We start from the raw sequence: 96844 nt of genomic DNA on the forward strand, positions 1-96844 counted from the left end.
TCTGGGTCACGCCCGAAGGGGGCGGCGGGCCCAACTACGTGGGCATGTGACGAGCACGTGAGCGCGGCAGCCGCCGCGCTCCGGCCACCGGGGGCGGTTGTCGCAAGACGCCAGACCCTTTGTCTTTTTGCGACAGCCCCGGCCGCGGCGCGGGGGCACGCTGATACACTTCGGCCCGCCAGGAGAGAGCCCCTTGAACGTGGGGCCGCCGAAGGCGCAGGGGTTCAATTTGGCCCCGAACGCTCAGGCAAAAGGACTGGCAAGCGCTCCGTCACCGGAGCGACACCTCACTGGAGAGAGACTGCGCCCGCTACGGGGCTTGCAGTCCACCGAAGGGGCAAGCGCAGTGGCATCCTCGAAACAAGGGGCCCTCGCCAATCTCTCAGGTAAAGCGGACAGCGGGGGCAACCAGCACCACCCTCACCGGTGGAAGCCCGCCCTTGGGAGACCTGCCATGACCGCTCCGACCGCCGCCACGCCCGCCGACGCCTCGTCCACCCCCGCCCTGCAGCGCACGCCGCTGCACGCGCTGCACCTGGAGCTGGGCGCGCGCATGGTGCCCTTCGCCGGCTACGAGATGCCGGTGAGCTACCCGGCGGGCATCCTGGCCGAGCACCGGCATTGCCGCGAGGCGGCGGCGCTCTTCGACGTCTCGCACATGGGCCAGGTGCGGCTGGTGGGCGACGACGCGGCGCTGGCGCTGGAATCGCTGGTGCCCGTGGACGTGCTGGACCTGCCCGTGGGCCGCCAGCGCTACGGCTTCTTCACCAACACGGCCGGCGGCATCCTGGACGACCTGATGGTCGCGCGCCGCCCCAGTGACCTGTTCATGGTCATCAACGCCAGCCGCAAGGACCACGACCTGCAGCTCATGCGCACGCAGATCGGCCACCGCTGCCAGGTCATCTCCATGCCCGAGCGCGCGCTGCTGGCGCTGCAAGGCCCGCTGGCCGTGCAGGCCCTGGCCAAGCTGGACGCGGGCGTGGCGGCGCTGACCTTCATGGGTACGGGCACGTTCACGCTGGCGGGCGCCGAATGTTTTATTAGCCGCAGCGGTTACACCGGTGAGGACGGTTTCGAGATCTCCGTGCCGGCCGAAGCCGCCGAGGCGCTGGCCAAGGCGCTGCTGGCCATGCCGGAAGTCAAGCCCGCCGGCCTGGGCGCGCGCGACACGCTGCGCCTGGAAGCGGGCCTGTGCCTGTACGGCCACGACATCGACGAGGAGACCACCCCCGTCGAAGCCGCCCTCACCTGGGCCATCCAGAAGGTGCGCCGCGCGGGCGGCGCGCGGGCCGGCGGCTACCCCGGCAGCGCGGCCATCGAGGCGCAGCTCGCCAACGGCGCGCCGCGCAAGCGCGTGGGCCTGCTGGGCCTGGAGCGCGCCCCGGTGCGCGAGGGCGCACCCGTGCTCAACGCCCAGGGCGAGCGCGTGGGCAAGGTCACCAGCGGCACGCTGTCGCCGCAGCTCGGCAAGCCCATCGCCATGGCCTATGTGGACAAGGCCTGCGCCGTGCCGGACGCCGAGATCTCGGCCGAAGTGCGCCTGAAGCCGCAGCCCATGCGCGTGGTGGCCATGCCCTTCACGCCGCACCGCTACCACCGCGGCTGACACGCCCGTCCTCCCCACGCGCCGGCCACCGAGACGTTCCAGGCCAGCCGGCGCGTACCGCCTTTCACCGTTTCGTTTTTCAACCCGGCGCCCAACAGTGCGCCGCCCCGTCCAGGAGAGTCGCCCATGACCACCAAGTACACGCCCGACCACGAGTGGATCAACATCGAGGACCACGATGCCGCCGTGGTGGGCATCACGCACCACGCGCAGGACGCGCTGGGCGACGTGGTGTTCGTCGATCTGCCTGAAGTCGGCAAGACCTTCGCCAAGGGCGACGTCGCGGGCGTGGTGGAGTCCGTCAAGGCCGCCGCCGACATCTACATGCCCGTGAGCGGCGAGATCGTCGAGGTCAACGAGGAGCTGCGCAACCAGCCCGACCTGGCCAACTCTGACCCGCTGGGCAACGGCTGGTTCTTCAAGGTGCGCATTACCAACATGGCCGAGTTCGACGACCTGATGGACCCGCCGGCCTACGACGCGCTGCTCAAGGCCGAGTGATCCCCCAGGCCGGCGCTGGCGCCTCACCAGGCACGCCCCGGCCGCCGCGCGGCAAGCCTCTTGCCGCGCTGAAAACGCAGTTCCCGCGGCGCCCGCCTTTCCTCCCGCGTCCGCATCCCTACCCCTCTTGTGCCCTCCGCGACCATGCCTGCTACCTTCCCTTCGCTGGCCGAGCTCGAAAACACGTCCGAATTCGTTTTCCGCCACATCGGCCCGGAGCCGCATGAACAGGAGCGGATGCTGTCGGTGATCGGCGCCGCTTCGCGCCGCGCGCTGGTCGAGGCCGTGATGCCGCGCAACATCGCCCGCGGCAAGCCCATGGCGCTGCCCGCGCCGGCCACCGAGGCGCAGGCGCTGCTGGAGCTGCGCGACATCGCCTCGCGCAACCGCGTCCTCAAGAGCTTCATCGGCCAGGGCTACCACGGCACGCTCACGCCCACGGTCATCCTGCGCAACGTGCTGGAGAACCCGTCCTGGTACACGGCCTACACGCCCTACCAGGCCGAAATCTCGCAGGGCCGCATGGAGGCGCTGCTGAACTTCCAGACGATGATCACGGACCTCACGGCCCTGGACATCGCCAACTCGTCCATGCTGGACGAGGCCACCGCCGCCGCCGAGGCCATGACGCTGGCCATGCGCGTGGGCAAGAGCAAGAGCACGCGCTGCTTCGTCGCCGACGACGTGCTGCCGCAGACGCTGCAGGTCATGCAGACCCGCGCCCAGCCGCTGGGCATCGAGATCGTCACCGGCCCGGCCGAATCCGCCGGCGAGCACGACTGCTTCGCCGCCCTCTTCCAATACCCCGGCGTCACCGGCCGCGTGCGTGACCTGAAGCCGCTGGCCGACGCCGTGCACGCCCGCGGCGGCCAGGTCATCGTCGCCGCCGACCTGCTGGCGCTGACGCTGCTGAAGGCGCCGGGCGAGCTGGGCGCCGACATCGCCGTGGGCAGCACGCAGCGCTTTGGCATGCCCATGGGCTGCGGCGGCCCGCACGCCGCCTACATGGCCACGCGCGACGCGGCCAAGCGCTCCATGCCCGGCCGCCTGGTGGGCGTGAGCGTGGACGCCCAGGGTGCGCCCGCGCTGCGCCTGGCGCTGCAGACGCGCGAGCAGCACATCCGCCGCGAGAAGGCCACCTCCAACATCTGCACCGCGCAGGTGCTGCCCGCCGTGGTGGCGAGCATGTACACCGTCTACCACGGCCCCGAGGGCTTGAAGCGCATCGCGCGCCGCGTGGCGGCCTACGCCGGCATCCTGGCCGCGGGCCTCAAGCAACTGGGCTTCGCGCTCGGCAACGAAGAGGCTTTCGACACCCTGCACGTGCTCACGGGCGAGCGCACCGCCGGGCTGCTGGCCGCCGCCGAGGCCGCGGGCATGAACCTGCGCCGCGCCAGCGCTGACTCGCTGGGCATCACGCTGGACGAGACCACCACCCGCGCCGAGCTGCAGGCGCTGTGGAAGGTGTTCGCGGGCGAACAACCCGTGCCCACCTTTGCCGACTTGGAGCGCAGCGCCCCGCTGCTGCCCGCGGCGCTGGCGCGCGAGAGCGCCTTCCTGACGCACCCGGTGTTCAACACCCACCACAGCGAGACCGAAATGCTGCGCTACCTGCGCGGCCTGTCGGACAAGGACCTAGCGCTGGACCGCAGCATGATCCCGCTGGGCTCCTGCACCATGAAGCTCAACGCCACCAGCGAGATGATTCCCATCACCTGGCCGGCCTTCGCCCACGTGCACCCCTTCGCGCCGGCCGACCAGCTCGAAGGCTACAAGCTGCTGGACGAGCAACTGCGCGAGTGGCTGTGCCAGGCCACGGGCTACGCCGGCATCAGCCTGCAGCCCAACGCCGGCTCGCAAGGCGAGTACGCCGGGCTGCTGGCCATCCAGGCCTGGCACGCCTCGCGCGGCCAGAGCCACCGCGACGTCTGCCTGATCCCCGAATCCGCCCACGGCACCAACCCGGCCAGCGCCGGCATGGTCAACATGAAGGTGGTGGTCGTGAAGTGCGACGCCATGGGCAACGTGGACCTGGCCGACCTGCGCGCCAAGTGCGAAGCGAACTCGCAGAAGCTCGCGGCCATCATGATCACCTACCCCTCCACCTACGGCGTCTTCGATCCGCAGGTCAAGTCGCTGTGCGCCCTGGTGCACGAGCACGGCGGCCGGGTGTACGTGGACGGCGCCAACATGAACGCGCTGGTGGGCCTGGCGGCGCCGGGCGAGTTCGGCGGCGACGTGAGCCACCTGAACCTGCACAAGACCTTCTGCATCCCGCACGGCGGCGGCGGCCCGGGCGTGGGCCCGGTGTGCGTGGTGGAAGACCTCGTACCCTTCCTGCCCGGCAAGCCGGGCGGCGCGGAAGCCGGCAACGGCGTGGGCCCCGTCTCCGCGGCGCCGCTGGGCAACGCGGCGGTGCTGCCCATCAGCTGGATGTACATCCGCATGATGGGCGCTGAGGGCCTGACGGCCGCCACCGAGACGGCCATCCTCTCGGCCAACTACGTGGCCGCTCGCCTGTCGCAGCACTACGACATCCACTTCAGCGGCGGCGTGGACGGCATTCAGGGCGGCGGCGTCGCCCACGAGTGCATCCTGGACCTGCGCCCGCTCAAGGACAGCTCCGGCGTCACCGCCGAGGACGTGGCCAAGCGCCTGATCGACTACGGCTTCCACGCGCCCACGCTGTCCTTCCCCGTGGCCGGCACGCTGATGGTGGAGCCCACCGAGAGCGAGCCGCTGGTGGAGCTGGACCGCTTCTGCGACGCGATGATCGCCATCCGCCAGGAGATCGCGCAGGTCGAGTCCGGCGCCCTGCCGCGCGAGGACAACCCGCTGAAGAACGCCCCGCACACGGCGCAGTCGCTGCTCAAGGCCGAGTGGGCGCACGGCTACACCCGCGAGCAGGCCGCCTACCCGGTGGCCGACCTGCGCGGGCGCAAGTACTGGGCGCCGGTGGGCCGCGTGGACAACGTGCACGGCGACCGCAACCTGTTCTGCACCTGCCCGCCCACGGCGTCCTACGAGGACTGAACGGGCGGTGAACCGGGGCGCGCGGCGCACGCGCGCCCCCCGACGCGTGAAGGAGTCAAGCCATGGCGGTATCGGTGTTCGACCTCTTTCGCGTCGGCATAGGCCCAAGCAGCTCGCACACGGTGGGGCCCATGCGCGCGGCGCGGCTCTTCACGGAGCGGCTGCGCAAGGAGGGCCAACTGGAGCGCACGGCGCAAATCCAGTGCGACCTCTACGGGTCGCTCGGCGCCACCGGCAAGGGCCACGGCAGCGACAAGGCCGTGCTGCTGGGCCTGGCCGGCCACGACCCGGAGACGGTGGACGTGGACGCCGTGCCGGCGCTGCTGCAGCGCTTCAAGCACGAGGAACGCTTGCCGCTGGGCGGCAGCCATCCCGTGGCCTTCACTGCCGCGGACCTGCGTTTCCACCGCACCGAAACACTTCCCTTCCACGCCAACGGCATGACGCTGCGGGCGCTGGACGCGGCGGGCGCGACGCTCATGGAGCGCACTTACTACTCGGTGGGCGGCGGCTTCGTCGTCAGCGAGGAAGTGGCGGCCGACGGCAGCCGCCACCGCAGCATCGCGCCGGACACCACGGTGCTTCCTTACCCCTTCCACAGCGGCGCGGAGCTGCTGGCGCTGTGCGCGCGCGAGGGCGTGGGCATCGCCGAGCTGATGCGGCGCAACGAGCGCCATTGGCGCAGCGACGCGGACATTGACGCCGGGCTGCTGCACATCTGGCGCGTGATGCAGGCCTGCGTGGAGCGCGGCTGCCGCACCGAGGGCGTGTTGCCCGGCGGCTTCAAGGTGCGCCGCCGCGCGCCGGAGCTTTACCGGCAGCTCGCCGCGCAGGACGCCGCGGGCGGCAGCGGCGACCCGCTGGCCGTGATCGACTGGGTGAACCTCTTCGCCCTGGCGGTGAACGAGGAGAACGCCGCGGGCGGGCGCGTGGTGACGGCGCCGACCAACGGCGCGGCCGGCATCGTGCCGGCGGTGCTGCATTACTACCGGCGCTTCGTCCCGGGCGCGACGGACGCGGGCGTGGTGGACCTCCTGCTCACGGCCGGCGCAATCGGCATGCTCTACAAGGAAAACGCCAGCATCTCCGGCGCCGAAGTCGGCTGCCAGGGAGAAGTCGGCGTGGCCTGTTCCATGGCCGCCGCGGGCTTGTGCGCAGTGACGGGCGGCAGCCCGGCGCAGGTGGAGAACGCGGCGGAGATCGCCATGGAGCACCACTTGGGCCTGACCTGCGACCCGGTGGGCGGGCTGGTGCAAATCCCGTGCATTGAGCGCAACGCCATCGCCTCGGTGAAGGCCATCAATGCCGCACGCATGGCGCTGCGCGGCGACGGCACACACCACGTCAGCTTGGACAAGGTCATCAAGACCATGCGCGAAACCGGCGCGGACATGCTGACCAAATACAAGGAAACGGCGCGCGGGGGTTTGGCGGTCAATATCGTGGAATGCTGAAGCTATAAAACACCAGCGTTCGGCAATCCATTTCGAATTCAAGCCTGCCGGCCAGCAGGACGCGCGGCCCAAGCTGAAGCCCGCGCGGAAAGCCGGCGGCACAGGCCCCTGATCGTTCAACAGGTGTCATGCACGTGGCCGGCGCCGCCGCGCACTCAATGCCGCGGCAGGCGCTGCTCCAGCGCGGCGCGCACCTCGGCGACGTGGTCACCGACGCGGGCAACGAGCTCGCGCAGCTCGTCTTCGCTGCAGCTCAATTCCCGGCTCCAGTAGCGCAGCTCGACCGGGTCCATGGTGTTGACGCGGCCGGGGTCCAGCGGATGGAAACCTTCGGGGGTGTGCGCGGTGTGCATGCTTTGTCTCCTACCCCGGTGCGGGCCGCGATGGCGGCCTGCAGATGCACCGGCTGGAGACCAGCTTCGCGCGGCGCTATGAGGAGCGCCTTGAGCTGGCTCAGGCCGTCGGCCGCTTGCGTGCGGCCAACGGTGACAAGGGGTTAACGCTTCTGGTCAAAGCGGCGGGCGCGGCCGCCGACGCGCCGGTCATGTCCCAGCGGTGCAATGTAGAAAGGCTCGAACTTGCGGCCCTTGTCGGCGCTGTCGGTGCCTTCGAACAGCGGATCAGCAGGCTTGCGATCAGCGGGACGGTGTTGGGCGGCGTGCTTCGTCATGGTTGCTACGTCAATGCGTCCACGAGGACGGTGCAGCAACAACGCAGCAATCTGAGGACCGGATGACAGCCCCATGCAAGTTTTTAAGAAAGCAAGGGTTTCCACCTAGAAACTTGCGTCCACCCCCGCAAACATGTGACCGGCCGGGGTGCTGACGCCCCGGATGCCTGCACTTTTTACTGACTGCCTGGAGGCTGAACACTTCAACGAGCTGGGACAGCGCTGTCCCCAAGGAATCAAGAAATCAGGTTTCACAACCCGCTCCCCGGACAGAAACCTGTCCACCTCGGCGCCGATAATTTGGACACGGTGCATGAATCGTGCTCGCAACTTCGGATAGCGCTATCCCAAAAGATGCGCGACTATAACAAAGCCCAGGGGTAAACACCGACATGAACAAGCTCAGACGCCGCGCCACGGGCCGCATCACGCTGGACGAGGTGTCCGCCGCCGCGGGCGTGAGCCCCATCACCGCCTCGCGTGCGCTGCGTGGCCAGCGCAGCGTGGACCCGGCGCTGGTGGAGCGGGTGCGCGAGGCGGCCGAGCGCTTGGGGTACGTGCCCGACCCCGCGGCACGGGCGCTGGCCTCCGCGCGCAGCTCGCAGGTGGTGGTGCTGGTGCCCATGCTGAGCAATGCCCTCTTCGTGGACCTGCTGGAAGCCGTGCACGCCACGCTGCTGCCCGCGGGCTACCAGACGCTCATCGGCATGACGCACTACGACCCCGCCGAGGAGGAACAGTTGCTGCGCGGCTACATGGCGCACCGCCCGGCCGGTCTGCTGCTCACGGGCTTCGACCGCACGGAGGGCAGCCGCAAGCTGATCGAGGCCAGCGGCGTGCCCTGCGTGCACATGATGGAAACGGCCGAGGCGCCGGGCGTGTTCAGCGTGGGCTTCTCGCAGGCGGCGGCCGGCTACGCCATGACGCGCCACCTGGTGGAGCGCGGGCGGCGGCGCGTGATGTTCCTGGCCGCGCAACTGGACCCGCGCACGCTGCAGCGGCTGCAGGGCTACCGCGACGCGCTGCGCGGCGCGGGGCTGTACGACGAATCGCTGGAGTTGCTGGATCCGCGCCGCTCCTCCATGGCGCTGGGGGCGGCGCTTTTCGAGCGGGCACTGGGCGAGCACGGCGACGCCGATGCCCTCTTCTGCTGCAACGACGACCTGGCCCAAGGCGCGCTGCTGGCCGCGCTGCGCCTGGGTGTGTCCGTGCCGCAACGCGTGGCCGTGGCCGGTTTCAATGACCTGGCCGGCAGCGACCAGATGCTGCCGCCGCTGACCACCGTGCACACGCCGCGCGTGGAGATCGGCCAGCAGGCCGCGGCCATGCTGCTGCGCCTCATGCAGGGCCAGGAGGTGCCGCGCGCCGCGGTGGACGTGGGCTGCACGCTGGTGGTCCGCGGCAGCACCTGAAAGCGCGGTGTAACGGGCACGGGCGGCCTGCGCAGGAATGCGGTTACGTCCGCCGTCACGACTGGAAAACCTGGGTTGTTGGCAACGGCCGGGCCCTTTATGTTGCGGGCTCCCTGTTGCCCAAGGGTCCAAGCCAGGCCCAACCCGGTCCGCGCCAGGCGCGGCCGAAGGAGTGAACCACGTGTCGACTTCCCCGCAACGCTCCCCGTCTCAACGCAGTCCACGCTCGGCCGTGGCCCAGGCCGCCGACGCCACCATCCGCCAGGCCCGCGCCCCGCATGCCGCGTTGGGTGTGCCGGTGCTCGACCGCCCGGCTTCGGCCAACGAGCCCCATGCCGCCGGCACCGGCGCGGCCACCACGCTGGACGAGGTGATCAACGGCTGGGGCGAGAGCACCATGCGCGAACAGTTGCGCTGGCACTTTTCGACGCTCCATGCGGTGCTCAGCGGCGCGCAGCAGTTGGGCCAGGCGCAGGCCGAGCTCAGCCGGCAGATCCAACAGCGCCTGGAGCAACTGGAAGGCCAGTTGCACAACGCCCGCAACCTCAGCGAGCTGGCCACGGTGCAGGCCGCCCTGGCGCATGCGGACTTCGACGCCGTGATGCGCTTTTGCCACCGCCTCACCGAGCTGGGCACCCATCAACTGCTGCAGGTCTGGCAGGCCACCGGCAACGGCCTGGTGCGGCTGCAAAGCGCGTGCTGGGAATCGGCGCTGAACTGGTGCCGGCTGCAGACCTACTTCGGCGGCGACTCCGACATGTTCCAGGCCGAGGTGGAGCACGTGCTCAGCCCAATGGCCGCCAGCCCGCTGGTGTGGCCTGCGCAGGAGGCCGCGCGGCAGGCGGCGCAAATGGCCAGCCAAATGGCCAGCCAAATGGCCAACCAGATGACCAGCCAGATGTCAGGCAGCCCCTGGGGTGACTGGTTCAACTGGTCCGGCCGCTTCGCCGACGCCAGCCGCTCGCTGCTCAACGGCGGCCAGCCCAAGCCGCACTGACGCGGCGGCGGATTCGTCCTCCCAATGAAAAACCGGCCCTGCGGCCGGTTTTTTTCTTGGGGGGCTGGTCGGAGGCGGCGGCCGCGGCCTCAGCGCGGTGCGGCGGCCGGGATGGGCGCAATGGGCAGCACCACGTCGCCGCACTGCGCGCGGTGGCGCAGCACGTGGTCCATGACCACCAGCGCCAGCAGCGCCTCGGCAATGGGCGTGGCGCGTATGCCGACGCAGGGGTCGTGGCGGCCGAAGGTCTGCACCGTGGAGGGGTTGCCGGCGCGGTCTATGGACGCGCGCGGCGTGCGTATGGAGCTGGTGGGCTTGATGGCGATGGAGACCACGAGGTCCTGCCCCGTGCTCACGCCGCCCAACACGCCGCCGGCGTGGTTGCTGAGGAAGCCCTCGGGGGTGAGTTCGTCGCCATGCTCGGAACCGCGCTGCGCGACGCTGGCAAAACCGTCGCCGATCTCCACACCCTTGACGGCGTTGAGGCCCATCATGGCGTGGGCGATGTCGGCATCGAGCCGGTCGTACAGCGGCTCGCCCAGGCCCGCGGGCACGCCCTGCGCGATGACGCTGATGCGCGCGCCTATGGAGTCGCCGTCGCGGCGAAGCTGGTCCATCTGCTCTTCGAGCTGCGCGACGATGCTGGCGTTGGGCGCGAAGAAGGGGTTGTTGGGGATGTGCTCGAAGCCCTCGAACGGGATGTCGGTGGCACCCAGCGCCGACATCCAGCCGATGAAGCGCATGCCGTACTTCTGCTGCAGCCACTTCTTGGCCACGGCGCCGGCGGCAACCGTGGGTGCGGTCAGCCGCGCCGAGGAGCGGCCGCCGCCGCGCGGGTCGCGCACGCCGTACTTGCGCCAGTAGCTGTAGTCGGCGTGGCCGGGGCGGAAGGTGTCGAGCAGGTTGCCGTAGTCCTTGCTGCGCTGGTCGGTGTTGCGTATGAGCAGGCAGATGGGCGCACCGGTGGTCTGGCCCTCGTACAGGCCGGAGAGGATTTCGACGGCGTCCGGCTCGTTGCGCTGGGTGACGTGGCGCGAGGTGCCGGGGCGGCGGCGGTCGAGCTCGGCCTGGATGTCGGCCTCGCTGAGTGCCAGGCCGGGCGGGCAGCCATCGATCACGCAGCCGATGGCCGGGCCATGGCTTTCGCCGAAGTTCGTGACGCGGAAGAGTTCGCCAAGGGTGCTGCCGGACATGCTGGTGCGCTGCTGCGAAAAGAGAGCCAAAGAAAAAGGGCCCGCTCGCGCGGGCCCTGCATTGTGACAGCCGGGCCGATGGAATCAGGCTGCAGGCTGCTGCGGTGCGGCTTCGGCCACGCCCTCTTCCTCGGCCGGCCAGTCGCGGATGTAGGCCTTGAGCATGCGGTTTTCGAAGTCCTGGCTGTCCACCACGGCCTTGGCCACGTCGTAGAAGGAGATCACGCCCATGAGGGTGCGGTGGTCCAGGATGGGCATGTAGCGGGCGTGGCGCTGCAGCATCATGCGGCGCACTTCGTCTATGGGCGTGGCGGGCGTGCAGGTCAGCGGGCAGTCGTCCATCACGCTGCGCACGGTGGCGTCTTCGAGCTTACCCTTGGTGCGCACCACGGCCTGGATGGCCTCGCGGAAGGTCAGCATGCCCACGACATCGCCATAGCTCATCACCACCAGCGAGCCGATGTCGTGCTCGGCCATGGTTTGCAGCGCCTGCGCCAGGGTGGCGTCAGGCGAGACGGTGAAGAGGGCATTGCCCTTGACGCGAAGGATGTCGCTGACCTTCATGAATATCCCCAAATAGCAAAGAAAAAACAGACTGTGGACAACATATCACAGGCCATCGCGCAATCCCTTATGTGCCGTCACGCTGGTCGCAGCGCGCGCAACATCTCACTTACCAGGGCAGACAGGTCGTAGCGCGGGCGCCAGCCCCAGTCGGCGCGGGCGGCCGAGTCGTCAATGGACGCGGGCCAGCCCTCGGCAATGGACTGCCGGAAGTCCGGCTCGCAGCGCAGCGTGAAGCCGGGCAGGTGGCGCGCGATCTCGTCGGCGATGTCGCGCGGCGTGAAGCTCATGCCGGCCAGGTTGTAGGCGCGCCGCTCGCGAATGCTGGAGGCCGGTGCGGCCATGAGCTCCAGCGTCGCGCGCAGGGCGTCGGCCATGTACATCATGGGCAGCGCCTGGTCCTCGCGCAGGAAGCAGGTGTAGTGCTTGTCGGCCAGAGCGGCATGGAAGATTTCCACAGCGTAGTCGGTGGTACCGCCGCCGGGCGGTGTTTTCCAACTGATGAGGCCAGGAAAGCGCAGGCAACGCACGTCCACGCCATGGCGGCGGTGGTACCACGCGCACCAGCCCTCTCCCGCCAGCTTGGAGATGCCGTAGACGGTGTCCGGCTCCATCACCGTGTGCTGCGGCGTGAGGTGCTTGGGGGTGGAAGCGCCGAAGGCGGCGATGGAGCTGGGCCAGAACACGCGCTGCAGCGGCAGCGTGCGCGCCAACTCCAGCACGTTGAGCAGGCTCTTCATGTTGAGGTCCCAGGCCCAGGTCGGGTGCTGCTCGCCGCGCGCCGAAAGCGCTGCGGCCAGCAGGTAGACCTGCGTGACGCCATGGCGGCGCGCCACCTCGGCCAGCGCAGCGGCATCGGTGACGTCCAGCACCTCGTGCGCCACGCCGTGGACGCGGCCGGCGGGCGCGAGGTCGGACGACACCACCGCCTGCCGCCCATGGGCCTGCACGAGCGCCTCGACCAGCTCGCTGCCTATCTGCCCGTTGGCGCCTATGACGAGAACTTTCATGGCTGCGCTCATGCCACCAGCCCAAGCTCGCGTCCGGCCTGCCGGAAGGCCGCGACGGCCTGCTCCAGGTCGGCGCGCTCGTGCGCGGCGCTGAGCTGCACGCGTATGCGCGCCTGTCCCTGCGGCACCACGGGGTGGAAGAAGCCGACCACGTACACGCCCAGCTCCAGCATGCGCGCGGCCAGCGCCTGTGCCTTGGGTGCGTCGTAGACCATGATGGGAACGATGGGGTGGCTGCCCGGCTTGAGGTCGAAGCCGCAGCGCGCCATGGCCTCGCGGAACCAGCGCGCGTTGTCCATGATCTTTTCGCGCAGCCCGCTGCCCTGCTCCAGCAGCTCCAGCACGGCCAGCGACGCGCCCACGATGGCCGGGGCGAGCGAGTTGGAGAACAGGTAGGGGCGCGAGCGCTGCCGCAGCAGCTCGACGATCTCGCGGCGGCCGCTGGTGAAACCGCCCGACGCGCCGCCCAGCGCCTTGCCCAGGGTGCCGGTGATCAGGTCCACCCGCGCCACGCCGTCCACCAGCAGCCCGCGCAACTCGTGCGTGCCGCGGCCGCTTGGGCCGACGAAGCCGGTGGCGTGGCTGTCGTCCACGCCCAGCAGTGCGCCATGGGCATCGCACAGCTCGCGCATGCGGTGGAGCTGCGCGACGCTGCCGTCCATGGAGAACACGCCGTCGGTGAAGGCGAGCACGAAGCGGGCGCCGTCCTCGCGCGCCTGGCGCAGGCAGCGCTCCAGGTCGGCCATGTCGTCGTGCGCGTAGCGGTAGCGGCGCGCCTTGCACAGGCGTATGCCGTCTATGACGGAGGCGTGGTTGAGTGCGTCGCTGACGATGGCGTCCTCTTGCGTGAACAGCGGCTCGAACAGCCCGCCGTTGGCGTCGAAGGCCGCCGCGTAGAGGATGGTGTCTTCCATGCCCAGGAAGCGCGACAGCCGCGCCTCCAGCGTCTTGTGCTGGTCTTGCGTGCCGCAGATGAAGCGCACCGAGCTCATGCCGTAGCCGTGCGTGTCCATGGCCTGCTGCGCGGCGCGGACGACGGCCGGATGGGCGCTCAAGCCCAGGTAGTTGTTGGCGCAAAAGTTCAGCACTTCGCGCCCGTCGGCCAGGCGCACGCGCGGCCCCTGCGCGCCGGCAATCACCCGCTCCTGCTTGAACAAGCCCGCGCTTTGCAAGCCTTGCAGCTCGCGGGCGATGAAGGCATTGAATTCCTCGCTGGCATTCATGGACTGCGCTCCTTCGCGGCCGCGGTGGCCGCGCATCGCGCACACCGTAATCGCTTGGCGGCTGGCGCGCAGCAGAGGAAGCGCGAGCCGCCTTGCCGCGGCGCGGGCGTTCAGCGCAGCAGCTCTTCCAGCGACATCGCTTCCACGCCGGCGTGCATCCTGAAAGCCTGCGCCTCGGTACAGGGCTCCAGCAGCAGCCGGTCGATGAGCGGCGCGGCCGGCGTGCGGCCGGGGTCGCACAACAGCACCATGCGCTGCGCGCCGCCCTCCTCCAGGCGGCCTATCCAATCCAGTTCCGCCAGCGTGTCGAGCACCGGCTCCAGGCGCAGCGGGTCCACGCCCAGCGCCTGCGCCAGCGCCGGCTGCGAGCGCCCGGGATGGCCTTCGCGTTGGGCAGCCACCAACTCGCGCAGCAGGCCCAGCGCCAGCGCAAAGGGCTGGCCGACGCCGCTGGGCAGCCGTGCCGTGCGCTGCGCGAGGCTTTGCGCGCTGGCGGCGATCACGGCCCCGATCAGGACGATGGACCAGCCGGCATAGACCCAGACCAGCAGGATGGGCACGGTGGCAAAGGCACCGTAGACGGCCGAGAAGGTCGGCACCTTGCTGAAGTACCAGCCGATGAGGTCCTTGGCCAGCTCAAAGCCGAGCGCGACGAACAGCCCCCCGGCAAAGGCATGCCGCCAGCGCACCAGGGTATTGGGCACGTAATGGAACAGCGCGGCCATGGCCGTGACCAGCAGGCCGAACTCCACGGCGTTGAGCAGCAGGCTCACGCCCCACGGGGGCGCGTGCACCCAGCCTTGAGAGGCGGACAGCGCGTAGGACGTGACGGACAGGCTCACGCCCAGCACCAGCGGCCCAAGCGTGATGGCGGCCCAATAGACCAGCACGCGCTGGCCGATTGGGCGCGGGCGGCGCACGGCCCAAATGGCATTGAGCGCGCGGTCTATGGTGAGCATGGTCGTGATGGCCGTGACACCCAGCAGCACCAGGCCCACGCCGCTCAGGCGCCGGGCCTTCATGGCGAACTGCGTGAGCTGCGACAACACTTGGCGCGAGATCGTCTCCGGCACCAAGGCCTGCAAGAAATACTTTTCCACGGCAGCCTGGAAGGCACCGAACACGGGAAAGGCCGAGAACAGCGCGAAGGCCATGGTCGTCAGCGGCACCAGCGCCAGCAGCGTGGTGAAGGTGAGGCTGCTGGCGGTCAGGCTGAGCTTGTCTTCGCGAAAGCGCTGCCGCAAGGTCAGGAAAGTGTCGCGCCACGGCCAATGCAGCAGCGTTTGCCACGCCGCCAGGCACCGGCCGCGCCAGCGGGCGGAGGGGTGTTTCATCAACACTATGATGCCAAACATGTCGATTGAATCTGACTTCAACACGTTGCCACCCGTGGTGCGCAACACGCGCAACCTGGCCGTGGCCTGCCTGCTCGGCCTCATCGCGCTGGGCCTGGCCTGGGAGCTGTGGCTCGCGCCCACCGGTCGCGGCACGCTGGCACTCAAAGTGCTGCCGCTGACCATTCCCCTGGCCGGACTGCTCAAGCGGCGCATGTACACCTACCGCTGGGTGAGCCTGCTGGTGTGGATCTATTTCGCGGAAGGCGTGGTGCGCGCCACCAGCGAGCCGCCTCCGGGCGCGTGGCTGGCGCTGATCGAGGTCTTGCTGTGCCTGCTGTTGTTCATCTCGTGCGCCGTCCACGTGCGTTGGCGCCTGAAGAACGCTCCCGCCACTGAAGGAAAGTCGTCATGAGCGTGGAATTTCTGGATGCCCTGCGCGCCGCCCTGGGCGCGGACCACGTGCTGTGCAAGGGCGACCTTTCAGCTTATGAGCAAGACTGGCGCAAGCGCGCGCGCGGCAAGGCGCTGGCCGTGGCCCGCCCGGCCGACACGGCCCAGGTCGCCACCGTGCTGCGCCTGTGCGCCCAACATGGCGTGACGGTGGTTCCCCAGGGCGGCAATACCGGCCTGGTGGTGGGCAGCGTGCCCGACGCCACCGGCCGCCAGTTGCTGCTGAGCCTGCGCCGCATGCACCGCGTGCGCTCGCTGGACACGGCCAACCTCACGATGACGGTGGACGCCGGCTGCGTGCTGCAGGCGGTGCAGGAGGCCGCCGCGGCGCAAGGCCTGCTGTTCCCGCTGAGCCTGGCTGCCGAGGGCAGCGCCACCATTGGCGGCAACCTTGCCACCAACGCCGGCGGCACGCAGGTGCTGCGCTACGGCAACGCGCGCGAGCTGTGCCTTGGGCTGGAAGTGGTCACGGCGCAAGGCGATATCTGGGACGGCCTCAGCGGCCTGCGCAAGGACAACACGGGCTACGACCTGCGCGACCTGTTCATCGGCAGCGAGGGCACCTTGGGCGTCATCACCGCTGCCACGGTGAAGCTGTTTCCGCAGCCCGCCGCACGCACCACGGCCATGGCCTCCTGCGCCTCCATGGAGCTGGCGGTGGCGCTGCTCAAGTCAGCCCGCCACAAGCTGGGCGCGGGCCTCACGGGCTTCGAGGTGATGGGCCGCTTCGCGCTGGACCTGGTGGCGCGCCACTTCCCCGAGTTGCCGCGACCCCTGCCCGGCGCCGCCTGGACGGTGCTGCTGGAGCAAAGCGACGAGGAAAGCGAGGCGCACGCGCAGGAGCGCTTCGAGGCCCTGCTGGCCGCCGCGCTGGAGGACGGGCTGATCGAGGACGCCGCCGTGGCGCAAAACCAGTCGCAGTCCAAGGCGATGTGGCATGTGCGCGAGTCCATTTCGCTGGCGCAGGCGCAGGAGGGCTTGAACATCAAGCACGACATCTCGCTGCCCGTCTCCAGCATCCCCGCCTTCTGCACGCAGGCCGACGCGGCGCTGCAGTCGGCCTACCCTGGCGTGCGCATCGTCAACTTCGGCCATTTGGGCGACGGCAACCTTCACTACAACGTGCAGGTGCCGCAAGGCGGCGACGGGGCAGCCTTCCTGCGCGACCACGAGCCGGGCGTGAACAAGGTCGTGTTCGACGCCGTGCAGGCCTTCGACGGCAGTTTTTCCGCCGAGCACGGCATAGGCTCGCTCAAACGCGAGGAGATGGAGCAACGCAAATCGCCCACCGCGCTGGCCTTGATGAAAGCGATCAAGCAGGCACTCGACCCCCAAGGCCTGCTCAACCCGGGCCGCGTGCTCTGAGCGGCAACGGCCCCAAAAACACCAAACCCGGCCAAGAGCCGGGTTTGCAATTGGAGCCCGCCCCTTGGGCCACGCCGCCGATTACTGCAGCGGCTCCTTGAGCGCCTTGGGGATGGGCAGCGGCAGCACGTCAATGCCCTCCTCGGCCAGCTCCGCAGCCTGGTCGGCGCTGGCTTGGCCGCGGATGCCGCGGTTGGGCGCGTCGCCGTAGTGCATGCGGCGGGCCTCGTCAGCGAAGCGCTCGCCCACGTCCTCGGTATTGGCCATGACGTGGCGAACGGCTTGCACCCACAAGGCCTGGAGTTGCTTGGCTTCCGGCGTGAGCGCCGGGCTTTCCGCCGGCGGCTTGGGCTGCTGCGGTGCGGGCTCGCGCGCGTTGGAGAGGTTGAGCCGCGGCGCGCTGGGCAGCCGGCTCACCTGCTTGCTGCCGCACAGCGGGCATTCCACCAGGCCGCGCTCGTGCTGGCTGGCGAAATCGTCTTCCGAACCAAACCAGCCTTCAAAGCCATGGCTGTGTTCGCAGCGCAGATCAAGCACCTTCATGCGCGGAATTATCGTCGTCGGACAGCTTGGGAGCGGGTTGCCAGTCCAGTGACCACAACTTTTGCCGCAACTTGTTGAGCCAGAGCAGGCCAATAAGCGTCTTGGCGTCGCTCAGCTCGCCGCGGGCGGCCAGGGCATCGAGCTCGTCCTCGGTCATCAAAACGACGTCGAGATGCTCGCCGTGGTCCAGGGACGCGTCGCCCTCGTGCAGGCCGCGGGCAAAGAAAAGGTGGATGACTTCGTCGGAATACGCGGCGGCGTTGTGTATGGGGCCGGCGTAGGCCCATTCGTCGGCGCAGTAGCCGGTTTCCTCGGTGAGCTCGCGCACGGCGGTGTGCAGCGGCGGCTCGCCCGGGTCGATCTTGCCGGCCGGGAATTCCAGGATCACTCGCTGCAGCGGGTAGCGGAACTGGCGCTCCAACACCAGGCGCCCGTCGTCCAGGATGGGCACCACCACGGAGGCGCCGGGATGGCAGATGTATTCGCGACCCGTTTCGTGCCCGCCGGGCAGCCGCACCTGGTCGCGCTGAACCTTCAGGAAGTTGCCCTCGAACACCCGCTCCGAATGGAGCCGGTGTTCGCGCAGGTGATCGTCTTCAGCCATGGTGATGCCGCCTCAGGTAACGCCAGACGAAGCCCGGGAAAGCCAGCGTCAGGAACAGGCAGCCCAGCGCGGCGTAGAACTCCCAGCCCTGCGGGTAGATCTGGCCGATGCGGGCCTCCAGCAGGCGGCCCAGCCCAAGCGTGAGCAGCGCCAGGAGCAGCAGCTCCAGCAAGCGCCACCCAAAGGCCTTGGGAGCACGCCGCGGCCCCACCAGGAACAGCCGCTCGGTGAGAAACGGCAGGTTGGCGCTGACCACGGCGGCCAGCAGCACCAGACCTACTTCGGCGCCGTGGCTCATGACAGCCTCAAGCTCAGGTGGCCAGTGCCTTGACGATGGCGTCGCGGCACAGGCCCATCAAACCGCTGGGCAGCAGGCCCAGGGCCAGCACGGCGGCGCCGTTGATGGCCAACAAGGCGCGGGCACCGGCGGGGCCGACGATCTGCACGCTCTCGGTGGGCTCGTCGAAGTACATGACCTTGACGACGCGCAGGTAGTAGAAGGCGCCGATCAGCGACAGCACCACCGCCACCACGGCCAGCGTGATGTAGGCCGGGTCGTTGGTCGTGATCAGCGACTGCAGCACGGCCAGCTTGGCGTAGAAGCCCACCGTCGGCGGGATGCCGGCCAGCGAGAACATGACGATCAGCATGACGCCGGCCATCCAGGGGCTGCGCTTGCCCAGGCCCGCGAGGTCCTTGATCTCCTCGGCTTCGAAGCCCTGGCGTGCCAGCAGCATGATGAGGCCGAAGCTCGCCAGCGTGGTGAGCACGTAGGTGATCAGGTAGAACAGCGCGGAGCTGTAGCCGTTGGCCGCGGAGACGGTGTTGCCACCGACGACCGTGGGCGTCAGGCCCAGCAGCATGAAGCCCAGTTGCGCGATGGTCGAATAGGCCAGCAGGCGCTTCAGATTGGTCTGCGCGATGGCGGCCAGGTTGCCGATCACCAGCGAGGCCACGGCCAGGACGATCAGCATCTGCTGCCAGTCGCGGGCCAGGCCGTTCATGCCTTCGTGCAGCAGCCGGATGGTGATGCCGAAGGCCGCCAGCTTGGGCGCGCCGGCGATGAGCAGCGTCACGGCCGTCGGAGCGCCCTGGTACACGTCAGGCACCCACATGTGGAAGGGCACCACGCCGAGCTTGAACGCCAGGCCGGCGACGATGAACACCAAGCCGAAGGTCAGCACGTCTCGGTTGGCGCGGCCCGCCTGGATGACGTCGAAGACACCGCCGATTTCCAGCGTGCCGGTGGCGCCGTACATCATGGACATGCCGTACAGCAGGAAGCCGCTGGCCAGCGCGCCCAGGACGAAGTACTTCATGGCCGCCTCGGTGGAGACGGCATGGTCACGCCGCAGCGCCACGAGGGCGTACAGCGACAGCGTCATCAGCTCCAGGCCCAGGTACACCACCAGGAAGTTGTTGGCCGAGAGCATGACCAGCACGCCCAGCAGCGACAGCATGGACAGCGAGAAGAACTCGCCCTTGAGCATTTCGCGCGCGCCGATGTAGGGCTGCGCGTAGGCCAGAGTGGCCATCAGCGTCAGCGTGGCGCACACGGCCAGCAGCCGGCCCATGGGGTCGGCCACGACCATCTGCTGCATGCCGTACATGCTGGTGAGCCCGGTCTTGAGCTCCTCGGCATGCATCATGGCCTGGAGCTGGTCGACCTGGATGAAGGCCACCACCGCCAGCGACAGTTGCGCCAGCCAGAAGGTCGGACGGCGTTGTTCGTCCTTGACGAACAGGTCCGCCAGCGCGACCACGCAGGCCATCACCAGCAGCACGATTTCGGGCTGGACGACCAGCCAGTTCATCGGATTCATGTAGTAAGACTCCCCGTGCGGCTCAGTTCGGCTTGGCGGCGGTTTCCACCTTGACGGCTTCCGCGGCGACGGCGGCTTCCAGCTTGGTGGTGTCGGCGGCAGCGGCGGCAGCTTCCAGCTTGGAGGCGCTGACGTGCGTCAGCAGCCCGTTCACGGACACGTGCATGGTGTCGGTGAAGGGCTTGGGATACAGGCCCATCCACAGCGTGGCGGCAGCCAGCACCGCCAGCATGCTGAACTCGCGCAGGTTGATGTCGGTGAGCGTGCGCACGTTGTCGTTGGTCACGTCGCCGAAGTAGACGCGCTTGAACATCCACAGCGTGTAGGCGGCACCCGAGATCAGCGCGGTGGCGGCCAGCATGCCCAGCCAGAAGTTGGCCTTGACCGTGCCCAGGATCACCATCCACTCGCCCACGAAGCCGCCGGTGCCCGGCAGGCCGCAGTTGGCCATGGAGAACAGCAGCGCGAAGGCGGCGAACTTGGGCATGGTGTTGACCACGCCACCGTAGGCCGAGATCTCACGCGAGTGCACGCGGTCGTACAGCACGCCGATGGAGAGGAACATGGCGCCGGAGACGAAGCCGTGGCTGATCATCTGCACCAGGCCGCCGGAGACGCCCAGCTCGTTGAAGATGAAGAAGCCCAGGGTCACGAAGCCCATGTGCGCGATGGACGAGTAGGCCACCAGCTTCTTCATGTCGTTCTGCACCAGGGCCACCAGGCCGATGTAGATGACGGCCGTGAGGCTCAGGGCGATGATCACCCAGGCGTACTCGCGGGCCGCATCCGGCGCGATGGGCATGGAGAAGCGCAGGAAGCCGTAGGCGCCGAGCTTCAGCATGATCGCGGCCAGGACGACGGAGCCGCCGGTGGGCGCTTCCACGTGCGCGTCAGGCAGCCAGGTGTGCACCGGCCACATCGGCACCTTCACCGAGAAGGCGGCGAAGAAGGCAAAGAACAGCAGCGTCTGCGCCGTGATGGGCAGGGGCAGCTTGTGCCAGTCCAGGATGTTGAAGCTGCCGCCGCTCTTGTAGTACAGGTAGATCAGCGCCACCAGCATCAGCAGCGAGCCGGCCAGCGTGTACAGGAAGAACTTGAAGGCCGCGTACACCCGGCGCGGGCCGCCCCACACGCCGATGATGATGTACATCGGGATCAGCGTGGCTTCGAAGAAGACGTAGAACAGCAGGCCGTCCAGCGCCGAGAACACGCCGATCATCAGGCCGGAGAGGATCAGGAACGCGCCCATGTACTGGTTCACGCGCTCGGTGATCACTTCCCAGCCCGCGATCACGACGATCACGGTGATGAAGGCCGTCAGCGGGACGAACCACAGCGAGATGCCGTCCACGCCCAGGTGGTAGAACACATTGAAGCGTTCGATCCAGGGTGCGCGCTCGACGAACTGCATCGCGGCGGTGGCCGCGTCGAAGTGGGCAAGCAGCGGCAGCGTCACCAGGAAGCCCGCTATGGAGCCCAGCAGTGCCAGCCAGCGAACCGTGTTCGCCTGCTCATCCCGTCCCAAAGCCAACAACACGGCGCCGACCACGACCGGCAGCCAGATGGCAACACTCAACAATCCCATCGTTATTCTCCGCCCCGCTTATCAACGGCCGAACAGGCCAGTCAGCTGGGGCCACAGCTGCCACGTCATCAGCCCGAACACACCCAGGATCATGACCAGCGCATACCAGTAGAGGTAGCCGGTCTGCACCAAGCGCACGAGGCCCGCAATGCCACCGACAGCCTTGGCCGAGCCGTTGATGATGGCGCCGTCGATGATGGCCTGGTCGCCAGCCTTCCACAGGCCCTTGCCCAGCAGGCGAGCGCCGGCGGCGATCACGTGCTCGTTGAAGGCGTCCATGTAGTACTTGTTGTCCAGGATGCGGTAGATCGGACCGGCGGCGCGCTTGATGGCGGCCGGGATCGCGGGCGCAACCATGTAGAACACGTAGGCGGTCACCACACCGGCCAGGGCCAGGATGAAGGGCAGCGAGGTCAGCGCGTGCGAGGCCATGCCCATGGCGCTGTGGAACTCGTGAGCCAGCTCTTCCATCGCCGGGTGCTTTTCCAGGTCGATGAAGATGGCGTCCTTGAAGAAGTCGCCATAGAGCAGCGGCTCGATCGTCAGGTAGCCGATGATCACCGACGGGATGGCCAGCAGCAGCAGCGGCAGCGTCACGACCAGCGGCGACTCGTGCGGCTTCTGGCCCGGGGCCAGGCCATGGTGGTGGTCGTCGTGGTGGTCGGGCTCTTCGTCGCTGTGGTGGTCACCGTGGTGGTGCTGGCCAAAGCGCTCCTTGCCGTGGAAGACTAGGAAGTACATCCGGAAGGAATAGAAGGCGGTCACGAACACGCCGGCGATGACGGCGAAGTAGGCGAAGCCGGCACCGGGCAGGCTGGAGGCGTGGACGGCCTCGATGATGCTGTCCTTGGAGTAGAAGCCCGAGAACAGCGGCGTGCCGATCAGCGCCAGGGAACCCAGCAGCGAGGTGATCCAGGTGATGGGCATGTACTTGCGCAGGCCGCCCATGTTGCGGATGTCCTGGTCATGGTGCATGCCCATGATCACGGAGCCCGCGCCCAGGAACAGCAGCGCCTTGAAGAACGCGTGCGTCATCAGGTGGAACACGGCCACCGAGTAGGCGGAAGCGCCAAGCGCCACGGTCATGTAGCCCAGCTGCGACAGCGTCGAGTACGCCACCACGCGCTTGATGTCGTTCTGGATGATGCCCAGGAAGCCCATGAACAGCGCCGTGATCGCACCGATGACCATCACGAAGTTCAGCGCGGTGTCCGACAGCTCGAACAGCGGCGACATGCGCGTGACCATGAAGATGCCAGCCGTCACCATGGTGGCGGCGTGGATCAGCGCGGAGATGGGCGTGGGGCCTTCCATGGAGTCAGGCAGCCACACGTGCAGCGGGAACTGCGCGCTCTTGCCCATCGCGCCGATGAACAGGCAGATGCAGGCCACCGTCAGCAGGTTCCAGCTCTCGTGCACAGGCAGCGCCATGCCGGCCAGCTTCTCGCTCTGCTCGAACACCTCGCCGTAGTTCAGCGAGCCGGTGAAGGCCACCAGCAGGCCGATGCCCAGGATGAAGCCGAAGTCACCCACGCGGTTGACCAGGAAGGCCTTCATGTTGGCGAAGATCGCCGTGGGCTTGGTGTACCAGAAGCCGATCAGCAGGTAGCTCACCAGGCCCACCGCTTCCCAGCCGAAGAACAGCTGCAGGAAGTTGTTGCTCATGACCAGCATGAGCATGGAGAAGGTGAACAGCGAGATGTACGAGAAGAAGCGCTGGTAGCCCGGGTCCTCGTGCATGTAGCCGATGGTGTAGATGTGCACCATCAGCGACACGAAGGTCACCACGCACATCATCATCGCGGTCAGGCCATCGATGAGGAAGCCGACTTCCATCTTCAGATCACCGAGCGTCATCCACTCGTAGATCGTCTCGTTGAAGCGCGCGCCGGCGATGACGTCGCGCAGCACCATCGCGGAGATGATGAAGGAGATCAGCACCCCGAGGATGGTGATCAGGTGCGCGCCGCGGCGGCCAACGGCACGCCCGGCCAGGCCGGCCACGATGGAGCCCACCAGCGGTGCCAGGGGCACGGCCAGCAGCAGGTTCTTGGACAGTTCTGCAGACATTTGTTATGGCCTTCCCGCGTCAACCCTTGAGCGTGTCAAGCTCTTCCACCGCGATCGTCGCGCGGTTGCGGAACAGCACCACGAGGATCGCCAGGCCGATGGCCGACTCGGCGGCCGCCACCGTCAGGATGAAGAACACGAACACCTGGCCCGCCATGTCGCCCAGGAAGTGCGAGAAGGCGACGAAATTCAGGTTGACGGCCAGGAGCATCAGCTCGATGGCCATCAGCAGCACGATCAGATTGCGGCGGTTGAGGAAGATGCCGATCACCGACAGCGCGAACAGGATCGCGCCCAGCGACAGGTAATGCCCCAGCGTGATGGAACCGAGATTCATGCCTTGCCCTCCTCCGCGGCGTTCTTGTTCTGCACCACCGGCTGCATCTGCACGATGCGCAGGCGGTCGCCCTTCTTCACACGCACTTGCTCAGACGGATTGAGGTAGCGCGAATCCTTGCGGCGGCGCAGCGTCAGCGCGATGGCGGCGACGATGGCCACCAGCAGCAGCACGGCTGCGATCTGCAACGGGTACAGGTAGTTCGTGTAGATCGCGATGCCCAGCAGCTTGGTGTTGCCCATCTCGGCCAGCTTGGGGTCCAGCGCAGGCGCATCGGGCACGTTGAAGCCGCTGGTGAGCACCAGCGCCATTTCCAGCGCGATGAGCGCGCCCACCAGGCCGGCAATCGGGAAGTGCTTCCAGAAGTTGTGGCGGAAGGCGTCGGTGTTGATGTCGAGCATCATCACCACGAAGAGGAACAGCACCATGACGGCGCCGACGTACACCAGCACCAGCGTGATGGCGAGGAACTCGGCCTTGAGCAGCATCCACACGCACGAGGCGCTGAAGAAGGCCAGCACCAGGTAGAGCGCGGAATGCACCGTGCTGCGCGCCGTGATGACGGCAAAGGACGCCAGCAGCAGCACCGCGGCGAAGAGGTAGAACAGAGCGATCGTGGTCATGTCGTAGGACGCTTGAGACACGCGGGCACGCGGCCGCCTTCACGCATGCGCGGGGCACGCGGTTACAGCGGGCCGCGCAGGCCGTCAGCGGTAGCGGGCGTCGGCCTCCTTGTTGGCTGCGATCTCGCGCTCGTAGCGGTCACCGACCGCCAGCAGCATGTCCTTCGTGTAGTAAAGGTCGCCGCGCTTTTCGCCGTGGTACTCGAGGATGTGCGTCTCGACGATGGAGTCCACCGGGCAGCTTTCCTCACAGAAGCCGCAGAAGATGCACTTGGTCAGGTCGATGTCGTAGCGCGTGGTGCGGCGGCTGCCGTCCTCGCGAACGTCCGACTCGATGGTGATGGCCATGGCCGGGCACACCGCCTCGCACAGCTTGCAGGCGATGCAGCGCTCTTCGCCGTTCTCGTAGCGGCGCAGGGCGTGCAGGCCGCGGAAGCGCGGGCTCAGCGGCGTCTTTTCCTCGGGGAACTGGACCGTGATGGTCTTGGAGAGGAAGTGGCGCCCGGTCAGCGCCATGCCCTTGAACAGCTCAAGCAGCAGGAAGCTAGAAAAGAAATCCTTGAGGGCAGACATGGCTCAGTTCCAGATGTTCCAGGGCGACTGGATCCACAGACCCACCACCAGCAGCCACACGAGGGTGACCGGGATGAAGATCTTCCAGCCCAGACGCATGATCTGGTCGTAACGGAAGCGGGGGAACGTGGCGCGGACCCACAGGAACATCGTCACCACGACGAAGACCTTGGCGGCCAGCCAGATCCAGCCCGGGATCCAGTTGAAGAAGACGCTGTCGATCGGGGACAGCCAGCCGCCGAGGAACAGGATCACGGCCAGCGTGGAGACCAGGATCATGTTGGCGTACTCGGCCAGGAAGAACATGGCGAAGCTCATGCCCGAGTACTCGATCATGTGACCGGCCACGATCTCGGACTCGCCTTCCACCACGTCGAACGGATGGCGGTTGGTCTCGGCCAGGCCGGAGATGAAGTACACGACGAAGATGGGCAGCAGCGGCAGCCAGTTCCACGACAGGAAGCTCAGGCCCATCTCGGCGAAGCGCCCACGGCCCTGCGACAGGACGACCTCGGTCATGTTCAGGCTGCCGGCCACCATGAGCACCACCACGAGACAGAAGCCCATGGCGATCTCGTAGCTCACCATCTGGGCCGAAGCGCGCAGCGCGCCCAGGAAGGCGTACTTCGAGTTCGAGGCCCAGCCGGCGATGATCACGCCGTACACCTCCAGCGAGGTGATGGCCATCAGGAACAGCAGGCCGGCGTTGACGTTGGCCAGGGCCACGTCAGGACCGAAGGGCACCACGGCCCAAGCGGCCAGGGCCGGCATGATGGTCATGACGGGGCCCAGGAAGAACAGGCCCTTGTTGGCAGCGGTCGGCCGGATGATCTCCTTGAACATCAGCTTGACCGCGTCGGCGATGGGCGTGAGCAGGCCGAAGGGGCCGACCCGGTTGGGGCCTGGACGGATCTGCGACCAGCCGATGGCCTTGCGCTCCCACAGCGTCAGGTAGGCCACGCAGCCCATGAGCGGCGCCACGACCGCGACGATCTTGATCAGCGACCACAGCACCAGCCACAAGGTTGGTGGCACGTTCGCGCTGCCGAATTGGTAGAGGGAATCAATCATCGCTTGGCCATCCTCAGAGCTTCTGCACGGTGATGGCGCCAAACATGGCGCCCAACGTGGCGGTATCCGGGTGCGCGGCGCTCACGCGCACGGCATTGGGGGCCAGCGTCGAATCCTCACGGGCCGGCAGCTCGGCGCTGGCGGAGCCCTGGCTCACGCGCACGCGCTGGCCATCGGCCAAGCCCAAGGCTTGCCACAGCGCGGTGGGCAGGCCCACGGCGGGCGGACGGGCGTCGGCCGTGAGCTGCAGCGGGCCGGAGCGGCGCACCAGCATGTCCGTGCCGTACACGGGCACGTCGGCGATGCGCTCGTACAGGCCCGGCGTGGCGGCGGCGATGGCGGCCGGCAGTTGCGCGGCGCTGCGGTTGGAGAGCTTGGCGGCGATGCCGCTGCCGTCGCCCAGCGCCTCGGCGCGAACCTCTTCAGCGCTTTCCTGGTTGAAGCCGTCCAGGCCCAACAGGTTGCCCAGCACGCGCAGCACCTTCCAGGCCGGACGGGTCTCGCCCACGGGCTTGACCACGCCGAAGAAGCTCTGCAGGCGGCCTTCGGCGTTGACGAAGCTGCCGGCGGTCTCGGCGAACGGCGCGATGGGCAGCATCACGTCGGCGTTGGGGATGGCGGCGTCCTTGAACGCGGTCAGTGCCACGACCAGGCCGGAACCCTGGAGGGCCGCGGCGGCCGCGGCGGCATCGGCGGCGTCCCACACCGGCTCGGTGTTGAGCAGCAGCAGCGCCTTCATGGGTTGCGACAGCATCTGGCCGGCGTTGAGGCCACCCTGCTTGGGCAGCGCGCCGACGAGCTGGGCGCCCACGGTGTTGGCCGCTTCGGTCAGGTAGCCGACCTTGGCGCCGGTGTGCTCGGCGATCCAGTTGGCCAGCTTCAGCAGCGTCGAGGCTTGCGGATGCTGCGCGGCGGCGTTGCCCAGCAGCACGGCCTTGTTCTGGCCGGACAGCAGCGACTCGGCCACGGCGCGGGCCGCGTCGGTGGGCTCGGCCTTGACGGGCGCGGCCACGCCGGCGCTGGCGGCCACGGCGGCGGCCACCTCAGCCAGAGACTGCACCCAGGCGCTCGGAGCGGCGGTGACCTGGTGGGCCAGCGGCAGCAGCCAGTCGTTCTTCAGCGCATGCAGGCTGCTGACCTGGGCGCCGTGGCGCGCGGCCTGGCGCAGGCGCTGCGCGAACAGCGGGTGGTCCTTGCGCAGGAAGGAGCCGATGACGAAGGCGCGGTCCAGCGTCGAGAGCTCGGCGATGGGCATGCCCAGCCAGCGGGCCGTGCCCGGCGCATCGACGTTGGCGAAGTCGGCGTGGCGGGTGCGGTAGTCGATGTTGTCGCTGCCGAAGCCGCGCACCAGCTTGGCCAGCAGGTGCAGCTCTTCCACCGTGCTGTGGGCGGAGCCGATGGCGCCGATGCCCTGGGCACCGAACTCGCCCTTGACCTGCTTGAGGCCGTTGGCCACGAACTCCAGCGCCGTGGTCCAGTCCACCGTCTGCCACTGGCCGCCCTGCTTGATCATCGGGGCAGTCAGGCGGGAGGTGCTGTTGAGCGCGTCGTAGCTGAAGCGGTCGCGGTCAGCCAGCCAGCATTCGTTGACGGCCTCGTTCTCCAGCGGCAGCACGCGCTTGACCTGGTTGGCCTTGACCTGAACGATCAGGTTGGCGCCGGTGCTGTCGTGCGGGCTCACGCTCTTGCGGCGCGAGAGCTCCCAGGTGCGGGCGCTGTAGCGGAAAGGCTTGCTGGTGAGGGCGCCGACCGGGCAGAGGTCGATCATGTTGCCCGACAGCTCGGAGTCCACCGTCTGGCCGACGAAGGTGGTGATCTCGGCGTGCTCGCCGCGGTGCAGCATGCCCAGCTCCATCACGCCGGCCACTTCCTGGCCAAAGCGCACGCAGCGGGTGCAGTGGATGCAGCGGGTCATCTCCTCCATGGAGATCAGCGGGCCCACGTCCTTGTGGAACACCACGCGCTTTTCCTCGGTGTAGCGCGAGGAGGAGCCGCCGTAGCCCACGGCCAGATCCTGCAGCTGGCACTCGCCGCCCTGGTCGCAGATGGGGCAGTCCAGCGGGTGGTTGATGAGGAGAAACTCCATCACCGACTGCTGGGCCTTGACCGCCTTGTCGCTCTTGGTGCGCACGATCATGCCCTGCGTCACCGGCGTGGCGCAGGCGGGCAGCGGCTTGGGAGCCTTCTCAACTTCCACCAGGCACATGCGGCAGTTGGCCGCGATGGACAGTTTCTTGTGGTAGCAGAAGTGCGGGATGTAGGTGCCGGCAGCCTCGGCCGCATGCATCACCATGCTGCCTTCGGCAACGCTCACCTTCTTGCCGTCGAGTTCGATTTCAACCATGGCTTTGTTGGGTGAAGGCGCTACCGCGCGCAAGGACGTGGACCGCCCCGATGCAATGCACCTTCACCTTTTGCAGTTGTGTCTCAGGCTCCGCCGACGAGGCAGCGCTTGTTTTCGACGTGGTACGCGAACTCGTCGCGGAAATGCTTGAGCATCGCGCGCACCGGCATCGCCGCAGCGTCGCCCAGCGCGCAAATGGTTCGGCCCTGGATGTTGTCGGCCACCGAGTTCAGCAGGTCCAGGTCTTCCATGCGACCCTTGCCATGCTCGATGCGATCCACCATGCGCCACAGCCAGCCCGTGCCTTCGCGGCAGGGCGTGCACTGGCCGCAGCTTTCGTGCTGGTAGAAGTACGACAGGCGCAGCAGGCTCTTGACCATGCAGCGGCTGTCGTCCATCACGATGACGGCGCCCGAGCCCAGCATGGAGCCGGCCTTGGCGATGGAGTCATAGTCCAGCGTGCAGTCCATCATGATGTGGGCCGGCAACACGGGAGACGAAGAACCACCCGGGATCACCGCCTTGAGCTTGCGGCCCTTGGTGACGCCGCCGGCCATTTCCAGCAGCGTCGCGAAGGGTGTGCCCATCGGAATCTCGAAGTTGCCCGGCTCGTTCACGTCGCCGACCACCGAGAAGATCTTGGTGCCGCCGTTGTTGGGCTTGCCGACCTCGAGGTAGGCCTGGCCGCCGTTGCGGATGATCCAGGGCACCGCGCCGAAGGTCTCGGTGTTGTTGATCGTCGTGGGCTTGCCGTACAGGCCGAAGCTGGCCGGGAACGGCGGCTTGAAGCGCGGCTGGCCCTTCTTGCCTTCGATGGACTCGATCAGCGCCGTCTCTTCGCCGCAGATGTAGGCGCCGAAGCCGTGGTGCGCGTGCAGCTGGAAGCTGAAACCGCTGCCCATGACCTTGTCGCCGAGGTAGCCGGCGGCACGGGCCTCTTCCAAAGCGGCCTCGAAGCGCTCATAGACTTCGAAGATTTCGCCGTGGATGTAGTTGTAGCCCGTGTTGATGCCCATCGCGTAGGCAGCGATGGCCATGCCTTCGATGACGATGTGCGGGTTGTAGTTGAGGATGTCCCGGTCCTTGCACGTGCCCGGTTCGCCCTCGTCCGAGTTGCACACCAGGTACTTGGCGCCCGGGAAGGCGCGCGGCATGAAGCTCCACTTCAGGCCGGTGGGGAAGCCCGCGCCGCCGCGGCCACGCAGGCCCGACGCCTTGACCTCGGCGATGACCTGCTCCGGCGTCATGCCGGAGCCGCCGTCCAGGCCCAGAATCTTCTTCAGCGCCTGGTAGCCGCCGCGCGACTCGTAGTCCTTGAGACGCCAGTTGCTGCCATCGAGGCCAGCGTAGATCTGGGGCTGGATGTGGCGGCCGTGGAAGCAGGTCTCGCGGCCGGTTGCCTGGAATTTCGAGAGGTCGAGCATGCGGTTCACCCTTGCGCCTTGAGCGTGTCGACCAGCTCGTCCAGGCGCTCGTTGCTCATGAAGCTCAGCATCTGGCGGTCGTTGACCAGCATCACGGGGGCGTCGGCGCAGGCGCCCAGGCACTCGCACTTCTGGACGGTGATGAGGCCGTCGGCCGTCGTGCCGCCCTCTTCCACGCCCAGCTTGCTGCAGAGGTGCTCGAGCGCGCCCTGGCCGTTGCGCAGCTGGCAAGGCAGGTTGGTGCAGACGTTGAGCTTGTACTTGCCCAGCTTGCGCTGGTTGTACATGTTGTAGAAGGTCGTGACCTCGTGCACCGCGATGGCGGGCATGGCCAGGTAGTCGGCGATGGCGGCCTCGGCCTCGCGCGACACGTAGCCCTGCTCCTGCTGCACGATGGACAGGCAGGCCATGACGGCCGACTGCTGTTGGCCGGCGGGATACTTGGCCACCTCGCGCGCGAAACGCTCCAGCGTGGAGGGGCCGAAGAAGGCTTGCGAACTCATCGATCGATCTCGCCGAAAACAATGTCCATGGTGCCGATCACGGCCACGGCGTCCGCGATCATGTGGCCACGCGCCATCTCGTCCAGGGCCGAGAGGTGCACGAAGCCGGGGGCGCGGATCTTCATGCGGTAGGGCTTGTTGGCGCCGTCGCTGATGAAGTAGATGCCGAACTCACCCTTGGGATGCTCAACGCCGGCATACACCTCGCCCTCGGGCGCGTGGAAGCCTTCGGTGAAGAGCTTGAAGTGGTGGATCAGCTCTTCCATGTTGGACTTCATGTCCACGCGCGGAGGCGGCGCCACCTTGTGGTTGTCGGTGATGACCGGGCCGGGGTTGGCCTTGAGCCACTTCACGCACTGCTGGATGATCTTGTTGGCCTCGCGCATTTCCTGCACGCGCACCAGATAACGGTCGTAGGTGTCGCCGTTGGTGCCCAGCGGAACGTCGAAGTCCATGCGGTCATAGACGTCGTAGGGCTGCTGCTTGCGCAGGTCCCACGCGATGCCGGAGCCACGCAGCATGGGGCCGGTGAAGCCCATGTTCAGCGCGCGTTCCGGGCTGACCACGCCAATGCCCACGGTACGCTGCTTCCAGATGCGGTTGTCGGTCAGCAGCGTCTCGTAGTCGTCGACGTTCTTGGGGAAGCGGTTGCAGAAGTCCTCGATGAAATCCAGCATCGAGCCCTGGCGGTTCTCGTTGAGCTTGGAGATCGCCTTGGCGTTGCGGATCTTGGACGGCTTGTACTGCGGCATGCTGTCCGGCAGGTCGCGGTAGACGCCGCCCGGACGGAAGTAGGCCGCGTGCATGCGCGCGCCCGACACCGCCTCGTACATGTCGAAGATGTCCTCACGCTCGCGGAAGCAGTAGATGAGGATGTTCATCGCGCCGCAGTCCAGCCCGTGGCAGCCCAGCCACAGCAGGTGGTTCAGCAGGCGGGTGAGCTCGGCGAACATCACGCGGATGTACTGCGCGCGCAGCGGCACCTCGATGCCCAGCAGCTTCTCCACCGCGAGGCAGTAAGCGTGCTCGTTGGACATCATCGAGACGTAGTCCAGGCGGTCCATGTAGGGCAGCGACTGGATGTAGGTCTTGGTCTCGGCCAGCTTTTCGGTGGCGCGGTGCAGCAGACCGATATGGGGATCGGCGCGCTGGATCACTTCGCCGTCGAGCTCCAGCACCAGGCGCAGCACGCCGTGCGCGGCCGGGTGCTGCGGGCCGAAGTTCAGGGTGTAGTTCTTGATCTCTGCCATGGCGCGTTGTTCAGTGCAGGCCGCCGTAGTTTTCTTCCCGGATGATCCGCGGCGTGATCTCGCGCGGCTCGATCGTCACGGGCTGGTAGATGACGCGCTTGGTCTCGGTGTCGTAGCGCATCTCCACGTGGCCGGAGATGGGGAAATCCTTGCGGAACGGGTGGCCGATGAAGCCGTAGTCGGTAAGCAGGCGGCGCAGGTCGATGTGGCCGTCGAAGACGATGCCGTAGAGGTCGAAGGCCTCGCGCTCGAACCAGTTGGCCGCGCTCCAGATCTCGGTGACCGAGGCCACGATGGGCAGGTCGTCTTCCGGCGCGAACACCTTGACGCGCAGCCGCCAGTTCAGGCTCACGGACATCAGGTGCACCACCACGCAGAAGCGCAGCCCATCCCAGGGCTGGTCCTTGTACGCCGAGTAGTCCACGCCGCAGAGGTCGATGAGCTGCTCGAACTTCAGCCGCGCATCGTCGCGCAGCAGGCGCATCGCGTCGGCATAGTCGGCCGCCGGGATGGTGATGGTGATTTCGCCGCGGTCGCGCTTGAAGGCCTTGATCCGGCCACCCAGCGCAGCTTCCAGCGCCGACTGCAGGTTGTCGAGAGAAGTGGTCATGCGGTTATTGCCAGCCGGGGAGCGTTCAGCGCGCGATGGTGTTCTCGCGCCGGATCTTGGCCTGCAGCTGCAGGATGCCGTAGAGCAGCGCCTCTGCCGTGGGCGGACAGCCCGGCACGTAGACGTCCACCGGCACGATGCGGTCGCAACCACGCACCACGGCATAGCTGTAGTGGTAGTAGCCGCCGCCGTTGGCGCAGGTGCCCATCGACAGCACCCAGCGCGGCTCGGCCATCTGGTCGTACACCTTGCGCAGCGCCGGCGCCATCTTATTGCACAGCGTGCCCGCCACGATCATCAGATCGCTCTGGCGCGGGCTGGGACGGAACAGCATGCCGAAGCGGTCGATGTCGTAGCGGGCGGCGCCCGCGTGCATCATCTCCACCGCACAGCATGCGAGGCCGAAGGTCATGGGCCACAGCGAGCCCGTCTTCGACCAGTTGATCAGCTTGTCCACCGAGGTGGTGACGAAGCCTTCCTTGAGTACGCCTTCGATGCCCATGGGGTCAGTCCGTCAATGTTCGTTTAACGAGTCGAATACCAAGCTCATTCCCAATCCAGGGCGCCTTTTTTCCACTCGTAGATGAAGCCAACCACCAGGATGGTCAAGAACACCATCATGGCCACGAAACCTGACACACCGATTTCGCGCAGCGAGACCGCCCAAGGGAACAAGAAGGCGATCTCCAGGTCGAACAGGATGAAGAGAATGGCCACCAGGTAGTAGCGCACGTCAAACTTCATGCGCGCATCTTCGAAAGCTTCGAAGCCGCACTCGTAGGGCGAGTTCTTTTGCGCGTCAGGCCGGTTGGGTCCCAGCACGAAACCCAGGATCTGGGGAGCGACGCCAACCCCGACGCCAACCAGGATGAACAAAATGACGGGCAGATACTGCTGCAGGTCCATGTGCGTGCTGAGCTCGGTTGGGTGAGTCAAAAAAAATCGACCATAAAAAAGCGCGCCCCAGGCAGCTTGAACTGCCTACCGAGCGCGCCCGCGGGTCCTCTGCCTTTTCCAGGGCGCCTTGCAAGGCGCCGGTTCTGAACCTTGCAGAGAGGTCGAGATTGTTTGGTGCCGACGGCGAGACTCGAACTCGCACAGCTTTCGCCACTACCCCCTCAAGATAGCGTGTCTACCAATTTCACCACGTCGGCCTTGTCAGGCACTGCACGACTTGCTTGAGGAATTGCTTGTCGGCAGCCCTGAATTCTATACCAGCTTTCCCCAATTCGGGGGACAACCCGAAGAAATTTGCCGGCTCGCTCGGTGAGCCAGTGCGTCCGTTTCTTCCCGGACGCAACCAATCCTTCCGGACCAGCCAAGCCTGCGCTGTTGACGCAGGCTCACACCTTACAAGAGGCGCTTTGCAGCCGGCTGACGTGGACGCGCAAAACGCGGCCACGACAGGGGCTCTTTCCAATTACCGGGCCGGAATCGCGTCCGAGGCCGCAGGTGCGGGCACGGCGGGCGCAGCAGCACCCGGGATGGCACCGGGAATGGCCCCCGGGACTTGCGCAGGCGCCGAAGCCGCCGGCGCACTGGCCGCGGGCACGCCCTGATCGAGCACGCTGGTGCCGCCGTTGGCCGCCGGCGTGGGCCGGTAGCTCGACAGGTAAGCCAGCGCAAGCGTGCACACGAAGAACACGGTGGCGCAGGCCGCCGTGGAGCGCGACAGGAAGTTGGCGCTGCCGGTGGCGCCGAAGAGGCTGCCCGACGCGCCGCTGCCGAAGGAGGCGCCCATGTCGGCGCCCTTGCCGTGCTGCACCAGCACCAGGCCGATCATGGCCACGGCCGACACCAGTTGCACCGCCAGGACGATGTTGAACCAGATTTGCATAGATCTCTCGTTGTCTCGGAATGCGCGCGGCGCTCAGCCCGCGGCGCGGCAGATGGCGGCGAAGTCGGCCGCTTTCAGCGCGGCGCCACCGATGAGGCCGCCGTCGATGTCGGGTTGCGCGAAAAGGGTCGCGGCGTTGTCGGCCTTGACGCTGCCGCCATAGAGCAGCCGCATCTCGCCAGCACGCGGCGTGGCAGCCAGCAACTGTGCGCGCAGCAGCGCGTGCACTTCCTGCGCCTGCTCCGGCGTGGCGGTCTTGCCGGTGCCGATGGCCCACACCGGCTCGTAGGCCACGACCATCTCCGACACGCAATGGCCCAATGTGTGGATCACGGCCGAGAGCTGGCGCTTGACCACGGCGGCGGTCTCGCCGGCCTCGCGCTGCGCCAGCGTCTCACCCACGCACACGATGGGCGTGATGCCATGGGCCAGAGCGATCTTGGCCTTGTCGGCCACGAGCTGGTCGCTCTCGCCATGGTAGGCGCGACGCTCGGAGTGGCCCACGATCACCCAGCGGCAACCGAACTCGCGCAGCATGGCCGCCGACACCTCGCCGGTGTAGGCACCCTGCTCGTGCGCCGAGCAGTCCTGTGCACCCCAGCGAATGTCGCTGGCCGCCAGCGTGACGGCGGTTTCGGACAGGAAAGGGAACGGCACGCACACCGCCACGTCGGCGCCGAACGGACGCGCAGCCAGCACGCCCTCCAGCAGCTCGGCGTTGGCCTTGTGGCTGCCGTGCATCTTCCAGTTCCCCACCACCAGCTTGCGTCTAGAAGTCATGATTTCTTGATTCACCAAGTCAGAACGATCTTGCCCACATGCGTGCTCGATTCCATGAGCGCATGCGCCTCGGCCGCCTGCGCGGCGTCGAAAACCTTGTGGATGACGGGCTTCACGCGCCCGGCCTCGATCAGCGGCCAGACTTTGTCGCGCAGCGCCTGGGCCAGTTGCGCCTTGTAGGCCACGGTGCGCGCGCGCAGCGTGGAGCCGGTGATCTGCAGCCGCTTGCGCAGCACCAGTCCGGCATCTATGGCGCTCTTGGTGCCGCCTTGCACGGCGATGATGGCCAGGCGGCCGTCGTCAGCCAGGCACTGCAGCTCACGGCCGACGTAGTCGCCCGCCACCATGTCCAGCACCACGTTCACACCGCGGCCGCCGGTGAGGCGCTTGGCCTCCTCGACGAAGTCCTGCGTGCGGTAGTTGATGGCATGGTCGGCGCCCAACGCCACGCAGGCGGCGCACTTGTCGTCGCTGCCTGCAGTGACGATGACCTGCGAGCCCAGCGCCTTGGCCAGCAGGATGGCGGTGACGCCAATCCCGCTGGAGCCGCCTTGCACCAGCAGCGTCTCGCCGGGCTGCAACCGCGCGATCTCGAAGACGTTCTGCCACACCGTGAAGAAGGTCTCCGGAAGCGCAGCCGCTTCCACGTCAGACAGCGCCGCCGGCGCGGGCAGCGCCTGCGCAATGGGCGCCACGCACAGCTCGGCATAGCCGCCGCCGGCCACCAGCGCGCACACGCGGTCGCCGAGCTTGAAGCCGGCCGCCGCAAGCTCGGCCGGGTCGCCGCCCACCACCGTGCCGGCCACTTCCAACCCAGGCAGGTCGGAAGCGCCTGGCGGCGCCGGGTAATGGCCCTTGCGCTGCACGACGTCGGGGCGATTGACACCCGACGCGCTCACGCGCACTAGCAATTCACCCGCGGCGGGCACCGGGGCGGGCCGCGTCACCAGACGCAGCACCTCGGGCCCGCCGAACTGGCCGATCTCGACGGCACGCATGGCGTTTACTCGCCCTGGCCTTCGCCCGTCTGGGGCTGCGCCACCACCGGCTGCTGCTCGCCGCCGCTGCCGTTCATGTCGGCACGCGGCTCGCGCGGCTCGCGGCGAGGACGATCACCGCGGTCACCACGGTCGCCGTAGTCGCGGCGGGGACGGTCGCCGTAGTCGCGGCGGGGACGGTCCTCGTCCGCCGGCATGCCTTCAGGACGCTCGATCAGCGCCTTCATGGACAGCTTGACGCGGCCCTTGTCGTCGGTCTCCAGCACCTTGACCTTGACCACCTGGCCTTCGCTCAGGAAGTCGGTGACCCGCTCCACGCGCTGGTGGGCGATCTGGCTGATGTGCAGCAGGCCGTCCTTGCCGGGCAGCAGGTTCACTAGGGCACCGAAGTCCAGGATCTTGGTGATCGGACCCTCGTAGATCTTGCCGACTTCGACCTCGGCCGTGATTTCCTGGATGCGCTTCTTGGCGAACTCGGCGCGCTCGGCATCGGTGGAGGCGATGGTGATGGTCCCGTCCTCGGCGATGTCGATCTGCGTGCCGGTTTCCTCGGTCAGCGCGCGGATGGTGGCGCCGCCCTTGCCGATCACGTCGCGGATCTTCTCGGGGTTGATCTTGAGCGTGTACAGGCGCGGGGCGAACTGCGACACGTCCTCGCGGGCGCCGCCCACGGCTTCCTGCATCTTGCCCAGGATGTGCAGGCGCGCTTCCTTGGCCTGGGCCAGGGCGACCTGCATGATTTCCTTGGTGATGCCCTGGATCTTGATGTCCATCTGCAGGGCGGTGATGCCGTTGGTCGTGCCGGCCACCTTGAAGTCCATGTCGCCGAGGTGGTCCTCGTCGCCCAGGATGTCGGTCAGCACCGCGAAGCGGTTGCCTTCCTTGATCAGGCCCATGGCGATGCCGGCCACGTGCGCCTTCATCGGCACGCCGGCATCCATCAGGCTCAGGCAGCCGCCGCAGACGGACGCCATGGACGAGGAGCCGTTGGACTCCGTGATCTCGGAGACGACGCGGATGGTGTAGGGGAACTCGTCCTTGCTCGGCAGCGCGGCGACCAGCGCGCGCTTGGCCAGGCGGCCGTGGCCGATCTCGCGGCGCTTGGGGCTGCCCACGCGGCCCGTCTCGCCGGTGGCGAACGGGGGCATGTTGTAGTGCAGCATGAAGCGCTCTTCGAACTCGCCGGCCAGCGCGTCGATGCGCTGCGCGTCGCGCTCGGTGCCCAGCGTGGCGGCCACCAGGGCCTGCGTCTCGCCGCGGGTGAACAGCGCCGAGCCGTGGGTGCGCGGCAGCACGCTGGTGCGGATCTCGATGGGACGCACGGTGCGGGTGTCGCGGCCGTCGATGCGCGGCTCGCCATTGAGGATCTGGCTGCGCACCAGGCGGGCCTCGATGTCAAACAGCAGGCCGTCAACCTTGACGTCGTCGAAAGCCACGCCCTGCTCCTTCAGCGCGGCCTTGACGCCGGCATAGGCTTCGCGGGCGGCCTGGGTGCGGGCCTGCTTGGAGCGGATCTGGTAGGCGGCGCGCAGCGGCTCTTCGGCCAGGGCCGTGACCTTGGCGATGAAGTCCTCGTCCTTGGCCGGCGGCTGCCAGCTCCACTCGGCCTTGCCGGCGTCGCGCACCAGCTCGTTGATGGCGGCGATCGCCACCTTGCCCTGCTCGTGGCCGAACACCACGGCGCCCAGCATCACCTCTTCGGTGAGCATGTCGGCCTCGGACTCCACCATCAGCACGGCAGCCTCGGTGCCGGCGACCACGAGATCCATCTGGGTCGTGGCCAGCTGTTCCTTGGTCGGGTTGAGGATGTACTCGCCGTTGGCGTAGCCCACGCGCGCGGCGCCGATGGGGCCGTTGAACGGGATGCCGCTGATGGCCAGCGCGGCGCTGGCGCCGATCAGGGCGGGGATGTCAGCCGGCACTTCCGGGTTCAGCGAGAGCACGTGGATGACCACCTGCACCTCGTTGTAGAAGCCTTCGGGGAACAGCGGGCGGATGGGACGGTCGATGAGGCGGCTGGTGAGCGTTTCCAGCTCGCTGGGACGGCCTTCGCGCTTGAAGAAGCTGCCAGGGATCTTGCCCGCGGCGTAGGTCTTCTCGAGGTAGTCCACCGTCAGCGGGAAGAAGTCCTGGCCCGGCTTGGCATTCTTGGCGGCCACGACGGTGGCCAGCACCACGGTGTCCTCGATGTTGACGATGACGGCGCCGCTGGACTGGCGCGCGATCTCGCCGGTTTCCAGCGTGACGCTGTGTTGACCCCACTGGAACGTCTTGGTGACCTTGTTGAACAGGCTCATTCTTTTCTCCGGATAGTCGGCACGCTTTGGGCGGTGGTGCCAGGGAACCGGGAGCACGTCGAGGACGGGGCGGATGCCATTCCAGCGGGACTGCAGCAAGCCGCAGCCCCCTTGGAATGACACATCAACGCCGGTTTCCTCAGCTCTCCAAAGACAAAGAGCCTGTGCTGCGACCGCAGAACAGGCTCCCGTCAATCATGCAAGGCTTACTTGCGCAGGCCCAGCTTCTGGATCAGGGCGACGTAGCGGTCGGCATCCTTGCTCTTCAGGTAGGACAGCAGGCGCTTGCGCTGGTTGACCATCTTGAGCAGACCGCGACGGCCGTGGTGGTCCTTGGCGTGGGTCTTGAAGTGGGGGGTCAGCTCGTTGATGCGAGCCGTCAGCAGGGCGACCTGGACTTCGGGAGAACCGGTGTCCGCGGGGCCGCGGGCGTTGGCGGCGACGATGTCGGCCGTCTTGATGTCAGCAACTGCCATGAGTGGAGTTTCCTGTGCTGGAAACCGGGGCACGGGCCTGGCTCAGGCCGCCGCGGTTTCCGGGTTACTTGCGGTCGCGGGTGAAACCGACCCGCGCCGTGCTCTTGGAATCTCCGCGCACCCGGTTACAGGCACGCGAAGCCCTCGATTATAGGCCAAGCGCCCAAGTGAGGCGTTGCACGCCCAGCCGAAGGCGTTCCACGTCCTGCGAGGCGAAGCACCAGCGCAGCCACCCTTCCCCTTCGTCGCCGAAGGCGCAGCCCGGTGCCAGGCCCAGGCCGTGGTCGGCCACCAGGCGCTTGGCCAAGGCCAGCGAGTCGTCCTGGCCTTCAATGCGGAAGAAGGCGTACATGCCGCCCTGCGGCGGCGCCAACTCGACGCCTGGCAAGGCCTGCAGCCCCTGCACCAGCGTGTTGCACCCGGCCTGGATACGCGCCACCAGCGCGGGCACGAAATCGTCGGCCATGGCCAGCGCCTGCAGCGCGCCGCGCTGGACGAACACCGGCGCGCAGGAGCTGTTGAACTCCAGCAGCTTGCCCGCCGTGGCCAGCGACTGCCCGTTCGCGTCGCGCGGCAGCACCAGCCAGCCCAAGCGCCAGCCGGTCATCAAAAAGCTCTTGGAAAAGCTTTGCGTGACGATGAGCCTGTCCTCAGGCGCCGCGATATCCAGGAAGCTGGGCGCGGCGGCCTGGCCGATCGCTTCATTCGGCCCCTCGCCCCACCACAGCCGCTCGTAAACCTCGTCGGCGACTATCCAGGTGCCGGTGCGGCGGCAGTGATCCAGAAGGGCCTGCTGCTCGACGCGCGACAGCGTCCAGCCCGTGGGGTTGTTGGGCGCGTTGACCAGCAGCGCGCGCGTGGCGGGGGTGATGGCGTCCAGCAGCTTCTGCAGGTCCAGCCGCCAGGCGCCCTGGTGCGGATGCAGCGACACGCGCTTCACCCGAGCACCCAGGATTTCCGGCTGCGCGGTGATGTTGGGCCATACCGGGACCACCGCGACGGCCTCGTCGCCGGCGGACAGCAGCAGCTGTGCCGCCACCATGAGGGCGCTCACGCCGGAGCTGGTGACGGCGATGCGCTCCACCTCCACCGGTGCATGCAGCGCCGAGACGTACTGCGCCAGCGCCCTGCGCAGTTCCGGCAGGCCCAGGTTGTGGGCGTAGAAGGTCTCGCCGCGCATGAGCGACGCGGCGGCGGCCTCGCGCACCTCCAGCGGCGTGACCTCGTCGCTTTCGCCGAACCAGAAGGCCAGCACGTCAGGGCGGCCCAGGCCGGCATTGGCCACTTCGCGGATACGGGAGGCGGGCAGCGCCGCCAGCGGAGAGCGGATGAAGTCGTGCATGGCTCTATCGTCCCTATGGACGGCAGTCGGTGGAGGAGAACGCTGTACCGGCCAAAGGCGCCGCGGCGCCCTGCCCCTTTGGTCGGCGTGAAAGTCAGGCTTCGGCCAGCGGCCAGCGCGGCTTCACGTCGAAGGCGTAGTCATGCTCGGCCGTGGCCCGGCCGCTTTGCAGCCGCATGGCGCCCGCCAGGGCGATCATGGCGCCGTTGTCGCTGCACAAATGCAGCTCGGGGTAGTGCACGCGCACGCCGGCGCGGCGGCAAAGGGCATTCAAATTGGTGCGCAGCGCACGGTTGGCACCCACGCCGCCGGCCACCACCAGCCGCTTGAGCCCGGTGGCCTTGAGCGCCTTCATGGACTTGCTGCTGAGCACGTCCACGATGGCGGCCTGGGTGCTGGCCGCCAGATCCGCCTTGGGCTGCTCGCACACCTCAGGGCCCAGCTTGCGCAACTGCGTCATCACCGCCGTCTTGAGCCCGGCAAAGGAGAAGTCCAGGTTGCCGCTGTGCAGCAGCGGGCGCGGCAAGGCGAACGCCTCGGGGTTGCCGAACTCGGCGAGCCTGGAAAGCGCCGGCCCGCCCGGGTAGCCCAGGCCCAGCAACTTGGCCGACTTGTCGAAAGCTTCGCCGGCGGCGTCGTCAATCGTTTCGCCGAGCAGCTCGTACTCGCCCACGCCCTGCACGCGCATGAGCTGCGTATGGCCGCCGGAGACGAGCAGCGCCACGAAGGGAAACTCCGGCGGGTCGTCGGAAAGGAAGGGCGACAGCAGATGGCCTTCGAGGTGGTGTATGCCCAGCGTCGGCTTGCCCAGCGCGGCCGCCAGCGCGCAGGCCACGCCCGCGCCGACCAGCAGCGCGCCGGCCAGGCCGGGGCCGCGCGTGTAGGCCACGACGTCCACATCCTCCAGCGTGCAGCCGGCGTCCGCGAACACCTGCCGCGCCAGCGGCAGCACGCGGCGGATGTGATCGCGCGAAGCCAGCTCAGGTACCACGCCGCCATAGGCACGGTGCATCTCGATCTGGCTGTGCAGCGCGTGCGCCTTGAGCTTGGGCGCACTGCCGTCGGACGGGATCTGGACGAGGGCCACACCCGTCTCGTCGCAGGAAGATTCGATACCCAGCACATTCATGGTGCGGCAGTGTAGCCAGCGGGCCGTTTGCCTTTGGATACCGATGGCGTGAAGCTTGCAAGCCGTGCGGCCCATGAAATCTCCGCAGGCCTTGCGCATCGTCATCGTCGCGCCGGACTCCATGAACCCCGACCCGTCGGACACCGCCGCCATGGTCGAGGTCGAGCGCTCGCGCAGCCTGCGCATCGGCCTGCTGCAGCACGGCTACAACATCGTTGCGGTGCTGCCCATAGACCCCTTCCTGCCCGACCGGCTGGCGCAGATACAGCCGGACATGATCATCGTGGACGCGGAGAGCCAGGCGCGCGACACCCTGGAGCATGTCGTGATGGCCACGCGCGACGCGCGCCGGCCCATCGTCCTGTTCACCGACGACGAGGACACCTCGCGCGTGGACGACGCCATCGCCGCTGGCGTGACGGCCTACGTCGTGGCCGGGCTAGCGCCGCAGCGCATCAAGTCGGTGCTGGACGTGGCCATGGCGCGCTTTCGTCACGAAGAGGAACTGCGCCGCCAGCTCGCCGACGCCCGCAGCCAGCTCGACGAGCGCAAGGTCGTCGAGCGCGCCAAGGGCCTGCTCATGAAGCGCCAGGGCATAGACGAAGCCCAGGCCTATGCCCGGCTGCGCAAGACCGCCATGGACAAGGGCCTGAAGCTCGCCGAAGTAGCGCAGCGCATCATCGATGTGGCCGACTTGCTCGGGTAAGCACCAAAGCAGCGCACACACGCTGTAACAAAAACCCGGCTTGGTGCATGGATCCCACCTCAAGCGGCATTTCCCGGGATCAAGAGCTGGCACAGCGCTTGCGTTAACCCAGGCAGGAGGTCAAAGGCGATCTCCTGACGAATCAAACGGCATTCGACCAAGGTCGGTCGGAACGCCACAAGGACGACGGCGTCCCCATGCCCCGCAGGTGTCTTCTGCACCGCGGGTCACAGGGACGCCGTTTTTTCATTGCCGGTCGAAAAGCTATTTGCAGGACTCCGAATGGACAAGGACGCGATCAACATGGGACGCCGCACGCTCGTCAAGGCCGCCGCTGCCGGGGCAGCCACCGCCGCCACCGGTGGCTTGATCCCGGGGCTGCAAGCCGCCGTGTACGCCGCCGGCTCGGACAAGCCCGAGAAGGAGGAGGTGCGCATCGGCTTCATCCCGCTGACCGACTGCGCATCCGTCGTCATGGCCTCGGTGCTGGGCTTCGACAAGAAGTACGGCGTCAAGATCGTCGCAACCAAGGAAGCCTCCTGGGCCGGCGTGCGCGACAAGCTGGTCAACGGCGAGCTCGACATGGCGCACGTGCTCTACGGCTTGATCTACGGCGTGCACCTGGGCGTGGGCGGTCCGAAGAAGGACATGGCCGTGCTGATGACGCTCAACCACAACGGACAGGCCATCACGCTGTCCAAGAAGCTGGCCGAGGCCGGCGCGGTGGACGGCGCCTCGTTGGCCAAGGTGATGGCCAAGGACAAGCGCGACTACACCTTCGCCCAGACCTTCCCCACCGGCACGCACGCCATGTGGCTGTACTACTGGCTGGCCAGCGCGGGCATCGACCCGATGAAGGACGCCAAGGTCATCACCGTGCCGCCGCCGCAGATGGTGGCCAACATGCGCGTGGGCAACATGGACGGCTACTGCGTGGGCGAGCCCTGGGGCCACCGCGCCATCATGGACGGCATCGGCATCACCGCCGTCACCACGCAGGACATCTGGAAGGACCACCCCGAGAAGGTCCTGGGCACCACGGGCGACTTCGTCAAGAAGTACCCCAACACCGCCCGCGCCGTGATGATGGCCGTGCTGGAAGCCGGCCGCTGGATTGACGCCAGCCTGCAGAACAAGATGAAGATGGCCGAGACGGTGGCCGACAAGTCCTACGTCAACACGGGCGTGGACGCCATCAACCAGCGCATCCTGGGCCGCTACCAGAACGGCCTGGGCAAGACCTGGGACGACCCCAACCACATGAAGTTCTTCAACGACGGCGCGGTGAACTTCCCCTACCTCTCCGACGGCATGTGGTTCCTCACCCAGCACAAGCGCTGGGGCCTGCTCAAGGCGCACCCGGACTACCTGGGCGTGGCCAAGCAGATCAACCAGGTCGACCTGTACCGCGAGGTGGCCTCGGCCATGAAGATCACTGCACCCAAGGACGTGATGCGCAGCAGCAAGCTCATCGACGGCGTGGTCTGGGACGGCAAGGATCCCGCCAAGTACGCCGACTCGTTCAAGCTCAAGGCCGCCGCGGCCTGACCCCTGCCCCATTCCTGACAGGAGCCCGACCATGGTCAGTGCCGTTTTCCATTCCCCGGCCGCCGCGGCAGAGTCCGCGTCGCCCACCAAGCCCGCGCCCGCCGCAACGCCGGCCCCCAAGGCCGCAGCCCCACGCCGCCCGCTCATCGATGTGCGTGCCCTCGCCGCCGCCGTGCTGCCGCCCATGGCCGGCATCGCGCTGCTGGTGGGCATTTGGGCGCTGCTCACCATGAACAGCACCACCTTCCCCTCGCCGGCGGCGACCTGGGACGCCGCGGTACAGCTCTTTGCCGACCCGTTCTACCGCAAGGGCCCCAACGACCAGGGCATCGGCTGGAACATCCTGAACTCGCTGCAGCGCGTGGCCGTGGGCTTCGGCCTGGCGGCGCTGGTGGGCATTCCGCTGGGCTTTCTCATCGGCCGCTTCGCCGTGCTCAACCGCATGATTTCGCCGCTGGTGAGCCTGCTGCGCCCGGTGTCGCCCCTGGCCTGGCTGCCCATCGGCCTGCTGGTGTTCAAGGCCGCCAACCCGGCCGCCATCTGGACCATCTTCATCTGCTCGATCTGGCCCATGGTCATCAACACCGCCGTGGGCGTGCAGCGGGTGCCGCAGGACTACCTCAACGTGGCGCGGGTGCTCAACCTGAGCGAGCTGACGCTGGCGCGCAAGATCCTCTTCCCCGCCGTGCTGCCCTACATGCTCACCGGCGTGCGTCTGTCGGTCGGCACCGCCTGGCTGGTGATCGTGGCCGCGGAGATGCTCACCGGCGGCGTCGGGATCGGCTTCTGGGTCTGGGACGAGTGGAACAACCTCAACGTGCAGCACATCATCATCGCCATCGTCGTCATCGGCGTGGTGGGCCTGCTGCTGGAGCAGGCGCTGGTGGCCCTGGCCAAGCGCTTCTCCTTCGACGAGTGATCCGAACACCCGCTCCCACGAGGTCCACCATGCAAAACTTCATCAGCATCGAAGGCGCCGAGATGGTGTTCAACACCAAGAAGGGCCGCTTCCATGCGCTGCAGGGCATCAACCTGCGCATCGCCGAGGGCGAGTTCGTGACGCTCATCGGCCACTCCGGCTGCGGCAAGAGCACGCTGCTCAACCTCATCGCCGGGCTGACGCTGCCCTCCCAGGGCGTGCTGCTGTGCGAGAACCGCGAGATCACCGGCCCGGGCCCCGAGCGGGCCGTGGTGTTCCAGAACCACTCGCTGCTGCCCTGGCTCAGCTGCTTCGACAACGTGCACCTGGGCGTGGAGCGGGTCTTCGGTGCCAAGGAAGGCAAGGCGCAGCTCAAGGAACGCACGCTGGCGGCGCTGGAGCTGGTCGGCATGAGCCACGCCGTCACCAAGCGCCCAAACGAGATCTCCGGCGGCATGAAGCAGCGCGTGGGCATCGCCCGCGCCCTGGCCATGGAGCCCAAGGTGCTGCTGATGGACGAGCCCTTCGGCGCCCTGGACGCGCTGACCCGCGCCAAGCTCCAGGACGAGCTGCTGCGCATCGTGGCGCGCACCAGGAGCACGGTGGTGATGGTCACGCACGACGTGGACGAGGCCGTGCTGCTGTCCGACCGCATCGTGATGCTGACCAACGGTCCGGCCGCCACCATCGGCGAGATCGCCACCGTGGACCTGCTGCGTCCGCGCGACCGCGTCGCGCTGGCCGAGGACTTGAACTACATCCGGCTGCGCAAGCAGGTGCTGGACTTCCTCTACACCCGCCACGGCGAGAAGCGCGCCGCCTGACGGCGCCAGCAGCCCACTGGTCCTGCAGTGGGGCGGCGCGCGCCCGCGGCGCCGCCGTCCTGACCTTCACGCCTGCGTTGCCTCGGCACGCAGGCGTTTTTTTCAGGGGCCGCTGGCCAGCCGCACAAAACGCGAAGGGGGCCGCAGCCCCCTTCTTGTTTTCGACGCGGCCTCAAGCCGGTGCGTCAGTGCTTCTCGCGGGCGTGGTTGATCGAGTACTTGGGGATCTCGATGGTCACGTCCTGGTCGGACACGATGGCCTGGCAGGACAGGCGCGAGGTGGGCTCCAGCCCCCAGGCACGGTCCAGCAGGTCTTCCTCGGCTTCGTCCATTTCGCCCAGCGAGCTGAAGCCCTCGCGCACCACGACGTGACAGGTGGTGCAGGCGCAACTGAGCTCGCAGGCGTGCTCGATCTCAATGCCGTTGTCCAGCAGTGCCTCGCAGAGGGAGGTGCCGCGCTCGGCCTTGACGCTGGCGCCTTCGGGACAGTACTCCGGGTGGGGAAGGATGCGGATGACGGGCATGGAGTGGGTTTCCCTTGAGCTTCAGACTTCTTCGATGGTGCGGCCGGTGAGCGCCGACTGGATGCCGCGGTTCATGCGCGCGGCGGCAAAGGCTTCCGTGCCCTTGGCCAGACGCTCGACGGCGGCGTTGATGACGGTGTGATCCTCGCCCTGGGCCGCTTCGGCGAGCTCGCGCATGAGCACGGCGATGTCGGCGCGTTCGCGCTCGGAGAGCAGGTCCGCGTCGGCAGCCAGGGCCGACTGCGTGGCCAGCAGCATGCGTTCGGCGTCCACGCGGGCTTCGCGCAGCGCGCGGGCGCTCATGTCGGCATCGGCCTGCGAGAAGCTCTCCTGCAGCATGCGGGCGATGTCCTCGTCGGCCAGGCCGTAGCTGGGTTTCACCTGCACCGCGGCCTCCACGCCCGTGCTTTGTTCGCGGGCGGAGACGTGCAGCAGGCCGTCGGCGTCAACCTCGAAGGTCACGCGTATGCGCGCGGCGCCGGCCACCATGGGCGGGATGCCGCGCAGCTCGAAGCGCGCCAGCGAGCGGCAATCGGAGACCAGCTCGCGCTCGCCCTGCACCACGTGGATGGCCATGGCGGTCTGGCCGTCCTTGAAGGTGGTGAACTCCTGCGCCTTGGCCACGGGAATGGTGGTGTTGCGCTCGATGATGCGCTCCACCAGGCCGCCCATGGTCTCTATGCCCAGCGACAGCGGAATGACGTCCAGCAGCAGGATGTCGTCGGCGCCGGCGTGGCCGGCAAGCTGGTGCGCCTGCACCGCGGCGCCCAGGGCCACCACTTCGTCGGGGTTGAGATTGACCAGCGGCTCGCGCTCGAAGAAGGCGCCCACGGCATGGCGCACCACGGGCATGCGCGTGGAGCCGCCGACCATGACCACGCCTTGCACCTCGTCGCGCGCCACCTTGGCGTCGCGCAGCACGCGGCGCACCGAGGTCAGCGTGCGGTCCACCAGCGGCTTGGTGATCGCCTCGAACTGCGAGCGCGTGACCGGCACCTCGATGAGGCCGTCGGCCAACTCGCAGCGCAGCACGGCCTGCCCGGCGGCGCTGAGCGCTTCCTTGGCGGCGCGGGCGCTGACCAGCAGCGCACGCTTGTCGTGGGCGCTGAAGTCGGCGCCCACGGCCTCGCGGCCGCTTTGCGCCAGGGCCCAGTCGGCCAACAGGGCGTCGAAGTCGTCACCGCCCAGCGCGGCATCGCCGCCGGTGGCCACCACCTCGAACACGCCCTTGGTCAGGCGCAGCAGCGAGATGTCGAAGGTGCCGCCGCCCAGGTCGTAGACGGCGTAGAGGCCCTCGCTGCCGTTGTCCAGGCCGTAGGCCACGGCCGCCGCGGTGGGCTCGTTGATCAGGCGCAGCACGTTGATGCCGGCGAGCTTGGCCGCGTCCTTGGTGGCCTGGCGCTGCGCGTCGTCGAAGTAGGCCGGGACGGTGATGACGGCGCCGAACAGGTCGTCGTTGAACGTGTCCTCGGCGCGAAAGCGCAGCGTGGCCAGGATCTCGGCGGACACCTCCACGGGCGACTTCACCCCCTCGCGCGTGTGCACGGCCACCATGCCGGGCTGGTCCACGAAGCGGTAGGGCAACTTGGCGTGGCCACTCAAGTCAGCCAGCTTGCGGCCCATGAACCGCTTGACGGAGACCACCGTGTTCTCCGGGTCGTCCGCCTGCACGGCCAGGGCTTCGTGGCCGATCTGGCGGCGACCGCCTTCCAGGTAACGTACGGCCGAGGGCAGGATGACGCGGCCCTGCTCGTCCGGCAGGCACTCGGCCACCCCATGACGCACCGCGGCCACCAGCGAGTGCGTGGTGCCCAAGTCGATGCCGACGGCGATGCGCCGCTGGTGCGGGTCCGGCGTCTGGCCGGGTTCGGAGAGCTGAAGCAGTGCCATGAGTATTTGTTCTGGAAAACCTGCGAGGGCCGTTATTGTCCCAGCGCATCCAAGCGGGCCTCGATGTCCTCGCGAAAGCGCGCGACGAACATGAGGGCTCTGACGCGTTGGGCGGCCGTGGCGGCGTCGCCGCGTTCGTCCAGGAGCTGGCGCACCTCGTCCAGCAGCGCCCGCTCGGCGGTGCGCACTTCGTCGTCCAGCGACTCGACTTCGGCGGCGGCGTTCGCCTCCTCCAGCGTCTCGCGCCATTCCATCTGCTGCATCAGGAAGGCCGCGGGCATGGCGGTGTTGTTGTGGGCGTCGATGGGGGCGCCGCGCAGCTCGCAGAGGTAGGCCGCGCGCGTGAGCGGGTCACGCAAGCGCCGGTAAGCCTCGTTCACACGTACCGACCATTGCATGGCCAGGCGCTGGGCGGTGGCGCCTTCGGCGGCGAAACGGTCCGGATGCACGCGGGCCTGGAGCTGGCGCCAGCAGGCGTCCAGCGCGGCGCGGTCCAGGGCGAACTTCTGCGGCAGGCCGAAGAGTGTGAAGTCGTCGTCGGTGAGGTTCATGAACGCGGGCCGGGCCGGCGATAGGAGCGGCGCGGCGCGCGCGCATTGTCATTGACGCAATGACAGTGCCGCCCGCAGGCGGCACCGGCATACGCGAAAGGCGGGCTCAGACGCGGAAGGATTCACCGCAGCCGCAGCGGTCCTTCTCGCGCGGGTTGTGGAACTTGAAGCCCTCGTTGAGCCCTTCGCGCACGAAGTCCAGCTCCGTGCCGTCCAGGTAAGGCAGGCTCTTGGGGTCGATCAGGATCTTGACGCCGTGGCCTTCAAACACATGGTCCTCGGGCGCCACCTCGTCGGCGTACTCCAGCTTGTAGGCCATGCCGGAGCAGCCGGTGGTCTTCACACCCAGCCGCACGCCCACACCCTTGCCCCGGCGTGCGAGGTAGCGGGTGACGTGGCGGGCGGCCGCTTCAGTCAGCGTGACGGCCATGGCCTTATTGGGCCTTGGCCGGCGCGCCGTGCTTGGCCTTGTAGTCGTCCACCGCGGCCTTGATCGCATCTTCGGCCAGGATGGAGCAGTGGATCTTGACCGGCGGCAGCGCCAGTTCCTCGGCGATCTGGGTGTTCTTGATGGTCAGCGCCTCGTCCAGCGACTTGCCCTTGACCCACTCCGTGACCAGCGAGCTCGACGCAATGGCCGAGCCGCAGCCGTAGGTCTTGAACTTGGCGTCCTCGATCAGGCCCGTGGCCGGGTTGACCTTGATCTGCAGCTTCATCACGTCGCCGCAGGCCGGTGCACCCACCATGCCGGTACCCACCGTCTCGTCGCCCTTGCCGAAGGAGCCCACGTTGCGCGGGTTCTCGTAGTGATCCACCACTTTGTCGCTGTATGCCATGACCCTTACTCCGAATGTTTGAAAAACCGGTACGCCTTCAGCTCACGGCTCAATGCGCGCTCCACTGGATCGTGCTGAGGTCCACGCCGTCTTGGTACATCTCCCACAGCGGCGAGAGCTCGCGCAGCTTGGTCACGCGCTCTCTGAGGGTGGTGACGGCGTAGTCGATCTCTTCGTCGGTCGTGAAGCGTCCAATCGTCATGCGCAGGCTGGAGTGCGCCAGCTCGTCGCTGCGACCCAGGGCGCGCAGCACGTAGCTGGGCTCCAGGCTGGCCGAAGTGCAGGCAGAGCCCGAGCTCACGGCGATACCCTTGATGCCCATGATCAGCGACTCGCCCTCGACGAAGTTGAAGCTGATGTTGAGGTTGTGCGGCACGCGCTTTTCAAGATGGCCGTTCACGAAGGTCTGCTCGATGTCCGACAGCCCCTTGAGCAGCCGCTGCTGCAGGGCGCGAATGCGCTCGTGCTCGGTGTGCATCTCTTCCTTGGCGATGCGGAAGGCCTCGCCCATGCCCACGATCTGGTGCGTGGGCAGCGTGCCGGAGCGCATGCCCCGCTCGTGGCCGCCGCCGTGCATCTGCGCTTCCAGGCGCACGCGCGGCTTGCGGCGCACGTAAAGCGCGCCTATGCCCTTGGGACCGTAGGTCTTGTGCGAAGCCAGGCTCATCAAGTCCACGGGCAGCGTGCGCAGGTCGATCTCCACCTTGCCGGTGGCCTGTGCGGCGTCGACGTGGAAGATGATTCCGCGCTCACGGCAAATGGAGCCAATGGTCGGGATGTCCTGGATCACGCCGATCTCGTTGTTCACGAGCATGACCGACACCAGGATGGTGTCCGGGCGCAGCGCGGCCTTGAATTTCTCAAGGTCCAGCAGCCCGTCTTCCTGCACGTCCAGGTAGGTCGCCTCAAAGCCCTGACGCTCCAGCTCACGCACCGTGTCCAGCACCGCCTTGTGCTCGGTCTTGACGGTGATGATGTGCTTGCCGCGGGTCTTGTAGAAATGCGCCGCGCCCTTGAGGGCGAGGTTGTTGGACTCGGTGGCGCCGGAGGTCCACACGATCTCGCGCGGGTCGGCGTTGATCAAGTCGGCCACCTGCGCGCGCGCCTTTTCCACAGCCTCTTCCGCTTCCCAGCCCCAGGCATGGCTGCGCGAGGCGGGGTTGCCGAAGTGCTCGCGCAGCCACGGCACCATCGCGTCCACCACGCGCGGGTCCACCGGCGTGGTGGCGCCGTAGTCCATGTAGATCGGGAAATGCGGCGTCATGTCCATGGGAAAAGAACTTCTAGTCGTGCGGTTGGGCGAGCGGCACGCCGCCCGCGGTATGGATCACGAGCCAACCCGCGTCAGGCGCGGGCCGCGCTCACTTGGTGAAGGCGTTGCCCAGGGCGAAAACCGAGTTGGGCGCCGTGACCTTGATGGGCTTGACCACAGGGGTGCTGGAGATGGCGCGCTTGACAGGGGCCTCTTCCACCGACACGCCCTTGGCGATCTGGTCGTCCACGAGCTTTTGCAGCGAGATGGAATCGAGGTACTCGATCATCTTGTTGTTGAGGTTGGTCCAGAGCTCGTGCGTCATGCAGCGCCCGGAGTCCTCGCCCATGCAGTTTTCCTTGCCGCCGCAGCCCGTGGCGTCCAGCGCCTCGTCCACGGCGACGATGATGTCGGCCACGGTGATGTCCTCGGCCTTGCGGCCCAGGGAGTAGCCGCCGCCGGGGCCGCGGGTGCTCTCCACCAGCTCGTGGCGGCGCAGCTTGCCGAAGAGCTGCTCCAGGTACGACAACGAGATCTGCTGACGTTGGCTGATGGCCGCCAGCGCCACCGGGCCCGAATGCGAGCGCAGCGCCAGATCGATCATCGCGGTGACGGCAAAACGGCCTTTGGTGGTAAGACGCATCGAAATACTCCTGCGCCGCAGCGGCGGCAATCGCTTGACCCTGTCCTCCCGCGGATCACACGGGTCGGCCGTCATGCGACCTGGGCCCTCTTTCGAGGGGCCTACACCCGGTCTATCCCGAGTGTTTTGGTCGATTATACATGAAGCCTCCCTTTGGACTCAGGGGAACTACGCAGAAGTTCCCTTAGTGCCATCAGGGTTTACACCCTGGAACGATACGCCGATTGCAGACGCTTTGCGCTGGCGCAAATCCGCGGGGAGTGCTCCATGACCGATTGCGCACTTTGCCAGACCCTCTTGGCGGGCTTGCGCCCGCGCCAGGAGCGTGCTGCACGCCGGCCGGGTGCGCAGCGCGTCAGCCGCGGCCGGTGATGGGCACGACGTTGCTGTCGTGCCCGGCGGCGCCAAAGGCCTGCTCGCGCAGCAGGGCGAGCTGGTCGCGCAGCCGCGCCGCCTGCTCGAACTCCAGGTTGCGCGCGTGTTCCAGCATCTGCTTTTCCAGCAGCTTGATGCGCTTGCCCAGGTCCTTTTCGCTCATGGCCTCCACAGCGGCGGCGGCCTGGGCGTTCTTGAGATCGTCCTTGGCGGTCTTGTCGGAGACCACGCCGTCGATCATCTCGCGCACCTGCTTGCGCACCGTGCGCGGCGTGATGCCGTGCTCGGCGTTGAACGCCTCCTGCTTGGCGCGGCGGCGCAGCGTCTCGTCGATGGCACGGCGCATGGAGTCGGTGGTCTTGTCGGCGTAGAGGATGGCCTTGCCCGAGGCGTTGCGCGCGGCACGGCCTATCGTCTGGATCAGGCTGCGCTCGGCGCGAAGAAAGCCTTCCTTGTCCGCGTCCAGGATGGCCACCAGCGACACCTCGGGAATGTCCAGGCCCTCGCGCAGCAGGTTGATGCCCACCAGCACGTCAAAGAGGCCCAGCCGCAGGTCGCGGATGATTTCCACCCGCTCCACCGTATCCACGTCGGAGTGCAGGTAGCGCACCTTCACGCCGTTGTCGGTGAGGTAGTCGGTGAGTTGCTCGGCCATGCGCTTGGTCAGCGTGGTGATGAGCACGCGCTCGTCGCGATCGACGCGGTCGCGGATTTCCTGCAGCACGTCGTCCACCTGGTGCAGCGCGGGGCGCACCTCGATCTCCGGGTCCACCAGGCCCGTGGGCCGCACCACCTGTTCCACCACCTGGCCGGCATGGCGCTTTTCGTAGTCGGCGGGCGTGGCCGAGACGAAGACGCACTGGCGCATCTTGGTCTCGAACTCCTCGAACTTCAGCGGCCGGTTGTCCAGCGCCGAGGGCAGCCGGAAGCCGTACTCCACCAGCGTGGTCTTGCGGGCACGGTCGCCGTTGTACATGCCGCCGAACTGGCCTATGAGCACGTGCGACTCGTCGAAGAACATGAGCGCGTCGCGCGACAGGTAGTCCACCAGCGTGGGCGGCGGCGAGCCGGGCTCGGCGCCGGAGAGGTGGCGGGTGTAGTTCTCGATGCCCTTGCAGTGGCCGACCTCCTGCAGCATCTCCAGGTCGAAGCGCGTGCGCTGCTCCAGGCGCTGCGCCTCCACCAGCTTGCCCTGGGCCACGAACTCGTCCACGCGCTGGCGCAGCTCGGCCTTGATGCCCTCTATGGCGGCAAGCACGCGCTCGCGCGGCGTCACGTAGTGGCTGCTGGGATAGACGGTGAAGCGCGGGATCTTTTGGCGGATGCGCCCGGTGAGCGGATCGAAGAGCTGCAGCGACTCGACCTCGTCGTCGAACAGCTCTATGCGTATGGCCAGCTCCGAGTGCTCGGCAGGGAAGACGTCTATCGTGTCGCCGCGCACGCGGAAGTTGCCACGGGCAAATTCCATTTCATTGCGCGCGTACTGCATGCGCACGAGTTGGGCGATGACGTCGCGCTGGCCCATCTTGTCGCCCACGCGCAGCGTCATCACCATCTGGTGGTAGTCGGCCGGGTTGCCTATGCCGTAGATGGCCGAGACCGAGGCGACGATGATCACGTCGCGCCGCTCCAGCAGGCTTTTGGTGGCCGACAGCCGCATCTGCTCGATGTGCTCGTTGATCGCGCTGTCCTTTTCAATGAAGAGATCGCGCTGCGGCACGTAGGCCTCGGGCTGGTAGTAGTCGTAGTAGCTGACGAAGTACTCGACCGCGTTCTTGGGAAAGAACTCGCGGAACTCGCTGTAGAGCTGTGCGGCCAGCGTCTTGTTGGGCGCGAACACGATGGCCGGCCGGCCCAGCCGGGCAATCGTGTTGGCCATGGTGAAGGTCTTGCCGGAGCCGGTGACGCCCAGCAGCGTCTGGAAGCTCAGGCCGTCCTGCACGCCTTCCACCAACTGCTCGATGGCCGCGGGCTGGTCACCCGCAGGCGGATAGGGCTGGAACAGCTCGAAGGGCGAGCCGGGATAGCGGGCGAACTCGCCCTGCGGCGCGGCCACTTCTTCCTGCGGCACCTGCTGCGGCTCCAGCGCGGCGGCGGAGCCCGGGACGGCCGAAACGGGCTGGGCGAGCTTGGCGGGCTTGGGGGAAGGCATCGGACGATCCTGGAGAAAGCGGTGAAAACGGCGGGGCGCTTAGAATTGCGCGCCTTGCGCAAATGCATCCACATGCATCCGCAGGGCAATCCGACAGCCTAGCGCATCGCCCGTTCCCACAGCGGCGGCGCTCCTCTCCCCCATTGCTGGAAGCACCCATGTCCTTGTTTGCCGCCGTCGAAATGGCCCCGCGCGACCCGATCCTGGGCCTCAACGAACAATTCGCCGCCGACCCCAACCCCGCCAAAGTGAACCTGGGCGTGGGCGTGTATTTCGACGATGAGGGCAAGCTGCCGCTTCTCAAGTGCGTCGCCGCCGCCGAAGAGCAGCTGCTGTCCGCCAAGAAGCCCCGCGGCTACCTGCCCATCGACGGCATCGCCGCTTACGACAAGGCCGTGCAAGGCCTGGTGTTCGGCGCCGAGAGCGACGCCGTCAAGGGCGGCCGCGTGGCCACCGTGCAGGCCCTGGGCGGCACCGGCGGCCTCAAGATCGGCGCCGACTTCCTCAAGCGCGTGGACCCGGCGGCCAAGGTGCTCATCAGCGACCCGAGCTGGGAAAACCACCGCGCCCTGTTCACCAATGCGGGCTTCGAAGTCGGCACCTACCCGTATTACGACGCCGACAAGCGCGGCGTCCGCTTCGATGACATGCTGGCCGCCCTGCAAGGTGCGCCCAAGGGCACCGTCGTGGTGCTGCACGCCTGCTGCCACAACCCCACCGGCTACGACATCACGCCTGCGCAGTGGACGCAGGTGGTGCAGGCCGTCAAGAGCGCCGGCCTGGTGGCCTTCCTGGACATGGCCTACCAAGGCTTTGGCGAAGGCATTGCCGAAGACGGCGCCGTGATCCAGCAATTCCTGGACGCGGGCATCGACTTCTTCGTCTCCACCTCGTTCTCCAAGAGCTTCTCGCTCTACGGCGAACGCGTGGGCGCGCTCAGCGTGGTGTGCGACAGCGCCGACGAGGCCGCCCGCGTGCTGAGCCAGCTCAAGATCGTCATCCGCACCAACTACTCCAACCCGCCGACCTTCGGCGCGCAGGTCGTGGCCACCGTGCTGACCACGCCCGCGCTGCGCGCGCAGTGGGAGGAAGAGCTCGCCGGCATGCGCCAGCGCATCAAGCTCATGCGTTCGCTGCTGGTGGAAAAGCTGCAGGCCGCGGGCTTGAAGCAGGACGTGTCCTACATCGTCCGCCAGAAGGGCATGTTCAGCTACTCCGGCCTGGGCAAGGAGCAGATGCAGCGCCTGCGCAGCGAGTTCGGCGTGTACGGCGTGGATTCCGGCCGCATCTGCGTGGCTGCCCTCAACACCCGCAACATCGACGCAGTGGCCTCGGCCATCGCCAAGGTCGCCGCCTGAGCCGAAAAGGCACTGACTCAGCAGTATCAAGCCGCCACCGTGGCGGCTTGATTTCCGTGAACTGCATCTCGCTGGGGCCGGTTTTCCGGCCCTTTGCGCATCCTTGGATTGCCACGGGGTGGCAGTCTCGCGGCCGTCCGCGCATAAAAATTGCTGCACCTGCACAAAATGAAGAAGTCCTGTCAGGTTCGGATCAATTGCGGCGCGCATGCTGCCTTACCCTCCAAGACGTCGTCCCCCATTTGCTGCGAGGTTCATCCCGATGCTGTATCAGCTCTATGAAAGCCAGCGCGCCTTGATGGCGCCTTTCTCCGAGTTCGCCAGCGCGGCTTCCAAGCTGTACGACCATCCGCTGTCGCCTTTTGCGCATTCCATCCTGTCGCAGCGCATCTCCGCTGCGCTGGACCTGATGCACCGGCTGGCCAAGGACTACGAGAAGCCCCAGTTCGAAATCACCTCGGCCACCGTCAACGGCGTCGAGGTGGCCGTGCAGGAGCGCGTGGCGCTGCAAAAGCCCTTCTGCCGGCTGCTGCGCTTCAAGCGCTTCACCGACGACGTGCAGGCCCTCACCGCCATGAAGAACCAGCCCACGGTGCTGGTCGTGGCGCCGTTGTCGGGCCACCACTCCACGCTGCTGCGCGACACGGTGCGCTCGCTGCTGCATGACCACAAGGTCTACATCACCGACTGGACCGACGCGCGCATGGTGCCTGCCGAGGCCGGCCCCTTCCATCTCAACGACTACGTGGGCTATGTGCAGGATTTCATCCGCCACATCGGCCCGCAAGTTCACGTGATTTCCGTGTGCCAGCCCACCGTGCCGGTGCTGGCCGCGGTGTCGCTGCTGGCCAGCCGTAGCGAGGCCACACCACGCACCATGACCATGATGGGCGGCCCCATCGACGCGCGCCGCTCACCCACCGCGGTGAACAACCTGGCGATGAACAAGCGCCACGAGTGGTTCGAGAACAACGTGATCTACCGCGTGCCGCCCAACTACCCCGGCGCCGGCCGCCGCGTCTACCCGGGCTTCCTGCAGCACACGGGCTTCGTGGCCATGAACCCGGACCGCCATCTGAGCTCGCATTACGACTATTTCCTGGACCTCATCCGCGGCGACGAGGACAGCATCGAAGCCCACCGCAAGTTCTACGACGAGTACAACGCCGTGCTGGACATGCCAGCCGACTACTACCTGGAGACCATCAAGACCGTGTTCCAAGACTTCGCCCTGGTCAACGGCACCTGGATGGTCGAGGGCGAGCTGGTCAAGCCGCAGGACATCACCACCAGCGCGCTGCTGACGGTGGAAGGCGAGCTCGACGACATCTCCGGCGCCGGCCAGACCCGTGCCGCGCACGACCTGTGCACCGGCATCCCCAAGGAGCGCCAGTTCCACTACGACGTGGAAGGCGCAGGCCACTACGGCATCTTCTCGGGCCGCCGCTGGCGCGAAAAGGTTTATCCGCAAGTGCGCGACTTCATCGCCCGCTTCGATGCCGACCAGGGTAGCCCGGCCAAGCCCGCCGCCCTGACCGACGCGGCGGCCGAACCGCTGGCTGCGCCCACGCGCTCCAAGCGCTCCACGACGAAAGCCGGTGCCTGAAGCTCTGACCCCAACACCTTCGCCGTCCCCGCTGCAGGGCCTGGCCGCCGAGCTCGACGCAGCGCTGCCACAGACACAGTGCACGCGCTGCGGCTACCCCGACTGCCGCGGCTACGCCCAGGCCATCGCGCAGGGCCTGGCCGACATCGACCGCTGCCCACCCGGCGGCGCCGAAGGCGTGCGCCGGCTCGCAGTCCTCACCGGCCGCCCGGTCAAACCGCTGGACGCCGCCTGCGGCGCCGAAGTGCCACGCAAGCTGGCCTTCATCGACGAGGCCTGGTGCATCGGCTGCACGTTGTGCATCAAGGCCTGCCCGGTGGACTGCATTGCCGGCGCCAACAAGCGCATGCACACCGTCATCGAGAACGAGTGCACCGGTTGCGAGCTGTGCGTGAGCGCCTGCCCCGTGGACTGCATCGTGCTGGAAGACGTCACCACCGCCACCGGCTGGGCCGCCTGGAGCCCTGCGCAGGCCGACCACGCCCGCGCGCGCTACGAGGAGCACCGCCGCCGGCTGGCGCGGCAGGAGGAGCAGACGCGCGAGCGCCTCATTGCCAAGGCTGAAACCAAGCTCGCCGACCTGCCCGCCCACAGCCGGCACGAAGACCCGCAGGTGCTGGACAAGAAGCGCGCCGTCATCGAGGCCGCGCTGGCCCGCGCTCGCGCGCAACGCGCGCCGCGGGCATGACGCGGAATACGGGCAGCGCCATGGACGACCAGGCCGTCGAACGTTTCTTCGCCACGCTGCGCGCCGCCAATCCGCAGCCCACCACCGAGCTGGAGTTCACCAACGTGTTCGAGCTGCTGGCGGCGGTGCTGCTGTCGGCGCAGTCCACCGACGTGGGCGTGAACAAGGCGACCCGGCGGCTCTTTCCCGTGGCCAACACGCCGCAGCGCATGCTGGCGCTGGGCATAGACGGCATCGCCGGCTACATCCGCAGCGTGGGCCTGTACCCGACCAAGGCCAAGAACCTCTGGAACACCAGCCGCATCCTGGTCGAGCAGCATGGCGGGCGTGTGCCGCGCAGCCGCGAGGCGCTGGAGGCCCTGCCCGGCGTGGGCCGCAAGACGGCCAACGTGGTGCTCAACGTCGCCTTCGGCGAGCCCACCATGGCGGTGGACACGCACATCTTCCGCGTGGGCAACCGCACCGGGCTGGCACCCGGGCGCACGCCGCTGGAGGTCGAACAAGGCCTGCTGCGCCGCGTGCCGGCCCCGTACCGGGTGGACGCCCACCACTGGCTCATCCTGCACGGCCGCTACGTCTGCCAGGCCCGCCGCCCGCTGTGCGAGCGCTGCAGCGTGACCGATTGCTGCGACTGGTTCCAAAGCAACCGGCCCTGACGGCGCCCGGCCTACAATCCCGGCCCCACCCTGTCCGCCACGCCATGCCGACCCTGGAAGAACTTGCCGAGCGCATCGAGCTGCTCGCGCACCGCCACGAGCAGCTCCAGCAAGCCCACGCCGAGCTGCAAAGGCAGCACGCCGAACTGGGCACCGAGCGCGACCAGTTGCGCTCGCGCCTGAATGCCGCGCGCTCGCGCATAGACGTCCTCATCGAGCGGCTCTCCACCACCGATGCCGCCCGCCAGGGTTGAGCCAAGCCATGAAACAGCTCGAAGTCACCATCCTCGGCCAGAGCTACCTGCTGGGCTGCCCCGAAGGCGGCGAGCAGGCGCTGCAGGCCGCCGTCGCGCAAGTGGACCGCGAAATGACCGCCATACGCGACGCCGGCCGCATCAAGGCACGCGAGCGCATCGCCGTGCTGGCCGCGCTCAACCTGGCCTACCAACTGGCCCAACGGCCGGCGGCTGTGCCTGCGCCCGCCGCCGAAACCGGCGATGCGGCCACCGCCGCGCAAGCCCTGCCCGCGGCGCAATTGCAGGCGCTCATCGCCCGCATAGACCGTGCATTGGGAACGCAAGAGGCTTCGCGCACGACTTGACAGGGTTGATGCGCGCACTTCAGCCGCTAAGCGTCGGCCACGGGCGTAAAATCCAAACCGTCCGCTGCGTTCGCGTGGGTTCTATATTTCCTTGAACCGATGCTCTCGCGAGCAAGGGCTTGGAACATCGTTGGACAGGTGAGATCGTCTCGCGTCAGACGAACCCGAAGTCTTACTGACCTGGCCCACCTGAATCCCCTGGGTTCAGGAATGCGGCCCACGGCTCGCGGTGGACACCCCCACTTCTCTTTGACATCCGTCTTGCCCGCGCGGCGAACGGCCCGGCCGGCGGCTTGGGCCGGCTCGGCGCGTTGGAGCCTGCTCGTTCCAGGCCATGGCCGGACGGCCTGGCTTCGTTGGCACCCATGGACCTTTCTCTCGTGGCCGAGCTGCTGCTGCTGGGCTGCTGCACCGGCTTCCTGGCCGGATTGCTGGGCATTGGCGGCGGCATGCTGCTCGTCCCCTTCCTGAGCTTCATCCTGTCGCAGCGCGGCGTGGCGCCGGGCATGTCGGTGAAGATGGCCATCGCCACGTCCATGACCACCATCGTCTTCACCTCGCTGTCCAGCGTGCGCGCGCACCACAAGCGCGGCGCGGTGCGCTGGCCGCTGGTGCGCAACATGGCGCCGGGCATCGTGCTGGGCGGCCTGGTGGCCGGGGCCGGGGCCTTTGCCCTGGTCAAGGGACAGGCGCTGGCGCTGTTCTTCGCCGCCTTCGTCGCCTTCTCGGCCACGCAGATGCTGCGCGCCCGCGCTCCGCACCCGGACCGCGACATGCCCGGCCGCCTGGGCCAGGCCGCCGCAGGCAGCGGGATCGGTTTTCTCTCCGGCCTGGTGGGCGCGGGCGGCGGCTTCGTCTCCGTGCCCTTCATGACCCGCTGCAACGTGCCCATCCACCACGCGGTGGCCACCAGCGCGGCGCTGGGCTTTCCCATCGCCCTGGCCAACACCGTGGGCTACCTGGTGGGCGGCATGGGCCTCACGCCGGCCCTGCCCGGCGCACTGGGCTACCTCTACCTGCCCGCGCTGGGCGTAGTGGCGGCCGCCAGCGTGACGCTGGCCCCCGTGGGTGCGCGCGCCGCGCATGCCCTGGACGTCAAGCAGCTCAAGCGCGCCTTCGCCTTCCTGCTCTACGCGCTGGCCGCCTACATGCTCTACAAGGGCCTCAACAGCTGAAGCCCCGCGGCCTGCCTCGCCGATCCGGGGCCATGGCCGCAAGCGCTTCCAAGCGAAGATTCGCGCCGGACGGCTGAGGCCCGCAGGCCACGCCCTCACGGCCGCACCGCCCTGGCGCCCATCGGGCGCGGCGGGCTTTCAGGACTGCAGCACCGGGAAAGGCACGCGCGCCAGCGCCGCCTGGTCGCCCCCGCGCTGCTGCGCCTGGGCCAAGGCGGCTTCGCAGGCCGATTGCAGCTCCGTCAACTCCGCGGCGATGTGCGGACAGCCCGCCACGCCCATGGACACCGTGAAGCGCAGCTCCCGCCCGCCGGAGACCACGATCTGCGCGGCGCACTCGCGCCGCAGCTGCTCCATGCGGCCATAGGCCAACGCCATCCCGACGTTGGCCATGAGCACGGCAAAGCGCTGGCCGCCCAAGTGGCAGGTCGAATCCGTGGCCCGGGTGTTGGCACGCAGCAGCCGCGCCAGCGTCGCGCGCACGCTGGCTTGGGCGGCCTCGTCCCAGGCCGGCCCCGCAGGCGCGTCCAGCGCAACCCACACCAGCGCGAACTCGCGGCTCTCCTGCACCGACAGCAGCAGCGCGCGGCGCAACTGCTCATCGAAGAACTCGCGCAGGTGCAGCCCCGTGGCGCGGTCCAGCGGGCTGCCGTCGCCACCCTGGCGGTCGAGCTGCTCGTTGAGCAGCCGCTGCTGCTGCTCCATCTGCTGCAGCAGCTCGCGCACGCGCTGCTGCTCGCGCCGCTGCGGCGCCAGGTCGCTCCAGAGGCTGCACAGCACCCGGCGGCCGTCGGCCAGCAGCCGCAGCTCGCGCCAGACGCTGTACTCGTGCAGCGCGCCGCGCCATTCGAAGCGGTGCTCGCTTTGCAGCGGCTTGTCCGGCGGCAACTGCAGCGCGTGCTGCTCGGCCGCGCGCAGCGGCGCGGGCCAGGGCGTGGACAGGGCCGCGTCGCCCTGGGTGCGCAGTGCGGCCACGTCGCATTGCAGCCATTGCGCCATGGCGTCGTTGACGTGCACATAGGCGCCCGTGGCCGCGTCCTTGACCGCCAGCAACGTGCCCTGCCGCGCCAGCCAGGCCGGCAACACGTGGCCCAACAGGCCGGCCAGATGCGGGTCGTCCGGCGAGGTGGAGCCGCCCTGTGCCGCGCCGGGTGAGGATGTCGAAGTCATGGATGTGAGCTGCTCCGCCATGTCAGTCCAGGAAGATCAGTCGAAGAGCATTTGTGCGCTGCGCTCGTAGTCGCCGGTGAGATCCTCGAAGCATGCCAGCAGCGCCTCGGCCGACAGTGCCAGTTGCCGGCGGCCGGTTTCGTGTCCGGCCTCGCGCACGCCCTGCTGCATGCGCTGCCACTCGCGCGCCGCGGCATCCAGCGCGATGCGTATGGCCGGCGAGCTCAAGGGCAATTGCTGCAGGCGCTGCAGCGCCTGGTCGAAGTCGCGTGCCGTGGCCGCGGCCAGCGACAGCGCCTGCGCGCCCTCCGGCGTGGCCAGCAGCGCGCCCATGAGCACCTGCTTGAGCAGCCGCTGGCCCAGCATGCGCTGGCGCCCGGACAAATTGACGGCGGAAAGCGTCTGCAGCGCGCTGCCGCCTTCCAGCGCACGCGTGAGCCGCTCGGCGGCCACCAGGAGCGCCTCGGCACACTGGTCCAGGCCGGCCAGCGCCTCCAGCCGCGAGGCACCGTCCAGCGCCTGCTCCAGCGCGGCCCAAGCGGACTGCAGCGGCTGCAGCAGGTCGCCCAAGGTGGCAGCCGACAGCGTGCGCGAGAGGTGGTCCAGGTTGCGTTGCGCCTGCCTGCGCGCGGTGGCCTGCAGGGCCGGGGCATCCACGTCCGGCGCAGGTGCCAGGCGCAGCGCCTGCAACGCCACCAGGCGCTGCGAGAGCATGCGCAGTTGACCGCTGCGGTTGAGCGCCTCGGCATCGCGCGCGGCGTCTATGAGCTGCTGCGACAGCCGGCCCACGCGCAGCTTGCCCTGCATGGCCGCGCCGCGCAGGCGGCGGAAGGCTTCGTCCTCCGACAGGCCGTGCGAGCGCATCAGGATGCCCTTGGCGCGGTCCACCAGCTTGCGCTCCTCCAGCCGCTGGTGGGCATCGTCGCGCTCGGCGCGCAGACGTTGCTCGTGCTCGAAGCGGGCGCGCGTGAGCTGCAGCAGCGGCCGCAGCCGCGTGGGCGCATAGCCGTGCACCACCCAGCCCGCCACGCCCAGCTCCAGCGCGCGCTGCGCGCCCTCGGCGCCGGCATCAGCGGTGAACACCAGCACCGGCATGGGTTGCGTGCGCGACAACAGCTCCAGCGCGTCGAACAGCCCCGCCTCCGCCGGGCTGGGCTCCCAGCACACGACCACGTCGGGTGCACAGCGCAGGGCCTGCTGCACCAGCTTGTCGCATTCGCAGGCACCAAGGACGTGAATGCCGGCGGCCTGGAGCTCATCGGACAACGGTGGCGCGCCGCTGCCGGGCGAGGTGATGACGAGTGCTGAAGTCATGAAGCGGGCCGCTCGCGTCGGCCTGGGCACTAGAGGGGAAACGGCTGCCGCGATGAGGGTGGCGGCATTGGGAGCGCAAGCATAGAGCAGCCCATGGGCCGCCCAGGAACCAAGGGTTGGCACGGATGGTGCAGTACTGCACGCGGGTGCACCGCAGCACCCGGACCGCCGGCCTCGCACGCCCGGTCCTGGCCACAGCGTCGTGACCAAAACATGTGCCTCCTGCCCGCGTCCACAGCGGGCGCTTTGCCGTACCTCCGGAGAAGCCACATGAGAACGCTGTCGTTGCCCGCCTTCCCTTTCCTTCCCTTCCTGCGCGCCTGAGCGCCCCGCCACGATGTCGAGCTTCAAAACCTTCGCCCGTGCCGGGCACTGGCCCACGCTGGCCGCTTCCTTCCTTTACTTCGATTTCTGCTTCGCCGTGTGGGTGCTCAACGGCGCCATGGGCCCCTTCATCAGCGAGGCCTACGGGCTGTCGGCTGCGCAAAAGGGCTTCATGGTGTCGGTGCCCATCCTGGCCGGGGCGCTGATGCGCTTTCCACTGGGCGTGCTGTCGCAGTACATCGGCCGCAAGAACGCGGCGATGGTGGAGATGTCGCTGATCATCGCGGCGCTGCTGTTCGGTTTCCTGTTCGTTGACAGCTACAACGGCGTGTTGGCCATGGGCGTGCTGCTGGGCATCGCCGGCGCCAGCTTCGGCGTGGCGCTGAGCCTGGGCAGCGGCTGGTTCCCGCCCAAGTACAAGGGCCTGGCCATGGGCATCGCCGGCGCGGGCAACTCCGGCACGGTGCTGGCCGTGCTGTTTGCGCCGCCGCTGGCCATGAAGTACGGCTGGCAGACGGTGTACGGCCTGGCCGCGGCCACCATGCTGCTGCCGCTGGCGGTGATGTGGTTGGCCGCCAAGGAGCCGCCCGACCGCGAGCACCAGACCTTCCGCGAGCACATCAGCTGCCTGTTCGAGAAGGACGGCTGGGCCTTCAGCCTGATCTACGTCGTGACCTTCGGCGGCTTCATCGGCCTGGCCAGCTTCCTGCCCACCTACTTCTACGACCAGTTCAAGGTCACCAAGGTCGAGGCCGGCCAGCTCACCATGCTGGCCACGCTGATGGGCTCGGCCGTGCGCGTGCTCGGCGGCTGGATCTCCGACCGCATCGGCGGCGTCAACACCCTCTCCGGCGTGCTGCTGCTGGTGGCCGCCACGCTCACGGCCTGCGGCTTCGCGGGCACCTCGCTGGCCAGCACCACGCTGCTGTTCATGCTGTGCTTTGCCGCGCTGGGCGCGGGCAACGGCGCGCTGTTCCAGCTCGTTCCGCTGCGCTGGCCGCTCACCACGGCCGTGGCCGGCTCCATGATCGGCGAGGTCGGCGCCCTGGGCGGCGGCTTCCTGCCCAACGCCATGGGCCTGTCCAAGGAGTACCTGGGCAGCTACTTGGGCGGCTTCCTGGCCTTCACGGTGCTGGCGCTGCTGATGCTGGGCATGCTGCGCGTCGTGCAGATCCGCTGGACCCGCACTTGGGCCGAAAAGGGCGGCCGCGCCCGCCCCGCCACGCCCGGCCAAGCCGAGTCGGCCGCGCCGCGCGTCACCCGCGTGTCCACCAGCCGCCGCCGCGCCTGAAGCGCCCCGCGCCGCACGACGAGCACCCCGGGAGCGCAGTCATGGCCACGCTAGCGCGGCAGGAACAGCAGCCACACGACCAGCAGCAGGTTGAAGAGCAGCGACACCACGAGCGCCGCCTTCCACAGTGCCAGCGGGTCGCGCACGGCCAGCGGCGTGGCCGTGGGCGCGCCCAAGCTGCGCGAGGCGCCGCGCTGCAGCGCCAGCAGCAGCTCCTCGGCGGTTTCGAAGCGCTGGCGCGGGTCGCGCGCCACGGCCTTGAGCACCAGGTGGTCCAGCCAGATGGGCACGTCCGGCCGCAGCCGCGACAACGGCCGCGGGTCGCGCCGAAAGCGCGCCGTCTGGTAGGGCTCCACCTCGCCGTAGGGCAGATGGCCGCCGAGCCACAGGTACAGCGTCGCGCCCAGGGCGAAGAGGTCGCTGCCGCTGTCGGCCGCGGCGCCTTCCCACTGCTCGGGGTTCATGAAGCTGGGCGTGCCGGCGTGCAGCTCGCGCTGCGCGGCCGGGGCGTGCGCGCTCACGGCCGTGCCCAGGTCCAGCAAGCGCCACTGGCCGTCCTCGCCCAAGTGCAGGTTGCCGGGCTTCAAGTCGCGGTGGACCACACCCAGGCGGTGCAGCCGGCCCACGGCGCGCGTGATGGCGACGGCGCCGCGCACCACCTCGTCCACGCCGAAGCGCTGCCCGTCCTTGAGCCACTGCTCCAGGGTGCGCCCGCCGTGCCAGTCGAACACCGTGTAGAGCGCGCTGGCGTTGCGCACTTCATGCACGCGAATGAAGCCGGGTGCGTCGGCCTCGGCCAGGCGCAGTCCCAGCCAAGCCTCGTGGGCCAGCATGGCGCGCTCCTCGGGGTCGCTGGCGCGGGCCTCGTGCAGCGTCTTGAGGGCCACCAGCGTGCCTTGCGGGCTGCGCGCCTGGTACAGGCGGTGCACGCCGCTGTCGGCCACCAGGGCCGTGATGGTGAAGCCGTCGAGCCGGTCGCCCACTTTCAGCCGGCCCGGCACGGGCAACTGGCGGGAGCGGGCGAGCTCGTCCTCCAGCCGGCCGGCGTCCAGGCCCAGCACGCGCACCACCAGCGCGCTGGCGTTGTCGCGGCCGCCGGCGGCAATGGCCGCCTCCACGATGGCGTCGCTGGCCTCCTGTGCGCTGCCCTTGGCGGCCAGCTCGGCCAGCCGGGCGCGCTTGAGCACGCCGTGCACGCCGTCGGTGGTCAGCACGAACACGTCGCCCACGCGCAGCGGGCCCTGCGCGTAGTCCACGCTCAGCGCCTCGTCCAGGCCCACGGCGCGGGTGAGGCGGCTGCGCTGGTCGGGGTGGTCAAAGGCGTGGTCCTGGGTCAGCGGCGCGAGCTCGCCACCGCTGAGCAGCCAGGCGCGCGTGTCGCCCACGTGGGCCACGGTGTAGCCGCGGCCTTCCAGCGCCAGCGCGGTGAGCGTGGTCAGCGCCGTGGTGGGCTCGGCCACGCGGCCGGCCTCGCGGCGGTGCCAGCCGCCGCCCACCTGGCGCTGGCGGTTCACGGCCACGAGCCAGTTGTTTTGGGCGGCAATGAGACGGTCCAGCACCACGGTGGTGTCCCAGGTGGCCGGGGCGGCGAAGAAGTCCGACAGCAGCCCCATCACGCTGGTCTGCGCCGCCTCGCGCCCGCCGCCGCCGGTGGACACGCCGTCGGCGATGGCTGCCACCAGCCCGCGGCGCTCGCGCAGCGCGCCGGCGAAGTCCTCGTTGATCTCGCGCGGACCGCGGCGGCTCGCGTGGCCGATGTCGACTTCAAAACTCATGCGGCCATTGTCCGCGCACCGAATTCCCCGCTCTCGACTTCCTCCTCAGGGATGCAGCCATGAAGAAGATGAAACTGGTTCTGATCGGCAACGGCATGGCCGGCGTGCGCACGCTGGAAGAGCTGCTCAAGATCGCGCCGGACCTCTACGACATCACGGTGTTCGGCGCCGAGCCGCACCCCAACTACAACCGCATCCTGCTGTCGCCCGTGCTCGCGGGCGAGCAGACGATAGACGAGATCATCCTCAACCCGCTGTCCTGGTACGAGGAGCACGGCATCACGCTGCACCTGGGCTGCGAGGTCACCGAGGTCAACCGCGCCAGGCGCATCGTCAGCGGCCGCGCCAAGGACGGCAGCAGCGTCGAGGTGCCCTACGACCGGCTGCTGATCGCCACCGGCTCCAACCCCTTCATCCTCCCCGTCCCGGGCAAGGACTTGCAGGGCGTGATCGCCTACCGCGACATCGCCGACACCGAGTACATGATCGAGACGGCCAAGACGCACCGCCACGCGGTGGTCGTCGGCGGCGGCCTGCTGGGCCTGGAAGCGGCCAACGGGCTGATGCTGCGCGGCATGCAGGTCACGGTGGTGCACATCTCGCCGACGCTCATGGAGCGCCAGCTCGACGAGGTGGCCGGCAAGATGCTGCAGAAGTCGCTGCAGGACCGCGGCCTGCAGTTCGAGATGGGCGCGCACACGCAGGCGCTCGTGGGCGGCGACGACGGCCGCGTCAAGGCCGTGCGCTTCACCGACGGGCGCGAGATCCCGGCCGACCTGGTGGTGATGGCCGCCGGCATCCGTCCCAACACCGCGCTGGCCGAAAAGATAGGTTTGCACTGCAACCGCGGCATCGTCGTCACCGACACCATGCAGACCGTCACCGACCCGCGCGTCTACGCCGTGGGCGAGTGCGCGGCGCACCGCGGCATCGCCTACGGGCTGGTGGCGCCGCTCTTCGAGCAGGGCAAGGTGTGCGCCACGCACCTGGCGCAGTTCGGCATCGGCCGCTACTTGGGCAGCCAGGTCAGCACCAAGCTCAAGGTCACGGGCATAGACCTGTTCTCGGCCGGCAACTTCAACGGCGGCGAGGACTGCGAGGAGATCGTGATGAGCGATCCCTTCGGCGGCGTCTACAAGAAGCTCGTCCTCAAGGACGACAAGCTGGTGGGCGCCTGCCTGTACGGCGACACGGCCGACGGCGCCTGGTACTTCAAGCTGCTGCGCGAGGGCCGCAGCGTGGCCGAGATGCGCGACAAGCTCATGTTCGGCGAGGACCACCTGGGCGACGCCGGCCACCAGGGCCACAGCAAGGCCGCCTCCATGGCCGACAGCGACGAGGTCTGCGGCTGCAACGGCGTGACCAAGGGCACCATCTGCAAGGCCATCAAGGACAAGGGCCTGTTCACGCTGGAGGACGTGCGCAAGCACACCAAGGCCAGCGCCTCCTGCGGCTCCTGCACCGGGCTGGTCGAGCAGATCCTCATGTTCACGGCCGGCGGCGACTACTCCGCCACGCCCAAGCACAAGGCCCTGTGCGGCTGCACCGACCACAGCCACCAGGACGTGCGCGACGCCATTCGCCGCGAAAAGCTGCTGTCCATCCCGCAGGTCTACGCGACGCTGGGCTGGCGCAACCCCAACGGCTGCGCGAGCTGCCGCCCGGCGGTCAACTACTACCTCATCAGCACCTGGCCCAAGGAGGCGCAGGACGACCCGCAAAGCCGCTTCGTCAACGAGCGCAGCCACGCCAACATCCAGAAGGACGGCACCTACTCCGTGATTCCGCGCATGTGGGGCGGCGAGACCTCGGCCTCCGACCTGCGCCGCATCGCCGACGTGGTGGACAAGTACGCCATTCCCACCGTCAAGGTCACGGGCGGCCAGCGCATAGACCTGCTGGGCGTGAAGAAGGAAAACCTGCAGGCCGTCTGGCGCGACCTGGGCATGCCCAGCGGCCTGGCCTACGCCAAGTCGCTGCGCACGGTGAAGACCTGCGTGGGCAGCGAGTGGTGCCGCTTCGGCACGCAGGACAGCACGCAGCTGGGCAAGGACCTGGAGCACGCGCTGTGGGCCATGTACTCGCCGCACAAGGTCAAGATGGCCGTCAGCGGCTGCCCGCGCAACTGTGCCGAGTCCGGCACCAAGGACGTCGGGATCATCGGCGTGGACTCCGGCTGGGAGCTGCACATCGGCGGCAACGGCGGCATCAAGACCGAGGTGGCCCAGTTCTTCGTGAAGGTCAAGACGGCCCAGGAGGTGCTGGAGCACGCCGGCGCCTTCCTGCAGCTCTACCGCGAGGAAGGCTGGTACCTGGAGCGCACCGTGCACTACATCGAGCGCGTGGGCCTGGACCATGTGAAAAAGGCCGTGCTCGACGACGCCGAGAACCGCAAGGCGCTGTGGGCGCGGCTGCAGTTCGCGCTGGACGGGCAACCCGACCCCTGGCACGAAGCGGTGAAGGCCGGCGTGGACACGCGCCAGTTCGAGCCGCTGCGCGTCTCGGCCGAGGCCCTGTCGGCTGAAACGCCCGCCAGCGAGCCCCTCAAGGCCTGATCCAACTCCTCCACAGAAAGACAAGACGACCATGAGCGCCTGGATTCCCGTCTGCACCCTGGCCGAGCTGCCCCTGCTCGGCGCCCGCCGCGTGGAGCGCCCCCAAGGCGCGCCGGTGGCGGTGTTCCGCAACGCCGACGACGAAGTGTTCGCGCTGCTGGACCGCTGCCCGCACAAGGGCGGCCCGCTGTCGCAAGGCATCGTCAGCGGCCGCAGCGTCGCCTGCCCGCTGCACAACTGGAACATCGCCCTGGACAGCGGCCAGGTGGCCGCGCCGGACGAGGGCGCCACCCCCGCCTTCGCCGTGAAGGTGGAAGGCGGCATGGTGCACCTGGACCGCCAGCAGCTCGCCACCCTGGCCATCGACCTGCCCCTGCCCCAGGCCGGCCCTGCCTGCCGCGGCGCGCGCGCGGCGTGCATGCCGGCCCCGCAACAGCTTTAAGCGCGCCGCTTCCGGCGCGAATCACGGTTAAGACATGGCTGAAACCCGTTCCACCTGCCCTTACTGCGGCGTCGGCTGCGGCGTGATCATCGACAGCGATGGCGCGCAGATCACCGGCGTGCGCGGCGACCCCCAGCACCCGGCCAACTTCGGCCGCCTCTGCAGCAAGGGCAGCACGCTGCACCTGACGGCCGCGGCACCCGTGACGCTGCGCCAGCGCCTGCTGCACCCCCTGCGCCGCGCCGAGCGCGGCCAGGCGCCGCAGCGCGTGGGCTGGAACGAGGCGCTGTCCGAAGCCACGGACCGTTTCGAGGACGTCATACGCCGCCACGGCCGCGACGCCGTGGGCTTCTACCTCTCCGGCCAACTGCTAACCGAGGACTACTACGTCTTCAACAAGCTGGCCAAGGGCCTCATCGGCACCAACAACGTCGACACCAACTCGCGGCTGTGCATGAGCTCGGCCGTGGCCGGCTACAAGGTCACGCTGGGCGCGGACGCGCCGCCCGCCTGCTACGAGGACCTCGCGCACGCGCGCACCCTCTTCATCGCCGGCTCCAACATGGCGTGGGCGCATCCCATCCTCATGCGCCGCGTGGAGGACGCCAAGCGCGCCAACCCGGCGCTGCGGCTCATCGTGGTGGACCCGCGCCGCACCGAGACCGCGGCCCTGGCCGACCTGCACCTGGCGCTGCTGCCGGGCACGGACGTGGCCCTGTTCCACGGCCTGCTGCACCTCATGCTGTGGGAGGGCCTCACCGACAACGCCTACATCGCCGCGCACACGCAGGGGTTCGACGCGCTGCGCGAGCGCGTGCGCGAGTTCACCCCGCGCGAGACGGCGCGCATCACCGGGCTGCGCGAGCAGGACGTCGTCACCGCCGCGCGCTGGTTCGCCGGGCTGGACGGCGCGCCGGGCGCGCCGCGCGCCCCCACGCTGTCGCTGTACTGCCAGGGCCTCAACCAAAGCCGCAACGGCACGGCCAAGAACGCCGCGCTGGTGAACCTGCACCTGGCCACGGGCCAGATCGGCCAGGCCGGCGCCGGCCCCTTCTCCCTTACCGGCCAGCCCAACGCCATGGGCGGGCGCGAGGTGGGCGGCCTCGCCAACCTGCTGTCCGCGCACCGCGACATGGCCAACCCCGAGCACCGCGCCGAGGTGGCGCGGCTGTGGGGCGTGGACGACGTGCCCTCGCGTGCGGGCAAGACCGCCGTCGAGATGTTCGAGGCGGCGGCCGACGGCGAGATCAAGGCGCTGTGGATCGCCTGCACCAACCCGGCGCAGTCCCTGCCCGACCAGGCGACGGTGCGCCGTGCGCTGCAGCAGGCGGAGTTCGTGGTGGTGCAGGAAGCCTTCCGCGACACCGCCACCGCCGCCTTTGCCGACCTGCTGCTGCCGGCCGCCTCCTGGGGCGAGAAGGAAGGCACCGTGACGAACAGCGAGCGCCGCATCAGCCGCGTACGCGCGGCCGTGGCGGCGCCGGGCGAGGCGCGCAGCGATTTCGCCATCGCCACCGAGTTCGCGCAGCGGCTGGAAGGCCGGCTGCGGCCCGGAAAACCCCCGCTCTTCGCCTACGCCTCGCCGCAAGCCGCGTGGCTGGAGCACCGCGAAAGCACGCGCGGGCGGGACCTGGACATCACCGGCCTGAGCTGGGACGTGCTGGAGACGGCCGGGCCGCAGCAGTGGCCCATGCCGCAGGGCGCCACGCAGGGCCGCGCGCGCCTCTATGAAGACGGCGTGTTTCCCACCGCCGACGGCCGCGCCAAGTTCGCCGACCTGGCTTATGAGCCCGTGGCCGAGCCGCGCGACGGCCGCTTTCCCTTCAGCCTCAACACCGGGCGGCTGCGCGACCAGTGGCATGGCATGAGCCGCACGGGGGTATTGGGCCGCCTCTTCGGCCACGTGCCGGAGCCGGCGGTGGAGCTGCATCCGCAGGAGCTGGCGCGGCTGAACGTGGCCGAGGGCGACCTGCTGCACGTCACCTCGCGGCGCGGCTCCATCCTGCTGCCCGTGGCCGCCAACGAGGGCGTGCCGCTGACGCAGGCCTTCATTCCCATGCACTGGGGCTCGGAGTTCGTCTGCGGCCGCAGCAGCCGCGGCGAACCGCTGGCGGGCGTCAACGCCCTCACCTCGCCCGCGTTCTGCCCCATCTCCAAGCAGCCGGAGCTCAAGCACGCGGCGGTGAAGCTGCTCAAGGCCGAGCTGCCGTGGCGGCTGCTGGCCCTGGCCTGGCTGCCGGACGAGGACGCGCAGGCCGCGCGCACCGCGCTGCGCCCGCTGATGGAGCGCTTCGACTACGCCAGTTGCGTGCCCTTCGGCCACGAGCGCAGCGGCGTGCTGTTCCGCGCCGCGGCCGACGCGCCGCCGCCGCTGGAGCTGGTCGACGAGGTCGAGCGGCTGCTGGGCCTGGCCGGCCCGGGCGTGCGCGCCCTGCGCTACGAGGACCGCAAGCGTGGCCAGCGCCGCACGGTCAAGCTCGCCACGGTGGGCGGCGACAGCCGGCTCGAAGCCGTGCTGCTGGCCGGCGACGCCAGCGCCGAAAGCTGGATCAAGGCCCTGCTGCAGGATGAGCTGCCCGCCCAAGCCTACGGCCGGCTGCTGCTGGCCCCCGGCGCCAAGCCCCCCGTGGCGCTGGCGCCGCGCGGCAAGCAGGTGTGCGCCTGCTTCAACGTGAGCGAGCCGCAAATCCGCGAGGCCCTCGCCGGCTGCCGCGGCAGCGGCGTCGAGCGCCTGTCGCAGTTGCAGTCTCAACTGCGCTGCGGCACCAACTGCGGCTCCTGCGTGCCGGCGCTCAAGACGCTGGTGGCGGCCACGCCCGCGACCGCGCCAGCGCCTACAGTGGCGGCTTGAAGCGGCGGCATGGCGGCGGTGAAGGCCATGGGCGGTACCTCCGGCAAGGCGCTCGGTGAAAACCCGTTGAGCCTGTCCGGGTACGGCGTTCCGGCCCGCTTCTTGCGAAACGCGCCCGGGGGACAATCTGACATGAGCATTTCGAGCTACATCAAGGAAATCGGCCGCGGCGCCAACGGCGCGCGTTCATTGACGCAGGAGCAGGCGCGCGAGGTCATGGGCCAGGTGCTAGACGGCAGCGTCAGCGACCTGGAAGTCGGCGCCTTCGCCATAGGCATGCGCATGAAGGGCGAGACGGCCGAGGAGCTGGCGGGCTTCCTGGCCGCGGCGCACGAGCGCTGCCTGGCCATCCCGTCGAACCAGCCGGTCGTGGTGCTGCCCACCTACAACGGCGCGCGGCGGCTGCCCAACCTGACACCGCTGCTGGCGCTGCGCCTGGCGCAGGAAGGCGTGCGCGTGCTGGTGCACGGCCCGCTGCAGGACCCCAAGCGCGTCACCAGCGCCGAGGTGTTCCAGAGCCTGGGCCTGCCGGCGGTGCGCACGGCGCAGGAGGCCGAACGCGCTTGGGCGCGGCACGAGCCGGCCTTCATGCGCATCGACGCGCTGTGCCCGCCGCTGTCGCGGCTGCTGGACGTGCGCTGGGTCATCGGCCTGCGCAACTCCGGCCACACCATCGCCAAGATGCTCAACCCCGTGCGCGGCGCGCGCGCGGTGCGCGTCACCAACTACACGCACCCCGAATTCGGCCAGTTGCTGGCGCAGTACGCGCAGAACGAGCAGGCCGACATGCTGCTCATGCGCGGCACCGAGGGTGAGCCCGTGGCCGACGCGCGCCGCGTGCCGCGCATGGACGTGTCGCTGCGCGGCGTGGCGCGCGAAGAGCTTTCCTGCCCCGCGCAGGACGGCGCGCTGGCGCAGTTGCCCGTGCTGCCGCGCGACAACGACGCGGCCACCACCGCGCACTACATCCAGTCGGTGCTCAGCGGCGAAAAGCCCGCGCCCGCGCCGCTGGAACGCCAGGTCGAACTGCTGCTGGCCGCCGTGGCCGCCATGCAGGACGAGGCGCTGGAACACAGCGCATAACGCCCCTCCGACGCAAACATGACAAACCGGACACAGGCGCTCAGCGAATCGACATCCCGTGCGGCCACTTCGCGGCTGCGAGCCTTGTCCGGCAGCGCCGGCGCCGCGCGGCGCCCTGTTGGAGATTGCGCGCTGGTGGGTGCCGGCCCGGGCGACCCGCAACTGCTCACGCTGGCGGCGCTGCGCGCCATTCGGCGCGCCACGGTGCTGCTGGTGGATGACCTGGTGCCCGGCGAGCTGGTGGAGTTCGCGCTGCGCGGTTTGAAACGCCGGCCGCGCATCGTCCCCGTGGGCAAGCGCGGCGGTTGCGCCAGCACGCCGCAGCGTTTCATCGAACGGCTCATGGCCGCCGAGGCCCTGGCCGGGCAGCGCGTGGTGCGGCTCAAGGGGGGGCGACCCCTTCATCTTCGGCCGCGGCGGCGAGGAAGTGCAGGCGCTGCAGGCGCAGGGCATTCCCACGCGCGTGGTCAACGGCATCACCTCGGGGCTGGCCGCCGCCACGGGGCTGGGCGTGCCGCTGACGCACCGCGCGCATGCGCAGGGCGTCATCTTCGTCACCGGCCATGCCAAGCCCGGCGGCAGCACGCCGGATTGGGCCGTGCTCGCGCAGGCCGCGGCGCTGGGCCTCACGCTGGTGGTCTACATGGGCGTGGCGCAGGTGGACCAGCTGCATGCCGGCCTGGTGCAGGGCCTGCCCGGCTCCACGCCGGTGGCCGTGGTGCAGCACGCCAGCCTGCCCCAGCAGCGTGAGCTGGTCACGACGCTGGCCGAGCTGCCGCGCGCGCTGCGCGACGTCGGCTTGGGCAGCCCGGCCATCATGGTCATCGGCGAAGTGGTGAACGCGCGCACGCTGGCGGCGCAGGCGCAGCACCAGCTGCACCAGGCGGGGCATCAGACGGAGCAATCCGCGCAGGCCGTCACGCCGGGCGCGGGCACGTCCGCCCCGCAAAGGGCCCGCCGCCGCGCCTGACACGGGGAAACCCGGACAATCGCGCCCCATGTCTGAACCATGGGATTGCGTCGTCGTCGGCGCGGGCGCGGCCGGCCTGTTTTGCGCCGGCATTGCAGGGCAATTGGGCTTGCGGGTGCTGGTCGTGGACCACGCGCCCAAGGTCGCTGAAAAGATCCGCATCTCCGGCGGCGGGCGCTGCAACTTCACCAACCGCGAGGCCTCGCCGGCCAACTACTTGGGCGAGAACCCGCATTTCTGCCGCTCGGCACTGGCGCGCTACACGCCCGCCGACTTCATCGGCCTGATGAGGAAGTACGGCATCCCCTTCCACGAGAAGCACAAAGGCCAGCTCTTTTGCGACCGCTCGGCGGAAGACGTGATTGAGATGCTGCTGTCCGAGTGCGAGGCCGGCCGCGTCACGCGCTGGCAGCCGTGCAAGGTGCTGGACGTGCGCGCCACGGCCGAGGGCTACGACATCGACACCGACCGCGGCACGCAGCGCACGGCGCGCGTGGTGGTGGCCACGGGCGGCCTCTCGATCCCGAAGATAGGCGCGACCGACTTCGGCTTCCGCCTGGCCAAGCAGTTCGGCCACCGCGTGGTGGAGCCCCGCCCCGCCCTGGTGCCGCTGACCTTCGACGCGCCGACCTGGGCCGCCTTCGCACCGCTGGCGGGCATCGCTCTGGAGGTGGGCATCGAGACCGGCGCGGGCAAGAAGCCCATGCGCTTCCTGGAAGACCTGCTGTTCACGCACCGCGGCCTGAGCGGCCCGGCGGTGCTGCAGATCAGCAGTTTTTGGGTGCCGGGGCAGCCGCTGCGCATCGACCTGGCGCCGGGCCGCGACCTGGGCGCGCTGCTGCGCGAGGCCAAGGGCAAGAGCAAGCGCCAGTTGGGCAACGAGCTGGGCCAGTTGCTGCCGCAACGCCTGGCCGAGGCCTGGCTGCAGCGCGCCGGCGTGGAAGGCGGCACGCCCATGCCGCAGGCGCGCGACAAGGACCTCAACGCCCTGGGGACGGCCCTTGGGCGCTGGGAACTGATGCCGGACGGCAGCGAGGGCTGGCGCAAGGCCGAGGTGACGGCCGGCGGCGTGGACACGCGCGAGCTCAACCAGCAGTCCATGGAGAGCAAGAAGCAGCCGGGCCTGCACTTCATTGGCGAGGTGGTGGACGTCACCGGCTGGCTGGGCGGCTACAACTTCCAGTGGGCCTGGGCCAGCGCCGCGGCCTGCGCGCGGGCCATGGCCGAGGCGCAGGTGGCGGCAGCCTGAGCGACAACGGCCACGGCCTGACTCGCGGCGCGGCGCGGGCGTTTTTTGCCTGTCCATCACCCCAAGGGGCGGTGCGATTTTTCGGCGCCGCGCAGGTCCTGGTGGCGCTTGATACGCATCAGCTTGTGGAGCACTGATTTACGTGGGTTATACTCCGCGTTTTGCTGGCAAACCCGCGTGTCGATCCGGCTCACGGATTCCGGAACTTCCGGTGGCGGACACCGAGCGCAACTACTGAAGGAAATCCCCTTTCATGACCACGATTCGCGTCAAAGAGAACGAGCCTTTCGATGTGGCCCTGCGCCGCTTCAAGCGCACCATTGAGAAACTGGGCCTGTTGACCGAGCTGCGTGCGCGCGAGTTCTACGAGAAGCCCACTGCCGAGCGCAAGCGCAAGAAGGCTGCCGCCGTCAAGCGCCACTACAAGCGCGTGCGCAGCATGCAGCTGCCCAAGAAGCTGTACTGATCCGGCGCGAGCCTTGCGCTCGCTTCAACTGCCGAAACAGTCAAGCCCGCGCGGGACGCCGTCGCGGGCTTTTGCTTTTCTGGAAGCGACTTTCCGGAACCGAATTTTTTTGGAGAACGACGATGGCCTTGAAGGACCAGATCACCGAAGACATGAAGTCCGCCATGCGCGCCAAGGAGTCGCTGCGGCTGTCCACCGTCCGGCTGCTGCTGGCCGCGATCAAGCAAAGGGAAGTGGACGAGCGCATCACGCTGGACGATGCGCAGGTGGTGTCGGTGGTGGACAAGCTGGTCAAGCAGCGCAAGGACTCCATTGCCGCCTACACCCAGGCCGGCCGCCAGGACCTGGCCGATGCCGAAGCCGCGGAAATGCAGGTGCTGCAGGCCTACCTGCCGCAGCGCCTGACGCAAGAGGAAGTGCAGGCCGAGGTGGATGCGCTGGTGGCCGAGCTGGGCGCCGCGGGCCCCGGCGACATGGGCAAGGTCATGGGTGCGGCCAAGACGAAGCTTGCCGGCAAGGCCGAGATGGCGATGGTGTCCGCCGCCGTCAAGCAGGCCCTCAGCCGCTAAGCTCGCGGCCATGAACAACCCCGCCGAAATCCAGATCCGCCCGCTCACGGCCGACCTCTGCGTGGCGCCGCAGCTCCCGCCTGAGGCCATGGCCGAGGTGGCGCGCGCCGGCTTTGCCAGCGTGATCAACAACCGCCCCGACTTCGAAGGCGGCCCCGATCAGCCCACCAGCAGCGCCATCGAGGCCGCCGCCCGCGCCGCCGGGCTGGAGTACCGCCACCTGCCGGTGGCGCCGGGCTACCAGTCGCCGGAAGAAGCCGCCGCCTTCGCGCAGCTGCTGCAAGAGCTGCCCAAGCCCGTGCTGGCCTTTTGCCGCACCGGCACGCGCAGCACCAAGCTGTTCGCCCTGTCGCAGCAGGCGCCGCAGGGCTGAGTTTCACGGCGGGAAACCGCTGTCCTGAGTGAACGCCCAGGGCTGGCGCAACGCCAGCCCGCGCGCCCAGCGCGGTGCTGGGCACCCGACTGTTCAGTTTCGTGCCCGTTGGCCGCCCATTGCATGGGGGCCATCGTTCAGATTTCTGAACGATGCGGCCTGCAAATTCAGCCGCCCAAGTCAGCCGCCCAAGTAGGCCGCCTGCACCTGGGGATCGTCCAGCAGCGTGCGGCCGGGGCCTTGCAGGACGATGCGGCCGGTCTCCAGCACATAGGCCTGGCTGGCGATGCGCAGCGCCTGGCGCACGTTCTGCTCCACCAGCAGGATGGTCAGCCCCGTGCGGTTGATGCCCACCAGCGTCCGGAAGATCTCCTGCACCACGATGGGCGCCAGGCCCATGGAGGGCTCGTCCAGCAGCAGCACGCGCGGCTTGGCCATGAGCGCGCGGCCGATGGCCAGCATCTGCTGCTCGCCGCCGGAGAGGTTGCCGGCGTAGCCGTTGAGGCGCTCCTTCAGGCGCGGGAACAGCTCGAAGATGCGCTCCATCTCGCCGGGCGACGCCTTGCGCCCCGGGCGGCTGTAGGCGCCCAGCTCCAGGTTCTCGCGCACGGTGAGCTGCGTGAGCATGGCCCGCCCCTCGGCCACCTGCACGATGCCGCGCGAGACGCGCTCGTGCGGCTTCAAGCGCGCCAGGTCCTGGCCCTCGAAGAGGAAGCGGCCGGCCCGGGGTTTCACCAGGCCCGACAGCGCCATCAGCGTCGTGGACTTGCCCGCGCCGTTGGCGCCGACCAGCGCGGTGATCTCGCCCTCGCGCAGCTCGAAATCCACGCCCTTGACGGCCTCGATGTGGCCGTAGGCCACCTGCAGGCCCTCCACGCGCAGCAGTGGCGCGGCGGAGGTGCTCGTCGTCGTGCCGGTGCTCATGCCGTGGCCTCCTGCAGCGGGTCTTCGTCGCGGCCCAGGTAGGCCTCGATCACTTGCGGGTCGCGCTGGACGACCTCCGGCACGTCGTCGCAGATGATGCGGCCGAAGTTGAGCACCGCCACGCGCTCGCACAGGCCCATCACGAAGCGCATGTCGTGCTCGATCATGAAGATGCCGTAGCCCCGCGCGCGGATGTTGCGGATCTCGACCATCAGCTCCGTCTTCTCGCTGGCGTTCATGCCGGCCACGGGCTCGTCCAGCAGCAGCAGCTTGGGCTCGGTGGCCAGCGCGCGCGCCAGCTCCAGGCGGCGCTGCTCGCCGTAGGAGAGGCTGTCGGCGGTGGCGCGGGCCTTGTGGTCCAGCCGCACCCAGGACAGCAGCTCCAGCGCGCGCTCGCGTGCCTGCTTCTCGGCCATGCGCACGGCCGGGCTGGAGAACAGCGTGCCCAGGGCGCCGTAGCCCAGGTGGCGGTGCATGCCCACCACCACGTTGTCCAGCAGGCTCATCTCCTTGAACACGCGGATGTTCTGGAAGGTGCGCGCGATGCCGCGGCGCGTCACTTCGAACGGCTGCAGGCCGACCAGGCTTTGCTTGTCGAAGGTGATGCTGCCGCCCGTGGGCCGGAACAGCCCGGTGATGAGGTTGAAGACGGTGGTCTTGCCGGCGCCGTTGGGACCGATCAGGCCGAAGATGCTGCCCTCGGGGGGCAGGGCGATGTTGACGTCCTGCAGCACGTGCAGGCCGCCAAAGCGCATGGAGACGTTGGCGAGTTCAAGCATGGTTTTGCACCGTTCAGCGCCTTTCAGCGCCCTCCCCGGCCCAGCAGGCGGCGCAGCCGCGCCGGGTCCCACAGGCCGCGCGGCAGGAACAGCGTGATCACGACCAGGATGAGGCCGTTGACCACGAGGCGGAAATCCTTGAGCGAGCGCAGCAGCTCCGGCAGCAGCGTGAGGATCACGGCGCCCAGCACCGGGCCGGTCAGGCCGTTGATGCCGCCCAGGATGGCCATGGTCAGGATCTCGACGCCGCGGTCGAAGTTGTATTCGTTGGGGCCGATGAAGAAGGTCAAGTGCGCGTTGAGCGCGCCGGCCAGCCCGGCCAGCGCCGCGCCCAGGACGAAGGCGAGCAGCTTGTGCGACGCGACGTTGATGCCCATGAGGGCGGCGGCAGTCTCGTCCTCCTTGATGGCCTCGAAGGCGCGGCCCACGCGGGTGCGGCGCAGTTGCCACAACACGAACAGCGCCAGCACCACCGCCAGCAGCACGTGCCACCACTGCGTGAGTTGCGGAATGCCGTTCAGGCCCAGCGCGCCGCCGGTCCAGTCCTCGGTGTTGAGGATGAGGATGCGCACCACCTCGCCGAAGCCCAGCGTCGCCATGGCGAGATAGACGCCCGACAGCCGCAGCGTGGGCTTGCCGATCAGGAAGGCCACGATGGACGGCGCCACCATGCCCGCCAGCAGCGCCAGCGGGAACGGCGTGGCGGTATTCATGGTCAGCAGCGAGGCGGTGTAGGCGCCTATGCCCATGAAGGCGGCGTTGGCCATGGCCAGCAGCCCGCAGGACAGCGTGAGGTAGATGGACAGCGCCAGCAGCGCGTTGGTGCCCAGCGTGAGCACCAGGTTGCTGTAGACGGCCCAGAAGTTGTCAAAGGAATCCATCTCGGGTCGTCACGCCTTGCGCTGTTGCAGCTTGCCGAACAGGCCCGTGGGCCGCACCAGCAGGATCAAATACAGAAGGCCGAAGGCCACGGCGTCGCGCATGGTGGAGCCGATGTAGGCCACGGACATCACTTCGGCGAAGCCCAGGAACAATCCGCCCAGCAGCGCGCCGCGGATGTCGCCCATGCCGCCCAGGATGATCACGGCGATGCCCTTGTGCAGCATGGGCTGACCCATGAGCGGGAACACGGCGTTGGACGACAGGCCGATGAGCACGCCGGCGAGGCCCCCCAGCGCCGCGGCGACGAAGGAGGTCAGCATGAACAGGCCTTCGACGTTGATGCCCAGCAGCCACGCGGCCTTGGGCGACTCGGCGATGGCGCGCAGCGCGCGGCCCAGTTGCGTGCGCTGCAGGCCCAGCAGCAGCACGGCCATGAGCGCGAAGGACAGCAGGATGATCCCCAGCTCCAGCACCGTCAGGTGCAGCCCACCCAAGTCCAGCGCGGCGTCGGGCACCACTTCCTGCGGGAAGCGCTTGTTCTCCGCGCCGAAGAGGCCCTGCACCGTGCTGGTCACGGCGATGCCGATGCCGATGGTGGTGATCATGGGAATGAGGTGCGGCGCGTCGTTGGCGCGCAGACGGCGCAGCACCAGGCGGTCGATCAGCAGGCCGAACACGCCGCTGATGAGCGCGCCCAGCACGGCCGCGGCCCACAGCGGCATCTGGAAATGCTCCACGAACACCAGCGCCGCGTAGGCGCCCACGGTGAACATGGCGCCGTGCGCGAGGTTGATCACCCCCAGCACGCCGAAGACCAGCGTGAAGCCCAGTGCGAACAGGGCATACACGCAGCCCAGCGACAGGGCGTTGATGAGTTGTTGTTGGAGCATGGCAGGCTTGAAGGAAAGCGACCGCGGTGCGCCTGGCGGCACACCGCGGTCTTCAAGTCGGCGGGCCGTGCGGCCCTGGAATTACTTCTCGATCGAGAACTTGCCGCCGCGCGTGACGCTGACGATGGCGGTCTGGTTGGCGTCGTAGCCGGCGGGGCGGCCGGCCTTGTCGTTGGCGCGGCGGAACTGGAAGTCGCCGGTGGCGCCGCTCCACTTCACCTCGGGCAGCGCGTTGCGCAGCGCCACGCGGTCGGCGGGCAGGTTGCCGCTGAGCTTGACCTTCTTGAGCGCCTGCGCGGCGATGTACAGGCCGTCGTAGGCCTGGGCGGCGAACTGGTCCGGCGCGGTCTTGAACTTGGAGGTGTAGGCCACGACGAACTTGCGGTTGGCCTCGGACTGGTTCTCGATGGACCAGGGGCTGCCCACCCACAGGCCCTCGGCCTTGTCCTTGGCCAGGTCGAACACCTTGACGGAGTTCATGCCGTTGCCGCCGATGATGGGCACGTTCAGGCCGAGCTGGCGGGCCTGCACCATGATGGGCGCGCCCTCGGCCAGCAGGGCCGACAGGACGATGGCGTCGGGGCTGGTGGCCTTGATCTTGGTGAGCTGGGCCTTGAAGTCCACGTCGCCCTTGGCGAACGTCTCCGTGGTGGTCACGGGGATGTTAAGGTCGGCCAGGGCCTTCTTGAAGTTGTCGTAGCCGCTCTTGGTGAAGACGTCGTCGTTGCCGTAGAGCACGGCCACCTTCTTCACGCCGGCCTTCTTGACGGCCATCTTCAGCGTCTCCGGCAGCACGTCGGCCTCGGTGACGGAGTTGCGGAACACGAAGTCGCCGATGGAGGTGATGCCGTCGGCGGTGTTGGAGGTGCCGAACACCACGGTCTTGGCGCCCTGGGCGATGGGGTCGGCGGCCTGCGCGGAGTTGGACAGCGTCGGGCCGAAGACCATCAGCACCTGGTCCTGGAAGATCAGCTTCTTGAAGACGTTGATCGCCTCTTCCTTCTTGCCCTGCTCGTCCTCGATGACCAGCGCGATCTTGTTGCCGCCCACGCCGCCGGCGGCGTTGATCTCGTCGGCCGCGAGCTGGAAGCCGTTGCGGATGGCGGTGCCGTACTGCGCCGCGCCGCCGGACAGCGCCTCGGCCACGCCGATCTTGAGGTCGGCCGCTTGGGCAAAGGAGGCGGCCAGCGCCGCACTCAGGAGGGTGAGCAGTTTCTTCATGAGCTTGTCTCAGCGGTGTATAGGAGTTGAGCGCCGGGGACGCCCGCCACACGGGCAACCGGCGAGTGTACGACGGCAACCAAATGCGTCAGCAGGGCGTCAGTTGGGACAGGCCTGAAGCCGTTCCAGGCCTTGGGCAGCGCCGCAAGCGGCGGCGCGGGCCGGGGTTTCAAACGCGCCGCGCGGGGCCCGGGCTTACAGGCCGGCGACCTTCATGCGTTCCAGCAGCACGGAGCCGGTGGTCTTGCTGCCCATGGTGAACTCGTCGGCGCCCACGGCCACGATCTGCTTGAGCATCTCGCCCAAGTTGCCGGCGATGGTGATTTCCTGCACCGGGTGGACGATGCGCCCGTTTTCGACCCAGAAGCCGGTGGCGCCGCGGGAGTAGTCGCCGGTGACGAAGTTGACGCCCTGCCCCATGAGCTCGATGACGAACAGGCCGCGACCGAGCTTGCGCAGCATCTCCTCCAGGTTGTCGCCGGGCTGGGTGAGGCGGCTGGTCAGGTGCAGGTTCTGCGAGCCGCCGGCGTGGCCGGTGGTGCGCATGCCCAGCTTGCGGGCGGAGTAGCTGGAGAGGAAGTAGCCCTGCGTCACGCCGGCCTCGACCACCTTGCGCTGGCGCGTGGCCACGCCCTCGTCGTCGAACGGGGCGCTGCCCTTGCCGCGCAGGATGTGCGGGTCCTCGACCAGATCCAGGTGATCGGCCAGGGTCTGCTTACCCAGGCTGTCGTGCAGGAAGGTGGCCTTGCGGTAGAGCGCGCCGCCGCTGGTGGCCTGCACGTAGCCGCCGATCAGGCCGGCCGCCAGCGTGGACTCGAACAGCACCGGCACCTCGCAGGTGGCGATCTTCTTGGCCTTCAGGCGCGAGAGCGCGCGCTCGGCGGCGTAGCGGCCCACGGCCTCGGGGCTGGCCATCTCGTCGGCATGGCGCATGGAGGTGTACCAGTGGTCGCGCTGCATGTCGTTGCCGCGCCCGGCGATGGGCGCGACCGACAGCGAGTGGCGCGAGCTGGCGTAGCCGCCCTTGAAGCCGCGGGTGTTGGCCGAGAGGAAGTGCGCCTGCTGCGCGGAGACGCCGGCGCCTTCGGAGTTGGTGATGCGGCGGTCCACGTCGAAGGCGGCCTGCTCGCAGCGGCGGGCCAGCTCGGCGGCGCCCTCGGCGTCGATGTCCCAGGGGTGGAAGAGGTCGAGGTCGCGCGCGGCATCCGCGGGCGAGACGATGTCCTGCTCGTCGGGCAAGCCGGCGGCCGGGTCTTCGGCGGTGAAGCGGGCGATGTCGTAGGCCGCGCGCACGGTCTGCTCCAGCGCGGCGGGCGAGAAGTCGGAGGTGGAGGCGTTGCCACGGCGCTGGCCGATGTAGACGCTGATGCCCACCGACTTGTCGCGGTTGCGCTCCACGTTCTCCAGCTCGCCCTTGCGCACCGACACCGACAGGCCCACGCCCTTGGACACCTCAACGCCCGCGTCGCTGGCCCCCAGTTTCTTGGCAAGCGCCAGGGCGTCATCGACGATCTGCTCGAACTGCTCTCGCGTGTAGGCAAAAACCGGGGCGTTGGAACGGGTCATGTGGGAGATGCTTCGCGGGTGTGAAGAAGGGCCGCGGCTATCATACCCAGCGCATTTGAATCGCCATGTCCATCCCTGAATCCGATTTCCTGCCCGATGAGGGTGGGGCCGAAAGGCCCAGCAAGTCCGCCCTCAAGCGTGAGGCCCATGAACTGCAGAAGCTGGGGCAAGAGCTGATCGAGCTCCCCGACACCCGGCTGGCCGCCATTCCCATGGAGGAAGGGCTGCTGATCGCGCTGAAAGCGCTGAAGAAGACCAAGTCGCACGAGGGCCGCCGCCGCCAGCTCCAGTACGTGGGCAAGCTCATGCGCTCGGCCAACGTGGAGCCGCTGCGCGAGGCCGTCGCGGCCTTCAAGCTCGGCCACGCGCTGGACGCGGTGAAGCTGCACCGCGCCGAGCGCTGGCGCGAGGAGCTGGGCACCGACGGCGACGCCGTCACGCGCTGGATGCAGGCGCATCCGGACAGCGACGTGCAGCGCCTGCGCAGCCTCATCCGCGCCGCGCAGAAAGACGCCGCCGCGGCCCCCGAGCAGCGCCACGGCCGCGCCTGGCGCGAGCTGTTCCAGTTCATCAAGGCGGAGCTGCGCGACGATGAGTGACGACACCACCACCCCCGACGCTGCCAACGGCTTCGACCCGGTGCGCATCGGCCTGGTCTCCATCAGCGACCGCGCCAGCGCGGGCGTGTATCAAGACCAGGGCCTGCCCGCGCTGCGCGAGTGGCTCACCAAGGCGCTGCGCAACCCGGTGGCGTGGGTGGAGCGGCTGATACCGGACGAGCAAGACGGCATCAGCGCCACGCTGCGCGCGCTGGTGGACGACGAGCACTGCGACCTGGTGCTGACCACCGGCGGCACCGGCCCCGCGCCGCGCGACGTGACGCCGGAAGCCACGCTGGCCGTGGCCGACAAGGAAATGCCGGGCTTTGGCGAGCAGATGCGCCAGATCAGCCTGCGCTTCGTCCCCACGGCCATCCTCTCGCGCCAGGTGGCGGTGATCCGCGGCAAGGCGCTGGTGATCAACCTGCCGGGCCAGCCCAAGGCCATCGCCGAGACGCTGGAGGGTCTGCCCAACGCCACGCCCCCGGCGCCCGGCATCTTCGCGGCCGTGCCCTACTGCGTGGACCTGATAGGCGGGCCGTACATCGAGACGGACGCGGCGGTGTGCAAGGCGTTCCGGCCGAAGTCGGCGATCAGGGCGCCCAAGAGCTGAGCGTCGCGGCAATTCAGAAACACGAACGGCGCCCAATGGGCGCCGTTTTCGTTGCAGGGCTCGCCGCGCTTACTTCACCAGCCGGTTCAGCCGCTCCGCGTCGAAGCTCTCGGTCGTGTGCGCATCCGCCGGCAGCTCCTCCGCCGGCAGCTCCCGCGCGCGCGCAGAGAGCTTTTCAATCGCCTGCCACAGCAGCGCGATCTGGTGCTCGTGGCTGGAGGCGTTGTCGATCAGCCCCTTCATGGCCTGCGCCACCGGGTCGTCGCCCTGCGTGACGCCGTAGGCCGAGAAGCCCATGCGGGCGGCGGCGGCCTCGCGCACGGCCTCGGCATCGGCCTGAATCACCCGCGCCGGGTTGCCCACCGCGGTCGCCCCCGGCGGCACGGGCTTCACCACCACGGCGCCGGAGCCGATGCGCGCCCCCGCCCCCACCGTGAAGCCGCCCAGCACCTGCGAGTTGGCGCCCACGATCACGCCCGCCTCCAGCGTCGGGTGGCGCTTGGCGCCGCGCGTGAGCGAGGTACCGCCCAGCGTCACGCCCTGGTAGATGGTGCAGCCGTCGCCGATCTCGGCCGTCTCGCCGATCACGACGCCCATGCCGTGGTCGATGAACACCCGGCGGCCGATCTTGGCGCCGGGGTGGATCTCGATGCCGGTGAAGAAGCGCCCCAGGTGCGAGATGAAGCGGCCCAGCCAGCGCAGCTCCCGCTGCCAGCACCAGTGCGAGGCTTGGTGAAAGATCAGCGCATGCACGCCCGGATAACAGGTGAGCACCTCCCAGTTGGAGCGCGCGGCCGGGTCGCGCTCGCGGATGCAGGAGATGGTTTCACGCAATCGGCTGAACATGGTCTTGATTTCCCGGACAAGGGTTCAGAAGTGTAGGCAACCCGGGCGAACCCTGTTGCGGGAACGGCGGCACGAAAACTGCAGATAAGTGCCGCTTCGTTTCAGCGCTTGGGCCCGCGCGCGGCGCGCTGCACGGCGCGCGCCATGCCGCGCAGGATGTGGATTTCCTCCGCCGTCGGCTGCGCGCGGTTGATGAGCTGCTGCAGCCGCGGCAGCAGCTTTTTCGGCGCGGCCGGGTCCAGGAAGCCGATCTCCACCAGCATCTCGCGCCAGTGCTCCAGCGCGCCCTGCACGGCCACGCCGTCGGCCAGCTGCGCGTCCGGCACGCGCGGCACCACGCCGAAGCCGCCCAGCGCCTGGCGCCAGTCGTAGGCCACGAGCTGCACGGCCTGCGAGAGGTTGAGCGAGCCGTAGTCGGGGTGTGTGGGCACGGAGAGGCAGGCGTGGCAGCGGTACACGTCCTCGTTGCTCATGCCGTAGCGCTCGCTGCCGAAGACGAAGGCCACGCGGTGCGGCCCGGCGGCCAGGCGCGGCAGCAGCTCGCGCGGGGCGAAGGTGGGCGGGCCGAAGTCGCGCGGCGTCATGGCCGTGGCGCAGGCGTAGGAGATGCCTTCGAGCGCCGCGGGCAGCGAGTCCACGATGCGCGCGCGCGCCAGGATGTCGGCCGCGCCGCTGGCCAGGGCCACCGTCTCCTCGCGGCACAGCACGTCCGCGAAGCGCGGCTGCACGAGCACCAGGTCGCTGAAACCCATCACCTTCATGGCGCGCGCCGCCGCGCCCACGTTGCCCGGATGGCTGGTGTTGAGCAGGACGAAGCGCGTGCCTTCGCCAGTGGCGGCCTGCGGCGTGGCGGGCGTCACGCCCGGGGCGGTTTCCGTGCCGGGTTGGGCGGCACCCGCATTGGGCGTGGGGCTTGCTGGCACTTCTGAGGCGGGCATCGGCTTTAGAATCAAGGGTTTTGCGCAGCACGAATTGTCGCTGCACGCTCTTTCCTCATCGCCGCCGCAGTGTCCCTAAGCGCCCCCACGCAGCCTTGCGCGCGCGCATCAACCGTCTTACCCCTCAAGGTCCGCCCATGTCCCAAGCGCTTCATCCCATGCTCAACATCGCCATCAAGGCGGCTCGCGCGGCGGGGGCGATCATCAACCGGGCCTCGCTGGACCTGGACATCCTGCGCATCAACACCAAGGGCCCCAACGACTTCGTGAGCGAAGTGGACCAGGCGGCCGAGCAAGTGATCATCGAGACGCTGCTGCAGGCCTACCCCGGCCACGGCATCCTGGCCGAGGAGTCCGGCCGCGAGCATGGCGCGCGCAACAGCGAGTACGTCTGGATCATCGACCCGCTGGACGGCACCACCAACTTCATCCACGGCTTCCCGGTCTACGCCGTCTCCATCGCGCTGGCGCACCGCGGCGTGGTGCAGCAGGCCGTGGTGTACGACCCCTCGCGCAACGACCTGTTCTACGCCACGCGCGGCCGCGGCGCCTTCTTGAATGACCGCCGCCTGCGCGTGTCCAAGCGCACCCGCCTGCAGGACGCGCTCATCGGCACCGGCTTCCCCTTCCGCCGCGGCGACAACTTCAAGCGCTACATGAAGATGTTCGAGGAGGTCATGCAGCAGTGCGCCGGCCTGCGCCGCCCCGGCGCCGCCGCCCTGGACCTGTGCTACGTGGCCGCGGGCTACTACGACGGTTTCTTCGAGACGGGCCTGAACCCCTGGGACATCGCCGCGGGCTCGCTCATCATCACCGAGGCCGGCGGCCTGATCGGCAACTTCACCGGCGAGAGCGACTACCTCTACCAGCGCGAAGTCGTGGCCGGCAGCCCGCGCATCTACGGCCAGCTGGTGCAGATCCTCTCGCCCTACAGCCGCGTCATCAAGGCCGACGAGGCCGAGGGCGCCGCCGCGGAAGCCGGTGCGCAGGCCACGCCGGAGCAGGCCCTGGCCGACAGCCTCAAGGCCGAGGCGCCCGCCGAAGCGCCCGCGCCCAAGAAGGGCCCGGTGCGCATCCGCAAGGGCGAGGCCGCCGCGCCCAGCACGGGCACGGACACCGTGAACCAGCCCACGCCGCCCGCCGAAGACGCCCCCTTCTGACCTGAAAGCCGAAAGCGCCCCGCCCCCATGGCCCTGGACGAGAAAGCCCTCGCCGCGCACACGCCGGTGATGCAGCAGTACCTGCGCATCAAGGCGGACTTCCCCGACGCCCTCGTGCTCTTTCGCATGGGGGATTTCTACGAGGTGTTCTTCGACGACGCCCGCCGCGCCAACCGGCTGCTGGACGTCACGCTGACCACGCGCGGCCAGAGTGCCGGCGAGCCCGTGCTCATGGCCGGCGTGCCCGTGCACGCGCTGGAGAGCTACCTGGGCAAGCTCATCCGCCTGGGCGAGGCCGTGGCCATCGCCGAGCAGGTGGGCGACGTCAACGCCAAGGGCCCGGTGGAGCGCAAGGTGGTGCGCGTGGTCACGCCCGGCACCATCACCGACACCGAGCTGCTCAACGAGCGCCAGGACACGCTGCTGCTGGCCGCGCACAACAAGGGCAAGGTCTGGGGCCTGGCCTGGCTGAGCCTGTCCACCGCGCAACTGGGCATGACGGAGTGCAGCGAGCGCGAGCTGCCGGCCTGGCTGGCCCGCCTGGCGCCGGCCGAGATCCTGCACGGCGAGACGGGCGAGCCCTCTCCCGTGCTGGCCGCGGCTTGCGCCGCCCTCACCCGGCGCCCGGCCTGGCAGTTCGACGGCCCCGGCGGCCAGCGCAAGCTGTGCGCGCAGCTCCAGGTGGCCAGCCTGCAGGCCTTCAAGGCCCAGGACTTGAGCGTCGGCCACGCCGCCGCCTGCGCGCTGCTGGCCTACGCCGAGCACACGCAGGGCCAGGCGCTGTCGCACGTGGCCACGCTGCGCGTGGAGCGCGCCGACGAGCTGCTGGACCTGCCCCCGGCCACGCAGCGCAACCTGGAGCTGACGCAGACGCTGCGCGGCGACAGCGGCCCCACCCTGCTGTCGCTGCTGGACGGCTGCCGCAGCGGCATGGGCAGCCGGCTGCTGCGCCAGTGGCTCACGCAGCCCCCGCGCGCCCGCGACGCGGCCAAGAAGCGCCACGAGGCCATAGGCCAGTTCCACCAGCAGGGCTTCGAGCCGCTGCGCGAGCAACTGCGCCAGATCAGCGACGTGGAGCGCATCGCCTCGCGCATCGCGCTGCGCCAGGTGCGCCCGCGCGAGCTGGCGGGCCTGCGCGAGACGCTGCTGACGCTGCCCGCGCTGGAAGCCACCGTGCCCGAAGGCGCGCCGCTGCTGCTCATGCTCAAGGCCGCGCTGTTGCCCCCGCCGGAGATCGGCCAGCTGCTGCAGCGCACGCTGCTGGCCGAGCCCGCGGCGCTGCTGCGCGACGGCGGCGTGATCGCCCCCGGGCTGGATGCCGACCTCGACGAGCTGCGCGGCATCAACGAGCACTGCGACGCCTACCTGCTCGCGCTGGAGACCCGCGAGCGCGAGCGCACGGGCATCTCCAACCTGCGCGTGCAGTACAACAAGGTCCACGGCTTCTACATCGAGGTCACCACCGGCCAGCTCGGCCGCGTGCCCGACGACTACCGCCGCCGCCAGACCCTCAAGAACGCCGAGCGTTTCATTACGCCGGAGCTCAAGGCCTTCGAGGACAAGGCGCTGTCGGCGCAGGAGCGCGCGCTGGCGCGGGAAAAGTGGCTCTATGAACAGCTGCTGGACCAGTTGCAGCCGCACCTTCCGGTGCTGCTGGAGCTGGCGCGGGCGCTGGCCGCGCTGGACGTGCTGTCCACGCTGGCCGAGCGCGCGGCCACGCTCGACTGGTGCCGGCCGCAGTTCGTCCCGCAGCCCTGCATAGACATCGAGGCCGGCCGCCACCCGGTGGTGGAGTCGCGCCTGGCCGAGACCGGCGGCGCCGCCTTCATCGCCAACCACTGCCGGCTGGACGCGCGCACGCGCATGCTCGTGATCACCGGCCCCAACATGGGCGGCAAGAGCACCTACATGCGCCAGGTGGCGCTCATCGCCCTCATGGCCGCCATGGGCAGCTACGTGCCGGCCAAGAGCTGCCGCCTGGGGCCCATGGACGCCATCCACACGCGCATCGGCGCGGCCGACGACCTGGCCAACGCGCAGTCCACCTTCATGCTGGAGATGACGGAGGCGGCGGCCATCGTCCACAGCGCCACCGAGCACAGCCTGGTGCTCATGGACGAGATCGGCCGCGGCACCTCCACCTTCGACGGCCTGGCCCTGGCCGGCGCCATCGCCAGCCACCTGCACGACCGCAACCGCGCCTTCACGCTGTTCGCCACGCACTACTTCGAGCTGACGGCCTTCCCGCAGAAGCACCCGCAGGCCATCAACGTGCACGTGAGCGCGGTGGAAAGCGGCGCGCACGACATCGTTTTCCTGCACGAGATACAGAGCGGCCCGGCGAGCCGCAGCTACGGCGTGCAGGTGGCGCGGCTGGCAGGCATGCCGGCCTCGCTCATCCGCCAGGCCCGCGCGACGCTGGAGGCGCTGGAAGCGCAGCAGCGCCAGGGCGAGCAGCAGGTGGACCTTTTTGCCGCGCCGCCCGCGGCCCCCGAGCAGGTGTGCGAGCCCTCGGCGCTGGAGGAGGCGCTGGCGGGCATCAACCCTGACACCCTCACACCACGCGAGGCGTTGGACGCGCTCTACCGCCTGAAAAATCTCATAGCGGAGGCGACATGACCTACTGCATCGGCATCCGGCTCGACGCCGGCCTCGTTTTCCTCTCCGACTCGCGCACCAACGCGGGCATGGACCAGATCAGCACCTTCCGCAAGATGATGGTGTATGAGCGCCCCGGCGACCGCTTCATGGCGCTGCTGTCCGCGGGCAACCTGAGCATCTCGCAGTCGGTGCGCGAGCTGCTGCAGGTCGAGCGCATAGAGGGCGCGCCGGGCGAGCCGCCCATCACCATCTGGAACGCGCGCAGCATGTTCGACGCCGTGCGCGTGCTCAGCGCCTCGGTGCGCCGCGTCTACGAGCAGGACGGCCACGCGCTCAAGCGCCACGGCATCGACTTCAACACCGCGCTGATCTTCGGCGGCCAGATCGGCCGCGAGCCCATGCGCATGTTCCTCGTCTACTCCGAGGGCAACTTCATCGAGGCCACGCGCGAGACACCCTACTTCCAGATCGGCGAGAGCAAGTACGGCAAGCCCGTGCTGGACCGCCTCATCAACCCGCGCACCTCGCTGGACGTGGCCGCCAAGTGCGCGCTGGTGAGCATGGACTCCACGCTCAAGTCCAACCTCTCCGTGGGCCTGCCGCTGGACCTGCTGGTCTACCGCGCCGGCGAGCTGCGCGCGGACAGCATGATCTGCATCGACGAGTTCAACCCCTACTTCCAGATGGTGCGCAGCACCTGGGGGCAGCGGCTGCGCGAGGTGTTCGACGCCATGGACAACCCGCGCTGGGACGGCGGCGACAGCGCCCACCCGCTGCTGGCGAGCTCCGAGCGCTTCGAGCCGCTGACCAAGATCGTCAGCCCCGACACGCGGCTGGCCGCGGGATGAGCCCCGGCGACGCGCCAGCCACTGCCGCCGCGCCGCGCTGCATCGTCTTCGCCCACGGCAACGGCTTTCCGGCCGGCACCTACGCGCGGCTGTTCGAGGCCTGGCGCGCCGCGGGCTACGAGGTGCTGGCGCCGCACAAGGTCGGCCACGACCCGCGCTTCCCCGTGGGCGACGGCTGGGGGCGGCTGCGCGACGAGCTGGCGCACTTCATCGAGCGCCACGCCACGGCGCCGGTGTTCCTGGTGGGCCACTCCTTGGGCGGGCTGCTGTGCCTGAAGACCGCGGCGCGGCGCCCGCAGCTCGCGCGCGGCGTGGTGGTGCTGGACTCGCCCATCGTCACCGGCTGGCGCGCGCACGCCGTGCACCTGGCCAAGGCCACGGGGCTGATGCCGCGCCTCTCGCCCGGGCGCATCTCCAGCCGCCGCCGGCGCGAGTGGCCCACGCGCGAGGCCGTGGCGCAGCACTTCGCCAACAAGTCGGTGTTCGCGCGCTGGGACCCGCGGGTGCTGGCCGACTACGTGCAGGCCGGCTTCGAGGAGCGCGAGGGCCGCGTGCACCTGGCCTTCGAACCCGCGGTGGAAACGCGCATCTACGACACGCTGCCCCACGACATGGCGCGCACGCTGCGCCGCCATGCGCTGCAGTGCCCGCTGGGCTTCATCGCCGGCACGCAGTCCGAGGAAATGCGCCGCGGCGGCATGGATCTGGCCAAGCGCCTGGCCGGCGAGCGCTTTCGCAGCATCGAGGGCACGCACCTCTATCCCATGGAAAGCCCCGCGCCGACAGCGGCACTCGTCCTCGAGTTGCTGGCCGCCATGTCCTGAGCCCAGCCCGGGTCGTCAGGGAGGGGCCAAACGCGGCCCGTATAATCGCGCTTTACCACCAAGGCATCCGTGCGCCTGGCACCCAGGCTGCGTAGAAGCGGATGCGCGCTCCATGACCAAGTTCGTCTTCGTCACCGGCGGTGTGGTGTCCTCGCTGGGCAAGGGCATCGCGTCGGCGTCCCTGGCCGCGATCCTCGAATCGCGCGGCCTCAAGGTCACCCTCATCAAGCTGGACCCCTACATCAACGTCGATCCCGGCACGATGTCGCCTTTCCAGCACGGCGAGGTGTTCGTCACCGACGACGGCGCTGAGACCGACCTCGACCTCGGCCACTATGAGCGCTTCATCACCACGCGGATGAAGCGCAGCAACAACTTCACCACCGGCCAGATCTACAAGTCGGTGCTGGAGAAGGAGCGCCGCGGCGACTACCTCGGCAAGACCGTCCAGGTCATTCCGCACATCACCAACGAGATCCAGGATTTCATCAAGCGCGGCGCGGGCTACGGCACGGCCGACGCGGTGGACGTGGCCATCGTGGAGATCGGCGGCACGGTGGGCGACATCGAGTCGCTGCCCTTCCTGGAGGCCACGCGCCAGATGAGCCTGCGCATGGGCGCGGCCAACACCGCCTTCGTCCATCTCACCTACGTGCCCTGGATAGGCGCCGCGGGCGAGCTCAAGACCAAGCCCACGCAGCACACGGTGCAAAAGCTGCGCGAGATCGGCATCCAGCCCGACGCGCTGCTGTGCCGCGCGGACCGCCGCATCCCGGATGACGAGCGCGACAAGATCTCGCTGTTCACCAACGTGCAGGAAGCCGGCGTCATCTCCATGTGGGACGTGGACACCATCTACAAGGTGCCGCGCATGCTGCACGAGCAGCAGCTCGACGAGCTCATCTGCATGAAGCTGCAGCTGCTCACGCGCCCGGCCGACCTGCGCCGCTGGGACCGCCTCGTCTACGAGGTGGCCAACCCGAAGCAGGAGATCACCATCGCCATGTGCGGCAAGTACACCGACCTGTCGGACTCGTACAAGTCGCTCAACGAGGCGCTGCGCCACGCCGGCATCCACAACCATGCCCGCGTGAACATCGAGTACGTGGACTCCGAGCAGCTCACGCCGGAGAACGTGGACAGCCTGGCGCAGTTCGACGCCATCCTGGTGCCCGGCGGCTTCGGCAAGCGCGGCGTGGAAGGCAAGATCCTGGCCGCGCAGTACGCCCGCGAGCACAAGATCCCGTACCTGGGCATCTGCCTGGGCATGCAGGTGGCGACCATCGAAGTGGCGCGCCACCTCGCGGGCCTGGCCGGCGCCAACAGCACCGAGTTCGAGCCCAACACGCCGCACCCGGTCATCGCCCTCATCGACGAGTGGCAGGAAGCCGACGGCACCATCCAGAAGCGCACGGCGGCTTCCGACCTGGGCGGCACCATGCGCCTCGGGGCGCAAAGCTCGGACGTCAAGCCCGGCACCATCGCCCACCGCATCTACGGCGACGTCGTCACCGAGCGCCACCGCCACCGCTACGAGGCCAACGAGCACTACCTCGACAAGCTGCGCCAGGCCGGGCTGGTGATCTCGGCCATCACGCAGCGCGAGAAGCTCACCGAGATGGTCGAGCTGCCGCAGGAGGCGCACCCCTGGTTCGTCGGCGTGCAGTTCCACCCCGAGTTCAAGAGCACGCCCTGGGACGGCCACCCGCTGTTCATCGGCTACGTCAAGGCGGCACTGGAACACCACGCGCGCACCCACGAGGCCACGCGCTGAAGGAGACCCGCATGAAGCTGTGCGGATTCGACGTCGGACTCGACAAGCCCTTCTTCCTCATCGCCGGCCCCTGCGTGGTCGAGAGCGAGGCGCTGCAGCTTGAGGTGGCCGGCCGGCTGCAGGAGATGACCCGCGAGCTGGGCATCCCCTTCATCTTCAAGAGCAGCTACGACAAGGCCAACCGCTCCAGCGGGACGAGCTTCCGCGGCCCCGGCATGGACAAGGGCCTGGAGATCCTGGCCTCGGTGCGCAAGCAACTGAACGTGCCCGTGCTCACCGACGTGCATGCGCAAGCCGAGGTCGAGCGCGTGGCCGCCGTGGTGGACGTGCTGCAAACCCCCGCCTTCCTCTGCCGCCAGACCGATTTCATCCGCGCCGTGGCCCAATCGGGCAAGCCGGTGAACATCAAGAAGGGGCAGTTCCTGGCACCGCACGACATGAAGAACGTCATCGACAAGGCCCGCGCCGCCGCGCGCGAAAAGGGCCTGGCCGACGACGTGTTCATGGCCTGCGAGCGCGGCGTGAGCTTCGGCTACAACAACCTCGTCTCGGACATGCGGTCGCTGGCGATCATGCGCGAGACGGGCGCGCCGGTCGTGTTCGACGCCACGCACTCCGTGCAACTGCCCGGCGGCCAGGGCACCAGCTCCGGCGGCCAGCGCGAGTTCGTCCCGGTGCTGGCCCGCGCGGCCGTGGCCGTGGGCGTGGCGGGCCTCTTCATGGAGACCCACCCCGACCCGGCCAAGGCCCTGTCCGACGGGCCCAACGCCGTGCCCCTGAAGCACATGCGTGCGTTGCTGGAGCAACTGCTGGCGCTGGACCGCGTCATCAAGGCCCAGCCCCTGCTGGAAAACGACTTCAGCTGCTGAGCCCGCTGCAGTCCAGATAGTAGAGAACAGACCAGTCCCGATGAGCGCCTACATCATTGCCGACGTACAGATCACCGACGCCGAGAAAATGGCCCGCTACCGCGAGTGGAGCACCCGCGCGATGCAGGAGCATGGCGCGCAGGTGCTGGTGCGCGGCGGCGCCATCGAGGTGCTGGAAGGGCCCTGGTCGCCGGAGCGCATCGTGGTGCTGCGCTTCGACGATGCCGACAAGGCCCGCGCCTACTACAACAGCCAGACCTACACCCATGCACGCAGCCTGCGCGAAGGCGCGGGCGTGATGCGCATGATCCTGGTCGAAGGCGTCGCCTGACACGGCGCGTCCTCGGCTTCAAGCCCGCGCCGTCAACGCAACGTCGCGGCGGGCACGCAAGCCGTGCCCCATTTCCTACTAGCAACCCTACCGGAGAGATTGACCCATGAGTGCCATCGTCGACATCGTCGGACGCGAAGTTCTGGACAGCCGCGGCAACCCCACCGTGGAATGTGACGTGCTGCTGGAGTCCGGCACCATGGGCCGCGCCGCCGTCCCGTCGGGCGCATCCACCGGCTCGCGCGAAGCCATCGAGCTGCGCGACGGCGACAAGTCGCGCTACCTGGGCAAGGGCGTGCTCAAGGCCGTGCAGCACGTCAACACCGAGATCTCCGAAGCCGTGCTGGGCCTGGACGCCTCCGAGCAGGCCTTCCTGGACAAGACGCTGATCGACCTGGACGGCACCGACAACAAGGGCCGCCTGGGCGCCAACGCCATGCTGGCCGTCTCCATGGCCGTGGCCCGCGCCGCCGCCGAGGAATCCGGCCTGCCCCTGTACCGCTACTTCGGCGGCATGGGCGCGGTGCAGATGCCCGTGCCGATGATGAACGTCATCAACGGCGGCGCGCACGCCAACAACAACCTCGACCTGCAGGAGATGATGATCATCCCCGTGGGCGCGCCCAGCTTCCGCGAGGCCGTGCGCTACGGCGCCGAGGTGTTCCACGCGCTCAAGAAGATCATCGACGCCAAGGGCATGAGCACCGCCGTGGGCGACGAAGGCGGCTTCGCTCCCAGCGTGGAAAGCCACGAGGCGGCGATCCAGCTGATCCTGGAAGCCATCGACAAGGCCGGCTACACCGCCGGCGAGCAGATCGCCATCGGCCTGGACTGCGCCGCCAGCGAGTTCTACAAGGACGGCCTGTACGTGCTCGAAGGCGAAGGCGGCCTGAAGCTGACCGCCGAGCAGTGGACCGACATGCTGGCCACCTGGTGCGACAAGTACCCCATCATCTCCATCGAGGACGGCATGGCCGAAGGCGACTGGGACGGCTGGAAGCACCTCACCGAGCGCCTGGGCAAGAACGTGCAACTGGTGGGCGACGACCTGTTCGTCACCAACACCAAGATCCTGAAGGAAGGCATCGACAAGGGCATCGCCAACTCGATCCTCATCAAGATCAACCAGATCGGCACGCTCACCGAGACCTTCGCCGCCATCGAGATGGCCAAGCGCGCGGGCTACACCGCCGTGATCAGCCACCGCTCCGGCGAGACGGAAGACTCGACCATTGCCGACATCGCCGTGGCCACCAACGCCGGCCAGATCAAGACCGGCTCCATGAGCCGCAGCGACCGCATGGCCAAGTACAACCAGCTGCTGCGCATCGAGGAAGACCTGGGCGAGATCGCCGTCTACCCGGGCCGCGCCGCCTTCTACAACCTGCGCTGAAGAAGGCCAGGGCACGCCATGAACCCCTTGCTCCGCCGCGCGGCGGGCATCCGCTGAACACCGGGAGGGCCGTATGCGACTGGTGACCCTCGTGCTGCTGGCCCTGCTGGGCCTGGTGCACTACGAGCTGTGGTCGAGCAAGGGAGGCGTGCACAACGTGCGCACGCTGCGTGCGCAACTGAACACGCAGCTCGAAACCAACGCGCAGGCGCGCCAGGTCAACGAGCGCATGGCCACCGAGGTGGCCGACCTGCGCGACGGGCTGGAGATGGTCGAGGAGCGTGCCCGCGGCGAGCTGGGCATGCTCAAGGCCGACGAAATCCTGGTGCAGCTCAACCCCATGCGCCACTGAGCGCGCGGGGCGAGCGGCAATCAAGATGCAGTGGCTGCAGGCGGCGGCGTTCACGCTGTGGGGCGCCGCGGTGAGCCGCGCGGAGGTGATCGCCTTCGCGCTGGCGCTGTGGATGGTGTTTTGCAACCTGCGCGTCAACCCGCTGGGCTGGCCGCTGGCCATGGCCAGCAGCGCGCTCTATGCGCTGCTGTTCGCCGACAGCCGCCTCTACGGCGAGGCGCTGCTTCAACTCGTCTTCATCGCCGCCGCCGGCTGGGGCTGGTGGCAGTGGCTGCGCGGCACGCAATCCGACGGCCACGCGCTGCAGGTGCGCCACCTGAGCCGCCGCGGCCTGGCGCTGCTGCTGGGCGCCACGCTCACGGCCTGGCCGCTGGCGGGCTGGCTGCTCGCGCGCACGACCGATTCCGACGTGCCCTGGGCCGACGCCTTCACCACCGTGGCCAGCTTGGCGGGCCAATGGCTGTTGGGCCGCAAGTACGTGCAGAACTGGCCCACCTGGCTGCTGGTCAACGTGGCCAGCGTCGCCTTGTTCGCCTTCAAGGGGCTGTGGCTGACCGTCGTGCTCTACGCCGTGTTCGCCGTGCTCTCGGCCGTGGGCTGGCTGCGCTGGGCGCGCATGGCGCGCAGTCCGCAGGGTTTGGCTACGGCCGCATGACCGGCACCGACGCGCGTCCAAGCGCTCTTCCATGTCCGACACCCTCCCCGTCATCGCCGTCATAGGCGCCGAAAGCACCGGCAAGACCGTGCTGGCGCAGGTGCTGGCCGCGCGCCTGGCGCAGGACACGGGCCTGTCGGTGGCCTGGGTGTCGGAGGAACTGCGCGAGTGGTGCGAGCGCGAAGGCCGCACGCCGCGCCCCGAGGAGCAATTCGGCATCGCCCAGGCCCAGCAGCGCCGCCTGGAGGCGGCCGCCGCCGCGCACGACCTCGTGGTGGCCGACACCACGCCGCTGATGACGGCCGTCTACAGCGAATACCTCTTCAACGACCGCTCGCTGCACGCCATGGCGGCCGATTTCCAAAGCCGCTGCGCCGCCACGCTGTTGATGGCCCTTGATCTGCCCTGGATCGCCGACGGCCACCAGCGCGACGGCGCCCACGTGCGCGCGCCGGTGGACCGCTTGGTGCGCGGCCTGCTGCTGGCCAACGGCCTGTCCTGGTCCGTGGTGCATGGCGAGGGCGCGCAGCGGCTGGAAAACGCGCTGGACGCCCTGTCGCCTTGGCTGCGCACCCTGCCCGCGCCGCGCGCGGGCCTGTTCACGCGCCTGAGCGAGCGCGAAGCCGCGCAACCTGCCTGGCGCTGGCTGTGCGAGGACTGCGACGACCCGCAGTGCGAGCACCTGCTGCGCGCCGGCAAGGTCCGGTTGCCGCGCTGAAACGCCTGAGCGCGCGGCGACGCCGCCATCCCTGTATCAGGGTGTTAGCCCCAATGCGCGGGGATGCGCCGCGCCCCACCATGGGCTCCAGCGCACCCGCCACAACCCAGCAGTCGCATCACCACCCAACACCGGCCGGGTGCCGTCCAGCGACGGGGAGGCGGCATGACAGGCCAACGGCGGCAGTGGGCGACCAGACGCGTCGCCGAAGCGGGTGCCATCCAACGCAGGTTTGACGACGCGCGGCGCCCATGAGCGCCCTGCCCCGGCCCCGCCTGCACGTTGTGG

At 68.7% G+C, this 96844-nt stretch carries 90 protein-coding genes, 1 tRNA gene, 1 other RNA gene, 2 pseudogenes and 2 riboswitches; of the genes and pseudogenes, 44 read left to right on the plus strand and 50 right to left on the minus strand.

The genetic code is table 11. The features are described 5' to 3' along the window. Positions 1-169: 169 nt before the first annotated feature. A riboswitch (glycine riboswitch) is annotated at positions 170-269 on the plus strand. 11 nt (positions 270-280) lie between these two features. Further along, a riboswitch (glycine riboswitch) is annotated at positions 281-409 on the plus strand. 45 nt (positions 410-454) lie between these two features. From gcvT to ALA01S_RS05655, 4 genes are all read left to right on the plus strand, one after another. Next, positions 455-1609: a glycine cleavage system aminomethyltransferase GcvT gene (gene gcvT, locus ALA01S_RS05640; protein WP_066333274.1), complete on the plus strand. Its 1155-nt coding sequence runs from the start codon at positions 455-457 to the stop codon at positions 1607-1609. A gap of 126 nt (positions 1610-1735) precedes the next feature. Next, positions 1736-2110, plus strand: a complete 375-nt coding sequence (gene gcvH, locus ALA01S_RS05645; protein ID WP_066333276.1) for a glycine cleavage system protein GcvH — start codon at positions 1736-1738, stop codon at positions 2108-2110. Positions 2111-2254: 144 nt separating this feature from the next. Further along, positions 2255-5143: an aminomethyl-transferring glycine dehydrogenase gene (gene gcvP / locus ALA01S_RS05650; RefSeq protein ID WP_066333279.1), complete on the plus strand. Its 2889-nt coding sequence runs from the start codon at positions 2255-2257 to the stop codon at positions 5141-5143. A gap of 62 nt (positions 5144-5205) precedes the next feature. Next, complete coding sequence (locus ALA01S_RS05655) at positions 5206-6597, plus strand: L-serine ammonia-lyase (RefSeq protein ID WP_066333280.1); 1392 nt, start codon at positions 5206-5208, stop codon at positions 6595-6597. A gap of 155 nt (positions 6598-6752) precedes the next feature. Here ALA01S_RS05655 and ALA01S_RS05660 read toward each other — a convergent pair whose 3' ends face one another. Continuing rightward, positions 6753-6950 carry a DUF3606 domain-containing protein gene (locus tag ALA01S_RS05660; protein WP_066333283.1) on the minus strand — a complete coding sequence of 66 codons (198 nt, stop codon included), beginning with the start codon at positions 6948-6950 and terminating at the stop codon, positions 6753-6755. Between the two features lie 44 nt (positions 6951-6994). On the opposite strand from ALA01S_RS05660, the gene ALA01S_RS32595 reads away from it, so the two are divergent. From ALA01S_RS32595 to ALA01S_RS05670, 3 genes are all read left to right on the plus strand, one after another. Further along, positions 6995-7333: a hypothetical protein gene (locus ALA01S_RS32595; protein WP_157118784.1), complete on the plus strand. Its 339-nt coding sequence runs from the start codon at positions 6995-6997 to the stop codon at positions 7331-7333. A 326-nt stretch (positions 7334-7659) separates the two neighbouring features. Then, the gene (gene gntR / locus ALA01S_RS05665; protein WP_066333286.1) at positions 7660-8679 is read left to right on the plus strand and encodes an HTH-type transcriptional regulator GntR; all 1020 of its coding nucleotides are present in this window, start codon (positions 7660-7662) and stop codon (positions 8677-8679) included. A 181-nt stretch (positions 8680-8860) separates the two neighbouring features. Beyond that, positions 8861-9676, plus strand: coding sequence for a hypothetical protein (locus tag ALA01S_RS05670; protein ID WP_157118785.1), 816 nt, complete (start codon positions 8861-8863; stop codon positions 9674-9676). A gap of 89 nt (positions 9677-9765) precedes the next feature. Here ALA01S_RS05670 and aroC read toward each other — a convergent pair whose 3' ends face one another. From aroC to ALA01S_RS05695, 5 genes are all read right to left on the minus strand, one after another. Continuing rightward, positions 9766-10869, minus strand: coding sequence for a chorismate synthase (gene aroC / locus ALA01S_RS05675; protein ID WP_066333493.1), 1104 nt, complete (start codon positions 10867-10869; stop codon positions 9766-9768). Between the two features lie 84 nt (positions 10870-10953). Next, on the minus strand, positions 10954-11433 hold the full coding sequence (locus tag ALA01S_RS05680) for a CBS domain-containing protein (protein ID WP_066333289.1): 480 nt from the start codon (positions 11431-11433) through the stop codon (positions 10954-10956). 77 nt (positions 11434-11510) lie between these two features. Beyond that, positions 11511-12443: an NAD-dependent epimerase/dehydratase family protein gene (locus ALA01S_RS05685; RefSeq protein ID WP_373862976.1), complete on the minus strand. Its 933-nt coding sequence runs from the start codon at positions 12441-12443 to the stop codon at positions 11511-11513. A gap of 8 nt (positions 12444-12451) precedes the next feature. After that, on the minus strand, positions 12452-13666 hold the full coding sequence (gene kbl, locus ALA01S_RS05690) for a glycine C-acetyltransferase (RefSeq protein WP_066333294.1): 1215 nt from the start codon (positions 13664-13666) through the stop codon (positions 12452-12454). A 110-nt stretch (positions 13667-13776) separates the two neighbouring features. Next, positions 13777-15000 (minus strand): YihY family inner membrane protein, encoded by a 1224-nt coding sequence (locus ALA01S_RS05695; RefSeq protein ID WP_066333495.1) that lies wholly within the window; start codon positions 14998-15000, stop codon positions 13777-13779. A 19-nt stretch (positions 15001-15019) separates the two neighbouring features. Between ALA01S_RS05695 and ALA01S_RS05700 the strand changes: the two genes are divergently transcribed. Both ALA01S_RS05700 and ALA01S_RS05705 read left to right on the plus strand, forming a co-directional pair. Further along, the gene (locus tag ALA01S_RS05700; RefSeq protein ID WP_066333296.1) at positions 15020-15415 is read left to right on the plus strand and encodes a DUF2069 domain-containing protein; all 396 of its coding nucleotides are present in this window, start codon (positions 15020-15022) and stop codon (positions 15413-15415) included. Next, the gene (locus tag ALA01S_RS05705; protein ID WP_066333299.1) at positions 15412-16818 is read left to right on the plus strand and encodes an FAD-binding oxidoreductase; all 1407 of its coding nucleotides are present in this window, start codon (positions 15412-15414) and stop codon (positions 16816-16818) included. Before ALA01S_RS05700 ends, ALA01S_RS05705 begins: the two co-directional genes overlap by 4 nt. Before the next feature lie 81 nt (positions 16819-16899). Here the strand turns inward: ALA01S_RS05705 and ALA01S_RS05710 are convergent, their stop codons facing one another. From ALA01S_RS05710 to tsaD, 25 genes and pseudogenes are all read right to left on the minus strand, one after another. Continuing rightward, entirely contained in the window at positions 16900-17361 is a 462-nt protein-coding gene (locus tag ALA01S_RS05710; protein WP_066333306.1) for a DUF1178 family protein, read from the minus strand. Continuing rightward, a complete protein-coding gene (locus tag ALA01S_RS05715; protein ID WP_066333309.1) occupies positions 17348-17965 on the minus strand; it encodes an NUDIX domain-containing protein in 618 nt (205 codons plus the stop codon). The genes ALA01S_RS05710 and ALA01S_RS05715 overlap by 14 nt, the downstream gene beginning before the upstream one ends. Then, positions 17958-18263 (minus strand): DUF2818 family protein, encoded by a 306-nt coding sequence (locus ALA01S_RS05720; RefSeq protein ID WP_066333311.1) that lies wholly within the window; start codon positions 18261-18263, stop codon positions 17958-17960. Before ALA01S_RS05720 ends, ALA01S_RS05715 begins: the two co-directional genes overlap by 8 nt. A gap of 13 nt (positions 18264-18276) precedes the next feature. Further along, a complete protein-coding gene (nuoN, locus tag ALA01S_RS05725) occupies positions 18277-19788 on the minus strand; it encodes an NADH-quinone oxidoreductase subunit NuoN (RefSeq protein WP_066333314.1) in 1512 nt (503 codons plus the stop codon). A 115-nt stretch (positions 19789-19903) separates the two neighbouring features. Further along, a pseudogene (locus ALA01S_RS05730) lies at positions 19904-21373 on the minus strand (NADH-quinone oxidoreductase subunit M); the annotation flags it as partial. A gap of 21 nt (positions 21374-21394) precedes the next feature. Then, positions 21395-23443 (minus strand): NADH-quinone oxidoreductase subunit L, encoded by a 2049-nt coding sequence (nuoL, locus tag ALA01S_RS05735; RefSeq protein ID WP_066333316.1) that lies wholly within the window; start codon positions 23441-23443, stop codon positions 21395-21397. A 19-nt stretch (positions 23444-23462) separates the two neighbouring features. Then, positions 23463-23780 carry an NADH-quinone oxidoreductase subunit NuoK gene (gene nuoK, locus ALA01S_RS05740; RefSeq protein ID WP_066333319.1) on the minus strand — a complete coding sequence of 106 codons (318 nt, stop codon included), beginning with the start codon at positions 23778-23780 and terminating at the stop codon, positions 23463-23465. After that, on the minus strand, positions 23777-24403 hold the full coding sequence (locus tag ALA01S_RS05745) for an NADH-quinone oxidoreductase subunit J (RefSeq protein WP_066333322.1): 627 nt from the start codon (positions 24401-24403) through the stop codon (positions 23777-23779). The genes nuoK and ALA01S_RS05745 overlap by 4 nt, the downstream gene beginning before the upstream one ends. A gap of 84 nt (positions 24404-24487) precedes the next feature. After that, entirely contained in the window at positions 24488-24976 is a 489-nt protein-coding gene (gene nuoI / locus ALA01S_RS32600) for an NADH-quinone oxidoreductase subunit NuoI (protein ID WP_066333325.1), read from the minus strand. A 3-nt stretch (positions 24977-24979) separates the two neighbouring features. Continuing rightward, positions 24980-26047 carry an NADH-quinone oxidoreductase subunit NuoH gene (gene nuoH / locus ALA01S_RS05755; RefSeq protein ID WP_066333329.1) on the minus strand — a complete coding sequence of 356 codons (1068 nt, stop codon included), beginning with the start codon at positions 26045-26047 and terminating at the stop codon, positions 24980-24982. 13 nt (positions 26048-26060) lie between these two features. Further along, a complete protein-coding gene (gene nuoG / locus ALA01S_RS05760) occupies positions 26061-28391 on the minus strand; it encodes an NADH-quinone oxidoreductase subunit NuoG (protein ID WP_066333330.1) in 2331 nt (776 codons plus the stop codon). A gap of 83 nt (positions 28392-28474) precedes the next feature. After that, positions 28475-29815 carry an NADH-quinone oxidoreductase subunit NuoF gene (gene nuoF, locus ALA01S_RS05765; RefSeq protein ID WP_066333497.1) on the minus strand — a complete coding sequence of 447 codons (1341 nt, stop codon included), beginning with the start codon at positions 29813-29815 and terminating at the stop codon, positions 28475-28477. A 5-nt stretch (positions 29816-29820) separates the two neighbouring features. Continuing rightward, entirely contained in the window at positions 29821-30318 is a 498-nt protein-coding gene (locus ALA01S_RS05770) for an NADH-quinone oxidoreductase subunit NuoE family protein (protein ID WP_066333333.1), read from the minus strand. After that, positions 30315-31568 (minus strand): NADH-quinone oxidoreductase subunit D, encoded by a 1254-nt coding sequence (locus tag ALA01S_RS05775; protein ID WP_066333336.1) that lies wholly within the window; start codon positions 31566-31568, stop codon positions 30315-30317. The genes ALA01S_RS05770 and ALA01S_RS05775 overlap by 4 nt, the downstream gene beginning before the upstream one ends. 10 nt (positions 31569-31578) lie before the next feature. Next, positions 31579-32178, minus strand: a complete 600-nt coding sequence (locus ALA01S_RS05780; RefSeq protein WP_066333344.1) for an NADH-quinone oxidoreductase subunit C — start codon at positions 32176-32178, stop codon at positions 31579-31581. 25 nt (positions 32179-32203) lie between these two features. Continuing rightward, complete coding sequence (locus ALA01S_RS05785; protein WP_066333346.1) at positions 32204-32680, minus strand: NuoB/complex I 20 kDa subunit family protein; 477 nt, start codon at positions 32678-32680, stop codon at positions 32204-32206. Positions 32681-32724: 44 nt separating this feature from the next. Further along, positions 32725-33084: an NADH-quinone oxidoreductase subunit A gene (locus tag ALA01S_RS05790; RefSeq protein WP_066333348.1), complete on the minus strand. Its 360-nt coding sequence runs from the start codon at positions 33082-33084 to the stop codon at positions 32725-32727. Positions 33085-33247: 163 nt separating this feature from the next. Beyond that, positions 33248-33332: transfer RNA gene (locus ALA01S_RS05795), tRNA-Leu, on the minus strand. Positions 33333-33598: 266 nt separating this feature from the next. Further along, complete coding sequence (gene secG, locus ALA01S_RS05800) at positions 33599-34015, minus strand: preprotein translocase subunit SecG (protein WP_066333350.1); 417 nt, start codon at positions 34013-34015, stop codon at positions 33599-33601. A gap of 33 nt (positions 34016-34048) precedes the next feature. Next, on the minus strand, positions 34049-34795 hold the full coding sequence (gene tpiA / locus ALA01S_RS05805; protein ID WP_066333352.1) for a triose-phosphate isomerase: 747 nt from the start codon (positions 34793-34795) through the stop codon (positions 34049-34051). 11 nt (positions 34796-34806) lie between these two features. Next, complete coding sequence (locus ALA01S_RS05810; protein WP_066333356.1) at positions 34807-35793, minus strand: NAD(P)H-quinone oxidoreductase; 987 nt, start codon at positions 35791-35793, stop codon at positions 34807-34809. Positions 35794-35798: 5 nt separating this feature from the next. Continuing rightward, positions 35799-38090, minus strand: a complete 2292-nt coding sequence (gene pnp / locus ALA01S_RS05815) for a polyribonucleotide nucleotidyltransferase (protein WP_066333358.1) — start codon at positions 38088-38090, stop codon at positions 35799-35801. A gap of 206 nt (positions 38091-38296) precedes the next feature. After that, positions 38297-38566 (minus strand): 30S ribosomal protein S15, encoded by a 270-nt coding sequence (gene rpsO / locus ALA01S_RS05820; protein WP_028997524.1) that lies wholly within the window; start codon positions 38564-38566, stop codon positions 38297-38299. Positions 38567-38714: 148 nt separating this feature from the next. Next, positions 38715-39908, minus strand: coding sequence for a pyridoxal phosphate-dependent aminotransferase (locus ALA01S_RS05825; protein ID WP_157118786.1), 1194 nt, complete (start codon positions 39906-39908; stop codon positions 38715-38717). Between the two features lie 94 nt (positions 39909-40002). Beyond that, positions 40003-41037 carry a tRNA (adenosine(37)-N6)-threonylcarbamoyltransferase complex transferase subunit TsaD gene (gene tsaD, locus ALA01S_RS05830; RefSeq protein ID WP_066333360.1) on the minus strand — a complete coding sequence of 345 codons (1035 nt, stop codon included), beginning with the start codon at positions 41035-41037 and terminating at the stop codon, positions 40003-40005. Between the two features lie 73 nt (positions 41038-41110). Between tsaD and ALA01S_RS05835 the strand changes: the two genes are divergently transcribed. The 4 genes from ALA01S_RS05835 (at position 41111) to ALA01S_RS05850 (ending at position 45034) form a co-directional block, all read left to right on the plus strand. Then, positions 41111-41743: an ANTAR domain-containing response regulator gene (locus ALA01S_RS05835; protein WP_066333362.1), complete on the plus strand. Its 633-nt coding sequence runs from the start codon at positions 41111-41113 to the stop codon at positions 41741-41743. A gap of 282 nt (positions 41744-42025) precedes the next feature. Continuing rightward, positions 42026-43291, plus strand: a complete 1266-nt coding sequence (locus ALA01S_RS05840; protein WP_066333365.1) for a CmpA/NrtA family ABC transporter substrate-binding protein — start codon at positions 42026-42028, stop codon at positions 43289-43291. A gap of 31 nt (positions 43292-43322) precedes the next feature. Then, a complete protein-coding gene (gene ntrB, locus ALA01S_RS05845; protein WP_066333367.1) occupies positions 43323-44210 on the plus strand; it encodes a nitrate ABC transporter permease in 888 nt (295 codons plus the stop codon). 29 nt (positions 44211-44239) lie between these two features. Beyond that, positions 44240-45034 carry an ABC transporter ATP-binding protein gene (locus ALA01S_RS05850; RefSeq protein ID WP_066333369.1) on the plus strand — a complete coding sequence of 265 codons (795 nt, stop codon included), beginning with the start codon at positions 44240-44242 and terminating at the stop codon, positions 45032-45034. Between the two features lie 185 nt (positions 45035-45219). On the opposite strand, the gene fdx is transcribed toward ALA01S_RS05850, so the two are convergent. The 8 genes from fdx to uvrB form a co-directional block, all read right to left on the minus strand. Beyond that, a complete protein-coding gene (gene fdx, locus ALA01S_RS05855; RefSeq protein WP_066333373.1) occupies positions 45220-45558 on the minus strand; it encodes an ISC system 2Fe-2S type ferredoxin in 339 nt (112 codons plus the stop codon). A 21-nt stretch (positions 45559-45579) separates the two neighbouring features. Next, positions 45580-47448, minus strand: coding sequence for a Fe-S protein assembly chaperone HscA (hscA, locus tag ALA01S_RS05860; RefSeq protein ID WP_066333375.1), 1869 nt, complete (start codon positions 47446-47448; stop codon positions 45580-45582). A 32-nt stretch (positions 47449-47480) separates the two neighbouring features. Next, positions 47481-47999, minus strand: a complete 519-nt coding sequence (gene hscB / locus ALA01S_RS05865) for a Fe-S protein assembly co-chaperone HscB (protein WP_066333377.1) — start codon at positions 47997-47999, stop codon at positions 47481-47483. 106 nt (positions 48000-48105) lie between these two features. After that, positions 48106-48429 (minus strand): iron-sulfur cluster assembly protein IscA, encoded by a 324-nt coding sequence (gene iscA / locus ALA01S_RS05870; RefSeq protein ID WP_066333378.1) that lies wholly within the window; start codon positions 48427-48429, stop codon positions 48106-48108. Between the two features lie 4 nt (positions 48430-48433). Next, on the minus strand, positions 48434-48835 hold the full coding sequence (gene iscU / locus ALA01S_RS05875; RefSeq protein WP_066333381.1) for a Fe-S cluster assembly scaffold IscU: 402 nt from the start codon (positions 48833-48835) through the stop codon (positions 48434-48436). A 49-nt stretch (positions 48836-48884) separates the two neighbouring features. Next, the gene (locus ALA01S_RS05880) at positions 48885-50105 is read right to left on the minus strand and encodes an IscS subfamily cysteine desulfurase (protein ID WP_066333383.1); all 1221 of its coding nucleotides are present in this window, start codon (positions 50103-50105) and stop codon (positions 48885-48887) included. Positions 50106-50196: 91 nt separating this feature from the next. Further along, on the minus strand, positions 50197-50730 hold the full coding sequence (iscR, locus tag ALA01S_RS05885; protein ID WP_066333385.1) for a Fe-S cluster assembly transcriptional regulator IscR: 534 nt from the start codon (positions 50728-50730) through the stop codon (positions 50197-50199). Between the two features lie 355 nt (positions 50731-51085). After that, entirely contained in the window at positions 51086-53257 is a 2172-nt protein-coding gene (gene uvrB, locus ALA01S_RS05890) for an excinuclease ABC subunit UvrB (RefSeq protein WP_084267256.1), read from the minus strand. Positions 53258-53415: 158 nt separating this feature from the next. Here uvrB and ALA01S_RS05895 point away from each other — a divergent pair, with 158 nt between their 5' ends. The 8 genes from ALA01S_RS05895 to ALA01S_RS05930 all read left to right on the plus strand — a co-directional run bounded on the left by ALA01S_RS05895 (position 53416) and on the right by ALA01S_RS05930 (position 59341). After that, complete coding sequence (locus ALA01S_RS05895) at positions 53416-54615, plus strand: amino acid aminotransferase (RefSeq protein ID WP_066333387.1); 1200 nt, start codon at positions 53416-53418, stop codon at positions 54613-54615. A 262-nt stretch (positions 54616-54877) separates the two neighbouring features. Beyond that, complete coding sequence (locus ALA01S_RS05900; protein WP_084267257.1) at positions 54878-56221, plus strand: polyhydroxyalkanoate depolymerase; 1344 nt, start codon at positions 54878-54880, stop codon at positions 56219-56221. After that, complete coding sequence (gene rsxB, locus ALA01S_RS05905; RefSeq protein WP_238455704.1) at positions 56214-56909, plus strand: electron transport complex subunit RsxB; 696 nt, start codon at positions 56214-56216, stop codon at positions 56907-56909. The genes ALA01S_RS05900 and rsxB overlap by 8 nt, the downstream gene beginning before the upstream one ends. A 20-nt stretch (positions 56910-56929) precedes the next feature. Beyond that, positions 56930-57565: an endonuclease III gene (gene nth / locus ALA01S_RS05910; RefSeq protein ID WP_066333391.1), complete on the plus strand. Its 636-nt coding sequence runs from the start codon at positions 56930-56932 to the stop codon at positions 57563-57565. Between the two features lie 44 nt (positions 57566-57609). Continuing rightward, complete coding sequence (locus tag ALA01S_RS05915; RefSeq protein WP_066333392.1) at positions 57610-57819, plus strand: hypothetical protein; 210 nt, start codon at positions 57610-57612, stop codon at positions 57817-57819. A gap of 8 nt (positions 57820-57827) precedes the next feature. Continuing rightward, positions 57828-58166 (plus strand): cell division protein ZapA, encoded by a 339-nt coding sequence (locus tag ALA01S_RS05920; protein ID WP_066333395.1) that lies wholly within the window; start codon positions 57828-57830, stop codon positions 58164-58166. 58 nt (positions 58167-58224) lie between these two features. Continuing rightward, a non-coding RNA gene (ssrS, locus tag ALA01S_RS05925) (6S RNA) lies at positions 58225-58403 on the plus strand. A gap of 128 nt (positions 58404-58531) precedes the next feature. Further along, positions 58532-59341 carry a sulfite exporter TauE/SafE family protein gene (locus tag ALA01S_RS05930; protein WP_066333399.1) on the plus strand — a complete coding sequence of 270 codons (810 nt, stop codon included), beginning with the start codon at positions 58532-58534 and terminating at the stop codon, positions 59339-59341. A 138-nt stretch (positions 59342-59479) separates the two neighbouring features. On the opposite strand, the gene ALA01S_RS05935 is transcribed toward ALA01S_RS05930, so the two are convergent. Next, the gene (locus ALA01S_RS05935) at positions 59480-60511 is read right to left on the minus strand and encodes a GGDEF domain-containing protein (protein WP_066333402.1); all 1032 of its coding nucleotides are present in this window, start codon (positions 60509-60511) and stop codon (positions 59480-59482) included. Positions 60512-60547: 36 nt separating this feature from the next. Continuing rightward, complete coding sequence (locus ALA01S_RS05940; RefSeq protein WP_084267259.1) at positions 60548-61825, minus strand: type IV pili methyl-accepting chemotaxis transducer N-terminal domain-containing protein; 1278 nt, start codon at positions 61823-61825, stop codon at positions 60548-60550. 337 nt (positions 61826-62162) lie between these two features. Here ALA01S_RS05940 and ALA01S_RS05945 point away from each other — a divergent pair, with 337 nt between their 5' ends. Then, positions 62163-63440, plus strand: coding sequence for an MFS transporter (locus tag ALA01S_RS05945; protein ID WP_066333406.1), 1278 nt, complete (start codon positions 62163-62165; stop codon positions 63438-63440). Between the two features lie 50 nt (positions 63441-63490). On the opposite strand, the gene ALA01S_RS05950 is transcribed toward ALA01S_RS05945, so the two are convergent. Beyond that, entirely contained in the window at positions 63491-65215 is a 1725-nt protein-coding gene (locus ALA01S_RS05950; RefSeq protein ID WP_066333409.1) for a bifunctional protein-serine/threonine kinase/phosphatase, read from the minus strand. A gap of 59 nt (positions 65216-65274) precedes the next feature. Between ALA01S_RS05950 and nirB the strand changes: the two genes are divergently transcribed. The 9 genes and pseudogenes from nirB (at position 65275) to ALA01S_RS05995 (ending at position 75773) form a co-directional block, all read left to right on the plus strand. Then, on the plus strand, positions 65275-67770 hold the full coding sequence (gene nirB, locus ALA01S_RS05955; RefSeq protein WP_066333416.1) for a nitrite reductase large subunit NirB: 2496 nt from the start codon (positions 65275-65277) through the stop codon (positions 67768-67770). A gap of 31 nt (positions 67771-67801) precedes the next feature. Then, positions 67802-68212 carry a nitrite reductase small subunit NirD gene (gene nirD / locus ALA01S_RS05960; protein WP_066333419.1) on the plus strand — a complete coding sequence of 137 codons (411 nt, stop codon included), beginning with the start codon at positions 67802-67804 and terminating at the stop codon, positions 68210-68212. Positions 68213-68246: 34 nt separating this feature from the next. Next, positions 68247-71063: a nitrate reductase gene (locus ALA01S_RS05965; RefSeq protein ID WP_066333422.1), complete on the plus strand. Its 2817-nt coding sequence runs from the start codon at positions 68247-68249 to the stop codon at positions 71061-71063. 132 nt (positions 71064-71195) lie between these two features. Continuing rightward, entirely contained in the window at positions 71196-72146 is a 951-nt protein-coding gene (gene ybiB / locus ALA01S_RS05970) for a DNA-binding protein YbiB (protein WP_066333507.1), read from the plus strand. 84 nt (positions 72147-72230) lie between these two features. After that, a pseudogene (cobA, locus tag ALA01S_RS05975) lies at positions 72231-73116 on the plus strand (uroporphyrinogen-III C-methyltransferase). A 28-nt stretch (positions 73117-73144) separates the two neighbouring features. Beyond that, the gene (locus ALA01S_RS05980) at positions 73145-74365 is read left to right on the plus strand and encodes a BaiN/RdsA family NAD(P)/FAD-dependent oxidoreductase (protein WP_066333425.1); all 1221 of its coding nucleotides are present in this window, start codon (positions 73145-73147) and stop codon (positions 74363-74365) included. A gap of 253 nt (positions 74366-74618) precedes the next feature. Further along, positions 74619-74831 (plus strand): 30S ribosomal protein S21, encoded by a 213-nt coding sequence (gene rpsU / locus ALA01S_RS05985; protein WP_012346814.1) that lies wholly within the window; start codon positions 74619-74621, stop codon positions 74829-74831. Between the two features lie 122 nt (positions 74832-74953). Then, positions 74954-75400 (plus strand): GatB/YqeY domain-containing protein, encoded by a 447-nt coding sequence (locus ALA01S_RS05990; RefSeq protein ID WP_066333427.1) that lies wholly within the window; start codon positions 74954-74956, stop codon positions 75398-75400. Between the two features lie 10 nt (positions 75401-75410). Further along, the gene (locus ALA01S_RS05995; RefSeq protein WP_066333429.1) at positions 75411-75773 is read left to right on the plus strand and encodes a protein tyrosine phosphatase family protein; all 363 of its coding nucleotides are present in this window, start codon (positions 75411-75413) and stop codon (positions 75771-75773) included. A 180-nt stretch (positions 75774-75953) separates the two neighbouring features. On the opposite strand, the gene ALA01S_RS06000 is transcribed toward ALA01S_RS05995, so the two are convergent. From ALA01S_RS06000 to pmbA, 6 genes are all read right to left on the minus strand, one after another. After that, positions 75954-76697: an ABC transporter ATP-binding protein gene (locus tag ALA01S_RS06000; RefSeq protein WP_066333432.1), complete on the minus strand. Its 744-nt coding sequence runs from the start codon at positions 76695-76697 to the stop codon at positions 75954-75956. Further along, on the minus strand, positions 76694-77476 hold the full coding sequence (locus tag ALA01S_RS06005; protein WP_066333437.1) for an ABC transporter ATP-binding protein: 783 nt from the start codon (positions 77474-77476) through the stop codon (positions 76694-76696). The genes ALA01S_RS06000 and ALA01S_RS06005 overlap by 4 nt, the downstream gene beginning before the upstream one ends. Positions 77477-77499: 23 nt before the next feature. Then, positions 77500-78357: a branched-chain amino acid ABC transporter permease gene (locus ALA01S_RS06010; RefSeq protein ID WP_066333439.1), complete on the minus strand. Its 858-nt coding sequence runs from the start codon at positions 78355-78357 to the stop codon at positions 77500-77502. A gap of 9 nt (positions 78358-78366) precedes the next feature. Beyond that, a complete protein-coding gene (locus ALA01S_RS06015) occupies positions 78367-79248 on the minus strand; it encodes a branched-chain amino acid ABC transporter permease (protein WP_066333442.1) in 882 nt (293 codons plus the stop codon). A gap of 81 nt (positions 79249-79329) precedes the next feature. Beyond that, on the minus strand, positions 79330-80469 hold the full coding sequence (locus ALA01S_RS06020) for an ABC transporter substrate-binding protein (protein WP_066333443.1): 1140 nt from the start codon (positions 80467-80469) through the stop codon (positions 79330-79332). A gap of 195 nt (positions 80470-80664) precedes the next feature. Beyond that, the gene (gene pmbA, locus ALA01S_RS06025; RefSeq protein ID WP_066333445.1) at positions 80665-82035 is read right to left on the minus strand and encodes a metalloprotease PmbA; all 1371 of its coding nucleotides are present in this window, start codon (positions 82033-82035) and stop codon (positions 80665-80667) included. A 65-nt stretch (positions 82036-82100) separates the two neighbouring features. On the opposite strand from pmbA, the gene yjgA reads away from it, so the two are divergent. Next, a complete protein-coding gene (yjgA, locus tag ALA01S_RS06030) occupies positions 82101-82634 on the plus strand; it encodes a ribosome biogenesis factor YjgA (RefSeq protein WP_066333447.1) in 534 nt (177 codons plus the stop codon). After that, positions 82627-83247 carry a molybdopterin adenylyltransferase gene (gene mog, locus ALA01S_RS06035; RefSeq protein ID WP_066333451.1) on the plus strand — a complete coding sequence of 207 codons (621 nt, stop codon included), beginning with the start codon at positions 82627-82629 and terminating at the stop codon, positions 83245-83247. The genes yjgA and mog overlap by 8 nt, the downstream gene beginning before the upstream one ends. A 69-nt stretch (positions 83248-83316) precedes the next feature. Here mog and cysE read toward each other — a convergent pair whose 3' ends face one another. Both cysE and ALA01S_RS06045 read right to left on the minus strand, forming a co-directional pair. Further along, positions 83317-84093 (minus strand): serine O-acetyltransferase, encoded by a 777-nt coding sequence (cysE, locus tag ALA01S_RS06040; RefSeq protein ID WP_066333452.1) that lies wholly within the window; start codon positions 84091-84093, stop codon positions 83317-83319. A gap of 101 nt (positions 84094-84194) precedes the next feature. Beyond that, complete coding sequence (locus tag ALA01S_RS06045; RefSeq protein ID WP_084267260.1) at positions 84195-85031, minus strand: RNA methyltransferase; 837 nt, start codon at positions 85029-85031, stop codon at positions 84195-84197. Between the two features lie 137 nt (positions 85032-85168). Here ALA01S_RS06045 and ALA01S_RS06050 point away from each other — a divergent pair, with 137 nt between their 5' ends. The 11 genes from ALA01S_RS06050 (at position 85169) to ALA01S_RS06100 (ending at position 96556) form a co-directional block, all read left to right on the plus strand. Next, positions 85169-86191, plus strand: a complete 1023-nt coding sequence (locus tag ALA01S_RS06050; RefSeq protein WP_066333457.1) for an inositol monophosphatase family protein — start codon at positions 85169-85171, stop codon at positions 86189-86191. A gap of 27 nt (positions 86192-86218) precedes the next feature. Next, positions 86219-88810 carry a DNA mismatch repair protein MutS gene (gene mutS, locus ALA01S_RS06055; protein WP_066333459.1) on the plus strand — a complete coding sequence of 864 codons (2592 nt, stop codon included), beginning with the start codon at positions 86219-86221 and terminating at the stop codon, positions 88808-88810. Next, positions 88807-89640: a proteasome-type protease gene (locus tag ALA01S_RS06060; RefSeq protein ID WP_066333462.1), complete on the plus strand. Its 834-nt coding sequence runs from the start codon at positions 88807-88809 to the stop codon at positions 89638-89640. The genes mutS and ALA01S_RS06060 overlap by 4 nt, the downstream gene beginning before the upstream one ends. Further along, entirely contained in the window at positions 89637-90464 is an 828-nt protein-coding gene (locus tag ALA01S_RS06065; RefSeq protein WP_066333465.1) for an alpha/beta hydrolase, read from the plus strand. Before ALA01S_RS06060 ends, ALA01S_RS06065 begins: the two co-directional genes overlap by 4 nt. Before the next feature lie 112 nt (positions 90465-90576). Then, a complete protein-coding gene (gene pyrG, locus ALA01S_RS06070) occupies positions 90577-92238 on the plus strand; it encodes a CTP synthase (protein ID WP_066333468.1) in 1662 nt (553 codons plus the stop codon). A gap of 11 nt (positions 92239-92249) precedes the next feature. Next, positions 92250-93107: a 3-deoxy-8-phosphooctulonate synthase gene (kdsA, locus tag ALA01S_RS06075; RefSeq protein ID WP_066333472.1), complete on the plus strand. Its 858-nt coding sequence runs from the start codon at positions 92250-92252 to the stop codon at positions 93105-93107. Positions 93108-93147: 40 nt separating this feature from the next. After that, positions 93148-93438, plus strand: coding sequence for a DUF1330 domain-containing protein (locus tag ALA01S_RS06080; protein ID WP_066333475.1), 291 nt, complete (start codon positions 93148-93150; stop codon positions 93436-93438). 106 nt (positions 93439-93544) lie between these two features. Further along, positions 93545-94831: a phosphopyruvate hydratase gene (gene eno / locus ALA01S_RS06085; RefSeq protein WP_066333482.1), complete on the plus strand. Its 1287-nt coding sequence runs from the start codon at positions 93545-93547 to the stop codon at positions 94829-94831. Between the two features lie 73 nt (positions 94832-94904). Next, complete coding sequence (locus ALA01S_RS06090; RefSeq protein ID WP_066333484.1) at positions 94905-95183, plus strand: septum formation initiator family protein; 279 nt, start codon at positions 94905-94907, stop codon at positions 95181-95183. A 25-nt stretch (positions 95184-95208) separates the two neighbouring features. Further along, positions 95209-95838 carry a nicotinamide riboside transporter PnuC gene (gene pnuC / locus ALA01S_RS06095; RefSeq protein ID WP_066333488.1) on the plus strand — a complete coding sequence of 210 codons (630 nt, stop codon included), beginning with the start codon at positions 95209-95211 and terminating at the stop codon, positions 95836-95838. A 31-nt stretch (positions 95839-95869) separates the two neighbouring features. Continuing rightward, positions 95870-96556 (plus strand): AAA family ATPase, encoded by a 687-nt coding sequence (locus tag ALA01S_RS06100; RefSeq protein ID WP_066333490.1) that lies wholly within the window; start codon positions 95870-95872, stop codon positions 96554-96556. Positions 96557-96844 lie beyond the last annotated feature (288 nt).

This window comes from Azohydromonas lata NBRC 102462 (assembly GCF_001571085.1).
Lineage (GTDB): Bacteria > Pseudomonadota > Gammaproteobacteria > Burkholderiales > Burkholderiaceae_C > Azohydromonas > Azohydromonas lata.

Excerpts from the sequence above, each read along its gene's own strand:
- nuoN (WP_066333314.1), bottom strand. The coding sequence starts at position 19,788 with ATGAATCCGATGAACTGGCTGGTCGTCCAGCCCGAAATCGTGCTGCTG.
- ALA01S_RS05990 (WP_066333427.1), top strand. The coding sequence starts at position 74,954 with ATGGCCTTGAAGGACCAGATCACCGAAGACATGAAGTCCGCCATGCGC.
- ALA01S_RS05715 (WP_066333309.1), bottom strand. The coding sequence starts at position 17,965 with ATGGCTGAAGACGATCACCTGCGCGAACACCGGCTCCATTCGGAGCGG.
- ALA01S_RS06010 (WP_066333439.1), bottom strand. The coding sequence starts at position 78,357 with ATGGATTCCTTTGACAACTTCTGGGCCGTCTACAGCAACCTGGTGCTC.
- ALA01S_RS05825 (WP_157118786.1), bottom strand. The coding sequence starts at position 39,908 with ATGCACGACTTCATCCGCTCTCCGCTGGCGGCGCTGCCCGCCTCCCGT.
- ALA01S_RS32595 (WP_157118784.1), top strand. The coding sequence starts at position 6,995 with ATGCACCGGCTGGAGACCAGCTTCGCGCGGCGCTATGAGGAGCGCCTT.
- ALA01S_RS05900 (WP_084267257.1), top strand. The coding sequence starts at position 54,878 with ATGCTGTATCAGCTCTATGAAAGCCAGCGCGCCTTGATGGCGCCTTTC.
- nuoI (WP_066333325.1), bottom strand. The coding sequence starts at position 24,976 with ATGTCTGCCCTCAAGGATTTCTTTTCTAGCTTCCTGCTGCTTGAGCTG.
- ALA01S_RS05895 (WP_066333387.1), top strand. The coding sequence starts at position 53,416 with ATGTCCTTGTTTGCCGCCGTCGAAATGGCCCCGCGCGACCCGATCCTG.
- kbl (WP_066333294.1), bottom strand. The coding sequence starts at position 13,666 with ATGAATGCCAGCGAGGAATTCAATGCCTTCATCGCCCGCGAGCTGCAA.
- ALA01S_RS06090 (WP_066333484.1), top strand. The coding sequence starts at position 94,905 with ATGCGACTGGTGACCCTCGTGCTGCTGGCCCTGCTGGGCCTGGTGCAC.
- ALA01S_RS05770 (WP_066333333.1), bottom strand. The coding sequence starts at position 30,318 with ATGAGTTCGCAAGCCTTCTTCGGCCCCTCCACGCTGGAGCGTTTCGCG.
- ybiB (WP_066333507.1), top strand. The coding sequence starts at position 71,196 with ATGAGCATTTCGAGCTACATCAAGGAAATCGGCCGCGGCGCCAACGGC.
- ALA01S_RS05935 (WP_066333402.1), bottom strand. The coding sequence starts at position 60,511 with ATGACTTCGACATCCTCACCCGGCGCGGCACAGGGCGGCTCCACCTCG.
- kdsA (WP_066333472.1), top strand. The coding sequence starts at position 92,250 with ATGAAGCTGTGCGGATTCGACGTCGGACTCGACAAGCCCTTCTTCCTC.
- gntR (WP_066333286.1), top strand. The coding sequence starts at position 7,660 with ATGAACAAGCTCAGACGCCGCGCCACGGGCCGCATCACGCTGGACGAG.
- gcvH (WP_066333276.1), top strand. The coding sequence starts at position 1,736 with ATGACCACCAAGTACACGCCCGACCACGAGTGGATCAACATCGAGGAC.
- iscA (WP_066333378.1), bottom strand. The coding sequence starts at position 48,429 with ATGGCCGTCACGCTGACTGAAGCGGCCGCCCGCCACGTCACCCGCTAC.
- ALA01S_RS05680 (WP_066333289.1), bottom strand. The coding sequence starts at position 11,433 with ATGAAGGTCAGCGACATCCTTCGCGTCAAGGGCAATGCCCTCTTCACC.
- ALA01S_RS05695 (WP_066333495.1), bottom strand. The coding sequence starts at position 15,000 with ATGAAACACCCCTCCGCCCGCTGGCGCGGCCGGTGCCTGGCGGCGTGG.
- ALA01S_RS05710 (WP_066333306.1), bottom strand. The coding sequence starts at position 17,361 with ATGAAGGTGCTTGATCTGCGCTGCGAACACAGCCATGGCTTTGAAGGC.
- ALA01S_RS05850 (WP_066333369.1), top strand. The coding sequence starts at position 44,240 with ATGCAAAACTTCATCAGCATCGAAGGCGCCGAGATGGTGTTCAACACC.
- ALA01S_RS05945 (WP_066333406.1), top strand. The coding sequence starts at position 62,163 with ATGTCGAGCTTCAAAACCTTCGCCCGTGCCGGGCACTGGCCCACGCTG.
- ALA01S_RS06100 (WP_066333490.1), top strand. The coding sequence starts at position 95,870 with ATGTCCGACACCCTCCCCGTCATCGCCGTCATAGGCGCCGAAAGCACC.
- pnuC (WP_066333488.1), top strand. The coding sequence starts at position 95,209 with ATGCAGTGGCTGCAGGCGGCGGCGTTCACGCTGTGGGGCGCCGCGGTG.
- ALA01S_RS05880 (WP_066333383.1), bottom strand. The coding sequence starts at position 50,105 with ATGGACATGACGCCGCATTTCCCGATCTACATGGACTACGGCGCCACC.
- nuoL (WP_066333316.1), bottom strand. The coding sequence starts at position 23,443 with ATGTCTGCAGAACTGTCCAAGAACCTGCTGCTGGCCGTGCCCCTGGCA.
- ALA01S_RS06000 (WP_066333432.1), bottom strand. The coding sequence starts at position 76,697 with ATGAGCACCGGCACGACGACGAGCACCTCCGCCGCGCCACTGCTGCGC.
- ALA01S_RS05930 (WP_066333399.1), top strand. The coding sequence starts at position 58,532 with ATGGACCTTTCTCTCGTGGCCGAGCTGCTGCTGCTGGGCTGCTGCACC.
- ALA01S_RS05965 (WP_066333422.1), top strand. The coding sequence starts at position 68,247 with ATGGCTGAAACCCGTTCCACCTGCCCTTACTGCGGCGTCGGCTGCGGC.
- nth (WP_066333391.1), top strand. The coding sequence starts at position 56,930 with ATGGACGACCAGGCCGTCGAACGTTTCTTCGCCACGCTGCGCGCCGCC.
- ALA01S_RS06015 (WP_066333442.1), bottom strand. The coding sequence starts at position 79,248 with ATGCTCCAACAACAACTCATCAACGCCCTGTCGCTGGGCTGCGTGTAT.
- ALA01S_RS05660 (WP_066333283.1), bottom strand. The coding sequence starts at position 6,950 with ATGCACACCGCGCACACCCCCGAAGGTTTCCATCCGCTGGACCCCGGC.
- ALA01S_RS05700 (WP_066333296.1), top strand. The coding sequence starts at position 15,020 with ATGTCGATTGAATCTGACTTCAACACGTTGCCACCCGTGGTGCGCAAC.
- cysE (WP_066333452.1), bottom strand. The coding sequence starts at position 84,093 with ATGTTCAGCCGATTGCGTGAAACCATCTCCTGCATCCGCGAGCGCGAC.
- ALA01S_RS05950 (WP_066333409.1), bottom strand. The coding sequence starts at position 65,215 with ATGAGTTTTGAAGTCGACATCGGCCACGCGAGCCGCCGCGGTCCGCGC.
- gcvP (WP_066333279.1), top strand. The coding sequence starts at position 2,255 with ATGCCTGCTACCTTCCCTTCGCTGGCCGAGCTCGAAAACACGTCCGAA.
- tpiA (WP_066333352.1), bottom strand. The coding sequence starts at position 34,795 with ATGACTTCTAGACGCAAGCTGGTGGTGGGGAACTGGAAGATGCACGGC.
- secG (WP_066333350.1), bottom strand. The coding sequence starts at position 34,015 with ATGCAAATCTGGTTCAACATCGTCCTGGCGGTGCAACTGGTGTCGGCC.
- uvrB (WP_084267256.1), bottom strand. The coding sequence starts at position 53,257 with ATGCCTTCCCCCAAGCCCGCCAAGCTCGCCCAGCCCGTTTCGGCCGTC.
- nuoH (WP_066333329.1), bottom strand. The coding sequence starts at position 26,047 with ATGATTGATTCCCTCTACCAATTCGGCAGCGCGAACGTGCCACCAACC.
- nuoF (WP_066333497.1), bottom strand. The coding sequence starts at position 29,815 with ATGCTCGACCTCTCGAAATTCCAGGCAACCGGCCGCGAGACCTGCTTC.
- iscR (WP_066333385.1), bottom strand. The coding sequence starts at position 50,730 with ATGCGTCTTACCACCAAAGGCCGTTTTGCCGTCACCGCGATGATCGAT.
- yjgA (WP_066333447.1), top strand. The coding sequence starts at position 82,101 with ATGTCCATCCCTGAATCCGATTTCCTGCCCGATGAGGGTGGGGCCGAA.
- ALA01S_RS05785 (WP_066333346.1), bottom strand. The coding sequence starts at position 32,680 with ATGGGCATCGAAGGCGTACTCAAGGAAGGCTTCGTCACCACCTCGGTG.
- ALA01S_RS06080 (WP_066333475.1), top strand. The coding sequence starts at position 93,148 with ATGAGCGCCTACATCATTGCCGACGTACAGATCACCGACGCCGAGAAA.
- gcvT (WP_066333274.1), top strand. The coding sequence starts at position 455 with ATGACCGCTCCGACCGCCGCCACGCCCGCCGACGCCTCGTCCACCCCC.
- ALA01S_RS05775 (WP_066333336.1), bottom strand. The coding sequence starts at position 31,568 with ATGGCAGAGATCAAGAACTACACCCTGAACTTCGGCCCGCAGCACCCG.
- ALA01S_RS05655 (WP_066333280.1), top strand. The coding sequence starts at position 5,206 with ATGGCGGTATCGGTGTTCGACCTCTTTCGCGTCGGCATAGGCCCAAGC.
- ALA01S_RS06050 (WP_066333457.1), top strand. The coding sequence starts at position 85,169 with ATGTCCCAAGCGCTTCATCCCATGCTCAACATCGCCATCAAGGCGGCT.
- pnp (WP_066333358.1), bottom strand. The coding sequence starts at position 38,090 with ATGAGCCTGTTCAACAAGGTCACCAAGACGTTCCAGTGGGGTCAACAC.
- ALA01S_RS05920 (WP_066333395.1), top strand. The coding sequence starts at position 57,828 with ATGAAACAGCTCGAAGTCACCATCCTCGGCCAGAGCTACCTGCTGGGC.
- ALA01S_RS06060 (WP_066333462.1), top strand. The coding sequence starts at position 88,807 with ATGACCTACTGCATCGGCATCCGGCTCGACGCCGGCCTCGTTTTCCTC.
- nuoG (WP_066333330.1), bottom strand. The coding sequence starts at position 28,391 with ATGGTTGAAATCGAACTCGACGGCAAGAAGGTGAGCGTTGCCGAAGGC.
- ALA01S_RS05995 (WP_066333429.1), top strand. The coding sequence starts at position 75,411 with ATGAACAACCCCGCCGAAATCCAGATCCGCCCGCTCACGGCCGACCTC.
- ALA01S_RS06005 (WP_066333437.1), bottom strand. The coding sequence starts at position 77,476 with ATGCTTGAACTCGCCAACGTCTCCATGCGCTTTGGCGGCCTGCACGTG.
- aroC (WP_066333493.1), bottom strand. The coding sequence starts at position 10,869 with ATGTCCGGCAGCACCCTTGGCGAACTCTTCCGCGTCACGAACTTCGGC.
- ALA01S_RS05810 (WP_066333356.1), bottom strand. The coding sequence starts at position 35,793 with ATGCGTGCCGTCGAGATCGGCCAGTTCGGCGGGCCCGAGGTGCTGCGT.
- ALA01S_RS06020 (WP_066333443.1), bottom strand. The coding sequence starts at position 80,469 with ATGAAGAAACTGCTCACCCTCCTGAGTGCGGCGCTGGCCGCCTCCTTT.
- ALA01S_RS05940 (WP_084267259.1), bottom strand. The coding sequence starts at position 61,825 with ATGACTTCAGCACTCGTCATCACCTCGCCCGGCAGCGGCGCGCCACCG.
- ALA01S_RS06045 (WP_084267260.1), bottom strand. The coding sequence starts at position 85,031 with ATGCCCGCCTCAGAAGTGCCAGCAAGCCCCACGCCCAATGCGGGTGCC.
- nirD (WP_066333419.1), top strand. The coding sequence starts at position 67,802 with ATGAGCGCCTGGATTCCCGTCTGCACCCTGGCCGAGCTGCCCCTGCTC.
- pyrG (WP_066333468.1), top strand. The coding sequence starts at position 90,577 with ATGACCAAGTTCGTCTTCGTCACCGGCGGTGTGGTGTCCTCGCTGGGC.
- ALA01S_RS05790 (WP_066333348.1), bottom strand. The coding sequence starts at position 33,084 with ATGGACCTGCAGCAGTATCTGCCCGTCATTTTGTTCATCCTGGTTGGC.
- fdx (WP_066333373.1), bottom strand. The coding sequence starts at position 45,558 with ATGCCCGTCATCCGCATCCTTCCCCACCCGGAGTACTGTCCCGAAGGC.
- ALA01S_RS06065 (WP_066333465.1), top strand. The coding sequence starts at position 89,637 with ATGAGCCCCGGCGACGCGCCAGCCACTGCCGCCGCGCCGCGCTGCATC.
- mog (WP_066333451.1), top strand. The coding sequence starts at position 82,627 with ATGAGTGACGACACCACCACCCCCGACGCTGCCAACGGCTTCGACCCG.
- nuoK (WP_066333319.1), bottom strand. The coding sequence starts at position 23,780 with ATGAATCTCGGTTCCATCACGCTGGGGCATTACCTGTCGCTGGGCGCG.
- ntrB (WP_066333367.1), top strand. The coding sequence starts at position 43,323 with ATGGTCAGTGCCGTTTTCCATTCCCCGGCCGCCGCGGCAGAGTCCGCG.
- rpsU (WP_012346814.1), top strand. The coding sequence starts at position 74,619 with ATGACCACGATTCGCGTCAAAGAGAACGAGCCTTTCGATGTGGCCCTG.
- iscU (WP_066333381.1), bottom strand. The coding sequence starts at position 48,835 with ATGGCATACAGCGACAAAGTGGTGGATCACTACGAGAACCCGCGCAAC.
- ALA01S_RS05840 (WP_066333365.1), top strand. The coding sequence starts at position 42,026 with ATGGACAAGGACGCGATCAACATGGGACGCCGCACGCTCGTCAAGGCC.
- pmbA (WP_066333445.1), bottom strand. The coding sequence starts at position 82,035 with ATGACCCGTTCCAACGCCCCGGTTTTTGCCTACACGCGAGAGCAGTTC.
- eno (WP_066333482.1), top strand. The coding sequence starts at position 93,545 with ATGAGTGCCATCGTCGACATCGTCGGACGCGAAGTTCTGGACAGCCGC.
- mutS (WP_066333459.1), top strand. The coding sequence starts at position 86,219 with ATGGCCCTGGACGAGAAAGCCCTCGCCGCGCACACGCCGGTGATGCAG.
- hscB (WP_066333377.1), bottom strand. The coding sequence starts at position 47,999 with ATGAACCTCACCGACGACGACTTCACACTCTTCGGCCTGCCGCAGAAG.
- ALA01S_RS05915 (WP_066333392.1), top strand. The coding sequence starts at position 57,610 with ATGCCGACCCTGGAAGAACTTGCCGAGCGCATCGAGCTGCTCGCGCAC.
- ALA01S_RS05745 (WP_066333322.1), bottom strand. The coding sequence starts at position 24,403 with ATGACCACGATCGCTCTGTTCTACCTCTTCGCCGCGGTGCTGCTGCTG.
- tsaD (WP_066333360.1), bottom strand. The coding sequence starts at position 41,037 with ATGAATGTGCTGGGTATCGAATCTTCCTGCGACGAGACGGGTGTGGCC.
- ALA01S_RS05980 (WP_066333425.1), top strand. The coding sequence starts at position 73,145 with ATGTCTGAACCATGGGATTGCGTCGTCGTCGGCGCGGGCGCGGCCGGC.
- ALA01S_RS05780 (WP_066333344.1), bottom strand. The coding sequence starts at position 32,178 with ATGACCACTTCTCTCGACAACCTGCAGTCGGCGCTGGAAGCTGCGCTG.
- ALA01S_RS05835 (WP_066333362.1), top strand. The coding sequence starts at position 41,111 with ATGAAATCTCCGCAGGCCTTGCGCATCGTCATCGTCGCGCCGGACTCC.
- rpsO (WP_028997524.1), bottom strand. The coding sequence starts at position 38,566 with ATGGCAGTTGCTGACATCAAGACGGCCGACATCGTCGCCGCCAACGCC.
- ALA01S_RS05685 (WP_373862976.1), bottom strand. The coding sequence starts at position 12,443 with ATGAAAGTTCTCGTCATAGGCGCCAACGGGCAGATAGGCAGCGAGCTG.
- ALA01S_RS05720 (WP_066333311.1), bottom strand. The coding sequence starts at position 18,263 with ATGAGCCACGGCGCCGAAGTAGGTCTGGTGCTGCTGGCCGCCGTGGTC.
- nirB (WP_066333416.1), top strand. The coding sequence starts at position 65,275 with ATGAAGAAGATGAAACTGGTTCTGATCGGCAACGGCATGGCCGGCGTG.
- hscA (WP_066333375.1), bottom strand. The coding sequence starts at position 47,448 with ATGGCACTGCTTCAGCTCTCCGAACCCGGCCAGACGCCGGACCCGCAC.
- ALA01S_RS05705 (WP_066333299.1), top strand. The coding sequence starts at position 15,412 with ATGAGCGTGGAATTTCTGGATGCCCTGCGCGCCGCCCTGGGCGCGGAC.